The 111305-nt window shown below is 69.2% G+C and carries 107 protein-coding genes, 1 pseudogene and 1 riboswitch (1 of these 109 running past the window's edge); of the genes and pseudogenes, 86 read left to right on the forward strand and 22 right to left on the reverse strand.

The window, feature by feature from the left end:
- The first annotated feature begins 495 nt into the window (after positions 1-495).
- From ASD79_RS21685 to dnaA, 4 genes are all read left to right on the forward strand, one after another.
- Positions 496-1122, forward strand: a complete 627-nt coding sequence (locus tag ASD79_RS21685) for a glutathione S-transferase family protein (RefSeq protein ID WP_056725560.1) — start codon at positions 496-498, stop codon at positions 1120-1122.
- 204 nt (positions 1123-1326) lie between these two features.
- Positions 1327-2115 (forward strand): enoyl-CoA hydratase, encoded by a 789-nt coding sequence (locus ASD79_RS21690; protein ID WP_056725561.1) that lies wholly within the window; start codon positions 1327-1329, stop codon positions 2113-2115.
- 137 nt (positions 2116-2252) lie between these two features.
- Positions 2253-2528, forward strand: a complete 276-nt coding sequence (gene rpsT, locus ASD79_RS21695; protein ID WP_007664810.1) for a 30S ribosomal protein S20 — start codon at positions 2253-2255, stop codon at positions 2526-2528.
- Positions 2529-2952: 424 nt separating this feature from the next.
- Positions 2953-4437, forward strand: a complete 1485-nt coding sequence (gene dnaA, locus ASD79_RS21700; protein WP_056725563.1) for a chromosomal replication initiator protein DnaA — start codon at positions 2953-2955, stop codon at positions 4435-4437.
- A 184-nt stretch (positions 4438-4621) separates the two neighbouring features.
- Here the strand turns inward: dnaA and ASD79_RS21705 are convergent, their stop codons facing one another.
- Complete coding sequence (locus ASD79_RS21705) at positions 4622-5239, reverse strand: alpha-ketoglutarate-dependent dioxygenase AlkB (RefSeq protein ID WP_056725564.1); 618 nt, start codon at positions 5237-5239, stop codon at positions 4622-4624.
- Between the two features lie 93 nt (positions 5240-5332).
- Here ASD79_RS21705 and ASD79_RS21710 point away from each other — a divergent pair, with 93 nt between their 5' ends.
- The 5 genes from ASD79_RS21710 (at position 5333) to ASD79_RS21730 (ending at position 17538) form a co-directional block, all read left to right on the forward strand.
- Positions 5333-7996, forward strand: coding sequence for a M1 family metallopeptidase (locus ASD79_RS21710; protein WP_056725567.1), 2664 nt, complete (start codon positions 5333-5335; stop codon positions 7994-7996).
- Positions 7997-8377: 381 nt separating this feature from the next.
- Positions 8378-10273, forward strand: a complete 1896-nt coding sequence (dnaK, locus tag ASD79_RS21715) for a molecular chaperone DnaK (protein ID WP_056725569.1) — start codon at positions 8378-8380, stop codon at positions 10271-10273.
- A gap of 139 nt (positions 10274-10412) precedes the next feature.
- Positions 10413-11561: a molecular chaperone DnaJ gene (dnaJ, locus tag ASD79_RS21720; protein WP_056725571.1), complete on the forward strand. Its 1149-nt coding sequence runs from the start codon at positions 10413-10415 to the stop codon at positions 11559-11561.
- A gap of 376 nt (positions 11562-11937) precedes the next feature.
- Positions 11938-14637, forward strand: a complete 2700-nt coding sequence (mutS, locus tag ASD79_RS21725; protein WP_056725573.1) for a DNA mismatch repair protein MutS — start codon at positions 11938-11940, stop codon at positions 14635-14637.
- A 75-nt stretch (positions 14638-14712) separates the two neighbouring features.
- A complete protein-coding gene (locus tag ASD79_RS21730) occupies positions 14713-17538 on the forward strand; it encodes a [protein-PII] uridylyltransferase (protein WP_056725575.1) in 2826 nt (941 codons plus the stop codon).
- Between the two features lie 167 nt (positions 17539-17705).
- Here the strand turns inward: ASD79_RS21730 and ASD79_RS21735 are convergent, their stop codons facing one another.
- A complete protein-coding gene (locus ASD79_RS21735) occupies positions 17706-18161 on the reverse strand; it encodes a hypothetical protein (protein ID WP_056725577.1) in 456 nt (151 codons plus the stop codon).
- Between the two features lie 511 nt (positions 18162-18672).
- On the opposite strand from ASD79_RS21735, the gene murJ reads away from it, so the two are divergent.
- Entirely contained in the window at positions 18673-20310 is a 1638-nt protein-coding gene (murJ, locus tag ASD79_RS21740; protein ID WP_056725579.1) for a murein biosynthesis integral membrane protein MurJ, read from the forward strand.
- A 304-nt stretch (positions 20311-20614) separates the two neighbouring features.
- The gene (gene trpS, locus ASD79_RS21745; protein ID WP_056725581.1) at positions 20615-21649 is read left to right on the forward strand and encodes a tryptophan--tRNA ligase; all 1035 of its coding nucleotides are present in this window, start codon (positions 20615-20617) and stop codon (positions 21647-21649) included.
- A 61-nt stretch (positions 21650-21710) separates the two neighbouring features.
- On the opposite strand, the gene ASD79_RS21750 is transcribed toward trpS, so the two are convergent.
- Positions 21711-22988 carry a cytochrome P450 gene (locus tag ASD79_RS21750; RefSeq protein ID WP_056725584.1) on the reverse strand — a complete coding sequence of 426 codons (1278 nt, stop codon included), beginning with the start codon at positions 22986-22988 and terminating at the stop codon, positions 21711-21713.
- A gap of 120 nt (positions 22989-23108) precedes the next feature.
- Between ASD79_RS21750 and ASD79_RS21755 the strand changes: the two genes are divergently transcribed.
- The 17 genes from ASD79_RS21755 to ASD79_RS21835 all read left to right on the forward strand — a co-directional run bounded on the left by ASD79_RS21755 (position 23109) and on the right by ASD79_RS21835 (position 36555).
- The gene (locus tag ASD79_RS21755) at positions 23109-23678 is read left to right on the forward strand and encodes a NifU family protein (protein WP_056725586.1); all 570 of its coding nucleotides are present in this window, start codon (positions 23109-23111) and stop codon (positions 23676-23678) included.
- A 98-nt stretch (positions 23679-23776) separates the two neighbouring features.
- On the forward strand, positions 23777-24364 hold the full coding sequence (locus tag ASD79_RS21760) for a malonic semialdehyde reductase (RefSeq protein WP_056725588.1): 588 nt from the start codon (positions 23777-23779) through the stop codon (positions 24362-24364).
- A 206-nt stretch (positions 24365-24570) separates the two neighbouring features.
- Positions 24571-25221 (forward strand): DUF1131 family protein, encoded by a 651-nt coding sequence (locus ASD79_RS21765; RefSeq protein WP_056725590.1) that lies wholly within the window; start codon positions 24571-24573, stop codon positions 25219-25221.
- Positions 25222-25225: 4 nt separating this feature from the next.
- On the forward strand, positions 25226-25873 hold the full coding sequence (locus tag ASD79_RS21770; protein ID WP_056725592.1) for a DUF1131 family protein: 648 nt from the start codon (positions 25226-25228) through the stop codon (positions 25871-25873).
- Between the two features lie 11 nt (positions 25874-25884).
- Entirely contained in the window at positions 25885-26526 is a 642-nt protein-coding gene (tsaB, locus tag ASD79_RS21775) for a tRNA (adenosine(37)-N6)-threonylcarbamoyltransferase complex dimerization subunit type 1 TsaB (protein WP_056726043.1), read from the forward strand.
- Positions 26523-26966 (forward strand): ribosomal protein S18-alanine N-acetyltransferase, encoded by a 444-nt coding sequence (gene rimI / locus ASD79_RS21780; protein ID WP_056725594.1) that lies wholly within the window; start codon positions 26523-26525, stop codon positions 26964-26966. The genes tsaB and rimI overlap by 4 nt, the downstream gene beginning before the upstream one ends.
- A gap of 61 nt (positions 26967-27027) precedes the next feature.
- The gene (locus ASD79_RS21785; RefSeq protein ID WP_056725596.1) at positions 27028-27435 is read left to right on the forward strand and encodes a Fur family transcriptional regulator; all 408 of its coding nucleotides are present in this window, start codon (positions 27028-27030) and stop codon (positions 27433-27435) included.
- A gap of 142 nt (positions 27436-27577) precedes the next feature.
- Positions 27578-27880: a hypothetical protein gene (locus ASD79_RS21790; protein WP_156400625.1), complete on the forward strand. Its 303-nt coding sequence runs from the start codon at positions 27578-27580 to the stop codon at positions 27878-27880.
- A gap of 82 nt (positions 27881-27962) precedes the next feature.
- Positions 27963-29315 carry a tRNA (N6-isopentenyl adenosine(37)-C2)-methylthiotransferase MiaB gene (miaB, locus tag ASD79_RS21795; RefSeq protein WP_056725600.1) on the forward strand — a complete coding sequence of 451 codons (1353 nt, stop codon included), beginning with the start codon at positions 27963-27965 and terminating at the stop codon, positions 29313-29315.
- Positions 29312-30256, forward strand: coding sequence for a PhoH family protein (locus ASD79_RS21800; protein WP_056725602.1), 945 nt, complete (start codon positions 29312-29314; stop codon positions 30254-30256). The genes miaB and ASD79_RS21800 overlap by 4 nt, the downstream gene beginning before the upstream one ends.
- Before the next feature lie 14 nt (positions 30257-30270).
- Positions 30271-30747, forward strand: coding sequence for an rRNA maturation RNase YbeY (gene ybeY / locus ASD79_RS21805; RefSeq protein ID WP_162252394.1), 477 nt, complete (start codon positions 30271-30273; stop codon positions 30745-30747).
- A gap of 18 nt (positions 30748-30765) precedes the next feature.
- Complete coding sequence (locus ASD79_RS21810) at positions 30766-31686, forward strand: hemolysin family protein (RefSeq protein WP_056725606.1); 921 nt, start codon at positions 30766-30768, stop codon at positions 31684-31686.
- Positions 31683-33263, forward strand: coding sequence for an apolipoprotein N-acyltransferase (gene lnt, locus ASD79_RS21815; protein WP_056725607.1), 1581 nt, complete (start codon positions 31683-31685; stop codon positions 33261-33263). The genes ASD79_RS21810 and lnt overlap by 4 nt, the downstream gene beginning before the upstream one ends.
- Positions 33264-33311: 48 nt before the next feature.
- Positions 33312-33746 (forward strand): helix-turn-helix domain-containing protein, encoded by a 435-nt coding sequence (locus tag ASD79_RS21820; RefSeq protein WP_056725608.1) that lies wholly within the window; start codon positions 33312-33314, stop codon positions 33744-33746.
- A 127-nt stretch (positions 33747-33873) separates the two neighbouring features.
- Positions 33874-35097 (forward strand): methionine adenosyltransferase, encoded by a 1224-nt coding sequence (gene metK / locus ASD79_RS21825; RefSeq protein ID WP_056725609.1) that lies wholly within the window; start codon positions 33874-33876, stop codon positions 35095-35097.
- A gap of 243 nt (positions 35098-35340) precedes the next feature.
- Positions 35341-36021, forward strand: coding sequence for a tRNA (guanosine(46)-N7)-methyltransferase TrmB (gene trmB, locus ASD79_RS21830; RefSeq protein ID WP_056725610.1), 681 nt, complete (start codon positions 35341-35343; stop codon positions 36019-36021).
- A gap of 93 nt (positions 36022-36114) precedes the next feature.
- Positions 36115-36555 carry a hypothetical protein gene (locus tag ASD79_RS21835; RefSeq protein WP_056726045.1) on the forward strand — a complete coding sequence of 147 codons (441 nt, stop codon included), beginning with the start codon at positions 36115-36117 and terminating at the stop codon, positions 36553-36555.
- 67 nt (positions 36556-36622) lie between these two features.
- On the opposite strand, the gene ppa is transcribed toward ASD79_RS21835, so the two are convergent.
- Positions 36623-37156, reverse strand: a complete 534-nt coding sequence (gene ppa, locus ASD79_RS21840) for an inorganic diphosphatase (protein ID WP_007663173.1) — start codon at positions 37154-37156, stop codon at positions 36623-36625.
- A 129-nt stretch (positions 37157-37285) separates the two neighbouring features.
- Here ppa and ASD79_RS21845 point away from each other — a divergent pair, with 129 nt between their 5' ends.
- The 14 genes from ASD79_RS21845 (at position 37286) to ASD79_RS21910 (ending at position 51725) form a co-directional block, all read left to right on the forward strand.
- Positions 37286-37744 carry a hypothetical protein gene (locus ASD79_RS21845; RefSeq protein ID WP_056725611.1) on the forward strand — a complete coding sequence of 153 codons (459 nt, stop codon included), beginning with the start codon at positions 37286-37288 and terminating at the stop codon, positions 37742-37744.
- A 185-nt stretch (positions 37745-37929) separates the two neighbouring features.
- Positions 37930-38556 (forward strand): ribosome maturation factor RimP, encoded by a 627-nt coding sequence (gene rimP, locus ASD79_RS21850; protein WP_056725612.1) that lies wholly within the window; start codon positions 37930-37932, stop codon positions 38554-38556.
- Positions 38557-38558: 2 nt separating this feature from the next.
- A complete protein-coding gene (gene nusA, locus ASD79_RS21855; protein ID WP_056725613.1) occupies positions 38559-40265 on the forward strand; it encodes a transcription termination factor NusA in 1707 nt (568 codons plus the stop codon).
- 54 nt (positions 40266-40319) lie between these two features.
- Entirely contained in the window at positions 40320-40970 is a 651-nt protein-coding gene (locus ASD79_RS21860; RefSeq protein WP_056725614.1) for an RNA-binding protein, read from the forward strand.
- A 108-nt stretch (positions 40971-41078) separates the two neighbouring features.
- A complete protein-coding gene (infB, locus tag ASD79_RS21865) occupies positions 41079-44240 on the forward strand; it encodes a translation initiation factor IF-2 (RefSeq protein WP_056725615.1) in 3162 nt (1053 codons plus the stop codon).
- Between the two features lie 99 nt (positions 44241-44339).
- On the forward strand, positions 44340-44876 hold the full coding sequence (locus tag ASD79_RS21870; protein WP_056725617.1) for a YcxB family protein: 537 nt from the start codon (positions 44340-44342) through the stop codon (positions 44874-44876).
- 48 nt (positions 44877-44924) lie between these two features.
- Entirely contained in the window at positions 44925-45440 is a 516-nt protein-coding gene (locus tag ASD79_RS21875; protein ID WP_056725618.1) for a DUF2939 domain-containing protein, read from the forward strand.
- Between the two features lie 8 nt (positions 45441-45448).
- Positions 45449-45997, forward strand: a complete 549-nt coding sequence (locus ASD79_RS21880) for a hypothetical protein (protein WP_156400626.1) — start codon at positions 45449-45451, stop codon at positions 45995-45997.
- A 230-nt stretch (positions 45998-46227) separates the two neighbouring features.
- On the forward strand, positions 46228-47016 hold the full coding sequence (locus ASD79_RS21885) for a dienelactone hydrolase family protein (RefSeq protein ID WP_056725621.1): 789 nt from the start codon (positions 46228-46230) through the stop codon (positions 47014-47016).
- 130 nt (positions 47017-47146) lie between these two features.
- Positions 47147-47680: a 30S ribosome-binding factor RbfA gene (rbfA, locus tag ASD79_RS21890; protein WP_056725622.1), complete on the forward strand. Its 534-nt coding sequence runs from the start codon at positions 47147-47149 to the stop codon at positions 47678-47680.
- A 2-nt stretch (positions 47681-47682) separates the two neighbouring features.
- A complete protein-coding gene (gene truB / locus ASD79_RS21895; RefSeq protein WP_056725623.1) occupies positions 47683-48615 on the forward strand; it encodes a tRNA pseudouridine(55) synthase TruB in 933 nt (310 codons plus the stop codon).
- Between the two features lie 14 nt (positions 48616-48629).
- Positions 48630-48899, forward strand: coding sequence for a 30S ribosomal protein S15 (rpsO, locus tag ASD79_RS21900; RefSeq protein WP_007667263.1), 270 nt, complete (start codon positions 48630-48632; stop codon positions 48897-48899).
- Positions 48900-49143: 244 nt separating this feature from the next.
- Positions 49144-51294, forward strand: a complete 2151-nt coding sequence (gene pnp, locus ASD79_RS21905) for a polyribonucleotide nucleotidyltransferase (protein WP_056725624.1) — start codon at positions 49144-49146, stop codon at positions 51292-51294.
- A gap of 107 nt (positions 51295-51401) precedes the next feature.
- On the forward strand, positions 51402-51725 hold the full coding sequence (locus ASD79_RS21910) for a hypothetical protein (RefSeq protein WP_156400627.1): 324 nt from the start codon (positions 51402-51404) through the stop codon (positions 51723-51725).
- A gap of 379 nt (positions 51726-52104) precedes the next feature.
- Here ASD79_RS21910 and ASD79_RS21915 read toward each other — a convergent pair whose 3' ends face one another.
- Entirely contained in the window at positions 52105-52809 is a 705-nt protein-coding gene (locus ASD79_RS21915; protein ID WP_056725626.1) for a ribonuclease T2, read from the reverse strand.
- 1 nt (position 52810) lies between these two features.
- Complete coding sequence (locus tag ASD79_RS21920) at positions 52811-53443, reverse strand: LysE family translocator (RefSeq protein WP_056725627.1); 633 nt, start codon at positions 53441-53443, stop codon at positions 52811-52813.
- 21 nt (positions 53444-53464) lie between these two features.
- Positions 53465-53547, reverse strand: a riboswitch (ZMP/ZTP riboswitch).
- Positions 53548-53744: 197 nt separating this feature from the next.
- Between ASD79_RS21920 and ASD79_RS21925 the strand changes: the two genes are divergently transcribed.
- The 4 genes from ASD79_RS21925 (at position 53745) to ASD79_RS21940 (ending at position 61556) form a co-directional block, all read left to right on the forward strand.
- Positions 53745-56120: a TonB-dependent siderophore receptor gene (locus tag ASD79_RS21925; protein ID WP_056725629.1), complete on the forward strand. Its 2376-nt coding sequence runs from the start codon at positions 53745-53747 to the stop codon at positions 56118-56120.
- A gap of 97 nt (positions 56121-56217) precedes the next feature.
- On the forward strand, positions 56218-56898 hold the full coding sequence (locus ASD79_RS21930) for a Fe2+-dependent dioxygenase (protein WP_056725630.1): 681 nt from the start codon (positions 56218-56220) through the stop codon (positions 56896-56898).
- Positions 56899-57014: 116 nt separating this feature from the next.
- Positions 57015-59711, forward strand: a complete 2697-nt coding sequence (locus ASD79_RS21935) for a PAS domain S-box protein (RefSeq protein WP_056725631.1) — start codon at positions 57015-57017, stop codon at positions 59709-59711.
- 183 nt (positions 59712-59894) lie between these two features.
- Positions 59895-61556 carry an MFS transporter gene (locus ASD79_RS21940; RefSeq protein ID WP_056725632.1) on the forward strand — a complete coding sequence of 554 codons (1662 nt, stop codon included), beginning with the start codon at positions 59895-59897 and terminating at the stop codon, positions 61554-61556.
- A 47-nt stretch (positions 61557-61603) separates the two neighbouring features.
- On the opposite strand, the gene ASD79_RS21945 is transcribed toward ASD79_RS21940, so the two are convergent.
- The gene (locus tag ASD79_RS21945) at positions 61604-62500 is read right to left on the reverse strand and encodes an NAD(P)-dependent oxidoreductase (protein WP_056725633.1); all 897 of its coding nucleotides are present in this window, start codon (positions 62498-62500) and stop codon (positions 61604-61606) included.
- Positions 62501-62643: 143 nt separating this feature from the next.
- On the opposite strand from ASD79_RS21945, the gene ASD79_RS21950 reads away from it, so the two are divergent.
- The 8 genes and pseudogenes from ASD79_RS21950 to ASD79_RS21975 all read left to right on the forward strand — a co-directional run bounded on the left by ASD79_RS21950 (position 62644) and on the right by ASD79_RS21975 (position 67426).
- Entirely contained in the window at positions 62644-63201 is a 558-nt protein-coding gene (locus tag ASD79_RS21950; protein ID WP_056725636.1) for a (2Fe-2S)-binding protein, read from the forward strand.
- Positions 63198-65384, forward strand: coding sequence for a xanthine dehydrogenase family protein molybdopterin-binding subunit (locus ASD79_RS21955; RefSeq protein ID WP_056725637.1), 2187 nt, complete (start codon positions 63198-63200; stop codon positions 65382-65384). The genes ASD79_RS21950 and ASD79_RS21955 overlap by 4 nt, the downstream gene beginning before the upstream one ends.
- A 110-nt stretch (positions 65385-65494) precedes the next feature.
- A pseudogene (locus tag ASD79_RS25560) lies at positions 65495-65671 on the forward strand (helix-turn-helix transcriptional regulator); the annotation flags it as partial.
- A 127-nt stretch (positions 65672-65798) separates the two neighbouring features.
- A complete protein-coding gene (locus ASD79_RS21960; RefSeq protein ID WP_056725639.1) occupies positions 65799-66056 on the forward strand; it encodes a hypothetical protein in 258 nt (85 codons plus the stop codon).
- Positions 66057-66061: 5 nt separating this feature from the next.
- Positions 66062-66199 (forward strand): hypothetical protein, encoded by a 138-nt coding sequence (locus tag ASD79_RS24460; protein ID WP_162252391.1) that lies wholly within the window; start codon positions 66062-66064, stop codon positions 66197-66199.
- 73 nt (positions 66200-66272) lie between these two features.
- Entirely contained in the window at positions 66273-66620 is a 348-nt protein-coding gene (locus ASD79_RS21965; RefSeq protein ID WP_056725640.1) for a hypothetical protein, read from the forward strand.
- Positions 66617-66835, forward strand: coding sequence for a hypothetical protein (locus ASD79_RS21970; RefSeq protein ID WP_056725643.1), 219 nt, complete (start codon positions 66617-66619; stop codon positions 66833-66835). The genes ASD79_RS21965 and ASD79_RS21970 overlap by 4 nt, the downstream gene beginning before the upstream one ends.
- A 159-nt stretch (positions 66836-66994) precedes the next feature.
- Positions 66995-67426, forward strand: a complete 432-nt coding sequence (locus ASD79_RS21975) for a hypothetical protein (RefSeq protein ID WP_056725645.1) — start codon at positions 66995-66997, stop codon at positions 67424-67426.
- Between the two features lie 4 nt (positions 67427-67430).
- Here the strand turns inward: ASD79_RS21975 and ASD79_RS21980 are convergent, their stop codons facing one another.
- On the reverse strand, positions 67431-68036 hold the full coding sequence (locus tag ASD79_RS21980; protein WP_056725647.1) for an NTP transferase domain-containing protein: 606 nt from the start codon (positions 68034-68036) through the stop codon (positions 67431-67433).
- A gap of 28 nt (positions 68037-68064) precedes the next feature.
- Between ASD79_RS21980 and moaA the strand changes: the two genes are divergently transcribed.
- Genes moaA through moaC form a run of 5 tightly spaced genes read left to right on the forward strand, consistent with a single transcriptional unit; the run spans position 68065 to position 70850 of the window.
- Complete coding sequence (gene moaA, locus ASD79_RS21985) at positions 68065-69111, forward strand: GTP 3',8-cyclase MoaA (protein WP_056725649.1); 1047 nt, start codon at positions 68065-68067, stop codon at positions 69109-69111.
- Between the two features lie 15 nt (positions 69112-69126).
- Entirely contained in the window at positions 69127-69366 is a 240-nt protein-coding gene (locus ASD79_RS21990; RefSeq protein ID WP_056725651.1) for a MoaD/ThiS family protein, read from the forward strand.
- On the forward strand, positions 69363-69818 hold the full coding sequence (locus ASD79_RS21995) for a molybdenum cofactor biosynthesis protein MoaE (protein WP_056725654.1): 456 nt from the start codon (positions 69363-69365) through the stop codon (positions 69816-69818). Before ASD79_RS21990 ends, ASD79_RS21995 begins: the two co-directional genes overlap by 4 nt.
- A gap of 10 nt (positions 69819-69828) precedes the next feature.
- Positions 69829-70383 (forward strand): molybdenum cofactor biosynthesis protein B, encoded by a 555-nt coding sequence (gene moaB, locus ASD79_RS22000; RefSeq protein ID WP_056725656.1) that lies wholly within the window; start codon positions 69829-69831, stop codon positions 70381-70383.
- Positions 70380-70850: a cyclic pyranopterin monophosphate synthase MoaC gene (gene moaC, locus ASD79_RS22005; RefSeq protein WP_056725658.1), complete on the forward strand. Its 471-nt coding sequence runs from the start codon at positions 70380-70382 to the stop codon at positions 70848-70850. Before moaB ends, moaC begins: the two co-directional genes overlap by 4 nt.
- Before the next feature lie 121 nt (positions 70851-70971).
- Here the strand turns inward: moaC and ASD79_RS22010 are convergent, their stop codons facing one another.
- Positions 70972-71964: an XdhC family protein gene (locus ASD79_RS22010; protein WP_056725660.1), complete on the reverse strand. Its 993-nt coding sequence runs from the start codon at positions 71962-71964 to the stop codon at positions 70972-70974.
- Positions 71965-72064: 100 nt separating this feature from the next.
- On the opposite strand from ASD79_RS22010, the gene ASD79_RS22015 reads away from it, so the two are divergent.
- On the forward strand, positions 72065-72940 hold the full coding sequence (locus ASD79_RS22015) for a bifunctional regulator KidO (RefSeq protein WP_056725662.1): 876 nt from the start codon (positions 72065-72067) through the stop codon (positions 72938-72940).
- A gap of 53 nt (positions 72941-72993) precedes the next feature.
- On the forward strand, positions 72994-73698 hold the full coding sequence (locus ASD79_RS22020; RefSeq protein ID WP_056725664.1) for a glycosyltransferase family protein: 705 nt from the start codon (positions 72994-72996) through the stop codon (positions 73696-73698).
- A gap of 142 nt (positions 73699-73840) precedes the next feature.
- Here ASD79_RS22020 and ald read toward each other — a convergent pair whose 3' ends face one another.
- On the reverse strand, positions 73841-74953 hold the full coding sequence (ald, locus tag ASD79_RS22025) for an alanine dehydrogenase (RefSeq protein ID WP_056726047.1): 1113 nt from the start codon (positions 74951-74953) through the stop codon (positions 73841-73843).
- Positions 74954-75073: 120 nt separating this feature from the next.
- Here ald and ASD79_RS22030 point away from each other — a divergent pair, with 120 nt between their 5' ends.
- The 7 genes from ASD79_RS22030 (at position 75074) to ASD79_RS22060 (ending at position 85679) form a co-directional block, all read left to right on the forward strand.
- Positions 75074-75547: an Lrp/AsnC family transcriptional regulator gene (locus ASD79_RS22030; RefSeq protein WP_056725665.1), complete on the forward strand. Its 474-nt coding sequence runs from the start codon at positions 75074-75076 to the stop codon at positions 75545-75547.
- Positions 75548-75647: 100 nt separating this feature from the next.
- Positions 75648-76481: a carbonic anhydrase gene (locus ASD79_RS22035; RefSeq protein ID WP_056725667.1), complete on the forward strand. Its 834-nt coding sequence runs from the start codon at positions 75648-75650 to the stop codon at positions 76479-76481.
- A gap of 144 nt (positions 76482-76625) precedes the next feature.
- Positions 76626-81665, forward strand: coding sequence for an alpha-2-macroglobulin (locus ASD79_RS22040; RefSeq protein ID WP_056725670.1), 5040 nt, complete (start codon positions 76626-76628; stop codon positions 81663-81665).
- A gap of 82 nt (positions 81666-81747) precedes the next feature.
- Positions 81748-83856, forward strand: coding sequence for a penicillin-binding protein 1C (pbpC, locus tag ASD79_RS22045; protein ID WP_156400628.1), 2109 nt, complete (start codon positions 81748-81750; stop codon positions 83854-83856).
- A 60-nt stretch (positions 83857-83916) separates the two neighbouring features.
- Positions 83917-84330, forward strand: coding sequence for an MbcA/ParS/Xre antitoxin family protein (locus tag ASD79_RS22050; RefSeq protein ID WP_056725672.1), 414 nt, complete (start codon positions 83917-83919; stop codon positions 84328-84330).
- A complete protein-coding gene (locus ASD79_RS22055; RefSeq protein ID WP_056725673.1) occupies positions 84327-85049 on the forward strand; it encodes an RES family NAD+ phosphorylase in 723 nt (240 codons plus the stop codon). The genes ASD79_RS22050 and ASD79_RS22055 overlap by 4 nt, the downstream gene beginning before the upstream one ends.
- 48 nt (positions 85050-85097) lie before the next feature.
- On the forward strand, positions 85098-85679 hold the full coding sequence (locus ASD79_RS22060) for a hypothetical protein (protein ID WP_056725674.1): 582 nt from the start codon (positions 85098-85100) through the stop codon (positions 85677-85679).
- A 5-nt stretch (positions 85680-85684) separates the two neighbouring features.
- Here ASD79_RS22060 and ASD79_RS22065 read toward each other — a convergent pair whose 3' ends face one another.
- From ASD79_RS22065 to ASD79_RS22075, 3 genes are read right to left on the reverse strand one after another with little or no spacing between them, the layout of a single operon-like run.
- On the reverse strand, positions 85685-86311 hold the full coding sequence (locus ASD79_RS22065; protein ID WP_056725676.1) for a carbonic anhydrase: 627 nt from the start codon (positions 86309-86311) through the stop codon (positions 85685-85687).
- A complete protein-coding gene (gene maiA, locus ASD79_RS22070; protein WP_056725677.1) occupies positions 86304-86945 on the reverse strand; it encodes a maleylacetoacetate isomerase in 642 nt (213 codons plus the stop codon). Before maiA ends, ASD79_RS22065 begins: the two co-directional genes overlap by 8 nt.
- Before the next feature lie 10 nt (positions 86946-86955).
- The gene (locus ASD79_RS22075) at positions 86956-87657 is read right to left on the reverse strand and encodes a fumarylacetoacetate hydrolase family protein (RefSeq protein WP_056725678.1); all 702 of its coding nucleotides are present in this window, start codon (positions 87655-87657) and stop codon (positions 86956-86958) included.
- A 194-nt stretch (positions 87658-87851) separates the two neighbouring features.
- On the opposite strand from ASD79_RS22075, the gene ASD79_RS22080 reads away from it, so the two are divergent.
- The 3 genes from ASD79_RS22080 to ASD79_RS22090 are packed head-to-tail and all read left to right on the forward strand — an operon-like array spanning position 87852 to position 92783.
- The gene (locus ASD79_RS22080) at positions 87852-88730 is read left to right on the forward strand and encodes an ABC transporter ATP-binding protein (RefSeq protein WP_056725680.1); all 879 of its coding nucleotides are present in this window, start codon (positions 87852-87854) and stop codon (positions 88728-88730) included.
- A gap of 10 nt (positions 88731-88740) precedes the next feature.
- Entirely contained in the window at positions 88741-92361 is a 3621-nt protein-coding gene (locus ASD79_RS22085) for a M1 family aminopeptidase (protein WP_056725682.1), read from the forward strand.
- The gene (locus ASD79_RS22090; protein WP_056725684.1) at positions 92358-92783 is read left to right on the forward strand and encodes a PaaI family thioesterase; all 426 of its coding nucleotides are present in this window, start codon (positions 92358-92360) and stop codon (positions 92781-92783) included. Before ASD79_RS22085 ends, ASD79_RS22090 begins: the two co-directional genes overlap by 4 nt.
- A 6-nt stretch (positions 92784-92789) precedes the next feature.
- Here the strand turns inward: ASD79_RS22090 and ASD79_RS22095 are convergent, their stop codons facing one another.
- The gene (locus ASD79_RS22095; protein WP_056725685.1) at positions 92790-93464 is read right to left on the reverse strand and encodes a DUF4142 domain-containing protein; all 675 of its coding nucleotides are present in this window, start codon (positions 93462-93464) and stop codon (positions 92790-92792) included.
- Between the two features lie 119 nt (positions 93465-93583).
- Between ASD79_RS22095 and ASD79_RS22100 the strand changes: the two genes are divergently transcribed.
- Complete coding sequence (locus ASD79_RS22100) at positions 93584-94780, forward strand: CaiB/BaiF CoA-transferase family protein (protein ID WP_056725687.1); 1197 nt, start codon at positions 93584-93586, stop codon at positions 94778-94780.
- A 778-nt stretch (positions 94781-95558) separates the two neighbouring features.
- Here ASD79_RS22100 and ASD79_RS22105 read toward each other — a convergent pair.
- Positions 95559-97475 (reverse strand): HWE histidine kinase domain-containing protein, encoded by a 1917-nt coding sequence (locus ASD79_RS22105; protein ID WP_056725689.1) that lies wholly within the window; start codon positions 97473-97475, stop codon positions 95559-95561.
- A gap of 185 nt (positions 97476-97660) precedes the next feature.
- On the opposite strand from ASD79_RS22105, the gene ASD79_RS22110 reads away from it, so the two are divergent.
- The 3 genes from ASD79_RS22110 to ASD79_RS22120 all read left to right on the forward strand — a co-directional run bounded on the left by ASD79_RS22110 (position 97661) and on the right by ASD79_RS22120 (position 99138).
- Complete coding sequence (locus tag ASD79_RS22110) at positions 97661-98047, forward strand: hypothetical protein (RefSeq protein ID WP_056725693.1); 387 nt, start codon at positions 97661-97663, stop codon at positions 98045-98047.
- Positions 98044-98439, forward strand: a complete 396-nt coding sequence (locus ASD79_RS22115; RefSeq protein ID WP_056725694.1) for a hypothetical protein — start codon at positions 98044-98046, stop codon at positions 98437-98439. Before ASD79_RS22110 ends, ASD79_RS22115 begins: the two co-directional genes overlap by 4 nt.
- Positions 98440-98520: 81 nt before the next feature.
- A complete protein-coding gene (locus ASD79_RS22120) occupies positions 98521-99138 on the forward strand; it encodes a superoxide dismutase (RefSeq protein ID WP_056725696.1) in 618 nt (205 codons plus the stop codon).
- A 14-nt stretch (positions 99139-99152) separates the two neighbouring features.
- Here ASD79_RS22120 and ASD79_RS22125 read toward each other — a convergent pair whose 3' ends face one another.
- Both ASD79_RS22125 and ASD79_RS22130 read right to left on the reverse strand, forming a co-directional pair.
- Positions 99153-100010 carry a metallophosphoesterase gene (locus tag ASD79_RS22125; RefSeq protein WP_056725699.1) on the reverse strand — a complete coding sequence of 286 codons (858 nt, stop codon included), beginning with the start codon at positions 100008-100010 and terminating at the stop codon, positions 99153-99155.
- Positions 100007-100855: a diacylglycerol kinase family protein gene (locus ASD79_RS22130; protein ID WP_056725701.1), complete on the reverse strand. Its 849-nt coding sequence runs from the start codon at positions 100853-100855 to the stop codon at positions 100007-100009. The genes ASD79_RS22125 and ASD79_RS22130 overlap by 4 nt, the downstream gene beginning before the upstream one ends.
- A 133-nt stretch (positions 100856-100988) precedes the next feature.
- Here ASD79_RS22130 and ASD79_RS22135 point away from each other — a divergent pair, with 133 nt between their 5' ends.
- From ASD79_RS22135 to ASD79_RS22145, 4 genes are all read left to right on the forward strand, one after another.
- Entirely contained in the window at positions 100989-101330 is a 342-nt protein-coding gene (locus ASD79_RS22135) for a glycine zipper domain-containing protein (protein ID WP_056725703.1), read from the forward strand.
- Between the two features lie 85 nt (positions 101331-101415).
- Positions 101416-101880, forward strand: a complete 465-nt coding sequence (locus ASD79_RS22140; RefSeq protein WP_056725705.1) for an OmpA family protein — start codon at positions 101416-101418, stop codon at positions 101878-101880.
- 385 nt (positions 101881-102265) lie between these two features.
- Complete coding sequence (locus ASD79_RS23575) at positions 102266-102403, forward strand: hypothetical protein (RefSeq protein ID WP_235524555.1); 138 nt, start codon at positions 102266-102268, stop codon at positions 102401-102403.
- A gap of 11 nt (positions 102404-102414) precedes the next feature.
- Positions 102415-102657 carry a hypothetical protein gene (locus tag ASD79_RS22145; protein ID WP_056725707.1) on the forward strand — a complete coding sequence of 81 codons (243 nt, stop codon included), beginning with the start codon at positions 102415-102417 and terminating at the stop codon, positions 102655-102657.
- A 107-nt stretch (positions 102658-102764) separates the two neighbouring features.
- Here the strand turns inward: ASD79_RS22145 and ASD79_RS22150 are convergent, their stop codons facing one another.
- Positions 102765-103565 (reverse strand): response regulator, encoded by an 801-nt coding sequence (locus tag ASD79_RS22150; RefSeq protein WP_056725709.1) that lies wholly within the window; start codon positions 103563-103565, stop codon positions 102765-102767.
- A gap of 252 nt (positions 103566-103817) precedes the next feature.
- Here ASD79_RS22150 and ASD79_RS22155 point away from each other — a divergent pair, with 252 nt between their 5' ends.
- The 4 genes from ASD79_RS22155 to ASD79_RS22170 all read left to right on the forward strand — a co-directional run bounded on the left by ASD79_RS22155 (position 103818) and on the right by ASD79_RS22170 (position 106525).
- Positions 103818-104003, forward strand: coding sequence for a NepR family anti-sigma factor (locus ASD79_RS22155; RefSeq protein ID WP_028040104.1), 186 nt, complete (start codon positions 103818-103820; stop codon positions 104001-104003).
- 2 nt (positions 104004-104005) lie between these two features.
- Complete coding sequence (locus ASD79_RS22160; protein WP_007662933.1) at positions 104006-104611, forward strand: sigma-70 family RNA polymerase sigma factor; 606 nt, start codon at positions 104006-104008, stop codon at positions 104609-104611.
- Positions 104608-106320, forward strand: a complete 1713-nt coding sequence (locus ASD79_RS22165; protein ID WP_056725712.1) for a sensor histidine kinase — start codon at positions 104608-104610, stop codon at positions 106318-106320. Before ASD79_RS22160 ends, ASD79_RS22165 begins: the two co-directional genes overlap by 4 nt.
- A gap of 70 nt (positions 106321-106390) precedes the next feature.
- Complete coding sequence (locus tag ASD79_RS22170; RefSeq protein WP_056725714.1) at positions 106391-106525, forward strand: entericidin A/B family lipoprotein; 135 nt, start codon at positions 106391-106393, stop codon at positions 106523-106525.
- A 78-nt stretch (positions 106526-106603) separates the two neighbouring features.
- On the opposite strand, the gene ASD79_RS22175 is transcribed toward ASD79_RS22170, so the two are convergent.
- The 3 genes from ASD79_RS22175 to chpT all read right to left on the reverse strand — a co-directional run bounded on the left by ASD79_RS22175 (position 106604) and on the right by chpT (position 108564).
- Positions 106604-107428 carry a protein-glutamate O-methyltransferase CheR gene (locus ASD79_RS22175; protein ID WP_056725715.1) on the reverse strand — a complete coding sequence of 275 codons (825 nt, stop codon included), beginning with the start codon at positions 107426-107428 and terminating at the stop codon, positions 106604-106606.
- Entirely contained in the window at positions 107425-107802 is a 378-nt protein-coding gene (locus ASD79_RS22180; protein WP_162252392.1) for a response regulator, read from the reverse strand. The genes ASD79_RS22175 and ASD79_RS22180 overlap by 4 nt, the downstream gene beginning before the upstream one ends.
- A gap of 84 nt (positions 107803-107886) precedes the next feature.
- Positions 107887-108564, reverse strand: a complete 678-nt coding sequence (gene chpT, locus ASD79_RS22185; RefSeq protein ID WP_056725719.1) for a histidine phosphotransferase ChpT — start codon at positions 108562-108564, stop codon at positions 107887-107889.
- 92 nt (positions 108565-108656) lie between these two features.
- Between chpT and ASD79_RS22190 the strand changes: the two genes are divergently transcribed.
- Together ASD79_RS22190 and cysQ are read left to right on the forward strand one after the other, a co-directional pair.
- Positions 108657-108845, forward strand: coding sequence for a DUF3553 domain-containing protein (locus ASD79_RS22190; RefSeq protein ID WP_085954905.1), 189 nt, complete (start codon positions 108657-108659; stop codon positions 108843-108845).
- Entirely contained in the window at positions 108846-109622 is a 777-nt protein-coding gene (gene cysQ, locus ASD79_RS22195; RefSeq protein ID WP_056725722.1) for a 3'(2'),5'-bisphosphate nucleotidase CysQ, read from the forward strand.
- 855 nt (positions 109623-110477) lie between these two features.
- Here the strand turns inward: cysQ and ASD79_RS22200 are convergent.
- On the reverse strand, positions 110478-111128 hold the full coding sequence (locus ASD79_RS22200) for a TetR/AcrR family transcriptional regulator (RefSeq protein ID WP_056725725.1): 651 nt from the start codon (positions 111126-111128) through the stop codon (positions 110478-110480).
- Between the two features lie 105 nt (positions 111129-111233).
- Between ASD79_RS22200 and ASD79_RS22205 the strand changes: the two genes are divergently transcribed.
- Positions 111234-111305: the 5' end (the start) of a trans-acting enoyl reductase family protein gene (locus ASD79_RS22205; protein WP_056725727.1), read on the forward strand. It continues 957 nt past the right edge of the window; the window shows 72 of its 1029 coding nt (coding positions 1-72); it begins with the start codon at positions 111234-111236; its stop codon lies off the right edge, out of view.

The following is a 111305-nucleotide window of genomic DNA, read 5'->3' on the forward strand; positions in this document are numbered from 1 at the left end:
GAGTACGCCAGCGATCGTGACGCTGATTATTTTGTACGGCGTTGAGATTGCTGAACTTCGTTCCAGCCGCGACGGGGATAGACGCCCGCCTGTCCCCGTCCGACGTTTCGAAAACCCTCTCCCAGAGGGAGAGGGAGGGACCCGCCGCGCAGCGGTGGGAGGGTGAGGGGGTAAAACGTCGGACGGCGCGCCGGCAGGGCGCTGAGAGAAAACGGTGAGGGCGTGATCCCTCACCCTCCCACGCCTTCAGCGTGGGCCCTCCCTCTCCCGCTGGGAGAGGGTTCAAGAAGGCCGCCCGCGGTGGCGAGGCGGCGCGACGCGCCGTCCTTGACTCGGTCAGACGCCAGAGCTCCGATCCACCAAGGGTTTAAGGCGTGGCCGCATCCGGGGCGGATGCGGGCTGTCGCCAAGCGGGTGTTAGGAATGCCTGGAGCGCCAGGGTCATATAAGGTTCGCTATGATCGATCCTCAGTCACACCAGGAAAGGGCCGGCGCATGATTACCGTGTGGGGCGGACAGACCTCGCGATCGATCCGGGTCGTCTGGGTGCTGGAGGAGATGGGCCTTCCCTACCGCGTGCGGCAGGTGGACATGCTGGCCGCCGAGCAGGACCCCGAGTTCCTGGCGGTCAACCCCGCCGACTACATCCCGGCGATCCAGGACGGCGACGTGGTCATGGTCGAGTCGATCGCGATCATGGAGTACCTGATGGCCCGCTACGGGCCGACGCCGCTGGCGCCCGCGCCGCGGGATCCGACCTTCCCCGCCTACCAGCAATTTCTGCACCTGGGCGAAGCCGGCCTCGCGACCCTGATGATGCCCGTCGTCGTCAGCCGCTTCATCGCGCCCGAGGCCGAGCGGGAGAACTGGGGCGCGACCTGGTGTCTGCGGTCGTTCCAGAAGCGGCTGAAGCTGGTCAGCCAACGGCTTGCCAGCTCGCCCTACCTCGCGGGCGAGGCTTTCACCGCCGCCGACATCTCGGTGACCTACGCCCTGAACCTGGGCCAACGGAACTGCGGCGTCACCCTCGGCGACGCCGAACAGGCCTACCTCGCCCGCACCACGGGCCGCGACGCCTACAAGCGCGCCATGGAGCGTTCGCACGAAGGGGTGAACACCTAAACCCCCGTCCGCCCCGCGAATTGAGGCGCGAGAGGGCGGCGCTCACCGTCGAAAGCCGACCTCGGTCAGCCCGACGATCGTTTCACCGTGAAATCCAAGCATGGCTCCCTTCGCGAGACGAAGGTTCGACGCCAGGCATCCCCGGGGGACTCCCCAACGCCGCCGCCGCCTCTATAACAGCGGCGCTCAACAGGAGATCCATCCATGGCCGCGTACCAGACCCTGATCGTGGAAACGCCCGAAACCGCCCCCGGCGTCACCCTGATCCGCCTGAACCGGCCTGAGGCCCTCAACGCCCTCAACACCGCCCTGCTGGCCGACCTGGCCCTGGCCCTGGCCGCCGCCCAGGCCGACGACACGGTGGGCTGCATCGTCATCACCGGCTCGGCCAAGGCCTTCGCGGCCGGGGCCGACATCAAGGAGATGTCGGACAAGTCCTACGCTCAGATGTTCAAGGACGACTTCTTCGCCGCCGGGGCCCGGGCCATCGAGACCACCCGCAAGCCGATCATCGCCGCGGTGGCCGGCTACGCCCTGGGCGGCGGCTGCGAGTTGGCGATGATGTGCGACTTCATCCTGGCCGCCGACACCGCCAAGTTCGGCCAGCCCGAGATCACCCTCGGCGTCGCGCCCGGCATCGGCGGCACCCAGCGCCTGACCCGCCTGGTCGGCAAGTCCAAGGCCATGGACATGATCCTGACCGGCCGGATGATGGGCGCCGAAGAAGCCGAGCGGGCCGGCCTGGTGTCGCGGATCTTCCCGGCCGACACGCTGGTGGACGAGGCCCTGGCCGTCGCCGCCAGGATCGCCGCCCAGTCGCCCCTGGCCACGGCGATGAACAAGGAACTGGTCAACGCGGCCTACGAGACGACGCTGAGCACCGGCGTGGCCCTGGAGCGGCGTCTGTTCCACTCGCTGTTCGCCTTCGATGACCAGAAGGAAGGCATGTCGGCCTTCGTCGAGAAGCGGAAGCCGGCGTTCAAGGGGACGTGAACGCTCGTTTGACCCGGGCGGAAGATTCTAGGGCCTGAATGGATTGACCCAAAGGGCCCCTTCCCGTATATCCGCGCGCTCTTGATTTCTCCTGCTTCGCGGCTGCCCGCGCGGCTGTCCGTTTGAAGGTCCGAACTATGGCCAATAATCCCGGCGCCAAGAAAGCGATCCGCAAGATCGCTCGTCGCACCGAAGTGAACACCGCTCGTCGCTCGCGCGTCCGCACTTTCCTGCGCAAGTTCGAAGACGCCCTGGCCGCTGGCGACGCCGCCGTCGCCAAGGCCGCTTTCATCGAAGCGCAGTCCGAACTGATGCGCGCCGTGTCCAAGGGCGTCGTCCACCCCAACACCGGCTCGCGCAAGGTTTCGCGCCTGGCGGCTCGCCTGAAGAAGCTTGATCAGGCCGCGGCCTAATCCAGTTTCCGACCGAACGTCGTTCGGTCCGCGAAATCAAAGACTTAGAGAAGCCGATCGAGGAAACTCGGTCGGCTTTTTCTATGCAAAATCTGTAAACCCGGGATTGTCCGCGAGACATTCCGCACGTTCAATCTCGGGGTCAAAAACTGCATTCCCTTGGCGGGTGAGGGCCTGTCGCGAGTCAACAGAAATATCCGCGATCGGACGCAAGTTTTCCGTTTGACCAGCAGGGGCCGCTGGCTAGTTTAAGCGTCTCAACGCTCTTCCAGTCCATGGAGATCACTGGTGGCGGCCGAACCCTTGCGTTCGCCGATCAACCCCCTGTGTCCGCATGGAATGGGAGCGTGAAGAGGACGCGATCGCGCGCCATGGGGGGCGGCGATCGGGGCAGAAATAAGACACATGCACGAGGCGATGACTGATGACGATCAAGGGCGGGTTAGTGAGTCAGGAGTTTTCGGCCGCGTTCTCGACGGTTGCCTGCGAACCGGCCGGCGTCGTCTGGAACAAGGTCTGCGTGGTGCTGAAGCGCGAGCTGGGCGACGCCGCCTTTGGCTCGTGGATCGCGCCGGCCGTGCTGCGTGAAGGCCAGGCCCGTGAAGGCCAGACCGGCGACGTCGTGCTGGTCACGCCCACGGGCATCGCCCGCGACTGGATTCGTCGCAGCGCCTGGCGTCGCGTCAGCGAGCTGTGGGCCGCCAACGACGCCACCTCGCGCCGCCTGGAGCTCAAATCGCGCCTGGAATTCGAGGCCGCCGCTGGTCCCGCGACCTATGGCGAGACCAAGGCCGAGCCGATCGAGATCGTCCTGCCCGTCTCCAGCGACGTCCCGGCCCTGGCCCCGACCAACGGCGCCCGCCCCTCGCCCGTCCAGGGTCTGCAGGAGCGCTTCACCTTCGACACCTTCGTGCCGGGTCCGGCCAACGAGTTCGCCCACGCCGTGGCCCGCCGGGTGGCCAGCTGGGCCGACGGCCATTTCAATCCGGTGCTGTTCCACGGCCCCTACGGCTTTGGCAAGACCCACCTGCTCAACGCCCTGGCCTGGGAGGCCATGCGCCAGGCCCCGACCAAGCGCGTGGTTTACCTGACCGCCGAGCGCTTCCTGTCGACCTTCGTGCGGGCGGTGATGGATCGCCAGACCACGGCCTTCAAGGAAGAGCTGCGCGGCGCCGACCTGCTGATCATCGACGACGTTCACTTCATCGCCGGCAAGCAGTCGAGCCAGGAAGAGCTGTTCCACACCCTGACCGCCCTGGTCGAGGACGGCCGCCGGGTGGTGTTCTCCTCGGACCGCGCCCCGGCGGCGATGACCGAGATGGACGCCCGCCTGCGCTCGCACCTGTCGGCGGGCCTGGTCTGCGGCCTGGAGCCGGCCGATCGCGCCCTGCGCCTGGGCATCCTGGAGCGCAAGCTGCAGGCCCTGTCGCGCCAGCACGGCTTCGAGCCGACCCTGCGCACCGAGGTGCTGCACTTCCTGGCCGACCGCTTCACCGATAGCGTCCGCGAGCTGGAAGGCGCGCTCAACACCCTGTCGGCCCGGGCCGGCGAAGGCGTGTCGCGCCTGACCCTGGACGAGGTCCAGGCGATCCTGCGGCCGCACCTGCGGGCCGGCGAGAAGCGCATCACCATCGACGACATCCAGAAGGCGACGTCCGAGCACTACGGCATGAAACAGGCCGACCTGCTGAGCGAGCGCCGCAACCGCGCCATCGCCCGGCCGCGCCAGGCGGCCATGTGGCTGGCCAAGCAACTGACCACTCGCTCGCTGCCCGACATCGGCCGGCGGTTCGGCGGCCGCGACCACACCACCGTCCTGCACGCCGTGCGCCGCATCGAGGCCCTGCGCGCCGAGGACCCGGTCCTCAGCCAGGATCTGGAAACCATCGCCCGCAAGCTGCGCGGCTGAGGGTTGCGGTTTTCGAGATGATGAAGGGCCGTCCCGATGGGGCGGCCCTTTTTCGTTTCTGGAAGATCCTCCCCCTGTGGGGGGAGGTGTCGGCGAAGCCGACGGAGGGGGGAGTGGTCCGCCCGCTCAGCAATATCCCCCCACCGATCGCTTCGCGATCGCCTCCCCCACGGGGGGAGGACCTTTAGGCGGCCCGGGCCCGTCGCAGCGTCAGATTGATCCGTCCCCCGCCGGGAACCAGGCCGGACGAGCCCGGCAGGATGCGGTCGACGCCGTGGAAGGCCAGGCGCGCGGGGCCCGACAGCCGGCAGACGTCGCCGGACGACAGCCGCAGGGACCGGGTCGGGTCCTTGCGCGCGGTCCCGCCGATCCGGAACACCGCCGTGTCGCCCAATGAGATCGACAGCACCGGAAAGCGGGGATCGGCCTCGTCGCGGTCCTGGTGCAGGCCCATGCGGGCGTCGTCGCGATAGAGGTTGATCAGGCAGGAGTCCGGCGGGGTTTCCGGATCGCCCAGCGCCGCCCAGAGGTCGAGCAGGGCCTGGGGCATGGCCGGCCAGGGTTGGCCCGTCCCCGGGTGGCGGTCGGCGTAGCGATAGCCGGCCTTGTCGCTGGTCCAGCCCAGCGGCCCGAAGCTGCTCATCGCCACGCTCATCACCTTGCCATAGGCGGTGTCGTAATGGCCCAGGGGCGCGGCCTCGACCGCCGCCAGGGTCAGGCGCGCGAGATCGGCCTGGACCCGCGGGTCCAGCAGGTCCGGCCAGAGGTCGAAGCCCGGCGCGATGCTGAGGGATTTGATCATTACGCAGATTTAATGCGCCAGGCGCGCCAGGACAGTGTTGGTTTGCGCCGCCCGGCGTAATCGCCGAACAATTTTTGCAATCCAGGGCCGTTCATGCGTCGACTTCTCTCCTCAGCGGCGGCCGCCGCGCTCGTTCTTGCCGCCGGTTCGGCCCTCGCCGCCACGACCGCCCCTCTCAAGCCAGCGAGCGCCAAACCCTCGATCACCGCCGCGACGGTGACCACCCAGCTGCCGCGCGGCGTCACGCCCACCCACTATGACCTGGCCTTCACGCCCGACGCGGAAAACCTGACCTTCACCGCTTCGGTCAAGATCGCCGTCGACGTGACGACCCCGACCAAGACCATCACCCTGCACGCCGCCGACCTGGCCTTCTCCAAGGTCGAGCTGGCTGGCCAAGGCTCCGCCAAGGTCACCGTCGACGCCGAGGCCCAGACCGCTACGTTCACCTTCGACAAGCTGGTGACCAAGGGCCCGCACGTCCTGGCCATCGACTACAGCGGCAAGATCTACAAGCAGGCCGCCGGCCTGTTCGCCCTCGACTACGACACCGACCAGGGCAAGAAGCGCGCCCTCTACACCCAGTTCGAGAACAGCGACGCCCGCCGGTTCATCCCGTCGTGGGACGAGCCGTTCTTCAAGGCGACCTACGACATGCGGGTCGCCGTCCCGACCGGCCAGATGGCCGTCGGCAACATGCCGATCGCCAAGAGCCGCGACCTCTCCGGCGGCAAGACCGAGGTGACCTTCGCGACGTCGCCCAAGATGTCGACCTACCTGCTGTTCTTCGGCCTGGGCGAGTTCGACCGCGCCACCGCCAAGGTCGGCGACGTCGAGATGGGGGTGATCACCAAGAAGGGCGACCTGGCCAAGGCCGACTTCGCCCTGAAGTCCTCGGGCCCGATCCTGCAGTGGTACAACGACTATTTCGGCGCCCCCTACCCGCTGCCGAAGCTGGACCACATCGCCGCCCCCGGCCAGAGCCAGTTCTTCAGCGCCATGGAGAACTGGGGCGCGATCTTCTACTTCGAATACGCCCTGCTGGACGACCCGGCGATCTCCACCCAGAACGACCGCGAGAACATCTACACCACCGTCGCCCACGAAATGGCCCACCAGTGGTTCGGCGACCTGGTGACCATGTCGTGGTGGGACGACCTGTGGCTGAACGAGGGCTTCGCTTCGTGGATGGAGGGCCGGGCCACCGAGCACTTCCACCCCGAATGGAACAGCCAGCTGAGCGCCGTCGCCGGTCGTGAATACGCCATGGGCCTGGACTCGCTGAGCACCACCCATCCGGTCGTGCAGCACGTCGAAACCGTCGATCAGGCCAGCCAGGCCTTCGACGGCATCACCTACCAGAAGGGCGAGGCGGTCATCCGCATGCTCGAGGCCTATGTCGGCCACGAAGCCTGGCGCGACGGCGTGCGCCGCTACATCAAGGCCAACGCCCACGGCAGCACCCAGACCGATGACCTGTGGCGTGAGGTCGAGGCCGCCGCCGGCAAGCCGATCACCGCCATCGCCCACGACTTCACCCTGCAGCCGGGCGTGCCGCTGATCACCGTCGAGGCCGGCGCCTGCGAGGCTGGCAAGACCCCGATCGCCTTGACCCAGGGCGAGTTCAGCCGCGACAAGCCGACCAAGACCCCCCTGGCCTGGCGCGTGCCGGTCTCGGCCCAGGTCGTGGGTTCGAGCACGGTGGCCAAGACCCTGGTCGAGAGCGGCAAGGGCGCGCTCAGCGTCGAGGGCTGCGGCCCGGTGGTCGTCAACGCCGGCCAGGCCGGCTATTTCCGCACCCTCTACGCGCCCAAGGCCTTCGCCGCCGTCGCGGCCAACTTCGCCAAGCTGCCGGCCATCGACCAGCTGGGCGTGATGTCCGACGCCTGGGCCCTGGGCCTGAACAGTCAGCAGCCGGTCACCGACGCCCTGGACCTGATCATGGCCATGCCCGTCGACGCCGACCCGCAGGTGTGGGGCAAGGCCGCGGCCATCCTGACCAACGTCAACGGCATGTACGAGAGCGCTCCAGCCGACCGCGCCGCCTTCCGCAAGCTGGCTGTCGCCCGCCTGTCGCCGGTGTTCCAGCAAGTGGGCTGGACGGCCAAGCCGGGCGAAGCGGCGCCGGTCACCACCCTGCGCACGACGCTGATCGGCGCCCTCAGCACCCTGGGCGACCCGGCGGTGATCGCCGAGGCTCGCCGTCGCTACGCCGCCGACAAGACCGACCCGACCGCCGTGCCCGGCCCGCTGCGCAAGGCGATCCTGGCCTCGGTGGCCCGCAACGCCGACGCCGCGACCTGGGACGCCCTGCGCGCCCAGGCCAAGGCCGAGAAGACCCCGCTGATCCGCGACCAGCTCTACACCCAGCTGGCTTCGGCCGAGGATCCGGCCCTGGCCGCCAAGGCCCTGGACCTGGCCCTGACCGGCGAGCCGAGCGAAACCCTGTCGGCCAACATGATCTCGACGGTCGCCAAGCTGCATCCTGACCTGACCTTCGACTTCGCCGTCGCCCACAAGGACGCGGTGAACGGCAAGGTCGACGCGGCTTCGTCGACCAAGTTCATCCCCGGCCTGGCGAGGGGTTCGGCCGATCCGGCGATGATCGACAAGGTCACCGCCTATGCCGCCGCCAACCTGCCGGCCGGCTCGCGCGGCGAGGCCGAAAAATCGGTGGCCTCGATCACCGATCGCATCAAGGCCCGCAAGGCCGCCCTGCCCCAGATCATCGCCTGGGTCGCCAAGACCGGCGGCTAACACGGTCCATGAGCGGGTTCAGCGAACGCGAGTTGAGGCATTTGAGCCTCGCTCGCGACCTATCCGACGGAAGGGCCGCGCTTTTTTGAGCGCGGCCATTTTCGCATGGAGTCGCGATTCCCCTTCTTTCCATGCGGGATTGGGCTTGCAGGCTGGTACCTATCCCCCATATCCGGCTGCGAAGCGGGGTTGACGAGCCCGTCAACTTCGATTGAACGAACGCTTTCCGCACAGACGCCGGTTTCGGCCGTCGTTTTGAGCGGCGAGGATTTGGATCAACCGTTAGAACGCGACCAGACGGGGACGGCTCGAGAAAAACCGGGGCGCTTGCCTTAAGGCCCTTGTCACCGCCGTCCGCCATTAGGAGCTGCAGGTCTCAACATGAGCAAGATTATCGGTATCGACCTTGGCACCACGAACTCGTGCGTGGCCATCATGGACGGCAAGACCCCGAAGGTGATCGAGAACGCCGAAGGCGCTCGCACCACCCCTTCGGTCGTCGCCTTCCTCGAGGACGGCGAGCGCCTTGTCGGCCAGCCCGCTAAGCGCCAGGCCGTCACCAACCCGACCAACACCCTTTTCGCGATCAAGCGTCTGATCGGCCGTAACTTCGCCGATCCGGTCGTGGCCAAGGACAAGGCCATGGTCCCCTACGAGATCGTCAAAGGTCCGACCGGCGACGCCTGGGTCAAGGCCCACGGCAAGGACTACTCGCCGCAGGAAGTTTCCGCCTTCATCCTGCAGAAGATGAAGGAAGCGGCCGAGACCCATCTGGGCGAGACCGTCACCAAGGCCGTGATCACCGTTCCGGCCTATTTCAACGACGCCCAGCGTCAGGCCACCAAGGACGCCGGCAAGATCGCCGGCCTGGAAGTCCTGCGCATCATCAACGAGCCGACCGCGGCCGCCCTGGCCTACGGCCTGGACAAGAACGACGGCAAGAAGATCGCCGTCTATGACCTGGGCGGCGGCACCTTCGACGTCTCGGTCCTGGAAATCGGCGACGGCGTCTTCGAGGTGAAGTCGACCAACGGCGACACCTTCCTGGGCGGCGAGGACTTCGACCTGCGGATCGTCGACTACCTGGCCGACGAGTTCAAGAAGGAGCAGGGCGTCGACCTGCGCAAGGACAAGCTGGCCCTGCAGCGTCTGCGCGAAGAGGCTGAAAAGGCCAAGAAGGAGCTGTCCTCGACGGCTCAGTACGAAGTCAACCTGCCCTTCATCTCGATGAACGCGTCGGGCCCGCTGCACCTGAACATCAAGCTGTCGCGCTCCAAGCTGGAAGCCCTGGTCGAAGACCTGATCGCCCGCACCATCGGTCCGTGCGAACAGGCCCTCAAGGACGCCGGCCTGAAGAAGAGCGACATCGACGAAGTGATCCTGGTCGGCGGGATGAGCCGCATGCCCAAGGTCCAGCAGGCGGTGCAGGACTTCTTCGGCCGCGAGCCGCACAAGGGCGTCAACCCGGACGAAGTCGTGGCCCTGGGCGCCGCCGTTCAGGCCGGCGTTCTGCAAGGCGACGTCAAGGACGTGCTGCTGCTGGACGTGACCCCGCTGACCCTGGGCATCGAAACCCTGGGCGGCGTGTTCACCCCGCTGATCGAGCGCAACACCACCATCCCGACCAAGCGCTCGCAGACCTTCTCGACCGCCGACGACAACCAGTCGGCCGTGACGATCCGCGCCTTCCAGGGCGAGCGTCCGATGGCGGTGGACAACAAGTTCCTGGGTCAGTTCGACCTGCAGGGCATTCCGCCGGCCCCGCGTGGCGTGCCGCAGATCGAGGTCACCTTCGACATCGACGCCAACGGCATCGTCAATGTCCACGCCAAGGACAAGGCGACCAACAAGGAGCACTCGATCCGCATCCAGGCCAATGGCGGCCTGTCGGACGCGGACATCGAGCGCATGGTCAAGGAAGCCGAGGCCAACAAGGCCTCGGACGACAAGAAGAAGGCGCTGGTCGAGGCCAAGAACCATGGCGAGGCCATCGTCCACTCGACCGAGAAGGCCTTCGCCGAACACGGCGACAAGGTCGGTCCGGCCGAGAAGGCCGCCATCGAGACCGGCCTGACCGAGCTGAAGGCGGCCCTGGAAGGCGAGGACGTCGAGGCCATCCAGGCCAAGACCCAGGCGCTGATCCAGGCTTCGATGAAGCTGGGTGAAGCCATGTACAGCGCCCAACAGGGCGACGGCGAAGGTGACGAAGCCGCCGCCGATGACGGTGTCGTCGACGCCGAGTTCGAAGAAGTCGACGACTCCAAGCCTTCGGCGTGACGATGGGTCGCGGGGCGGAAGACGTGACCACGGTTCCTCCCGCGCCACCTTTCGGGAACAAGGCTCCCGTCCGCCGCTTGCGGCCGGGCGGGAGCACTCCCACCTCCTTATCCACCATGGCTAGTGATCGACCCTGACGATGCGCGACTATTACGACGTCCTGGGCGTGACCCGAGGCTGCGATGACGCCGCCCTCAAGGTCGCTTTCCGCAAGATGGCGATGGAGCACCATCCCGACCGCAACGGCGGTTGCGAGAACGCCTCCTCGCGGTTCAAGGAAATCAACGAAGCCTATTCGGTGCTGTCGGACGCCCAGAAGCGCGCCGCCTACGACCGCTTCGGCCATGCCGGCGTCAATGGCCAGCAAGGCGGCGGTTTCGGCGGCGGCGACGCCAGCGACATCTTCAACGACGTGTTTGGCGACGTGTTTGGCGAGATGTTCGGCGGCGGCCGGCGCCAGGCCAACAACGGCCCCCAGCGCGGCCAGGACCTGCGCTACGACCTGGAGATCACCCTCGAGCAGGCCTATGCGGGCGCCGAGGTCGAGATCAAGGTTCCCGCCGCCATTACCTGCGAGGTCTGCGACGGCTCGGGCGCCAAGCCCGGCACCAGCCCGACGGTCTGCGGCACCTGCGGCGGCGCCGGCCGCGTGCGGGCCACCCAGGGTTTCTTCGCGGTCGAACGCGCCTGTCCCCGCTGCGGCGGTTCGGGCCGGCTGGTGCTGGATCCCTGCACCGGCTGCCATGGCCACGGCCAGGTGCGCCGCGAGCGCGTGCTGTCGGTGCGCATCCCGGCCGGCGTCGATGACGGCGCCCGCATCCGCCTGGCCGGCGAAGGCGACGCCGGGGCCCGCGGCGGCCCGCGCGGCGACCTCTATCTGTTCCTGTCGGTGATCCCGCACGAACTGTTCGAGCGCGACGGCCTGGATCTGCTGTGCACCGTGCCGGTGCCGATGACCGTCGCGGCGCTCGGCGGCGACATCGAGGCCCCCTGCCTGCTCGGCGGCGAGGCCTGCGACGGCGCCTGCCGCATCACGGTCAAGGTTCCGGAAGGCGCCCAGACCGGCAAGACCGTCCGCCTCAAGGGCAAGGGCATGCCGTCCCTGCGCAGCCGCCAACGCGGCGACCTGGTGGTCGAACTGTTCGTGGAAACCCCCACCCATCTGTCGGCGCGCCAGAAGGAGCTGCTCAACGAGCTGGCCACCCTGTGCAGCGAGAAGCAGAACCCCAAGTCGGCCAATTTCGTCGGCAAGGCCAAGCGGTTCTGGGAAGAAGTGACAGGCAGCTAGGCGGCGCTTTCCGACGCTATATGAGAAGGGCCCGGAACTCAGGTTCCGGGCCCTTTCTGCATTCAAGCGCCCCCCAACAGTTGTCATCCCGGAAGCGCGCAGAGCTGTCCGGGACCCAGGGCCGACGCAGTGCGGTTGCCCTGGGTCCCGGCTCTCCGCTTCGCTGCGGCCGGGATGACAACTGTTGGGGGGTGTGGACCTAGATCGTTCAGGCCGTCATGGCCGCGCCGATCCCTTCGGCCAGTGTCGCTCCAAAGGAGCGTCCGTCGACTGTGATCTGATGGCAATTTGCAGATTCTGCAAATTGGTCAGCATTCGGTGATCGCCGCCAATCGCCGCTTAACGCGGGCCGCGACGCTCTGTAGTTTCCCGTCGGATGAACGCCCCCGCCTCCGCTCCCGTCCAGACCTATGACGCCACCGGCGCGACGCCGGTGATGCAGCAGTTCTTCGAGATGAAGACGCGGCAGCCCGACGCGCTGATCTTCTTCCGGATGGGCGATTTCTACGAGCTGTTCTTCGACGACGCGATCCGGGCGGCCGCCGCCCTGGGCATCTCCCAGACCTTCCGGGGCAACCACAACGGCCAGCCGATCCCGATGGCCGGCGTGCCGCACCACGCGGCCGAGGCCTATCTGTCCAAGCTGATCCGCATGGGCTTCAAGGTCGCCGTCTGCGAACAGATGGAAGACCCGGCCGAGGCCAAGAAGCGCGGCTCCAAGTCGGTGGTCCGCCGCGACATCGTCCGGGTGGTCACCCCTGGCACCCTGACCGAGGACGGCCTGCTGGACGCGCGCGGCGCCAACCGCCTGGCCGCCGTCGCCGTGCGGGCCGGCCAGGCGGCCGTGGCGGCCGTCGAGTTGTCGACCGGCGAGGTCGAGTGCTTCCTGGTCGCCAAGAGCGCCGTGGGGGCGATCCTGGCCGCCCTGGCCCCGTCGGAGACCCTGGTCGCCGACCGCCTGTTGTCGGACGACGACCTGTCCCAGACCCTGAAGATCTGCGGCGGCCTGATCCAGCCGATGCCGTCGGCCCTGTCCGAGCCCCAGGCCTCGGAGACCCGGGTCAAGCGGCTGTACGGCGTCGACACCCTCGACGGGTTCGGCGGGCTCTCGTCGGCCGAGATCGGCGCCCTGGGCCTGATCGCCGCCCACCTGGAAATGACCCAGGCCGGCAGGCTGCCGGCCCTGCGCGCCCCGCGCCGCGCCGCCGAGGCCGACGTGATGTCGATCGACCCGGCCACCCGTTCCAGCCTGGAGATCGATCGCACCCAAAATGGTGATCGAAGCGGCTCGCTGCTGGCGGTCATCGACCGCACCGTCACGGCCGGCGGGGCCCGCCTGCTGGCCTCGCGCCTGGCCCGGCCGCTGCTCGATCCCCACGCCATCGACGCCCGCCTGGACGCCGTCGAATGGTTCGTCGACCACCGGCCCCTGCGCGAACGCCTGCGCGAGGTGCTAAAGGGGGCCGGCGACATGGCCCGCGCGCTGTCGCGCCTGGCCCTGGGCCGCGGTGGTCCGCGCGACCTGGGCTGCCTCAAGGACGGCCTGAAGACCGGCGAGAAGCTGGCCGGCATGGTCGGTGGCTCGGGCGACCCGCTGTCGCCGCCGCCCGCCGAGCTGGAAGCCGCGCTCAAGGCCCTGACCCCGGCGCTGCAGGAGGGCGTGTCGCGCCTGCTCGAACAGCTGGAAGTTGGCCTGGGCCCCGATCTGCCGGCCCTGGCCCGCGACGGCGGCTACGTCGCGGCCGGGGTGCGCCCCGAGCTCGACCAGGCCCGCGCCCTGCGCGACGACAGCCGTCGGGTGGTCGCCGCCCTGGAGACCCGCCTGGTCCAGGAAAGCGGCGTGCCGCTGAAGATCCGCCACAACGGCGTGCTCGGCTATTTCGTCGAGGCCACGGCCGGCAAGGCCGACCCGCTGTTCCAGCCGCCGCTGAACGCCACATTCATCCACCGCCAGACCCTGGCCAATCAGGTGCGGTTCACCACCGTCGAGCTGGCCGACCTGGACGCCCGTATCGCCCAGGCCGCCGAGCGGGCCCTGGCCATGGAGGTCGCCGCCTTCGAGGACTGGCGCGCCGAGGCCGTCGCCCTGGCCGAGCCGATCCAGATGGCCGCCGAGGCCCTGGCCCGGCTGGATGTCGCCGCCGCCCTGGCCGAATGGGCCGAGGACAGCGGCGCGGTGCGCCCGACCGTCGACAAGTCCCTGGCCTTCGAGGCCAAGGCCGCCCGCCACCCGGTGGTCGAGGCCGCCGTCAAGCGGGCCGGCGACCCCTACACCCCCAACGACTGCTGCCTGGACGCGGCCGGCGAGGCCGGGGCGCGACTGTCGATCGTCACCGGCCCCAACATGGCCGGCAAGTCGACCTTCCTGCGCCAGAACGCCCTGCTGGCCATCCTGGCCCAGGCCGGTTGCTACGTGCCGGCCAAGTCCTTGCGCCTCGGCGTCGTCGACCGGCTGTTCAGCCGGGTCGGGGCCGGCGACGACCTGGCCCGGGGCCGCTCGACCTTCATGATGGAGATGGTCGAGACCGCCGCCATCCTCACCCAGGCCAGCCCGCGCAGCCTGGTGATCCTGGACGAGATCGGCCGGGGCACGGCCACCTATGACGGCCTGGCCATCGCCTGGGCCTGCGCCGAGGCCCTGCACGACACCAACCGCTGCCGCGCCCTGTTCGCCACCCACTATCACGAGCTGGCGACCTTGGAGACGCGGCTGGCCCACGTCTCCAACCTCAGCCTGCGGGCCAAGGAATGGAACGGCGACCTGGTGTTCCTGCACGAGGCCGCCGCCGGCCCGGCCGACCGCTCCTACGGCGTGCAGGTGGCCAAGCTGGCAGGGGTGCCGCCGCAGGTGGTGGCGCGCGCCAAGGAGGTGCTCGATCGCCTGGAGAGCAAGACCGAATCACCGGCCAAGCTCGACGACCTGCCGCTGTTCGCCAGCCATGTGTCGGTCGCGGCGCCTGTTCAAGCGGCGCCCAGCCGCACCGACGCCGCCCTGGAAGACCTGGACGTCGACGGCATGAGCCCGCGCGAGGCCCTGGACGCGCTTTATCGTCTTAAGGCTCTGCTCAAGACCTGAGGTCCTATAGTGGGAGCGGGTCGAGACGGGCTTCCGCCCGAGGCGATCACGCTCTGGGAACACCATATAACCGCCATGCCCCGTCGCCTTCGCCCCACGCCCCTGGAACATGTCGTCGACGGCCACGCCCTGCGCGCCCGGCTGTCGGCCGCCGCCCTCGACCTGATCGGCGACGAGGCCGCCCAGCGCACCCGCGCCATCGAGATCCTCAAGCAGGCGCTGTTTCGCGGCCGGATGATCGCCAAGGAGCGGCTGGAGAACGGGGCCGGCGGCCTGGAGACGGCCCGGCTGCTCAGCGGCGTCACCGACGAGGTGATCACCGCCCTCTACGACTTCACCACCGTCCACGTGTTCCGGGCCCGCAACCCGACCGAGGGTGAGCGCCTGTGCCTGCTGGCCGTCGGCGGCTACGGCCGCCGCACCCTGGCGCCGTTCTCCGACATCGATCTGCTGTTCCTGCGGCCCTACAAGCAGACGCCGCACGCCGAGAGCGTCATCGAGTTCATGCTCTATGCGCTGTGGGACCTGGGCTTCAAGGTCGGCCACGCCTCGCGGACCATCGAGGAATGCGTGCGGCTGTCGCGCGAGGACTTCACGATCCGCACCACGATCCTGGAGGCCCGCCGGCTGACCGGCGACGAGCGCCTGGGCGACGAGCTGAAGCGGCGGTTCCGCGACGACGTCATGAAGGGCACCGGCGCCGCCTTCGTGGCCGCCAAGCTCAAGGAGCGCGACGACCGCCAGGCCCGGGCCGGGGCCAGCCGCTACATGGTCGAGCCCAACGTCAAGGAGGGCAAGGGCGGCCTGCGCGACCTGCACACCCTGATGTGGATCGCCGAGTACCTGCACCCCGTGGACCGGCCCGAGGACGTCTTCAAGCTGGAGGTGTTCGACCGCCGCGAGGCCAAGGGCTTCATCCGCGCCTTCGATTTCCTGCACGCCGTCCGCGCCCACCTGCACTTCACCACCGGCCGGCCGGAAGAGCGGCTGACCTTCGACCTGCAGCCCGAGATCGCCCGCCGCATGGGCTATGGCGACCGGGGCGACGCCCCGGCGGTCGAGCGCTTCATGCGCCGCTACTTCCTGGTCGCCAAGGAGGTCGGGGCCCTGACCCGCGCCTTCTCGGCCAAGCTGGAGGCCGAGCACTTCAAGAACGAGCCCAAGGGCATTTCCCGCTTTCTTCCTGGCGGCGGTCGGCCCAAGCGCAAGGCGCTGGACGTGCCCGGCTTCTACGAGGACGGCGGCCGGCTGAACATCGACGGCCCGGCGGTGTTCGAGAATGACCCGGTCAACCTGATCCGGCTGTTCAAGACCGCCGACGAGCGCGACCTCGACCTGCACCCCGACGCCTTCACGGCGGTGACCCGCAACCTCAACCTGATCACCTCCAAGGTCCGCCGGGACCCGCTGGCGACCGAGGCGTTCCTGCGGCTGCTGGCCTATGGCAAGCGGTCCTACCGCACCCTGACCCTGATGAACGACGCCGGGGTGCTGGGCCGGTTCATCCCCGAGTTCGGGCGCATCGTCGCCCAGATGCAGTTCAACATGTACCACTCCTACACGGTGGACGAGCACACCCTGCGGGCCGTGGGCGTCATCGGCGACATGGCCGCCGGCCGGCTGGTCGACGACCATCCGCTGGCCGTGTCGATCCTGCCGCTGATCGAGGACCGCGAGGCCCTGTTCCTGGCCATGCTGCTGCACGACACCGGCAAGGGCGGGGTCGGTGGCCAGGAGAAGGCCGGCGCCCGCAGCGCCCGCAGCGCCTGCGAACGCCTGGGCGTCGACCGCCTGAAGGTCGAGCTGGTGGCCTGGCTGGTCGAGAACCACCTGGTGATGAGCGACTTTGCCCAGAAGCGCGACGTCGCCGACCCCGGCACGGTCGCCGCCTTCGCCCGCATCGTCGAGAACCCCGAACGCCTGCGCCTGCTGCTGGTGATCACCGTCGCCGACATCCGGGCCGTCGGGCCGGGCGTCTGGAACGGCTGGAAGGGCCAGCTGCTGCGCGAGCTCTACAACGCCACCGAGGCGGTGTTCCGCGGCGGACGCGGCAGCGACGCCGCCGCCAGCGTCCAGCGCCACCAGGAGGCCGCCGCCGAGCAGGCCCGCGACGCCCTGGTCCAGGCCGACCCCGCGTCCAAGGGCTGGGCCCAGGCCATGGAAGCGGCCTATTTCGGGGCCTTCTCGACCCAGGACCTGCTGGACCACGCCGCCCTGGCCCGCCGCGCCGCCATCCAGGGCGGGGCCGCCGCCGAGGGCCGGGTGCCCACGGGCGCCAACGCCGCCGAGATCGTCGTCGCCGCCAAGGACCGTCGGGGGCTGTTCGCCGACCTCGCTCTAGCCATCTCCTCTCTCGGAGGAAATGTGGTCGGGGCCCGGGTGTTCACCTCGCGCCAGGGCCAGGCCCTGGACGTCTTCCACGTGCAGGACGTGACCGGCGCGGCCCTGGGCTGCGAGAACCCCCGGGCCCTGCGCCGCCTGGCCGACGCCCTGGAGGCGGCCGGTCGCGGCGAGCCCCTGGTCATGGAGCCCCGGCGCGGCGGCGAGCAGTCGCGCACCGCCGCCTTCTCGATCGCCCCGACGGTGGTGGTCGACAACGAGGCCTCCAACGAGGCCACGGTGGTCGAGGCCTCGGGCCGCGACCGCCCGGGCCTGCTGCAGGCCCTGGCCCGCACCCTGGCCGACAACGGCCTGTCCATCCAGTCGGCCCACATCGACGGCTACGGCGAACGGGCGGTCGACGCCTTCTACGTGCAGACCTCGGAGGGCGGAAAACTGGCCGACGCCCGCAAGGTCAACACGCTGAAGGCCGACCTGCTGGCGGCGCTGGAGCAGAACGAGGCGGGGGCGCCGAACACGCGGCCGGGGCTGAAGCGGGCGCGGGCCAGCGTGGCGCGGTAGGTTCTGCCTTCGGACCTGGCCGGACGCTCCTGTATCCCTCTCTCTTAGAGAGAGGGGTTCCGTGTGCACGGCCTTGCGCGCCAAGGCGCCGCACTGTCAGCTGAACCAGGGGTCCGGGGCACAAGGCCCGGGATGACGGCTGTTGACGTGATGGGTTTCGGTGACTCCTACCGGTGGTCCTTCATCTCGAACCGGCGGATCAGCACGCAGCGGGCCTTTCCGTCGATGACGGCGGCGCGGACGGCGCTCATGCCGGTGGGCGCGAAATAGGCCGTCGTCGTGGGCGTCTTCACGCCCAGCAGCACAGGGCCGGTGAACTGGCAGACGGCATGCTCGCCCGAGCCCCGGGTGTCGGGTCTCAGCGTGCACATCATGTGGCCGACGCGATATTCGAAGCTGACGCCGCCATAGGCGGTGACCTTGGGCTCGCCCCAGGATCGCGCATAGGTCGCCGCGTCCACCGTCGGACAGGGCGGGCCGTCCAGGCTCCAGAACGCGGCCTCGGCGGCGGCGGCCTTTCTGTGGTCGTTGTAGACATAGTGCGTGACCGCCAGGGCCACGACGACGACACCCGCCACGCCCAGGCGCTGGCCCCAACCGATGATCGTCGTCGTCTTGGGCATCGCGGTTACGCTCTCGGTCCGTGCCTCACGAAGCGTCAGCGTATCGGGGACGGAGCTGACAGGAAACCCTCTCCCAGCGGGAGAGGGCGGGGCCCGCGCCGCAGGCGTGGGAGGGTGAGGGATCACGCTGTCGGACGTGGGACAGGGCGAGAGGATGGGCGGTCGACGTCTTACCCCCTCACCCTCCCACCGCTGTCGCGGCGGGCCCCTCCCTCTCCCCATGGGAGAGGGTTTCGGAAGGCGTCCATCCCCACCTGACCGCTTCGCGATCTGTCCGTCCTCATAGGGGGCGGACAGATCGCGCTTAGGCCCTTCCCCCTATGGGGGAAGACGGTCGCGAAGCGGCCCGTAGGGGGCAAGGGCGTGAGTTGCCGGCCTTTCGGCCGCCTTATTGGCCCTGCATCGAAAATCCTTCCCGAGGACTCATCGAAAGCCACGGATTCCCCGTCAAGGTCGCCCGCGCCTCCCGCCCTCGCTTGACGCCTCCCCGCCCAACCCGCAGAAGCCGTTCGTGACCGACATCGCGCCCCCCCAACCGCCCGTCCCGCCCGCCGACGAGCCGAAGAAGCCCGGCGGGCTGCTGCGCTCGTCGGCGATCTATTCGGGCCTGACCCTGGTCAGCCGGTTCATGGGCTTCGCGCGGGATCTCGCGGTGTCCTACCGCATGGGGGCCAGCGCTACCCCGGCCGCCGACGCCTACAACGCCGCCCTGGCCTTCCCCAACCTGTTCCGCCGGTTCTTCGCCGAGGGGGCCTTCGCCGCGGCCTTCGTGCCGGCCTACGCCAAGTCGCTGCAGATCGACGGCGAGGAGAAGGCCGACATCCTGGCCGGCGACGCCATGGCCACCCTGGCGGCCTCGACCCTCATCATCACCGTGGCCTGCCAGCTGGCCATGCCCTGGCTGATGATGCTGATCAGCCCCGGCTTCGCGGCCGACCCGGCCAAGTACAAGCTGGCGGTGCTGCTGACCCAGATCACCATGCCCTACCTGCCGTGCATGGCCATCGTCGCCCACCTGTCGGGCGTGCTGAACGCCCGCGACCGCTTCGTGCTGTCGGCCGGCGCGCCGGTGCTGCTGAACATCGCCACCCTGGCCTTCATCCTGCCGCAGACCACCGCCGTCGAGGCGGCCCGGTGGGGGTCGGTCGGCGTGGTGGTGGCCGGCGTGGCGCAAGCCGCCCTGCTGGTCTGGGGCGTCAACAAGTCGGGCGCCAAGGTCCATTGGCGGCTGCCGCGCCTGACCCCCGAGGTGAAAGCCCTGATCGGCAAGGCCATCCCCGGGGCCCTGGCGGCCAGCGCCACCCAGGTCAACATCTTCATCTCCGGCAACCTGGCCAGCCACGTGCCCGGCGGCCGCTCGTGGCTGGCCACCGCCGACCGCCTGTACCAGCTGCCCTTGGGCCTGGTGGGCGTGGCGATCGGGGTGGCCCTGCTGCCGCGCCTGTCGCGGGCCGTCAACACCGGCGACGGCAAGGACGCGCAGGGCGCCATGGACCAGGCCATCGCCCTGGCCATGGCCCTGACCATCCCCGCCGCCGCGGCCCTGGTGGCCATGCCGGGCTTCCTGTCGGACGCCCTCTACACCCGGGGCCAGTTCACGCCGTTCGACGCCAGCCAGACGGCGGCGGCGCTGTTCTTCTACGGCCTGGGCACCCCGGCCTTCGTGCTGCAGCAGCTCTATTCGCGGGCCTTCTTCGCGCGCGGCGACACCAAGAGCCCGATGCGCTTCGCCCTGATCTCGGTGGCGGTCAACGTCGTGTTCGGCATCGCCCTGTTCAACCTGATCGGGGTCAAGGGCATCGCCGCGGCCACCGCCATCGCCTCGTGGCTGAACGTGGCGCAGATGGCTTTCGGCCTGTCCCGCAAGGGCCACTACAATCCCTCGCTGGAGACCTGGTCGCGGGTGGCGCGGATCCTGGCGGCCAGCGTCGTGATGGGCCTGCTGCTGGCGGCGGCCTCGCACTGGCGGCCGCTGATCGAGGCCCCGCTGGAGGCCATGGGCCTCAAGGGTCACGTGATCGGGGCCAAGGAAGTGGCGCTGCTGCTGACCGTCGTGGTCGGGGCCGGCCTCTATCCGCCGCTGGTCTTCCTGTTCGGCGGGGTCACGCCATCGGAGCTGAAGGCGGTGCTGAAGCGGGGCAAGGTTTAGGGTTCAGGCCAAAACACGGTTGTCATCCCGGACAAGCGCGCAGCGCGAAGATCCGGGACCGACGCGTGAACTCAGCGCTTCCGGCGGTCCCGGATCTGCGCTTCGCTTGTCCGGGATGACAGGCTTTGAGACTGGACCTGGGCTTGCTCTCGCCGCCTCAGCCCGGTAACGAGCATGCATGGCTTCGATCGGTTTCCTCGCGCCGCGATGGCGCAGCTTCCTCTGATCCGTTCCGCCGCGTTTCGCACGCGGCTCGCGCCGATGCGCGTTCGCCATACCGCTTTCGATATCCAAGGCTGAAGCCATGACCGACCACACCCCCGTCCCCTATGCGGGCCCGACCCGCGTGCTCTCCGGCGTCCAGCCGTCCGGGGCCCTGCACCTGGGCAACTATCTCGGCGCCCTGGTGAAGTTCGCCAAGCTGCAGCACGAGATGGACACCTTCATCTTCGTCGCCGACCTGCACGCCATCACCGTCTGGCAGGACCCGGCCCTGCTGGCCCAGCAGACCCGCGAGATCGCCGCCGCCTATCTGGCCGCCGGCCTCGACCCCGCCAAGGCGACGATCTTCCCGCAGTCGGCGGTGCGCGAGCACGCCGAGCTGGCCTGGATCTTCCAGTGCGTGGCCCGCCTCGGCTGGCTCGACCGCATGACCCAGTTCAAGGAGAAGAGCGGCAAGCACAAGGAGCGCTCCAGCGTCGGCCTCTACACCTATCCGGTGCTGCAGGCCGCCGACATCCTGATCTACAAGGCCACTCACGTACCGGTCGGCGAGGACCAGAAGCAGCACCTGGAGCTGACCCGCGACATCGCCGCCAAGTTCAACCACGACTTCGGCGCGCCGGCCTTCTTCCCGCAGCCCGACCCGCTGATCCAGGGGCCCGGGGCGCGGGTCATGTCGCTCCGTGACGGCTCGGCCAAGATGAGCAAGTCCGACCCGTCGGACTATTCGCGCATCAACCTGACCGACACGGTCGACGACATCGCGGCCAAGGTCCGCAAGGCCCGCACCGATCCGGAGCCGCTGCCGGAGACCCTGGAAGAGCTGGCCACCCGCGCCGAGGCCGACAACCTGGTCGGCATCTTCGCGGCGCTGTCGGGGCGGACGAAAGCCGAGGTGTTGGCCGAGTACGCTGGCAAGGGCTTCGGGACCTTCAAGCCGGCCCTGGCCGACCTGGCGGTCGAGACCCTGGCCCCGGTCGGCGAGCGGATGCGCGGGCTGCTCAGCGACCCGGCCGAGATCGACCGCATCCTCAAGGCCGGCGCCGAGCGGGCCAGCGAGGTCGCGGCGCCGACGCTGGCCGAGGTGCGGAAGCTGGTCGGGTTCTGGGGGGCCTGACCGGGGCTCGTCTGGGGACAGGCGCATGCGCCTGTCCCCAATCGGCGCGCGGGGCGACTGACTACAGCCGGCTCGGAATCCTGACCGGCAGGCTCTCATACCCCTTCACGAAGCTCGAATAGACCCGCTTGGGCTCGCCCATCACCTCGATCTTCGGGAAGCGCTTGAGGATCTCCTCCCAGATGATCTTCAGCTGCAGCTCGGCCAGGCGGTTGCCGACGCAGCGGTGGATGCCGAAGCCGAACGACAGGTGCTGGCGGGCTCGGGGGCGGTCGATGATGAAGGCGTTGGGGTTGTCGATCGCCGTCTCGTCGCGGTTGCCCGAGACGTACCACATGACCACCTTGTCGCCCTTCCTGATGGTCTTGCCCGACAGCTCGAAGTCCTCCATCGCCGTGCGGCGCATGTAGGCCAGAGGGGTCTGCCAGCGGATGATCTCCGAGACCATGTTGGGGATCAGGCTGGGGTCGGCGCGCAGCTTGGCTTCTTCCGCCGGGTTCTGGCTGAGGGCCAGCAGGCCGCCGGTGATCGAGTTGCGGGTCGTGTCGTTGCCGCCGACGATCAGCAGCAGGATGTTCCCCAGATACTCCATCGGCGGCATGTTCCGCGTCGCCTCGCCATGGGCCAGCATCGAGATCAGATCATTGCCGGGCTCGGTCGAATTGACCCGCTGGTTCCACAGCTCGGTGAAATAGGCCAGGCACTCCAGCAGCTCGGCCCGGCGCTGCTCCTCGCTGTCGACGATCCCCGCCCCCGGGACGGCGGTGGTGACGTCGGACCAGCGGGTCAGCTTGCGGCGCTCCTCCCAGGGAAAGTCGAACAGCGTGGCCAGCATCTGGGTGGTCAGCTCGATCGACACCTTGTCGACCCAGTCGAAGGTCTCGCCGATCGGCAGGTCGTCGAGGATGCCGCCCACCCGCTCGCGGATCGTGCCTTCCAGCAAGGCCAGGTTCACCGGCGAGACGATCGGGCTGACGGTCTTGCGCTGGATGTCGTGCTTGGGCGGGTCCATGGCGATGAACATCGGCAGGACGAAGTCCTCGTCGAAGTTGCGGATCGTGATGCCGCCGAAGCTGCTGTCGGACGAGAACACCTGGTGGGTGGTGTCGACGGTCATGATGTCGTTGTAGCGGGTGATCGACCAGTACGGCCCGTGCTCGCTGTCGGCGCAGTAGTGGACCGGGTCCTCGTTGCGCAGCCGCTCGAACCACGGCCAGTGGGCGTCGGCCTGGAACAGGGCGGGATCGGCCACGTCGAACTGGTCCAGCGGGGTGGCGTAGGCCTTGGCGCGTGCGTCGGCCCCGGGATCGCCTGAAAGATCGATGGCTCCGTCGCTCATGGCGAACTCTCCCTAAAACACTTGTTTTGATCATGGAGCCATAACGCGGTTCGTTTGTCACGTTGACGCAAGCGGCGCCCCACCCTTGTCTTGGGGCCTTGCCGGGTCCATTTCTCCAGCATGTTCATCCAGACCGAAACCACGCCCAATCCCGAGGTCCTGAAGTTCCTGCCCGGCCGCGAAGTGCTGGGTGAGGGCGCGCGGGAGTTCAAGACGGCGGCGGAGGGCGACGCCTCGCCCCTCGCCGAAGCCCTGTTCCGGCTGGGCGACGTCAACCGGGTGTTCTTCGGTCCCGATTTTCTGACCGTGACCAAGGCCGAGCACGCCGAGTGGCCGCACCTGAAGGCCCCGATCCTGGCGGCCATCATGGACCACTTCACCAGCGGCCGGCCCCTGTTGCTGGACGCCGTCGAGAGCGGTCACGACAACGACGGCGTCTATGACGACGAGACCAGCCAGATCGTCGCCGAGATCAAGGACCTGCTCGACACCCGCATTCGCCCGGCCGTCGCCCAGGACGGCGGCGACATCGTGTTCAGCAAGTTCGAACCGGCCACCGGCGTGGTGTGGCTGCACATGCGCGGCGCCTGCTCGGGCTGCCCGTCCTCGTCGGCCACGCTGAAGGCCGGGGTCGAGAACATGCTCAAGCACTATGTGCCGGAAGTGACCCGGGTCGAGCAGACGCTCTAGGGGCCTTAGAAAAACTGCACCGCGCGGCGCTTGCGGGCCGGTTTCCGAGCGCATATTGTAACTGTATAAGTTGCTAATAGCGCACTTGAGGATCTCTGATGTCCAAGCTCGACGCCGCCGCCCTCGCCCAACTCTACACCGAGGCGCGCACGCGCAACGGCTGGAAGCCCGAGCCCGTCCCCGAGGCCGTGCTGCATGAGCTGTACGACCTGGTGAAGTTCGGCCCGACCGCCGCCAACACCACGCCGGCGCGGTTCATCTTCGTCAGCAGCCCGGAAGCCAAGGCCCGGCTGGCGCCGCTGACCTCGGGCTCGAACGGCCCAAAGATCCTGAAGGCCCCGGTGACGGTGATCGTCGGCTACGACCTGGATTTCCCCGAAACTCTCGACAAGCTGTTCCCCAACGCCCCGGGCGCCAAGACCTGGTTCGGCGACCCCGTGGCCAAGGAAACCGGCGCGCTGCGCAACAGCTCGCTGCAAGGCGGCTATTTCATCCTGGCCGCGCGGGCCCTGGGCCTGGACACCGGTCCGATGTCGGGCTTCGACAACGCCGCCGTCGACGCCGAATTCTTCGCCGGGACCAACATCAAGTCCAACTTCATCGTCTCGATCGGCTACGGCAACGACGAAGGCCTGTTCCCGCGCAACCCGCGCCTGGACTTCGAGGAAGCCGCGAAGATCATCTGAACTCGCGACCCCAAAAGGTTGTCATCCCGGAAGCACGTAGCGCTGTCCGGAATCCAGGAGCAACCGCATTGCGCCGGTCCTGGGTCCCGGCGCTTCGCTTCGCGGAGTTTACCCTTGGGCGCGCGCTTCGCGCGACCCGAGGGGCCGGGATGACAACAGTTTGTGTTTGTAGCGAACACCCGGGGGCGGGTGCTAGAACCGCCCACATGACCCAGCGCCTCGCCCTGATCGCCGCCGTCCCGCTGCTGCTGCTCGCCGCTTGCGGCCCGGCCGACAAGAAGACCGACACCGCCGCCGCGCCGCCGGCCGCCGAGGCGGCGAAATCCGGCCCGGTCGCCGTCGCGGTGACGCCCTACACCGGTGGCCCCCTGCGGATCCGCGCCGACGGCGTCGGCCCGGTCACCGCCGCCACCGCCTTCGACCAGCCGACCCTAGCGGCGCTGTTCCCCAAGGCGGTGGTCAAGAGCGCCTTCATCCATGTCGGCGAGGGCCCGCCCGGGCCGATCATCACCGTCGAGCAGGACAACGTCCCGCTGCTGGAGATCGGCAAGGGGGCCGAGGGCGGCATCGCCGAGATTCGCCTGGCCGGCGGCCCAGTCGAGGGCCCCAAGGGCGAAGCCCTGCTCGGAAAATGGGCCGACCTCGGTTTCGACATCGGCCAATGCCGGGCCGGCGAGGGCCGCACCGTCAACCAGACGGTCTGCGTCCGTCCCGAGGCCCCGACCGTCGCCTACGTGTTCGGCGTGCCCGGCTGGACCAAGGGCGGCCTGCCGCCGGTCGAGACCCTGAAGGCCAAGGGCCAGCTCAACGAGTTCGTCTGGCGTCCGGCCGAGACCGCCGCCGTCGGCGCGGCCTGACCTGGTGCTTCGACCCCTGATCCTGGCGGCGCTGCCGCTGGCGCTGGCCGCCTGCGGTCCGGCCGACAAGCCGAAGAGTGCGCCGGCCGCCGCCTCGCCGGCGCCTGTCCTGACCGAGCGCCAGACCGCCGACGGCGGGGTCGATCGCTTCACGCCCTATCTGAGCGGCCCGCTGGCCCTGGACGAGTTCTCGGTCGGCCCGCTCATGGCCCAGACCGAGTTCTCGATGGAGGCGATCAAGCCGCGTTTCCCGAAGGCCAAGGTCGAGGGCGTGTTCATGCGGAACGACGGCGCCAAATCGACCCTGATCGGGGTCAGCGTCGAGCAAGGCGGCGGCGTGCTCGAGATCCACGGCAATCCCGGAACGGCCACGGTCGGCGATATCCGCGTGACCGGGGGCTCCCCCAAGGGCCCGCGTGGCGAGACCTTGGGCCTGAAATGGGCCAACGCCGACATGGACTATCCGCGCTGCTGGATGGGCAAGGACCGCGACGCCCACGCCGTGATCTGCACCCAACCCGGCGAGCCGGCGCTGCGCTACATCTTCGCCGTGCCGGGCTGGACCCAGGATGTGATGCCGCCCGAGGCCGTGCTGCAGGAAAAGGCCGTCCTGCGCGAGTTCCTCTGGCGTGGAGGCGCGCCGACCCGATGATCCATCCCTCCTTGATCCTGGCCATCGACACCTGCCTGGCCGCCAGCTCGATCGCCGTGCTGGACGGCGACGTCGTCCGCGCCGCCCGTAGCGAGCCGATGACCCGCGGCCACCAGGAGCGCATCGCCGTCCTGGCGCGCGAGATGATGGCGGAAGCCGGCGTGAAGTTCCCGGACCTGACCCGCATCGCTGTCACCGTCGGCCCGGGTTCGTTCACCGGCCTGCGGGTCGGGCTGTCGTTCGCCAAGGGCCTGGCCACGGCCCTGTCGATCCCCTGCGTCGGGATCAACAGCCTGGAGGCCCTGGTCGCCACCGCCGGCGCGCCCGGTTTCGTGGCTGGCGTGCTCGACGCCAAGATGGGTCAGGTCTATCTGCAGGCCTTCGACGGCGGCAAGGCCTTGATGGCTCCCGACGCCCTGGAGGTCGGGGTCGCCGCCGCTCGCCTGGCCGAACTTTACTCCGGCGGGCCGGCTGTCCTGATTGGTTCGGGCGCGCCGTTGCTGGCCGACATCCTGCCCGAGGCCACCGTGCTGACCCCCGTCTATGCCGACCCCGTGGCCGTCGCCCGCCTGGCCGCCGGCCGTCCCGCTCCGACCCATTCGCCCCGGCCGCTCTATCTGCGCGCGCCCTATGCCGTGGCCCCCGCCGCATGATCCTGCATCCCGTCGGGCTCGAGGCCTGCTTCACCCTGGCCGACCTGCATGATCGCGCCTTTCCCCGGCCATGGAGCGCGGAAGAGTTCGAAACCCTGCTCAAGGGCCCCGGCGCCTTCGCGGTGCTGGGCGAGGGGGACGAGCCCAAGGGCTTCATCCTCTGCCGCGCCGTGGCCGGCGAGGCCGAGATCCTGACCGTGGCCGTCGATCCGGCCGCCCGCCGTCGCGGCTGGGGCGCGGCCCTGGTCGAGATGGCCGTCGGCATAGCCCGGGAGGCGGGAGCCTTGGAGATGTTCCTTGAGGTCGCGGCCGACAATCTGGCGGCGCTCAGGCTTTATGAGGTCACCGGTTTCGACCGCGTGGGCCTGAGAAAGGGCTATTATCCCCATGCCGATGGCGCCAAGGACGCCGTCGTGATGCGCAGGACGCTTAACAGCTAGCGCTGTAGCCCCTATCTTCCGCCCGAATCTTGCTTGGATTCATCTTTCCGGAGACGCCGCCTTGGACCGCCTCGAAAAGCTCTGCATCGAAAAGGGCATGCGCATGACCGACCAGCGTCGGGTCATCGCCCGCGTGCTGTCGGCCGCCGACGATCATCCCGATGTCGAGGAGCTGCACCGACGCGCCCATGCCGTGGACCCGCACATCTCGATCGCCACGGTCTATCGCACCGTGCGCCTGTTCGAGGAGAGCGGCATCATCGAGCGCCACGATTTCCGCGACGGCCGTTCGCGCTACGAAGAGACGCCCGACCATCACCACGACCACCTGATCGACATGAAGACCGGCAAGGTCGTCGAGTTCGTGGACGAGGAGATCGAGGCCCTGCAGAACGCCATCGCTCGCAAGCTTGGGTACAAGCTCGTGGATCACCGGTTGGAGCTTTACGGGGTTCCGATCGAGGATTGAAGGCAAGGCAAGCGTCACCGTTGACGAATTCGCCGGACTGATGGCAAGACCTCATCCCAAAGCCGTTGTTGGCTGGAATGAAGCTTGAGGGCGAGGAGTTCCTATGCGGCGGTGGTTTGTCTTGTTGTGCACGTTGGCGACGATGACGTCGGCGCCGGTCTGGGCCTCGGACGCCCAGATGGGCAATATCAGCCATCTCTATGCGACGTCCAACGGCGCGGTGATGTTCTACACCGACGGCGCCCGCGGAACCCCGCCGGCGTGCCAGAACGCGGCCGTGAGCCAGCGGTACGCGATCGACGCCTCCACGACGGGCGGCCAGGCGCAGGCCGCCGCCTTGATGACCGCTTATTCGCTCCACAAGCGGATCTATATCGTCGGATCGGGCGCGTGCACGATCTGGGGCGACACCGAAACCATCGCCTGGTTCCTGGTGGAAGACTGATCTTAGCCAAGCCCTATCGATCGAGGATGTGTGGCGCCGACGTCCTTGCACGCTGGCCCCCTCGCGCCCATAACCTCGCCGCATGAGCGAGACCCCGCAAAAGCGCCTCTATATCAAGACCTACGGCTGTCAGATGAACGTCTATGACAGCGAGCGCATGGCCGATGTCCTGCGTCCGCTGGGTTATGGGATCGTTGATGAACCCGAAGGCGCCGATCTGGTGGTGCTCAACACCTGCCACATCCGCGAGAAGGCCACCGAGAAGGTCTATTCCGAGCTCGGCTACATCAAGCAGATGAAGACCCGCAAGGCGCAGGCCGGCGGGACCATGACCATCGCCGTGGCCGGCTGCGTGGCCCAGGCCGAGGGCAAGGAGATCATGCATCGCCAGCCGGCGGTCGACCTGGTGGTCGGGCCCCAGGCCTATCACCAGCTGCCCGAACTGATCGCCCGCGCCCACCGGGCGACCGGCGAGCGGCTCTCGGCCGACTTCGCCGCCGACGAGAAGTTCGACGCCCTGCCGGCCGAGCGCCAGGTCAACGGCGTGACGGCGTTCCTCACCGTGCAGGAAGGCTGCGACAAGTTCTGCACCTTCTGCGTGGTGCCCTACACCCGCGGCGGCGAGTGGTCGCGGCCGCCGGAACAGATCGAGGACGAGGCCAAGCGCCTGGCGGACCAGGGCGTGCGCGAGGTCACCCTGCTGGGTCAGAACGTCAACGCCTATGACGGCGGCGGCTACACCCTGGCCAGGCTGGTCCGGCGACTGGCCAGGATTCCCGGCCTGGACCGCATCCGCTACACCACCAGCCATCCGCGCGACATGGGCGACGACCTGATCGCGGCCCATGCCGAGCTGCCGGAGCTGATGCCCTATCTGCACCTGCCGGTGCAGGCGGGATCGGACAAGATTCTCAAGGCCATGAACCGCGACCACACGGCCGAGAGCTATGTCCGCCTGATCGAGAAGATCCGCGCCGGCCGCCCCGACATCGCCATGAGCGGCGACTTCATCGTCGGTTTCCCCGGCGAGCGCGACGGCGATTTCGAGAAGACCCTGGAGCTGGTCCGCGAGGTCGGCTTCGCCTCGGCCTTCTCGTTCAAATATTCGCGCCGCCCCGGCACCCCGGCTTCGGCCATGCCCGGCCAGGTCGACGAAGCGGTCAAGGCCGAGCGCCTGGACCGCCTCAACGCCCTGCTCGACGAACAGCAGAAGGCGTTCAACGCCCTGCAGGTGGGCAAGGTCATGCCGGTGCTGTTCGAGAAAAAGGGCCGCAACCCCGGTCAAATCGTCGGCCGCAGTCCCTATCTGCAAGCGGTGCACGCGGTGGGCTCCGAGGACCTGCTGGGCCAGATCGTTCCCGTCCGTATCGAGTCGTCGGCCAAGATGAGCCTGGGCGGCGTGCTCGACAGCCATGCCATTCCGGAGCCCGCTTGAGCCGCACGCCTGAGTTCCTGCCCCTGTCCGACACCGCCGTCCGCGCCGTTTCCGGCCCCGGCGGCCGTCACGCCGCCCTGATCGAGGACGCCTTCCGGGTGCTCATCGAGACCCCGGGCGGCGGGGTGACCATCACTGGCGACGTCAAGGCGCGCTCCAGCGCCAAGCGGGCGATCAACGCCCTGGCCCAGCGCGCCGACGCGCAGGACGAAGTGGTCGAGGCCGACGTCCGCGTGGCGGTCGGCCATGCCCGCAGCGCCGGCGGCCAGGCCTCGCCGCGCGCCGTGGGCAAGGGCTCGGTGTCGCCCAAGACCACGGGCCAGGCCCGCTACATGGAGGCGATGCTCAGCCATCCGCTGACCTTCGGCCTGGGTCCGGCCGGCACCGGCAAGACCTTCCTGGCCGTGGCCCACGGCGCGGGCATGCTGCTGCGCGGCGAGGTCGACCGGCTGATCGTCACCCGTCCCGCCGTCGAGGCCGGCGAGAAGCTCGGCTTCCTGCCCGGCGACCTCAACGAGAAGGTCGACCCCTACATGGCCCCGGTCTGGGAGGCCCTGACCGACATCATGGGCGCCGACCAGCTGCGTCGCCGCCGCGACAAGCTGGAGATCGAGGTCGCGCCGATCGCCTTCATGCGCGGGCGCACCCTGGCCCATGCGTTCGTCATCGTCGACGAGGCCCAGAACTGCTCGCGCCTGCAGATGAAGATGGTCCTGACCCGACTGGGCGAGGGCGCGCGGATGGTGGTGACGGGCGACCCGACCCAGGTCGACCTGCTCAATCCGCGCGATTCCGGCCTGGCCCACGCCGTGTCGATCCTCGAAGGCGTCGAGGGCGTGGCGATCTCGCGCTTCACCGCCGCCGACGTGGTGCGCCACCCGCTGGTCGAGCGGATCGTCAGGGCCTACGACGCCGACGCCCTGCAGACGACCACCCAATGACCATCACCGTCGACATCGAGATCGAGGACGAGGCCTGGATCCAGGCCGAGCCGGAGGCCGAGGCCCTGGTCTGGCGCGCCGCCCAGGCGGTGCTGGACGCCCACGAGGACATCGAGGGCCACGGCATCGTCATCCTGCTGGCCGACGACGACAGCGTCCAGACGCTGAACCGCGACTTCCGCCAGAAGGACTACGCGACCAACGTCCTGTCCTTCCCCTCGCCCCAAAACTCCGAGGCGAACCCGGAGGGCCAGATCGGCGACATCGTCCTGGCGTTCGGCGTCTGCCAGCGCGAGGCGGCCGAGCAGGGCAAGCCCCTGGCGCACCATCTGCAACATCTGGTGGCGCACGGGGTGCTTCATCTCTTAGGATACGACCACGAGAGCGACGACGAGGCGCAGGCCATGGAGGCGTTCGAACGCGAGATCCTCGCCGGATTGGACGTTCCCGACCCCTATGCCGCCGACGCCGAGCCGGCCTCAACCGACTAGGGATAACCAAGGCAGGGCATGCCCAGCGACGACCAGAGTTCCACGCCCGCCGGTCCGGCTCGTCTGAGCCGGGGCGTGCGGGCGTTCTTCCGCAAGATGCGCAAGGACCTGGCCGGCCGGGGTGTGCCGGGCCTGGCCGAGGCCACGCGTCCCGCCGATCCGGCCCTGGTCCACGAGGTCGACATGGTCGACCAGGCCGAGGCGTTCCAGAGCCTGCGGGTCGCCGACGTGATGACCCCCCGCGCCGACATCGTCGCCGTCGAGGCCTCGGCGTCCTTCGAGGCGGTGGTCGCCCAGTTCACCGAGGCCGAACACTCGCGGATGCCGATCTATCGCGAGACGCTGGACGACCCGGTCGGGGTGATCCACGTCAAGGACGTGTTCCGCCTGCTGGCCAACGAGGGCAAGCGTCCGGCCCCCAGCGACCAGGTGCTGCACCGGCTGCGGCGTGAGGCGCTGTATGTGCCGGCCTCGATGCGGGCCGCCGACCTGCTGCTGCGCATGCGCACCAGCCGCATCCACATGGCCCTGGTCATCGACGAGTTCGGCGGCACCGACGGCCTGGTGACCATGGAAGACCTGATCGAGGCGGTGGTCGGCGAGATCGACGACGAGCACGACGACGCCCAGGTCTCCAGCATCATCGCCCGGCCCGGCGGGGTGTTCGAGGCCGACGCCCGCGCGCCGCTGGAAGACCTGGAAGCCGCCCTCGACCGCGATCTGGCCCCGCCGGACATGGAAGAGGACATAGACACCGTCGCCGGGCTCGTGGTGGCCCTGGCCGGCCGCGTGCCGCAGCGCGGCGAGGTGATCGCCCATCCGGCCGGTTTCGACCTGGAAGTGGTCGAGGCCGATCCGCGCCGGGTGCGCCGGGTGCGGGTGCGTCCCGCCGCGACGCCGGCGACCGCCGCCGAGCCCGGCCGCATGGCCGCTTCGTGAATCTGCCGAAACTGACGCCATGGCGGGCGCGCGGCCTGGCCTTGCTGGCCGGCCTCGCCGCCGCGCTGGCCCATCCGCCGTTTGGGTTCCTTCCCGGCCTGCTGGGCTATGCGGTGCTGCTCTGGCTGCTAGACACCGTCGAGGGGCCGCGCCCGCTGCGGTCGGCCTTCCTGCGCGGCTGGCTGGCGGGGCTGGGCTATTTCGCCTTGAGCACATGGTGGATCGCCGAGGCCTTCATGGTCGACGCCGCCAACCAGGGCTGGATGGCTCCGTTCGCCGTCGCGGCCATGGCGGCCGGCATGGCGCTGTTCTGGGGCCTGGCGGCGGTGCTCTACCGCCTCGTCCGGCCGCTGGGCGTACGGCGGGTGCTGGTGTTCGCCGGAGCCTTCGCGGCCCTGGAATGGACCCGGGGCCACATCCTGACCGGTTTCCCCTGGAACCTGCCGGGCGAGACCTGGCGGGCCGGCTCGGCCCCGTCCCAGGCCGCCGCCCTGGTCGGCGCCTACGGCCTGACCTGGATCACTCTGGCCATCGCCGCCGCCCCGGCCGTGTGGCGCGATGGCAGGCGCGGCCGTTGGATGGTCGGCGCGGCGCTGGCGGCGCTGGCGGCCCTCTATGTTCACGGCCTGATGTTGTTGCCGTTTCCGGTCACGTCGGCCGCCAATCCGACGCCCGCCACGACCATCCGCATCGTCCAGGCCGACATCCCGCAGGAATCCAAGTGGGACGCCGCCCGGTTCGCCCAGATCGTCCAGGCCTATGTCTCGCTGACCGCCAGGCCCTATGCCGCCAAGTCGGCCGACATCGTCGTCTGGCCCGAGGGGGCCTTGCCGGCGGCGATCAACGACTATCTCGCCCCCGGGACCTGGGTGCGCCAGGCGATCGTCGACGCCCTGCGCCCCGGCCAACTTCTGCTGATCGGCGGCTACCGCTACGAGGGCTCCCCCGAAAATCCGGTCTATTACAACAGCCTGATCGCCCTGCGCCGCGAGGCGACCGACGTCGTGGTGGTGGGCGTCTATGACAAGCACCGCCTGGTGCCGTTCGGCGAATACCTGCCGGCCGACGCCCTGATGACCAGGCTGGGCGTCAAGAGCATGGCCCATCTGGGCGACGGTTTCGCTTCCGGGCCCCGGCCCCGGCCCCTGAGGATCGCGCCCGACCTGCTGGTCCAGCCGCTGATCTGCTACGAAAGCCTGTTCCCGCGCCTGGCGCCGCCGGACGAACGGGTGCGCGCCATCGTCAACGTCTCGAACGACGCCTGGTTCGGGGTGACCTCCGGGCCGCTGCAGCACCTCAACCTGGCCAGCTACCGCGCCATCGAAACGGGCGCTCCCATCGTCCGGGCGACGCCGACCGGCGTATCGGCCCTGATCGACGCGCGGGGCCAAATAATTTCCGGCGCGCGGCTGAATCTCGGCGATTCCGGGGTGATCGACGGCAATTTACCCAATATCGGGCCTCCGACCCTGTTTTCCCGGGTGGGGCATTGGCCGTTCGCGCTGCTGCTTTTGATCTCAATCGCCGCCGCGATTCCCCTGCCGGGAGGTCGGGGCTTGGAAAAATTCCCGAACTGAAACAGACAGGCTCCATTAAAACCGCAATTTCACTGAATTGACGACCGCATGAACACGACACCTGATCAAGACCGCCTCCCCAATCCGGTCGACCTGCACGTGGGCGCGCGCATCCGCATGCGCCGCAAGATCCTCGGCGTCAGCCAGGAGCGTCTGGCCGATGATCTGGGTCTGACCTTCCAGCAGGTGCAGAAGTACGAGCGCGGCGCAAACCGCGTCAGCGCTTCGAAGCTGTACGAGATCGCCAAGAGCCTGCAGTCGCCGGTGTCGTACTTCTTCGAGGGCCTGGCCGACCCGACCGATCTCGACGGCTTCTCGGAGAACGGCTCGGAGCAGTTCGTGCACGACTTCCTGATGACCCCCGAGGGCCTGGAACTGGCGGCGCTGTTCCCGCGCATCGGCAAGTCCCGTGTCCGTCGGCGCATCCTGGATCTCGTCCGCTCGATGGCCGAGGACCTGGTCGAGGACGACGCGGAAGTCTGATTGGCGGAAGGTCGGCCAGGAAAGCTGGCTTGCGCCGCTTGCGGACATAAACTTATCTTTATATGTTCCTGGCTCAGTCCGTCGGACAGACCGTCCGCGCGGGCGGTGTCATGTCCGGAGCTGACCCTTGAGCCGTTCTTCCTATATCTTCACCAGCGAAAGCGTTTCCGAAGGCCATCCGGACAAGGTCGCCGATCGGATCAGCGACACCGTCGTGGACGCCTTCCTGACCGCCGATCCCGAGGCGCGCGTCGCCTGCGAGACCCTGGTCACCACCAACCGCGTCGTCCTGGCGGGCGAAGTGCGGGCCGGCAAGCCCGGCGGCGACAAGATCGCCAACAAGCAGCTGACCAAGGACATCCTCGGTTCGCTGGAGTCCAAGGTCCGGGCCGCGATCAAGGACATCGGCTACGAGCAAAAGGGTTTCCACTGGCAGAAGGCGAAGTTCGCCAACTACCTGCACGGCCAGTCGGCCCACATCGCCCAGGGCGTGGACGCTTCGGACAAGAAGGACGAGGGGGCCGGCGACCAGGGCATCATGTTCGGCTACGCCAGCACCGAGACCCCGGAGCTGATGCCGGCCACCCTGCAATACAGCCACAACATCCTCAGCCGTCTGGCTCAGCTGCGCCATTCGGGCGAGCTGTCGGAACTCGAGCCCGACGCCAAGAGCCAGGTGACCCTGGAATACGACGCCACCGGCAAGCCGGTCCGGGTCGTCTCGATCGTCGTGTCGCACCAGCACGCCAAGAAGATCGACGGCAAGGCCGCGACTTCCAAGCGCGTGCTCGACCTGATCAAGCCGCACATCCTGCCGATCTTCCCGGACGGCCTGATCACCAAGAAGACCCAGTGGCTGGTCAACCCGACCGGTCGCTTCGAGATCGGCGGCCCGGACGGCGACGCCGGCGTCACCGGCCGCAAGATCATCGTCGACACCTACGGCGGCGCGGCCCCGCACGGCGGCGGCGCCTTCTCGGGCAAGGATCCCACCAAGGTCGACCGCTCGGCCGCCTATGCCTGCCGCTACCTGGCCAAGAACGTCGTGGCGGCCGGCCTGGCCGAGCGCTGCACGATCCAGATCGCCTACGCCATCGGCGTGGCCCAGCCGGTCTCGTTCCACGTCGACCTGCACGGCACCGGCAAGGTCGATCCGGAAGTGCTGGAAAAGCTGCTGCCGCAACTGATCGGCGGCGCCACCCCGCGCTCGATCCGCGAACACCTGCAGCTGAACAAGCCGATCTACGCCCGCACCGCCGCCTATGGCCACTTCGGCCGCACGCCGGACAACGAAGGCGGCTTCTCCTGGGAGAAGACCGACCTGGTGTCGGAGCTGAAGGGCCTGGCGTAAGCCTCGACCAATCCGGGGACATGCGCATGTCCCCAATCGTCTAGACGGGCCTCGATCATCCGATCGGGGCCCGTTTTCGTTGAGGCCTTGCGTCCTTCGAGGCCCGCTGCGCGGGCGCCTCAGGATGAGGAATTCAGAAACGCACGAACGTCCTCATCCTGAGGTGCGAGGCGAAGCCGAGCCTCGAAGGACGCACGGGCTCGCCGCTGGTCTCCCGTGGCGATGCCGAGTAAAGACCCGCCCATGACCAACCCTCAACAGCCCCATGGGCCGCTGCGTTCGTTCGGCCGCCTGAAGTCGCGGCCGGTGAAGCCGCGCCAGCAGGCCCTGCTCGACACTCTGCTGCCGACCCTGGCGATCCCGGCCGAACCGTTCGAACCGCGCGACCTGATGCCGGAAGCGAAAGAAGTCTGGCTGGAGATCGGGTTCGGCGGCGGTGAGCACATGGCCGCCCAGGCCGGCCGCCGTCCCGACGTGCTGGTGATCGGCGCCGAGCCCTTCGTCAACGGCGTGGCCAGCGCCGTGCGCCATGTCGAGGAGCAGGCCTTGTCGAACGTTCGCATCCACGAGGGCGACGCCCGCGACGTGCTGGCATGGCTGCCCGACGCCAGCCTGGACCGGTTGTTCGTGATGTTCCCCGACCCCTGGCACAAGGCCCGCCACAACAAGCGCCGGCTGGTCCAGCCGGCGGTGGTCGCGCAGTTCGCCCGGGTGCTGAAGCCCGGCGCGGCCTTCCGCTTCGCCACCGACTGGGCCGACTACGCCGAATGGACGATCGAGCGCGTGCTGGCCGACCCGGCCTTCCGCTATGCCGACGCCGCGGCCGACCGCAACGCGCCGCCCGCCGACCATGTGACGACGCGGTACGAGGAGAAGAAGCTGGGCGACTGCGCGCCGGTGTTCCTGGACTTCGTCAGGGTCTAGCCGGCGGGGCGTGGCTCCGCTCAAAGCCAAGCTCGTGTTAAGCTGGCGGCCGGCCCGCGCCTAGACGGGCGCGGGAGGACCGGAGTGAGCAAGATGACCGACACGAGGATCAAGACGCCTTGGCATCTGTGGCTGGTCGGCGTCGTCGCCGTGCTGTTCAACGCCATCGGCGCATTCGACCATGTGATGAGCCTGACGCAGGGCGCCCGCTACATGGCCAGCGCGGGCATGACGCCCGCCCAGATCGCCCACTACCAGGAGATGCCGCTCTGGATGCACGTCGATTGGGCCGTCGGGGTGTGGAGCGCGATGCTGGGGTCAGTGCTCATCCTGCTGCGCAACAGGCTGGCCTTTCCGGTCTTCGCGGTGTCGCTGGCGGCGTTCCTGCTCAGCCTGATCTACACCTACGCCCTGACGAACGGCGGCGAGATCATGGGCCCGCAGATGGCGATCACGAGCGCGGTCATCACGGCGCTGCTGATCGTCTTCATGGGGTATGCGTGGTGGATGGCGCGGCGGGGCGTGCTCCGCTAGCCGGGGCCTCTCGCGCCGGAGAGGGGAGCTCGCCGCGTTGGCGGAGCTCCCCCCCATCACGTCTCGATCAGTAGCTTTCGTCGTGGCGCTTGATCGCCGTGCGGATGATCTCGGCGGTCTCTTCCAGGTCGGCCCAACCGGTGATCTTGGTCGACTTGCCCTTTTCCAGGTCCTTGTAGTGCTGGAAGAAGTGGGCGATCTGCTCGGTGAGGATCACCGGCAGGTCGCGCCAGCTGTTCACGCCCGTATAGAAGGGGTGCAGCTTGTCGACTGGCACGGCGAGGATCTTTTCGTCCGAGCCCGCCTCGTCGACCATCATCAGGGTGCCGATCGGGCGGCAACGGATGATCGCGCCCGGCACGACCGGGGTCGGGCCCACCACCATGATGTCGGCCGGGTCGCCATCGTCGGCCAGGGTGTGGGGGATGAAGCCGTAGTTGGCGGGATAGAACATCGCGGTGTGCAGGAAGCGGTCGACCATCAGGGCCCCGCTTTCCTTGTCGATCTCGTACTTCACCGGCTCGCCGCCCTGCGGGATCTCGATGATGGCGTTGAGGTCGAAGGGCGGGTTCACGCCGATAGCGATCTTGGAGAGGTCCATCGTGACTCTTCTTTGGGATTTGGGTCCGCGGGGAGGCGGCCTGCGCGGGCGACTGTATAGGCCACAAGTGTCGCGGTGCGGAAGGGGCGGAAAGCTTGACCAGCGCTAAGGAAGGCTGAAACTGCCCGGATGCCCCGGTTCTCCGCCCTGACGATCCGCGTTTCGATCATCGCCTTGGCGCTGGTCGGGATGTCGGCCTGCGCTTCGGCGGGGGATGCGCCAATCGGCGGCACGCCCGACAGCGTCCACCTGTTCTCCGAAGGCTACCTGCAGATGGTCGGCGCGATCGACACGACCGCCACACGGGGCGCCGACGGCGTCTGGCGCGTGGCGACCGTCAGGGGCGTTCCGAAAAACTGGTCCAAGCCCACCGTTCACAGCCTGGGTCGCGAGCAAGCCAGGGCGCTTGAAGCCATTCTCGACAGCCCCTCGTCCTATCTGGACGACCCCGGCCCGGATCCCAATGGGGTTTGCCTCGATCCCTGGTCGATGGATGTCGATTGGTTTTGGCGCTCGAAAGCGCACGCCTTCACCCAACAATGCGGGCCCTGGGGCGTCGCGGACAAGCTCAGCGAGCTTTTGCGGTAGAGGGCGCGTCGAGACAGGGGGCTTCCAACCGTCCGAACATCGCGCTATATAGGCCCTACATCGTCCGTCAGCGCTGATAGCGCTTTCGAGCGGCGGCCCGAAAGGCTGCCGCTTTTTCTTTGGCCGCTCGCCAGCTTGGCTTTTGCCAGCGCGATTTGGGCGGCCGCCAGTGAGTTGAGAGAACCGTGCGCGGCAAGACGCAGGAAGATATTGGTCTGGTCGAGATGCTCGATCCCGTCGCCGAATCCGTCGGCTATGAGATCGTCCGCCTGCGCCTGATGGGCGGGGCCGAGCAGCGCCGATTGCAGATCATGGCCGAACGCCCGCTGCAGGAAGACGGCAGCGGCGGCGACATGAACGTCGAGGACTGCGCCAAGCTGTCGCGCGCCATCTCCGAAATCATGGACGCGGCCGACCCGATCAGCGGCGAATACACCCTGGAAGTCTCCAGTCCGGGCGTCGATCGCCCCCTGACCCGGCTGAAGGACTTCGACACCTATGCCGGCCTCGAGGTCCGCATCGAGCTGGACCGCGTCGCCGAGGGCCGCAAGCGCTTCAAGGGCGAGTTGGCCGGCGTCGAGGACGGCCAGGTCGGCCTGAACCTCGAGGGCGAGGACGACACCACCGTCTATTTCCCGTTCGAATGGATCGTCGACGCCAAGCTGGTGTTGACCGACCAGTTGATGAAGCGCGGCGCCGAGCAGCGGGCCGCCCGCGTCGGGGCTGAAGGCGAAGACGCCGACACCGACCACGAAGATCTCGGCGACGACGCCGAAGACGATATTGACCTGTCCGAAAGTGAAGAGGACTGACCATGGCTATCGGCATTTCCGCCAACCGCCTCGAGCTGCTGCAGATCGCCGACGCGGTCGCGCGTGAAAAGGGCATCGAGAAGGAAGTCGTCATCGAGGCGATCGAGGACGCCCTGCAGAAGGCCGCCCGCGCCCGCTACGGCGCCGAGCACGACATCCGGGTGAAGATCGACACCAAGACCGGTGAAACCACCCAGAAGCGGGTGATCGAGGTCGTCGCGGACGACTTCGAGCTGGAAGGCGAGATCGGCAAGGTCCAGCTGTCGTCGGCCAAGCGCACCTGGCGCGACGCCGAGGTCGGCAAGATCTACGAAGAGAGCCTGCCGCCGTTCGAGATCGGCCGCGTCCAGACCCAGATGGCCCGCCAGGTCGTCATGCATAAGGTCCGCGAAGCCGAGCGCGAGCGCCAGTACGACGAGTACAAGGATCGGGCCGGCGAGATCGTCAACGGCAGCGTCAAGCGCGTCGAGTACGGCAACGTCATCGTCGACCTGGGCCGCGGCGAAGGCATCATGCGCCGCGACCAGTCGATCCCGCGCGAGAACTTCAACGTCGGCGACCGCATCCGCGCCTACATCTACGACGTCCGTCGCGAGACCAAGGGCCCGCAGATCATGCTGTCGCGCGCCCACGGCGGCTTCATGGCCAAGCTGTTCGCGCAGGAAGTGCCGGAAGTCTACGACGGCGTCATCGAGATCCGCGCCGTGGCCCGCGACCCGGGCTCGCGCGCCAAGATGGCCGTGATCTCCAACGACAGCAGCATCGACCCGGTCGGCGCCTGCGTCGGCATGCGCGGCTCGCGCGTGCAGGCGGTGGTGGCCGAGCTGCAGGGCGAGAAGATCGACATCATCCAGTGGTCCGAGGACGAGGCGACCTTCATCGTCAACGGCCTGGCCCCGGCCGAAGTCTCCAAGGTGGTGATGGACGAGGAAGACGAGCGCGTCGAGGTCGTGGTGCCTGACGAGCAGCTGTCGCTGGCCATTGGCCGTCGTGGCCAGAACGTCCGTCTCGCCTCGCAGCTGACCGGCTGGCAAATCGACATCATGACGGAAAGCCAGGAGAGCGAGCGCCGTCAGAAGCAGTTCACCGAGACCACGGCCCTGTTCCAGGAAGCCCTGGACGTCGACGAAGTCATCGCCCAGCTGCTGGTCACCGAAGGCTTCGCCACGGTGGAAGACGTCGCCTATGTCGAGCCGCACGAGATCGCGGCCATCGAGGGCTTCGACGACGAGACCGCCGAAGAGCTGCAGACCCGAGCCCGCGAATTCCTCGACAAGGAAGCCGCCGCCCTCGACGCCAAGCGCGTCGAGCTGGGCGTCGAGGACGGCCTGCTCGAGATCGAAGGCGTCACCCTGCCCGTGGCCGTGGCCCTGGGCGAAGGCGACGTGAAGACGGTCGAGGACCTGGCCGGCCTGATCCCCGACGACCTGCGCGGCTGGTTCGAGACCAAGGACGGCGAGCGCACCCGCGAAGCCGGCATCCTCGACAGCTTCAACCTGTCGCCGGAAGACGCCGAGGCGCTGATCATGCGCGCCCGGGTCGTCATGGGCTGGGTCGAGGCTCCGCCCGAGCCGGAATATATCGAGGAAGAGGTCGAGTACGTGGAAGAGGCGGGCGATGAGCCGGCCGAAGCCTCGGACGAGATCGCCGAGGACGCCGAAGCGGTTCTGGAGACCGAAGACGCGCCCGAAGAAGCCACCGAAGACTGACCTTGAGCCCCGCGCCTCCCTCGCAAGACGGAGGCGCGGTGTTTTGCGAGCCGCATGACCGACCCCGACGCCCCCAAGACCCACGCCGAAGCTTCCCGCCAGCGCAAGGACATCGTCCTGGGCGAGGCGACGGACGAGGCGCGTCTGGTGAGGTTCGTGGTCGGTCCCGACGGCGGCGTGGTGCCCGACGTGGCCCGCAAGCTGCCCGGACGGGGCATGTGGGTCGAGGCCACCCGCGAGGCGGTGACGACGGCGGCCAAGAAGGGCCTGTTCTCGCGCTCCGCCAAGACCAAGCTGTCGGCTCCCGCCGACCTGGCCGACCAGGTGGAGCGGCTGCTGGTCAAGCGGGTTCTCGACGGCCTGGGCCTTGCGCGGCGCGGCGGAACCATTATCTCGGGCTTCGAAAAGGTCTCCTCGGCCCTGGCGTCCGGCAAGACCGCGTGGCTGATCGAGGCGTCCGACAGCGCCCCAGACGGCCGGCGGAAGATGCTCACCGCCGTCTACAAGGCCCCCAACGACCCTAAAATCCTCGGGATGTTCTCATCCGACGAATTGGGTTTGGCCTTGGGCGGGGAGAATGTGATACACACGGCGCTCCTTGCCGGGCGCGGCACAGATCGCTGGACATTGGATGTCGAGCGGTTATCAGGCTTCCGCCCACTCCTTCCCCCGAGTTGGTCGGCGAGTTGGCGTGAGGAGCCTTGAGATAAGGGCCGGGAAACGCGCTTCCTTCGGGAGGTACGTCCAGGCCCCGTTCTCATATGGATCTAACGGTTTTGGCCGGCTTTGGCCGGCGGAAGTACAAGCGAGCGCATGAGCGACGAGAACGATAACGGTCGGCCTGGTTCCAACCCCGGGGGCAGAGCGCCCATCACGCTGAAGCCCCGCCAGGGGTCTGTCAGCGCCGGCGTCGTGAAGCAGAGCTTCAGCCACGGCCGCACCAAGACGGTGGTGGTTGAAACCAAGCGCGTGCGTCCGCACGCGCCGCCGGCCGGCAACCTCGCCGCGCCGTCCTCGGCCGAACGCCGCAACGACGCGCCGCGTCCGCAGTCTTCGGGTGGCGGCGGTTCCTCCGCTGGCGGTCTGTCGCAAGGCGAGATGCTGGCCCGCCAGCGCGCCATCGAGGCTGCTCGCGAGCAACAGGAACGCCAGGCCGTCGAGCGCCGCGCCGCCGAAGCCCGCGCCGCTGCGGCTGAAGCCGCCGCTCGCGACGCCGCGGCCAAGGCCGCCGCCGCCGCGAAGGCCGCCGCCACGCCGGCCCCGGCCCCGGCTCCGGAAGCGCCCGCCGCCCCGGCTCCCGTGGCTCCGGCCCCGGTCGCTCAGGCGCCCGCCGCCCCGGCAGCTCCGCCGCCGCCGCCGCCGCCCGTGGCCCAGGCCCCGGTCGCGCCGACCCAGGCCGCCGCTCCGGCTCCGATTTCGGCTCCCGCCGCGCCGCGCGCCGAGGCTCCGCGCCCCGCCGCTCCGGTTCGCGCCGACGCGCCGCGTCCGGCCGCCCCTTCGGCCGGCCAGACCCGCACCTACGAGCCCAGCCGCGACCGTCGCGACGACCGCTCGTCGACCACCACCTATCGCCCGGGTCCGGGCGTCCAGCCGCAAGGCGACCGTCCCCAGGGCGATCGTCCGCAGCCGGACCGTCCGTTCAACCAGCGCGCCCCGCGTCCGGACGGCCCGTACAACCAGCGTACGCCGCGTCCCGACGCCGCGCCGCGCGGTCCGCGCCCCGAAGGCGCCGGTGGCTTCCGCAACGACCGCCCGCAAGGTGATCGTCCGCAAGGCGACCGCCCCCAGGGTGACCGTCCGCAGGGCGATCGTCCGACCCAGACCGTCCGCTATTCGGCCCTGGCCCCGCGCCCGGCGCCGGGCGCTCGTCCGGGTCCCGGCGGTCCGCGCGGCGCCCGTCCGGGCGTCCCGGCCTCGGCTCCGGCCACGCCGGAAATCCAGCGCGCCACGCGCTCGGCCCCCCGCCCCGGCGGCGACGTCGGTCGTCGTCCGGAAGAGGAGGACGATCGCCGCAAGGCCGCCGCCCCCGGCAAGGCCGTCAGCCGCGCCAAGGGCGCGCCGATCCGCCGCGAAGGCCGCCTGACCATCCAGACCGTGGCCGGCGACGGAGACTCCGCCGACCGCATGCGCTCGCTGGCCTCGGTTCGCCGGGCCCGTGAACGTGAAAAAGAAAAGCGCCGCGGCGGCCCCGCCGATGTGGTGAAGGTTAGCCGCGAAGTGATCATCCCCGACGTCATCACCGTGCAGGAGCTGTCCAACCGGATGGCCGTGCGTGGTGTCGAGATCATCAAGTTCCTGATGCGTCAGGGCGTGATGCTGAAGATCAACGACGTCATCGACAACGACACCGCCGAGCTGGTGGCGACCGAATTCGGTCACACCGTGCGCCGCGTGTCGGAAGCCGACGTCGAAGAAGGCTTCATCGGCGGCGAGGATGTCGACGATCACCTGGAGCCCCGGCCCCCGGTCGTCACCGTCATGGGTCACGTCGACCACGGCAAGACCAGCCTGCTGGACGCGCTGCGCAAGGCCGACGTGGCCGGCGGCGAGCACGGCGGCATCACCCAGCACATCGGCGCCTATCAGGTGCGTCTGGAAAGTGGCCAGAAGGTCACCTTCCTCGACACCCCGGGCCACGCGGCCTTCTCGCAAATGCGGGCCCGCGGCGCCAACATCACCGACCTGGTGATCCTGGTGGTGGCCGGTGACGACGGCGTCATGCCGCAGACCATCGAGGCGATCAAACACGCCCGCGCCGCGGAAGTGCCGATCATCGTGGCCGTCAACAAGATGGACAAGCCCGGCGCCGACTCCACGCGGGTCGTCAACGAGCTGCTGCAACACGAGATCGTGGTCGAAAGCCTGGGCGGCGACACCCAGATCGTCGAAGTCTCGGCCAAGACCGGCCAGGGCCTGGACGAACTGATCGAGCGCATCCTGCTGCAGGCCGAGGTCCTCGACCTGAAGGCCAACCCCGACCGCACCGCCGACGGCGTGGTGATCGAGGCCAAGCTGGACAAGGGTCGCGGCGCGGTCTCCACCGTGCTGGTCAAGCGCGGCACGCTGAAGCGCGGCGACATCGTCGTGGCCGGCAGCCAGTTCGGCCGGGTTCGCGCCCTGCTGAACGAACGCAACGAACAGCTGACGGAAGCGGGTCCCGCCACCCCGGTCGAGATCCTCGGCCTGGACGGCGTGCCCTCGCCCGGCGACCCCTTCGCGGTCGTCGAGAACGAGGCCCGGGCCCGCGAGCTGACCGAATACCGCATCCGCCTGAAGCGCGAGAAATCGATGCATCCGGTCGGCGCGGGCGCCACCAGCATGGCCGACATGATGGCCAAGCTGCAGGACAAGAAGTACCGCGAACTGCCGCTGGTGATCAAAGCCGACGTGCAGGGCTCGGCCGAGGCGATCATCGGGTCGCTGGACGCCATGTCGACCGACGAGGTCCGCGCGCGGATCATCCTGTCGGGCGCAGGGGCGATCAGCGAAAGCGACGTCATGCTGGCCAAGGGCGCCGGCGCGCCGCTGATCGGCTTCAACGTCCGGGCCTCGGCCCAGGCGCGGGCGCTGGCTGAACGCGAAGGCGTCGAGATCCGCTACTACGCGATCATCTACGACCTGCTGGACGACATCAAAGGCGTGCTCTCGGGCATGCTGGCCCCGATCCAGCGCGAAACCTTCCTCGGCAACGCCGAAGTCCTGCAGGCCTTCGACATCTCCAAGGTCGGCAAGATCGCCGGCTGTAAGGTCACCGAGGGCGTGGTCCGCAAGGGCGCCAAGGTCCGGATCATCCGCAACGACATCGTCGTTCTGGAACTGGGCACCCTGGCGACGCTCAAGCGCTTCAAGGACGAGGTCAACGAGGTCCCGTCCGGCCAGGAGTGCGGCATGATGTTCGCCGGCTTCCAGGACATCAAGGTCGGCGACACCATCGAGTGCTTCACCGTCGAAGAGATCAAGCGCCAGCTGGACTAGGCGTTGGATCAAGCTTCAGCTTAAAGAGAAGGGCGCGGGTGCAAGCTCGCGCCCTTCTTGCGTTTGGGGATTGCGGTGGAAGTTGTTGGCGAAGTCGCGATGGCCGAGGCCCAGAAGGCTTGCGGTCCGCTGGGCAAGCGACTCTTCGGATGGAGCCGCTACATCTGGCTGGTTCATTTGGCGTTGATCATGGTCGCGGGTCTGGCGGCGCAGACGCTCATCGACATTCTTGTCGAGGGCGGCTTCGGCGTTTTCGGTTTTATCGTGATCGTGCTGGGCGGGATTCCGTTGATGGCGCGGGCAATCCGCGCCAACCAGCGCAAGGCTTGGGCCAAGCGTGGCGTGCCGGTCGCCTCTTCGGTCATCTATCGTCTGACTGAAGAGAGCCTCGTCCTCGATGGGCCGCTGACGGAAACCAGGCTGCGATGGACGGGTCTCACCGAAATCGCGCCGGGGCGTGACGCTTGGCTTTTCATCGGACAGGGAGCCGCATACTTTCTGCCGAAGCGGCTGTTTGTCGATGCCGCCGCCGAGCAAGCCTTCCTTGGGGCCTGTCTTGCCAAGATGAAGCCAGAGGCTCGGGCCCGCAGCGTCGAGGCCGTGGCGCTCACCAGGACGTCCAGCGCGGGGGCATGACGCCGCCGGACTGGAATTCGCCCGATTTCCGGCCTACCCCTTGTCCCCATGCGCATTCGAGCCCTTCTGACCCTGACCCTCGCCGCCGCCTCCCTGAGCGCCTGCGCGACGGTCGATCGCTATGACGCGGCCGGCGACGTCCATGCCCTGTTGGTGGCGATCCGCGACAACGACCACGCCGCCTTCGACGCCCGCGTCGACCGGCGGGCGCTGAAGTACCAGATCGAGAGCCGGATGGTCCGCGAGGCCCGCAAGTCGAACGCGGGCGGCGGCTGGCAGGCGGCCGTCGCCGCCCTGGCCGGTCCCGTGGCCGACGTGGCCGGCGCGGCCCTGATCCAGCCCGAGACCTTCCGCGCCGCCGCCAACTATTACGGCTATACCCCCGACCGGCCGATCCCCAGCCGGGTGGCCATCGCCTCGACCCTGCATCCGGTCGGCGACGGCCAGGTCTGCGCCGCCAAGGGCAAGAACGGCCCGTGCCTGTTGATCTTCACCCAGGAAGGCGGAACCTGGCGGCTGTCGGGCTTCGACCCCGAGGCCGTGAACCTGCAATTCCGTCGGTGAGGCCAGCGATGTGGGGGCGCGCCGTCCTGATCGGCTTCGCGGCGACCGCGATGGCGACCGCGGCCGCCCATGCCGAACGGAAGATGTACTCCTATGACCCGATTTCGGCCGACGCCAAGCGGCTGACGGGCGCGGGGTTGACAGTGGTCTTCGACAAGAAGCTGACCGGAACCCGGGTGCTCAAGGTGCTGGCCACCGGGGTGCCGGTCCAGGGCCGGCTGGTCGACGGCCGCGACAAGGACCTGGGTCCGGGTGGCCTGAAGGCGATGAGCGGGGTCGACGCCGGCGCGGCGCTCTACGAGATCGACCCGAAGTTCGAACAGGGCAAGATCTACATCCGCGCCTTCTGCCCCGGCGCGACCCGGCTGTGGCTGAGCTTCAGCCGCCTGGCGTTGCAACGCGACCTGCGGGTCCAGGCGTTCGGCGACGACCCCAAGGGCGGGGCGACGCGGGTCTGCGGCACGCTGGACTTCTCGTTCCGCGGTGAATGGAAACTGCCCAACGGCCGCCGGCCCGACCCGATGGAAGACTGGGCCCCGGACAACACGCCGGGGTAGGAGGCGCTAACCACCCAACTGTTGTCATCCCGGCCGTAGGACCGCGTAGCGGGCCGAAGCGCCGGGACCCAGGGCAACCGCTTTGCGCCGGCCCCTGGGTCCCGGCCCTCCGCTTCGCTGCGGCCGGGATGACAACCGAAAGAGCGCGCGTCCTCCTTTCGGATGACGGGCTTTTAAAATCCGATGCCCCCGTGCCATCGTCCAACCCACGAAGCGGGCAGGGGGCGGCCATGGACGAGACGCTGGCGGGGTTCACGCGGTTCGAGTTCGACGACGGGCGCTGGACGCGGCCGGTCTACCGCATCGGGACCGGTCCGGCGGTGATCGTCATCCACGAGATCCCCGGCCTGCATCCCAGCGTGCTGGCCTTCGCCCGCGACGTGGCCGCCGAGGGGATGACGGTGTTCTGCCCCAGCCTGTTCGGGCAGCCCGGCAAGCCGGTGTCGGACCTCTATATCGCCGGCGCGATCGCACGGCTGCTGTGCATGCGCCACCAGTTCAACGCCTGGGCCGGCGGCCGCTCCAGCCCGATCGTCGACTGGCTGCGGGCCCTGGCCCGCCAGGCTCATGCCGAGTGCGGCGGCAAGGGCGTCGGGGCGGTGGGCATGTGCTTCACCGGCGGCTTCGCCCTGGCGATGATGACCGAGCCGTCGGTGGTGGCCCCGGTTCTGGCCGAGCCCTCCCTGCCGGTCGGCCGCAAGGGCGCCGCGCGGCTCGACTGCTCGCCGGCCGAGCTGGCCGTGGCCAAGGCGCGGATGCAGGCCGAAGACCTGTCGATGCTGGCCCTGCGCTTCGAGGACGACAAGCTGTCGCCATGCGCCCGTCTCGACACCCTGAAGCGGGAGCTCGGCGAGCGGCTGGAGGTCCACCAGCTGCCCGACGCCACGGCCAGGCGCGGCACGGGCAAGGCGCCGCACTCGGTGCTGACCATCCACCTGGACCGCGACGACCCGGACGGCCCGACCATGAAGGTCCGCGACCGGGTGCTGGCGTTCTTCAAGGAACGGACGGGGGCCTGATCCCGCCCATCTCGGCGGATGAAAAACCCGCCGCGCTGGACTTTTGCCCCCCACGAGCCTAGACACCCCGCCTTCCATTTCACCCCGCGACCGGCGTTCGATCCGCCGGCCGGGCGACAAGGCCCGTCCCATGAAGAACAAGACGTTCAAGCCCACCAAGGGCGTCAGCGCCGGCCCGTCTCAGCGCCAGCTGCGGGCCGGCGAGCTGATCCGCCACGCCCTGGTCGACATCCTGCGCGACGAGACCCTGCAAGACCCCGCCTTGGCCAATGTCTCGGTGACCGTCACCGAGGTGCGGATGAGCCCCGACCTGCGTCATGCCATCGTCTTCGTCGAGCCGCTGGGGGCCGGGATCATGAACATCCACGTGCCCGAGCCGTCGTCGCCGTCGCGCACCACCGTGGTGCCCGGCAGCCCCGACGAGGTGGTGGCCGGCCTCAACCGGGTGGCCAAGTTCCTGCGCGGCCGCCTGGGCCATGGCCTGGGCATGCGCTTCACGCCGGACCTGAAGTTCGTCCACGACCAGAGCTTCGACAACGCCAAGCGCATGGACGCCCTGTTCGACAACCCGAAGATCCAGGCCGACCTGCGCCTGTCCGACGTGGTCGGCGACGACGATCACGACCAGGAAGACCGGCACGACCAGGAAGACGGGGAAGCCTGAGCGTGGCCCGCCGCAAGAAGGGTGATCCCATCTCGGGCTGGGTGTGCCTGGACAAGCCCTACGACCTGACCTCGACCAGCGCCGTCAGCCGCGTGCGCCGGGCGTTCAACGCCCAGAAGGCCGGTCACGCCGGTACGCTGGATCCCCTGGCGACCGGCATCCTGCCGCTGGCGCTGGGGGAGGCGACCAAGACCGTCCCGTTCCTGATGGACGCCGACAAGGCCTACCGCTTCACCATCGCCTGGGGCCGTTCGACCACCACCCTGGACCGCGAGGGCGAGACCACCGACGCCAGCGACGTGCGCCCGACCCGCGAGCAGGTCGAGGGCGTGCTGCACGCCTTCGTCGGCGAGATCGACCAGATCCCGCCCAACTATTCGGCCATCAAGGTCGACGGCGAGCGGGCCTACGATCTGGCCCGCGAGGGCGTCGAATTCGAGCTGAAGACCCGCAAGGTCAAGGTTCATTCGCTGCGCGTCACGGGGGCTCCAGACGTCGACCACGTCGAACTGGAGATGGAATGCGGCAAGGGCACCTACGTCCGCGCCATCGTCCGCGACGTGGCCGCGGCGCTGGGCGCCTGTGGACATGTCGACCAGCTGCGCCGCACCCGCGTGGGCCGGTTCACCGAGGAAACGGCGATAGGCCTGGAAACCCTGGAGAATTTGGGGTATGAGGCCCGCCTGTCGGAGGCATTGCTTCCGGTCGAGACCGCGCTGGACGACATCCCGGCGCTGGCCGTGACCGATGAAGACGCCTTCCGGCTTGCGCAAGGACGCGCCATCGTTCTGCTCCCAAGGCAGGTGGAATCGTTGAAAGCCGTGCTCACGCCCGGTGATCGCACCGTTTCCGCCATGTCGGGTCAGAGGCTGGTGGCCTTGTGCGAGATGCGCGCCGGATCGCTCAATCCGGTGCGGGTCTTCCAACTCACCTGAGCGGAGACAACCCGATGTCGATCACTGCCGAGCGCAAGACCGCTCTTATCGCCGAACACGCCCGCACCGAGGGTGACACCGGCAGCGCCGAAGTCCAGGTCGCGATCCTGTCTGAACGGATCGCCAACCTGACCGAGCACTTCAAGACCCACAAGAAGGACAACCACAGCCGTCGTGGTCTGTTGATGATGGTTTCCCAGCGTCGCAGCCTCCTCGACCACCTGAAGAAGTCCGATCTGGGCCGTTACACGGCTCTCATCGAGAAGCTGGGTCTGCGCCGCTAGTTTAGGCGCACTTCGGCCGCCTTGCTCCGGCAAGGCGGCCGAACGCATTTCTAGCCGCCGTTTCAAGACAGGCTGAAACGGATGGCCGCCGCGGTTTCGCAACCTCGCGAAACCGGATGTACGCCGAGGATCACGATCTTCGGGGCCTGTCGAACTGGATGAGGAAACCTCGGGACCGCCACTCGGCCGCCCGCCCCTGTCCGTCCTGAAGGAAATGGGTCCTTCGGAACCGAAAGAAGCAAATATGTTCGAAATCATGCGCAAGACGATCGAGTGGGGCGGCAAGACGCTGGTCCTCGAAACCGGTCGTATCGCCCGTCAGGCCGACGGCGCCGTTCTGGCCACCATGGGCGAAACCGTCGTCCTGGCCACCGCCGTGTTCGCCAAGAAGGCCAAGCCCGGCCAGGACTTCTTCCCCCTGACCGTCAACTACATCGAGAAGACCTACGCCGCCGGCAAGATCCCGGGCGGCTTCTTCAAGCGCGAAGGTCGTCCGTCGGAAAAGGAAACCCTGGTTTCCCGCCTGATCGACCGTCCGATCCGCCCGCTGTTCGTCAAGGGCTTCAAGAACGAAGTCCAGGTCGTCTGCACCGTGCTGCAACACGACCTCGAGAACGATCCCGACATCGTCGCCATGTGCGCCGCCTCGGCCGCCCTGGTGATCTCGGGCGCGCCGTTCATGGGCCCGATCGGCGGCGCCCGCGTCGGCTACGTCAACGGTGAGTACATCCTGAACCCGACGCTCGACGAGCTGAAGGAAAGCAAGATGGACCTGGTCGTGGCCGGCACCGCCGAAGCCGTGATGATGGTCGAATCCGAAATCCAGGAACTCTCGGAAGAGATCGTCCTGGGCGGCGTCAGCTTCGCCCACAAGGCCATGCAGGCCGTGATCGACGGCATCATCGAGCTGGCCGAACACGCCGCCAAGGAGCCCTTCGACTTCCAGCCGGAAGACACCGACGCCCTGAAGGCCGAAGTGAAGAAGGCCGTCGGCGCCGACCTGGCCGAAGCCTACACCATCCGCGCCAAGGGCGACCGCGTCGCCGCCCTGTCGGCCGCCAAGTCCAAGGCCGTCGACACCTTCGCCAAGAGCGACACCAACCCGGCCGGCATCGATCCGCTGAAGCTGATCTCGGTGTTCAAGGAACTGGAAGCCGACATCGTCCGTCGCTCCATCCTCGACACCGGCATCCGCATCGACGGCCGCACCGTCGACAAGGTCCGTCCGATCCTGGGTGAAGTCGGCATCCTGCCGCGCACCCACGGCTCGGCCCTGTTCACCCGCGGCGAGACCCAAGCCATCGTCGTGGCCACCCTGGGCACCGGCGACGACGAGCAGTTCATCGACGCCCTGGAAGGCACCTACAAGGAATCCTTCCTGCTGCACTACAACTTCCCTCCCTTCTCGGTCGGCGAGACCGGTCGGATGGGCAGCCCGGGCCGCCGCGAAATCGGCCACGGCAAGCTGGCCTGGCGCGCCCTGCGCCCGATGCTGCCGTCGAAGGAAGACTTCCCCTACACCATCCGCCTGGTCTCCGAGATCACCGAGTCGAACGGCTCGTCCTCGATGGCCACGGTCTGCGGCTCCTCGCTGGCCATGATGGACGCGGGCGTTCCGCTGATCCGTCCGGTCTCGGGCATCGCCATGGGCCTGATCCTGGAAAAGGACGGCTTCGCGGTTCTGTCGGACATCCTGGGTGACGAAGACCACCTGGGCGACATGGACTTCAAGGTCGCCGGCACCAGCCAGGGCCTGACCTCGCTGCAGATGGACATCAAGATCGCCGGCATCACCGAAGAGATCATGAAGCAAGCGCTGGCCCAGGCTAAGGGCGGCCGCGAGCACATCCTCGAGGAGATGAACAAAGCGATGGACGCCCCTCGTGAAGAGGTCGGCGACTACGCTCCGAAGATCGAGACCATCACCATCCCCACCGACAAGATCCGCGAAGTGATCGGCACCGGCGGCAAGGTGATCCGCGAGATCGTCGCCACCACCGGCGCCAAGGTCGACATCAACGACGAAGGCACCGTGAAGGTCTCGGCCTCGGACGGCGCCAAGATCAAGGCCGCGATCGACTGGATCAAGTCGATCACCCAGGAAGCGGAAGTCGGCGCGATCTACGACGGCAAGGTCGTGAAGGTCGTCGATTTCGGCGCCTTCGTGAACTTCTTCGGCGCCAAGGACGGCCTGGTCCACGTCAGCCAGATCAGCAACGAGCGGGTGGCCAAGCCCTCGGACGTGCTGAAGGAAGGCCAGATCGTCAAGGTCAAGCTCCTCGGCTTCGACGATCGCGGCAAGACCAAGCTGTCGATGAAGGTCGTCGACCAGGAAACCGGCGAAGACCTGTCCAAGAAGACCGAAGTGTCGCCCGAGGAAGCCGTCAACACCTGAGGGTGAGGACGTCTTTCACGACGTGAGCTAAGCGAGCGGGCGGTTCCGAGAGGGGCCGCCCGTTTTGCGTTGGGGGGCTCCCTTCGCTCATCGACGGGTATCGCTTCGTGCTGTACGCGTGTGGTGTCCGCTACGGCTATCGGTTGAGAGAATTGAAAAAGACGTTTCTCTTCCTGGTCCTTGGAGTGATGGCGCTCCTCCTGGTCTATCCGGCCTACATCGCGCTTGGCGCATTGGCGCGCGGCTACGACTGGCGTGAGATGGACTGGAACAGTGACGGGCGAACGACCTTGTCTGAGTTCCTCTCCTCGGCGGACATCGCCAAACGCTCGATCAAGCGAGGACAGGATGTGTGTTGGGAGTACTACGCGCTGAAGGACGGCCTCCCGGTTCGCACCGACTGCGGATTGCGCGTCTTCATTCGACCCTGATGCGGTCGTGGCCCGCATCCGCCCGTGGATGCGACCCCACCTTAAACCCTTGGTGGATCGGAGCTCTGGGGTCAGGCCGTGTCAAGGACGGCGCGTCGCGCCGCCGCGACGCGGCCGCCGGAGGCGGTCCTTGACACGGCCTGACCCCAGAGCAAGCTCGCCTCCAAGGATTTAAGGCGGGGCCTGTCCGCCGGGGCGGGCGGCTTGTGAAGGGGCGCTGCGCTTCGTCATTGAAGCACCGACCTTTCGTCCGTTTCCCCGACGAAGGTCGGGGCCCAGATGAAACCCACGAGCCGCTCTGGATGAATCTGGGTCCCGGCCTTCGCCGGGAAAACGGCGGTGGAGATCAAGGCCTTAGGGGAGCGCAACCGCCGCCCCCCTACCGCCTCGGCGTCACCCGCAGCGCCACGCGATCCGGCGCTCCCGTCCCGTCCAGGCACCGCGCGTACCTGAACTTCAGGTCGTAGCAGACCCGCACCTCGGTCAGCCGATTGCCCTTGCCCACTCGGACGTCGAGCCCGTCGCGGGTCAGGCCGGGGTTGCGAGCCAGGAAGGCGTCGCGCAGCTGGCCGGCGGTCTGGGCTCCGGCGGGGTCGGGGACGTCGATCCCGGCGCGCAGGGCGCGGGCCTTGGCGAAATAGTCGGCGGCGCTGTTCCAGCCGCAGGTCCCGTGCGTCGCCCATTCGTGCTGCAGCAGCGACGGCGAGGGCGTCATGCACAGGTTAGCCCTCAGGGTGGCCGGGTCGAGCGGCGGAGCGTCGCGGCAGGAACTGGGGCCCCAGGCGCGGCCGTCGGGCCACAGGCCGTGGACGATGAAGCCGAAGCTGTTGGCGCGGCATTGCAGGGCGGCGCCGGCCTCGCCGCCGTGCACGCGACAGAACTCCGGCGACCAGGCCAGGACCAGCAGATAGGCGGCCGTCGGCGTGTCGCGCCGGACCTCGCCGCGCGGCGGTGCCTTGGCCGGGGCCGGGCGCACGTCGCGCGGGATCATGCAGGCCTCGGGCGACGCCGCCTGGGCCGCGCCGACTAGCGTCAAGGCCAGCAAGACGGAGCCCAGGGCCCGGATGATCGCCGCCGCCCGCATGCTAGCGCCGCGCCTCCGTCGCCATGCGCACGGCCAGGCCGCCCAGCACCGAGGCCATCAGCCAGCGCTGGATCAGCGCGAAGCTGGGCCGCTGGGCCAGGAAGCCGGCAATGGTCCCGGCGGCCAGGCAGATGACGCCGTTGACGGTCAGGCTGATCAGGATCTGGCTGCCGCCCAGGGCCAGGGACTGGCCCAGCACCGCGCCGTGATGCGGGTCGATGAACTGCGGCAGCAGCGACAGGTACAGCATCGCCGCCTTGGGGTTCAGCAGATTGGTCAGGAAGCCCATGCTGATCAGCCTGGCCGGGCTGTCCTTGGGCAGCTCGCGCACCTGGAACGGCGAGGCGCCGCCCGGTCGGATCGCCTGCCAGGCCAGCCAGGCCAGGTACAGGGCCCCGCCGAACCGCAGGATGTCATAGGCGATCGGCGCGGCCATCAGCAGGGCGGTAATGCCCAGCGCCGCGCAGACCAGATAGACCACGAAGCCGGCGGCGGTGCCGATCAGCGACACGATCCCGGCCCAGCGGCCCTGGGAGATCGAGCGGCTGACCAGGTAGAGCATGTTGGGCCCGGGGGTCAGCGCCATGCCCAGGCAGACGAGACAGAAGGCGATCCAGGTCTTGGCTTCAGGCATGGGCGGTCTCCGCGGTTCAAGGATGGGCGCCCAGGCGAACGGCTGTCGATGCGGTCCGCGCTCCCCGAGGGTGCTCCCTCTCATCGCCAGTCACGCGGACGGAGGCTGTGTACACCGGTTCGTGGTCAAGGTTTAGGGGGTGGCGCAGGCTGGGGACAGGCGCATGCGCCTGTCCCCGATCGCGCGGCCCCATTTTCTGAGAATGATTATCATTGCACTGCGGTAACGCCACAGCTAAGAACGCGTCGCAATTACGACAAGGGCCGCGCTCCCCCGACGGCCTGCTGGGGTTTCCTGACGCATGCAAAAGCCTTCCAAGCCCGCCGTCGCCGGTGTCCGCAGCCAAGCCCGCCGCGCCCTGGGCGCCGCCGCCGTCGCCGGCGTGGCCGGCCTGGCCCTGGCGCCTGTCGCCTTCGCGGCCGCGCCCGACGCCGACGCGCCGGTCGCCACCGCCGCCGACAACGCCAACGAGATCGCCGGCGTCCAAGTCGACGGCAAGAAGAAGGTCGCCGAGGTCGGTTCGCCGAAGTTCACCGCCCCGCTGGTCGACACGCCCAAGTCGATCACGGTGATCCCGCAGAAGATCATCAGCCAGACCGCCGCCACTTCGCTGCAGGACATCCTGCGCAACTCGCCCGGCATCACCTTCGGGGCGGGCGAGGGCGGCCAGCCCTTGGCCGACCGGCCGTTCATCCGTGGCCAGGCCTCGGGCAACAACGTCTTCGTCGACGGCGTGCGCGACAGCGGCGGCCAGTCGCGCGAAGTGTTCAACCTGGAACAGGTGGAAGTGATCAAGGGGCCGGACTCGGCCTATAGCGGCCGCGGCTCGGGCGGCGGCAGCATCAACCTGACCTCCAAGAGCCCCAAGGCCGACGATTTCGCCAACGCCTCGCTGGCCGTCGGCACCGACGAATATGTCCGCGCCACCGCCGACCTGAACCACCAGATCAACGACAGCGTCGCCGTCCGCCTGAACTTGCTGGGCACGAAGGGCAACATCCCGGGCCGCAAGGCCGTGGACTTCGACCGCTGGGGGATCGCGCCGTCGATCGCGTTTGGCCTGAACGGCCCGACCCAGCTGGTGGTCAGCTACTACCACCTCGACGGCAACAACATGCCCGACTACGGCATTCCGCTGTTCACCAAGGTCCTGGCCCAGCCGCGCGACGCCTCGGGCATCCTCAAGGTCGACCGCGACACGTTCTACGGCCTGAAGGCGCGCGACTACCAGAAGACCAAGGCCGACATCGCCACCATCGCCTTCGACCACCAGATCAACGAGAACCTCGGCGTCCGCCAGGTGCTGCGCTACTCCAAGACCCTGAACGACTACATCGTCACCAACCCCGGCGACGCGGGCCCGGCCCAGCTGATCAATGGCGTCTACTGGATGAAGCGGGGGCCCAAGACCCGCTGGAACCCGACCACCACGATCGCCTCGGTCACCGACCTGCACGGCAAGTTCGCCACCGGCGGGATCGAGCACAGCTTCGACGTCGGGCTGGAACTGAGCCGCGAGAAGAACCTCAACGCCACCTACACGACGTTCACCACCGGCGGCGCGCCGTGCCCGACCGGCTATGTCTGGCTCGGCTCCTTCCAGGCCAACCTGGGCAGCGGCGACTGCACCAACGTCTTCGCGCCCAACGCCGACGATCCGTGGACCGGCGTCGTCAACCGCGGCCCGGCCAACTACAACGTCAGCAAGACCGCCGCCGTCTACGCCTTCGACACCCTCAAGTTCGGCGATCGGTGGCTGCTGAACCTCGGCGTCCGCCACGACAACTATCAGAGCTTCGGCTACGACTACACCTTGAGCCAGGCTCAGGGCGTCTACACCATCACCAGCGTCGCCGCCCGCGACGCGGAGTGGAGCTTCACCAACTACCAGGCCGGCCTGGTCTTCAAGCCGACGCAGGACTCCAGCCTCTACGTCTCATACGGCACCGCCTCGACCCCGCCCGGCATCTCGGCCGGCGATCAGAACACCAACGGCGGCGTCGGTTCCGGCAACTTGTCCACCCAGATCCTGGAGCCCGAGGACAGCGAGAGCTTCGAGCTGGGCGCCAAGGTCAACGTCTTCGACGACAAGCTGGCCCTGTCGGCGGCGGCCTTCAAGACCACCCGCAAGAACGCCCAGGTGCTGACCGGCGTCGACACCTACGCCCAGGTTGGCGAGGTCGAGGTCAAGGGGATCGAGCTGGGCGTCTCCGGCAACATCACGTCCAAGTGGCAGGCCTTCGGCGGCTACACCTACATGGACAGCGAACTGGTCAAGGGCGCGGTGACGATCCCGGCCACCGGCCCGAACGCCGGCACGCCGATCATCAACATCAATACGGGCGACCCGCTGGCCAACACGCCCAAGAACACCTTCAGCCTGTTCACGACCTACCGCGTGGTGCGCGGCCTGTCGCTGGGCGGCGGCGCCTACTATTCGTCCAAGGCCTATGGCGGCAACCAGGGCGGGGCCGGCGGCGGGGCCAACAAGGTCTACCTGCCGTCCTACTGGCGCTACGACGCCTTCGCCAGCTACGTGGTCAACGACAAGGTCGACCTGCAGCTCAACGTCCAGAACCTGACCGACGAGCGCTACTTCACCAAGACCAACGGCACCCACCACGCCGACCCGGCCCCGGGCCGCCAGGCGATCCTGACCTTGAACGTCAAGTACTGAGCCTCTCCCTCCCCGGAGTTGATCGTCTGACGTCCAAGCGCGTCGTCAGGGAGCGGCCCCTCCCGGACGACGCCAAGTTTCTGATAGGAGTCGGGTCATGATCCAGATCCCCGACGTCCTGACGCCCGACGAAGTCGCCCATTGCCGCGCCGTCCTCGACGCCGCCGACTGGATCGACGGCAACGCCACCTCCGGCTTCCAGGCGGCGATGGCCAAGAACAACCAGCAACTGTCGCAGGACGGGGCGGCGGCTCGCGAGGTCGGGGCGATCATCACCCAGGCCCTGCAGGCCAACCCGCTGTTCGTCTCGGCCGCCCTGCCGCGCGCCATCCTGCCGCCGCTGTTCAACCGCTATGGCGTGGGCATGGGATTCGGCGACCACGTCGACAATGCCATCCGCCGCGACCCCTCGACCGGCCTGCCGCTGCGCACCGACCTGTCGGCCACGCTCTTTCTGTCTGATCCGGACGACTATGACGGCGGCGAGCTGGTGGTCGAGGACGCCTTCGGCAGCCACATCGTCAAGCTGCCGGCCGGCGGGCTGATCCTCTATCCGGCCTCCAGCCTGCACCATGTCACGCAGGTGACGCGCGGCGTGCGGACGGCCAGCTTCTTCTGGATCCAGAGCCTGGTGCGCGACGACGCCCGGCGCGCCCTGCTGCTCGACATCGACGTGGCCATCCAGAGATTGTCGGGCGCGGTGGGGGCTGTCGATCCATCGGTGCTGTCGCTGACCGGGACCTACCACAACCTCCTGCGGATGTGGGCCGAGGTCTGACGATCCCATGCCTGATGGTTCGGGCTTGAAGCGAAGACGCGACTAAAGGTCGCAAATGCCAACCATAAGTTTACTCTTCAGCTTCACTATTCCGGCGTCGTTTCCCCGGAGCCGCGATGTCCCCGCCACCCGCCGACCGCGCCAGCGCGCCCGCCCGGCTCAGCGACGTCGAAAGCGCGCAGTGGTTCCTCGACCATTCGCACGACCTGTTCGCCGTGGTCGACAAGGGCCTGTTCGCGGTCGTCAACGCCGCCTGGACGCGCGTGACCGGCTGGACCCGCCAGGAGCTGATCGGCCAACCCGCGCTACGCTTCGTGCATCCGGACTCGCAGCAGGACTTCATCGAGACCGCCAACCTGATCCGGGCCACCGGCGAGGCCCGCAACCGCCTGAAGGTGACCTGCAAGGCCGGCGGCTGGGTGTGGCTGGAGAACCAGTCGCGCCTGGGCCCGAACGGCGAGATGGTCGGCGCCCTGCGCGACGTCACCGCCGAGGTGGCCCGCGACGCCGAACTGGCCACCGCCCACCACACCCGCGAACTGCTGTCGACGGCCGCCGGCATCGGTGTCTGGAGCTATGAGCCGCACGGCGCGCACATCGAGTGGTCACCCGACATCCTCAGGACCACGGGGCTGACGGCCGAAGACGTATCGCGGCCAGACCTGTTCTTCGACCGTCTGGACCCGGTGGAGGGTCAGGCCCTGCGGGCGGCGTTCGACACCGCCGTGCGCACCGGCCGAGGCGGCACGATCGAGCACCGGCTGCGTGGGGCCGGCGACCAGTGGTTCACCTATCGCGCCACCTTCCGGACCGAGCCACGCGCCGACGGACTGTTCGCGCTCAAGGGCATCTCGCAGAACGTCACCGACGTGGCCCGGACCCGCGACGCGGCGGTCTGGGGCGAGCGCCAGGCCCGCCGCCTGGTCGAGGAGGCCCCGTTCGCGGTGGCGCTCTACGACCGCGAGCTGCGCCTGCGGGTGGTCAGCCCCCGGTTCCTGGAGATCTTCCAGGCCACCGAGACCCAGGTGATCGGCCGCACCCTGCAAGACCTGACCTATGGCGCGCGCCGGCGCTTCGTGTCGGCGGTGGAACGGGCCCTGGTCGGCGAGACGGTGGTGCGGCGCGAGGACCAGCTGCGCGACGGCCTGGGACGGGTCCACACCCTGCGCTGGGAGGCCCGGCCCTGGCGCGACGCCGACGGCCAGATCGCCGGGGTCATCACCTATATGGACGACGTCACCGCCCTGTCCGGCGCGCGGCGCGAGGCCCGGGCCAACGCCCGGCGGTTGCGGGTGGCCCTGGGCGCGGCCCAGGCCGGGGTCTACGAGATCGACCACGTGGGCAAGGCCTTTTGGGGCTCGCCCGAGTTCCACCGCATCCTGGGCCGCCGGATCACCTACGAGGACGTGCGCAGCGCCGTCTGGCCGATGATCCACCGCGACGATGTCGCCGAGGTCTATGACGCGGCCGGCAAGTGGCGCGAGACCGACGGCCGGGCCGGCCGATCCTTCGACGCCCGAGTGGTGACCGCCGCCGGCGAGGAGCGCTGGATGCGCATCTTCCACGAGGTTCGCCGCGACGCGGCCGGCCGAGTGCGCAAGGCGTTCGGCCTGATCCTCGACATCGACGCGAAGAAACGCTCCGAACTGGCCCTGGTCGAGGCCGAGCGGGCCGCCCAGGCCGCCAACGACGCCAAGGCCCAGTTCCTGGCCAATATGAGTCACGAGATCCGCACGCCGATGAACGGGGTGCTGGGGGTGATGCACCTGCTGCGGCGCGAGAAGCTGCCGGGCGACGCCGACCAGCTGCTGGGCGAGGCCCTGGCCTGCGGCCGGATGCTGTCGACCCTGCTGGACGACGTCATCGACTTCTCGCGCATCGAGGCCGGACGGCTGGACGTGACCCGCGAGGCGGTCGATCCCAGCGCCCTGGCGACGAGCGTGGCGCGGCTGCTGCGCGCCCAGGCCGAGAACAAGGGGCTGGCGCTGCGCGTCGAGGCCCCCGACCTGGGCCTGATCCTCACCGATCCCAGCCGTCTGCGCCAGGCGTTGTTCAACCTGGTCGGCAACGCCGTGAAGTTCACCCTGCACGGCGCCGTCACCCTGCGGGTGCGCCGGGTCGAGGGCGCCGACGAGCCGCGGGTCGCCTTCGAGGTGGTCGACACCGGGGTCGGCATCGCCGCCGAGGCGCAAGGTCGCCTGTTCGAACGCTTCCAGCAGGCCGACGCCAGCACCACCCGGCGGTTCGGCGGCTCGGGCCTGGGCCTGGCCATCACCCGGCGACTGGCCGAAATGATGGGCGGCGAGGTCGGCTTCACCTCCCGCGAGGGGGCCGGCTCGACCTTCGTGCTGACCATCGCCGCGCCGCTGGCCCAGGCGCGGGTCGCCGACCCGGCGATGGAGGACGACCTGCTGGCCGGCCTGCGGATCCTGGTGGTCGAGGACAACGCGACCAATCGGATGGTCGCCCGACGCATCCTCGAGCAGCTGGGCGCGGCGGTCGAGACGGCCGACGACGGCCTGGCCGGGGTGGCGGCCGCGCGCCAGGGCGCCTTCGATCTGATCCTGATGGACGTGCAGATGCCGGGCATCGACGGGCTGGAGGCCGCCCGCCGGATCCGCGCCCTGCCGGGTCCCGCCGCCCGCGTCCCGATCATCGCCCTGACCGCCAATGTCATGTCGCACCAGCGGACCTCGTACCTGGCGGCCGGCATGGACGGCGTCGCCGCCAAGCCGATCGCCCCGGCGGCGCTGATCGGCGAGATCATGCGACTGGCGGGCGAGGGTGCGGTCGAGGAAGCGGCGGTGGCGTAGAGCCATAGGTCCTCCCCCCGTGGGGGAGGCGATCGCGAAGCGATCGGTGGGGGGAACCTGCCGAGGTGGGATCACGCCCCCCTCCGTCGGCTTCGCCGACACCTCCCCCACAGGGGGAGGACCTTCCCTCGCCACCAAAATCCGCTAATGCTCCTCGCAAGAACTCCCGGGGGAAATCGCAGCATGACGGCTCAGGCCAAGGTGGAAGACCGCGCCTCGATGCGCACGGTGGTGGCGGCCTCGTCCGCCGGCACGGCCTTCGAATGGTACGACTTCTTCATCTTCGGCAGCCTGGCCCAGGTGATCTCCAAGACCTTCTTCACGGGGCTCTCCGAGACGGCCGGCTATGTCGCCGCCCTGGCCCTGTTCGGGGTGGGCTTCGCCTTCCGGCCGCTGGGCGCGCTGGTGTTCGGCAAGATCGGCGACCAGGCCGGACGCAAGGGGGCGTTCCTGGCCACGGTGCTGCTGATGGGCGGCGCGACCTTCGCCATCGCCCTGCTGCCCACCTACCAGCAGGCGGGGATCGTCTCGCCGATCCTGCTGATCCTGCTGCGCTGCGTGCAGGGCTTCGCCCTGGGCGGCGAATATGGCGGGGCCGCGATCTATGTCGCCGAGCATTCGCCGCCCAAGGAGCGCGGCTGGTCAACCTCGTGGGTGCAGACCTCGGCGGCGTTCGGCCTGTTCGGCGCCTTGCTGGTCATCCTGCTGACCCGTTGGGCGCTGGGGGCCTATGTCGGGCCCGAGGCCTTCGACGCCTGGGGCTGGCGCATCCCGTTCGCCGTGTCGATCGGCCTGCTGGGCATCTCGGTCTGGATGCGCCTGAAGCTCAGCGAAAGCCCGGCCTTCGCCAAGATGAAGGAAGACGGCGAAGCGTCCAAGGCCCCCTATGCCGAGGCCTTTGGCCAGTGGAAGAACCTCAAGCTGGTCCTGCTGGCCTTCTTCGCCATGATGTCGGCCCAGGGCGCGGTCTGGTACACCAGCTTCTTCTACGTCCAGACCTTCATGGAGAAATTCCTGAAGGTCGCCCCGACCACCATCAACGGGCTGATGATGGCCGCCACGGCGGTCAGCGCCATCTTCTACGTCGTGTTCGGCGCTCTGTCGGACAAGGTCGGCCGCAAGCCGGTGATGCTGGCCGGCATGACCCTGGCCCTGGTCTTTTACTTCCCCGGTTTCCACCTTTTGGAGCGCGCCGCCAACCCGGCCCTGGCCGAGGCCACGGCCCGCGCGCCGGTCAGCGTGACCGCCGACCCCAAGGACTGCGCCCTGCAGTTCGATCCGGTCGGCAAGGCCGCCTTCGTCTCGTCCTGCGACATTGCCAAGAGCGCCCTGGCCAACGCCGGGATCTCCTACGCCAACCACCGGGGTCCGGCCGGCCGGCCGGCGGTGGTCCAGGTCGGCGACGCCAAGATCGTCTCCCAGAGCGCCAAGGGTCTGCCGGCCAAGGAAGCCAAGGCGGCGAAGGCCGCCGGCGAGGCGGCGATCAAGGCCGCCCTGGTCCAGGCCGGCTATCCGACCAAGGCCGACCCGGCCCGGATGAACCTGCTGGGCATGTTCGGCGTGCTCTTCGTCTTCGTGATCGCCGCCACCGCCCTGTTCGGGCCGCTGGCCGCCTGCCTGGTCGAGCTGTTCCCGACCCGGGTGCGCTACACCGCCCTGTCGCTGCCCTACCATATCGGAACGGGGTGGATCGGCGGCTTCGTGCCGTTCTCGGCCTTTGCCATCGTGGCGGCGGTGGGCAACATCTATGCCGGGCTCTGGTACCCGGTGGCGTTCACCCTGATCAGCGTGCTGACCACGTTGTTCCTGCTGCCGGAGACCAAGGACAGATCCTTGGACCAATAGTCCCGCTCATCCCGGCGAAAGCCGGGATGAGCGGAGGTTGGGGGAGCTCAGCCCGCCGGCGCCGTCATCAGCACCTCGACCGCCACCGAGGCCGCGGCCAGGGCCTGGATCACCGCCGGATCGACCGGGGCGACGATCAGACGGACGATCTGCCGGCCCTCGCCGGCCAGGGCGACCAGTGTCTCCGCTCCGGCTTCGCCGGGGCTCAGCCGCTGGACGTCGCGGCGGGCCATCACCAGCACCTGCGGATCGGCGCCGTCGTCGGCGACCAGCACGTCGGCCGCGCCCAGCGCCCGGACGGCCCGCAGGGTCAGCAGGTCGGACGGACCCTTGCCGGCGATGAACGACACCTTGCCTTCGCGTCCGACGCCCTTGGCCAGGGCCTTGCGGAACAGCTCGCCGGCCTTGTCCATGTCGCCGGCCATCGCCGCCTGGGCGGCCTCGCCGACCACGGCGTCGCGCAGAAAGGCCCGGCGCTCGTGTAGGGCGGGCAGGGCGCCGCGCACCTCGTCCTGGAACCTGCGCAGCAGGGCGGCGACCCGGCCCGTGCCCTCGGGCACCTGGGCCTCGATGTCGTTGCGCAGCTTGGTGGCCAAGGTCGGCGACGCCCCGCCGGTGCCGATGGCCATGACCACCTCGCCGCGGTCGATCACCGCCGGGGTGTTGAAGTCGCTCATCGCCGGGCGGTCGACCACATTGACCAGCACCCGCGCGGCCCGCGCCGCGCTGGCGGCGGCCTGCAGGAACACCTCGTCGTCGCCGGCCACGAAGGCCAGGATCGCGCCGGCATAGGTTCCGGGCAGGAAGGCGGCGTGGCCGTCGACCCGCACCAGGGTGGCCGGGGACCCGTCGAACAGCCGGGCCTTGTTGTCGGCGGCCTCGCCGCTGCCGGCGATCACGACCCTGCGGCCGTCCAGGGGGAAATAGGCGGGGAAGGAATCCAAGGCGCGTGTCCTGACCGGGTAACCAATGCCAGACCACGCTAGCCCGACTGAACCAAGATTTCACTGGCGGGTTTGGGTCTGAGCAGTGTTAGAATCTCGATGGCGGGTCCGCGGGCCCGCTTTTCGTTGGGAGGCGAGAGCTCATGGCGGCGACCCTGGACGTCAACGGCAAGACCATCAGCGTCAAGGCCGACCCTGAAACCCCCCTGCTGTGGGTGCTGCGCGACGAGCTGGGCCTGACGGGCACCAAGTTCGGCTGCGGCCTGGCCCAGTGCGGGGCCTGCACCGTCCACGTCAACGGCGACCCGGTGCGCTCCTGCGTGACGCCGATCGCCGCCCTGGCGGGCGCCAAGATCACCACCATCGAGAGCCTGGGCGGGGCCCACCCGCTGCAACAGGCCTGGGTCAAGCACGACGTGCCCCAGTGCGGCTACTGCCAGTCGGGCCAGATCATGTCGGCCGCCGCCCTGCTGGCGCAGAACAAGGCGCCCAGCGACGAGGACATCGACAACGCCATGAGCGGCAACATCTGTCGCTGCGGCACCTACCAGCGCATCCGCGCCGCCATCAAGGACGCCGCCGGCATGGCCGCGGCCCCGGTGGCCGCCACGCCGGTCGTCACCAAGCCGGTGGCCTTGAACGACATCGACGACGACATCGCCGCCGCTTCGGGATCCACCGGTCGGGGAGCAGGCCAATGAACGCGCCCTTCAACAAGCTCGCGCCGCAAGATGGCGTCAGCCGCCGGGAACTGATGGTGGTCGGCGCGGCCCTGGTCGGCGGCGCCCTGGTGGTCGGCTGCTCGCCCGCCGACCTGATGAGCGCCGGCTCCAAGGTCGAAGTCGGGGCCTTCGGACCGTTCATCCGCTTCGATCCCGACGGCGCGGTGACCGTGCTGTCCAAGCACATCGAATTTGGCCAGGGCAACCATGCGGGCCTGGCGGCCATCGTCGCCGAGGAACTGGACGCCGACTGGAACCGCGTGAAGGTCGTGCACGCCCCGGCCAACGCCAAGCTCTACGGCAACACCGGCATGGGGGTGCAACTGACCGGCGGCTCGTCGGCGATCTCCAACTCGTGGGACCAGCTGCGCAAGGCCGGGGCCGGGGCGCGGGCGATGTTCGTGCAGGCCGCGGCCACCCAGTGGAACGTCCCGGCCAGTGAAATTACCGTCAAGGACAGCGTCGTCAGCCACGGGAGCGGCAAGAGCGCCGGCTTCGGCCAACTGATCGCCGACGCCGCCAAGGTCGCGCCGCCCGAAAGCCCGTCCCTGAAGGACCCCAAGACCTTCACCCTGATCGGCACCGACCGGGTGCGCCGCAAGGACAGCCAGGCCAAGAGCGACGGCACCGCCCGCTACACCCAGGACGTCCAGCTGCCCAACATGCTGGTGGCGGTGGTCGCCCACGCCCCGCGCTTCGGCGGCGTGGTCAAGAGCTTCAACGGCGACGACGCCAAGAAGGTGGCCGGGGTGGTCGACGTCTACCAGATCCCGACCGGGATCGCGGTGGTCGCCGACAGCACCTACGCCGCCCGCATGGGCCGCGAGGCGCTGAAGGTCGAGTGGGACCTGGGCAAGGCCGAGACTCGCGACTCGGCGACGATCGCCGGCCAGTGGCGCGACATCGCCGCCGGCAAGGGTCCGTCCGACCTGAAGTGGGAAGCCTTCGATTCCAAGGGCGACGCCGCGGCGGCGGCCGGAGGAAAGGACGCCTTCGAGACCACTTACGACTTCCCCTACCTGGCCCACGCGACCATGGAGCCGATGAATTGCGTGGCCCAGGTCGACGGCAACAAGGTCAAGTTGACCCACGGCTCGCAGGGCCAGACCCTGGACCAGATGGCCGCCGCCAAGATCGTCGGGACCCTGCCGGGCTCGGTCGAGATCGAGACCCTGTTCGCCGGCGGCTCGTTCGGCAGGCGGGCCAACTTCCAGTCCGACTACGTGGCCGAATGCGTGCACATCGCCAAGAAGGTGGGCGGCAATCGGCCGGTGAAGCTGATCTGGACTCGCGAGGACGACATGCGGGCCGGCTATTTCCGGCCGATCGTCCACCACGCGGTGCGCGTCACCCTCGACAAGGACGGCTATCCGGCCACCTGGCGCCATCGGATCGTCACCCAGTCGATCATGAAGGGCTCGCCGATGCCGGCCAAGGGTCCCGACCAGACGGCGATCGAGGGCACGGCCGGTTCGCCCTATCTGAAGGCCACGCCGATCGTCGACGCCCAGCTGGCCCTGCCCGAGGCCGGCGTGCCGGTGCTGTGGTGGCGCTCGGTGGGCGCGACCCACACCGCCTTCGTGATGGAGCACACCATCGACCAGCTGGCCGGCAAGGCCGGCAAGGATCCGGTTGACTACCGCCGCGCCCTCTACGCCAAGGCCGGGGCCAACCGGCACCTGGCGGCGCTGAACCTGGCGGTCGAGAAGGCCGGGCCGGCCCCGGCCGCCGGCTGGACGCGCGGCGTGGCGGTGCACGAGAGCTTCGGCTCGGTGGTCGCCCAGGTCGCCGAGGTCAAGCTGGTCGACGGTCAGCCGCGGGTCGGCCGGGTGGTCACCGCCATCGACTGCGGCGTCGCGGTGTCGCCCGACCAGGTCGCCGCCCAGATGGAGGGCGGAACCTGCTACGGCCTGTCGGCGGCGCTCTACGGCGAGGTCACCCTGACGGGCGGCGCGGTCGACCAGAGCAATTTCGACACCTACCGCGTGTTGCGGATCAACGAGGCGCCGACCGTCGAGACCCACATCGTGCCGTCGGGCGCCGCGCCCAGCGGGGTGGGCGAGCCGGGCACGCCGGTGATCGGGCCGGCCGTGGCCAACGCCCTGTTGGCGATCTCGAAGACCCCGACCACGCGGTTGCCGTTCGTCCGGTCCCAGGCCTGACGGCGCCTTGGGGCCGATCCGGGCGTTCTTTTTGATGGATCGCGCCCTTGTTGGGCGTGGTCGTGCAACTGTAGCTGGACGGAACGCGAGCAGAGACCCATTTTAGCGTCATGGTGGACTCCGGCGACAACCACGGTTTCGAAAGGCTGACCCCGCGTGAGCGGGAGATTCTGCGCCTGATCGCCCAGCACCGGCAGGGCAAGGAAATCGCCCGCCTGCTGCAGTTGTCGCCCAAGACGGTCGAGATGCACGTGCTCAGCGCACGGCGTCGCGTGGGCGGCCTGGGCCGTCGCGACGCGGCCCTGGCCTTCATCGCCTGGGAAACCGACCCCGGTAATGACTACCGTAAGCAATCAGCCGAGCTAGCCACGGCCGCCCCCCGGGTCTTCTCTCGCTCCAACAGCGAGAGCAGCCATGACGAAACCTTCCACGCCGACACAGCCGCCAGCCTTCTTCATAGCGAGTTGGCAATCGCTGGAAGAGGGCCTGACCCTGATGGCCGGGACGCCCGAGCGCGGCCGCCTGGTGCCGGAGACGGTGTCGGCGTTGCGCAAGGCTCAGGCGGCGGGCGATCCGCCCAGCAAGCTGCTTCTCCGGGTCTTGGCGGCCACGGCCTTCCTGGCCGACGACTCGCCCCTGCGGAACATGGAAGGGGTTGGCGCGATGACCTGACTCCCATGCAATGGCTGGGCTTGATCCTCGCCGTGGCCGCGCTGGGCGGTGTCCTGCTCGGGATGGTGACGATGGGCGCCCATGAATTCCTCTTCGCCCTTCAGCGGTTCCGCGAGGGCTGGAGCCCGCCTCCGGCGCACTGACGCCGATCTTCCACTGAACAATTCATCGACTTGAACGTGCGGGGGGGACCCGTGCGACCGGGAGAGTCATGCCATGAAACGTACCGAAGCCGCCCGCGCTGGCGCCGAGAAGCTGAAGCGCGCCGAAGCCGCGATCGACGCCGCCCTGCGCGAGACCGCCGAATTGATGGGCCTGCTGCCCTCGTTGCGTCTGGAAGCCAAGCTGTCGGCCGTGCTCGGCCAGGACGCCGTCGCCAACCTCGGCGAGACCCTGAGCCACATCGTTTCGGCCCGCCGGACCATCATCGAGGCGCATGGCGCCCTTTTCACCGTGCGCGCTCAGATGGGTTGCGGCGCTCTGGCGATGGGCGACACCGACAAGACGGGCGATCAGCCCCGGACGTCGGGCCTGCACGCCGTGTCGGGAGGGCGCGCCGCATGAGCACCACCCAGACCGCCCCGCATGACGCCATGCACGACGAGCTGAACGAGTTCCGGCGCCACCTGCGGATCCTCGGGCCGGTGCAGCGCCGGATCCTGTCGGTGCTGATGCCGCAGCTCGTCGCCCTGGAGCAGGCCGGTGACGCCGACGGCGCCCTGAACATCATCGAAGAAGTGAAGTCGATCCTGTGGGAAGGCCGCCGAACCCGGCACTGACCGCCAGGAGCTTCCGGATCGGAAGCTCTTGTTTCTTGTTCCAACGTTTTTTCTTCACGCCAACCGTATCCGCTTCGCTCGGGAATGCTCTAGGTTGCTTCTCGAACAGTTATGCTTGCGGCATGGTGGCGCTCGAATTCCAGTCGAGCGTCACCACCTGTGCAACTTCACACCCTCATCTCCCTGGGCGTCGCGGTCGCGGTCGCCGGCGCGGCGGTCAAGTTCGGCGACTACAGCGCCCGTCGGATCGGCGTGGCGGTTCTCGTCGCCTGGCTGGGGTCGCAACTGCTCGACAGCAACAACGCTTACAAGACCGATCTGGCGATGCTGGCGCTCGACGCGGCGACCCTGGTCTATTTCGTCTGGATCTCGATCCGATCCCGACGCTTGTGGACCGTCGTCGCCTCGGCCTTCATGGCGATCATCGTCGCCTCGCACGTGGCCACGACGATCGACCTGCGGGTGACCATCGACACCTTCAAGGTCAGCATGGCGATCTGGAGCTACGGCATCCTGCTGTGCCTGGTCTTCGGAACCTGGGCCGGCTGGCGTGAGCGCCGGCGCGCGGCGGCGTCCCAGGACCGACCCTGAGGGGTCAAGCCAGGTCCTCGGGCCGATCGACGTCGAACAGCACGCCGAGGTCGGTGGTGTCGACCAGCTTCAGCCGGGCGCCGGCCTCGGCCAGCACCCGCTGCGCGCCGGCGTCGCCGGACAAGGCCCGCAAGGCCTCGAAATGCGCCCGTCCGAACAGCACCGGATGGCCGCGCCGGTCGCCGACCCGGGGCGCGGCCAGGTCGGAGCCCTCCCGCAGCGCCCGGGCCAGGGCGCGCGGAACCTCCGGCGGGATGCACGGCATGTCGCCGAGGAAGACGAAGGCCCCGTCGGCGTCGGCGGGCAGGGCCAGGGCCGCCGTCCGCAGCGACGCGCCCATGCCCTCGGCCGCCTCGGTGACCACGACGATCGTCAGGTCATCCTCGCGCCCGAGGCCGCGCGCATGGTCCCGAGCGAGCGCCGCCAAGTCCGGATCACCGTCCGTGGCCAGGATCACGCCGCGCGCCGGGGCGGCGAAGGCGGCGTCCAGGGCGCCGGCGACCAGCGGCCGGCCCGCGAAAATCGCGGTCAGCTTGCGCCCTCCAAACCGCCGTCCGGCCCCGGCCGCCAGGACGATGGCCTCCAGTCGCGTGCTTTCACTTCCCGCCATGCCGTCCCGCGCCTATCTTAGGGGGGCCATGACGCCTTATGACGCCAGCCCCGCGCAAGCGGTCTCTCGTTCGTCGCGCCCGCCCGTCCGTCTGATCGACGGCTTTGGGCGCGCGGTGACCTATCTGCGCGTCTCGGTCACCGACCGCTGCGACCTGCGCTGCACCTATTGCATGGCCGAGCACATGACCTTCCTGCCCAAGGCGGAAGTGCTGTCGCTGGAGGAGCTGGACCGTCTGGCCTCGGCCTTCGTCGAGTTGGGCGTTCGCAAGCTGCGACTAACCGGCGGCGAGCCCCTGGTGCGCAAGGGGATCATGACCCTGGTCGAGAACCTGTCGCGCCATCTGCGCAGCGGCGCCCTGGACGAACTGACCCTGACCACCAACGGCACCCAGCTGGCCCAGCACGCGGGCGACCTGGCGCGGCTGGGCGTCAAGCGGATCAACGTCTCGCTCGACACCCTCAAGCCCGAGCTGTTCCGCAAGCTGACCCGCGGCGGCGATCTTTCGAAGGTGCTGGCCGGGATCGACGCGGCCCTGGCGGCCGGCATCCAGGTCAAGATCAACGCCGTGGCTCTGAAGAGCGACAACGCCGCCGAGCTGCCGGCCCTGATCCAATGGGCGCACGGCCTGGGCGCCGACATGACCCTGATCGAGACCATGCCGCTGGGCGAGATCGAGGAAGACCGCACCGACCAGTACCTGTCGCTGGCGGACGTGCGCCGCGACCTGGCCTCGTTCTGGACCCTGACCGACCTGACCTACGCCACCGGCGGCCCGGCCCGCTATGTGCGGGTCGAGGAGACCGGCGGGCGCCTGGGCCTGATCACCCCGCTGAGCCACAATTTCTGCGAGGCCTGCAATCGCGTGCGGCTGACCTGCACCGGCACCCTGCACACCTGTCTGGGCCGCGACGACGCCAGCGACCTGCGGGCGGTGATCCGGGCCGGGGCCGACGACGCGGCGCTGGACCAGGCGATCTTCGCGGCCATCGGCGCCAAGCCCGAGGGGCACGACTTCCACATCGACGCCGCCCGGCCGGCCGTGGCCCGCCACATGTCGACGACCGGTGGTTAGGGAGGGCGGCTGAGCATGGCGCGGGTGCTGCTGTTCGGACGGCTGGCGGACCTCGCCGGCTGGCGCGACCGGGCCGTCGAGGCCGGATCGCTGAATGGGCTGCGCGGTGTGTTGGCGGGCGTCGATCCGGCGCTCGGCGAGGCCCTGGCCGGTCCCGGCGTGCAGGTGGCGGTCGACAAGACCATCGTTCGCGGCGAGGCGCCGCTGGCCGCCGGGTCCGAGGTGGCCTTCCTGCCGCCGATGAGCGGCGGATGACCACCCCCTCCAAGATCGCTTTGACTTCCGAGCCGTTCGAGCCGGGCGCGCTGCTGACCGCCTTCTGCGCCGGCCGTGACGAGACCGGCGCGGTGGCCAGCTTCGCCGGCCTGGCCCGGGCCGAGAAGGGCGCGGCCGTGGCCCTGGAGCTGGAGGCCTATCCCGGCTTCACCGACACGGCGATCGCCGCCTTCGCCGACGACGCCAAGACCCGCTTCGGGTTGCAGGACTACGCCATCGTCCATCGCGTCGGCCGCATCGCGCCGGGCGAGGCGATCGTCTTCGTGGCCACCGCCGCGGTCCACCGCCGCGCCGCCTTCGAGGCCTGCGACTTCCTGATGGACTATCTCAAGAGCCGCGCCCCCTTCTGGAAGAAGGAGCACGGCCCGGACGGCGGTCGCTGGATCGAACCGACGGCTCAGGATAGGACCGACGCGCAGCGCTGGGATTAGGAGACAACAGATGTCGGCAGCCGGTCTCACCCCGGGCGGCGGTATCAAGCCGGACCTTCCGTTCACGCCCGTGCGCGTGGCGATCCTGACGATTTCCGACACTCGCGACGAGGACAGCGACACCTCCGGCCAGGTGCTGATCGACCGGGTCAAGGCGGCCGGCCATGAACTGGCCGGCCGGGCGGTGGTCCGCGACGACGTCGAGCGCATCCGCCAGACGGTGCGCGACTGGATCGCCTCGGGTCAGGTCGACGCCATCGTCACCACCGGCGGCACCGGCCTGACCGGCCGCGACGTGACGGTCGAGGCGCTTGAGCCGCTGTTCGACAAGAAGATCGACGGTTTCTCGGTGGTGTTCCACATGGTCAGCTACCAGTCGGTGGGTCTTTCGACCCTGCAGTCGCGGGCCACGGCCGGGCTGATCGGCGGGGTGTTCGTGTTCTGCCTGCCGGGCAGCAACGGCGCGGTGCGCGACGGCTGGGACAAGGTCATTTCCCAGCAGTTGGACAGTCGCCACAAGCCCTGCAACATGGTCGAGCTGATGCCGAGGCTGCTGGAGAAATGACCCGCCTCACCCACATCGACGACCAGGGTCGGGCCCGGATGGTCGACGTCTCCGAGAAGCCGGCGACGGCCCGGGAGGCGATCGCCGTGGGCTTCGTGCGGATGGCCCCCGAGACCCTGGCCCTGGCCATCTCCGGAACCGGCCGCAAGGGCGACGTCCGCGCCGTGGCCGAGATCGCCGGGGTGATGGCCGCCAAGAAGACCGCCGACCTCATCCCGCTGTGCCACCCGCTGGCCCTGTCCAAGGTCGAGGTCTCGGTCGAGCCGGCCGAGGGCGGGCTGGCGGTGATGGCCCGGGTCAAGCTCACCGGCCAGACCGGCGTCGAGATGGAGGCCCTGACCGCCGTGTCGGTGGCCTGCCTGACGATCTACGACATGCTCAAGGCCGCCGAGAAGGGCATGGTCATCGAGACCGTGCGCCTGGTCGAGAAGACCGGCGGCAAGTCCGGGGACTGGCGGGCGGAGTAAATCTTCGCGCCCCTCGGCTGTCATCCCGGACAAGCGCGTAGCGCGCAGATCCGGGACCGCCGGAAATGCTGAGTTCACGCGTCGGTCCCGGGTCTTCGCTTCGCTACGCCCGGGATGACAACTAGATTTCAGCGGTCAGTGTCCGCCGCGCCAGCGCCGGCTGGCCATGCCGGGTCGCCATGATCTCGCCGATCACCGCCACGGCCACCTCGAACGGCGCCTTGCCGCCCAGGTCCAGGCCGATCGGGGCGCGCAGCTTGGCCAGGTCGCGTTCGCTCAATCCCGCCGCCCGCAACCGGTCCAGCCGTTCGCCCAGCCGCCGCCGCGCGCCCAGCAAGCCGACATAGGGGGCCGGCGAGGGCAGGGCGGCCGCCAGCGCCGCGTGGTCGATCTCCAGGTCGTGGCCGCAGATCGCCACCGCCGTCCAGGCGTCCAGGCCGATGGCCGCCAGGGCGGTGGCGACGGCGTCGCGGCGATAGGTCACGCCCGCCAGCGGCGGCGGGGCCAGGGGGCCCTTGGGGCGCACCAGGGTGGTCTCGAAGCCCGACTGGGCGCCCAGGCTGGCCACGGCCAGGGCCGTCGGGTCGCCGCCCAGCACCACCAGGCGCGGGGCCGGATCGAAACGGCGGGAAAAGGCGCCGGCCCAGGCCGCGCCGGGGTCGGGCGCGCAGACCCGCCGCCGGCCGTCGCTGATCCAGGTGGCCGCGACTCGGTCGCGGGCGTGGGTCAGAAGGTCGCGCGCCGCTGGGTCGTCGGCGTCCAGCCGCTCGACCAGGATCTCGATCCGCGCGCCGCACAGAAGGCGGATGTCGGGCCAGGGGCTGCCCTCGCCATAGACCAGCCGCCGGGGCTGGCCGTCGGCCAGGCAGGCGCGGGCATGGTCCTCGACATCGGCCTCGATGCAGCCGCCGGACAGGAAGCCCGCCCGCGAATCTTCGCCGAACACCATCTGCGTGCCGACCGGACGCGGTCCGCCCTCGCCCAGGCTGACGATGGTGGCCAGGGCCGCCGGACCCCGCGCCAGGGCCTTGGCCAGGGCGGGGCGCATGTCGTCGGCCATGCCGTGCAGGGGCCAGTCGGGGTCCATGGCGGCGGCGGGATCGAGGAGCTGCATCGCCGTCGATGTTAACCCCTCGGCAAGTTTCCAGAAACGCCTTCTTCAAACCTTGGCGCGTAACCTCCGGCTCACTGGTGTTCAGTCCGCACGGATTTCCATGTCGCTCACCGTTTCAAAACTCGGTCTTGCCGCCGCCCAGTTCGGACTGGACGGCATGAGCGCGTCGCCGCGCGCCCGCTCGCCCGAGACCGAAGCGCGCGACATCCTGGGCATCGCCGCCCGGGCCCATCTGTCGGTCCTGGACGTCTCGGGCAACTACGGCCGGGCCGAATCCGTGCTCGGCGACCTGATCCCGCGTCCCGTGCCGTTCCGCGTCACCCTGTCGGCGGCCCGCGCCGACCGTGGTCCCGACTTCGTCGAGGCCGAGGCCCGCGCCTCGTTGCGCCGCCTGGGCCTCGAGCGGGCCGACGCGATCATCGTTTCCTCGCCTTCCGAGCTGTTCGGCCCGCACGGCGCCGCGGTCTGGGACCGCCTGGCCCGGCTGCGCGACGAAGGCCTGTTCGCCAAGATCGGCGTCGCGGCCCACGCCAGCGACGACCCGGTCGGCGTCGCCCGCCGCTTCAAGCCCGACATTCTGCAGGCCCCCGCCTCCCTGCTCGACCAGCGTCTGCTGGCCGACGGCTCCTTGGCCCGCATCGCCGGCCTGGGGATCGAGGTGCAGCTGCGCTCGATCTTCCTCAACGGCCTGCTGTTCCTGCCGCCCGACCGCGTCCCCGCCCAGCTGAAGGGGGCCTCGGGCCGCCTGTCGAAGGTGCGCCGGATGATCGCCGAGGGCCGTTCCGACCCGCTGCAGGCCGCGCTGGGTTTCGCCCTGTCGCGCGTCGAGGCCAGCGCCGTCCTCGTGGGCGTGACCTCGGCCGCCGAACTGTCGGCCGTGGTCGCCGCCGCCTCCAGCCCGCCGCCCGATCTCGACTGGGACGACATGGCCATCGACGATCCGGTGGCCCTGGACCCGCGACGTTGGGTCGCCTGACCAAACCGCGAATCGAAGCTCAGCCTTAGAACAAGGCATCCGGAGCAACGCCCATGATCCTCGCCGTCGTCCAGGCCCGCATGGGCTCCAAGCGTCTCCCCGGCAAGGCCGTGGCGACCCTGCAAGGCGAACCGATGATCCTGCGCCAGCTTGAGCGGCTGCGCGGCGCCCGGCGCCTGACCAAGATCATCGTCGCCACCAGCAGCGACGCCGCCGACGACGGCCTGGCCGGCCTGGTGGTGTCGCGCGGCTATATCGTGCATCGCGGCGCGGGCAGCGACATCCTCGACCGCATCGCCCGCTGCGCCGAGGCCGCCGGCCCGGTCAGCCACGTGGTGCGGATCAAGGGCGACGCGCCCTTCGTCGACGCCGGGGTGATCGACGAGGCCGTCCAGCTGGCCCAGACCAGCGGCGCCGACTACACCTCCAACCGCGTGCGGCGTACCTATCCGGCCGGGCTGGAGGTCGAGGTGATCACCGCCGCCGCCCTGCGCCTCGCCGCCGCCGAGGTCCGCGACCCGCAAGCCCTGATCTCGCCGACCGCCGCCATCCGCCAGCGCCCCGACCGCTTCAGCCAGGCCCACCTGACGGCCCGCCGCGACTGGTCGCACCTCGACTGGCGGGTCAAGACCCCGGCCGACCTGGCCTTCGCGCGCTCGGTCTATGACGCGCTGTACCAGGCCGATCCGGGGTTCTCGATGGGCGACGTGCTGGACCTGGTGGAGAGCCACCAGGATATCGGGCGGTTCGCGGCGTAATTCCTCCCCCTGTGGGGGAGGCGGCCGAAGGCCGGTGGGGGGAGTTTTAGGATCGCCGATCCGGTACACGGCCTATCCCGAACACTCCCCCCACCGTCGGCTTCGCCGACACCTCCCCCAGAGGGGGAGGACTTAGAGAACGCTACTTCCAAGCCCCATACGGATCCACCGACGCCTTGCCCAGCGCCTCGGCCACCGCCGGGTGGGTCAGCTGGCCGTTCAGGACGTTGAGGCCCCGCGCCAGGTGGACATTGCTCTTCAGCGCGTCCAGGCCGTGGTCGGCCAGGGCCAGGCCGAAGGGCAGGGTGGCGTTGCCCAGGGCTTCGGACGAGGTGCGCGGCGCGGCGCCCGGCATGTTGGCCACGCAGTAGTGGACAACGCCGTCGACCGTATAGGTCGGATCGGCGTGGGTGGTCGGGTGGCTGGTCTCGAAGCAGCCGCCCTGGTCGATCGACACGTCGACCAGCACCGAACCCGGCTTCATCTGCTTGAGGTGCTCGCGACGCACCAGCTTGGGCGCGGCGGCCCCGGCGGTCAGCACCGCGCCGATGATCACGTCGGCCTTGAGGATCTCGTCCTCGACCGCCGCCAGGGTCGAATAGCGGGTCAGGATCCGGCCCTGATAGAGGTCGTCCAGCTCGCGCATGCGCGGGATCGAGCGTTCCAGCACCACCACCTCGGCGCCGAGGCCGGCGGCCATGCGGGCGGCGTTGGAGCCGACCACGCCGCCGCCCAGCACCACCACGCGGGCCGGGGGCACGCCGGGCACGCCGCAGAGCAGCAGGCCCATGCCGCCATTGTGCTTGAGCAGGGTCTCGGCGGCGCTGAACACCGCGATGCGGCCGGCCACTTCCGACATCGGGGCCAGCAGCGGCAGGCCGCCCCTGGCGTCGGTGACGGTCTCGTAGGCGATGGCCGCCGCGCCTGACGCCAGCAGGCCCTCGGTCTGGGCCGGATCGGGCGCCAGGTGCAGATAGGTGAACAGGATGTGGCGGGGCGTCAGGCGCTCCCACTCGACCTTCTGCGGTTCCTTGACCTTGATGATCAGTTCCGCGCCGGCGAACACCGCGTCGGCGTCCGGGGCGATGGTCGCGCCGGCCTTCACATAGACGTCGTCGCTGTAGCCGGCGCCGAGACCGGCTCCGGTCTGGACCAGCACCGAGTGACCGTGACCCACATATTCGCGAACCGCCGTGGGGGTCAGGCCGACCCGGTGTTCGCCCGGCTTGATCTCGGAAGGCACTCCAACGCGCATGATCATCTCCTCCAAATGGTGTTTGACGCTGGTTTACGCCCGGGACCTTGCAGGTTCCCGGGGCATTTCATGTGTCCGGAACCGTGGTATGCAGGAATCCAGCGCCACGGAGCCTTCACGGTGAAAAAAGCTGCGGTCCTTCTCGACGCCTTCGATCGCAAGCTGCTGACGCTGCTCCAGCGTCGGGGCCGGTCCAGCTATGTGGAAATGGCCGAGGCGGTGAATCTTTCCGAATCCGCCTGTCTTCGTCGCGTGCGGGCCCTGGAAGAAGCCGGGGTGATCGGCCGCTACGCGGCGGTGATCGACGAGCGCGCCGTGGGCCTGCCGCTCAGCGTCTTCGTCACCGTCACCCTGTCGTCTCAGGCCGAGGCGACGCTCAGCGGCTTCGAGAAGGCGATCTCCCACGTCCGCGAGGTGGCCGAGTGCTACCTGATGACCGGCGGCTCGGACTATCTGCTGCGGCTGGTGGTGCGCGACGTCGACGACCTGGAACGGGTCCACGCCCAGGAACTGACCCGCATTCCCGGCGTGGTCCGGGTCAGTTCGTCCATCGCCCTGCGCACGGTGGTCAAACGTGTCGAATTGCCGCTTTGAAGCGACCCGGCCGTTGCCCTGTGGTTAACCTTCCCCTGCCACGAGTGGTGCGGACATAGCCCTTGTCCTTGTCGGGGCGCTGTTCTTGTCGGGGGATGAGATGGTTTCGAGACGCATTCTGCTGGGCGCCCTGGCGTCCGGCCTCGCCGCGCCCGCGTTGGCCTGGGCCGAGGGCGACCAGCCGTCGGTCCTGACCCGCAAGGGCCGCCGCACCCGCGCCGCCCTGAAGACCCAGGCCAGCGACAGCGCCGCCCTCAAGAAGGTGCTGGCCGAGGTCAAGCCGCTGGAAGGCGAACACGACGCGGACGCCGCCGCCGACGCGCACGCCGCGCCGCCGCAGTTGGTCAGTCCGGACGAGGCGCTGGGCCGGCTCAAGCACGGCAACACCCTGTTCTCACGCGGCGGCGCCAGCATCGCCCTGCCTGGCGCGGCCCGCATCGCCGAACTGGCGGGCGGTCAGAAGCCGTTCGCGGTCATCGTCGGTTGCAGCGACAGCCGCACGGCGCCGGAGCTGATCTTCGACTGTAATCTGGGTGAGCTGTTCGTGGTCCGCGTGGCCGGCTCGACCGTCAGCCAGGAGGGCCTGGGCTCGATCGTCTACGCCGTCGAGCACCTGGGCGCGCCGCTGGTCGTTGTGCTGGGCCACACCAAGTGCGGCGCGGTCGGGGCGGCGGTCGACGTCGCCACCAAGCACGCCGACCTGCGCGGTTCGCTGCTCAGCATGGTGCTGCCGATCATTCCGGCGGTGCTGGAAGCCCAGGACAAGCATCCGGCCGACCTGCAGGACGCGGCGATCCGCCAGAACGTCCGCGACACCGCCGCTCGGCTCAAGGTCGCCGACGGCGTGCTGGCCGAAAAGGTCGCCGAGGGCCGACTGAAGATCGTCTCGGCGACCTACGACCTCTCCACGGCCCAGGTGGCGTTCGACGCATAGAAGTCCTTCTCCCCTAGCCACGGTCGGGGACAGGCGCATGCGCCTGTCCCCAGCCAAGTCCGCAGGGGGAGGGGGAAGCGCCGTTGACCCCTTGCCCGGCTTAGGTTCAAGTCCCCCCAACACGCTAAGGTTGGGAGAGCTGGGATGTCGACGGACGAGACGCCGCCGGAAGGTGGCCACGAGCCCAAGACTTCCCGCTGGGAGAGCTTCAAGGCCCGCATCCCGTCCGGCCTGAAGTCGCCGCTGGTCGCGGTGGGCGCGGTCGCGCTGCTGGTCGGTTTCGGCGGCGGTTTCGCGGCCAGCAAGGTCTCCGACCTCGGTTGGTTCGGCGGCAAGTCGGCCGTCACGGCCACGGCGCCGAAGGGCCAGGCCTGGTCGCTGTTCGGCAAGCCGCGGGCGGCCGGCGCGCCGCGTCGCGGTATTCCCAAGCCTGAAGGCTTCGCCGTCTGGCAGAGCCGCATCGACAGCACCGGCGCCGCGCCGATGGCCTGTATCCGGATGAGCAAGGCGCTCGACCCGTCCAAGCCCTATGCCGACTATGTGCTGCTGTCGCCCGACATCGGCCGCCAGCCGGCCGTGCGGGTCAAGGACGACGAGCTGTGCGTCGGCGGCGTCGGCTTCACCGACCACCGCGTCACCCTGCTCAAGGGTTTGCCGGGCAAGAACGGCGAGACCTTGGGGGCCAACGCCGACGTCGACTTCACCTTCGGCGAAAAGCCGCCCTATGTCGGCTTCGCCGGCGACGGGGTGATCCTGCCGCGCGAGGAATCCGACGGCGTGGCGCTGGAGACCATGAACGTCTCCAAGCTGGCCATCGAGGTCTGGCGGGTGTCGGACCGCAATCTGGTGCGCAAGTCGATCAGCGCGCCGGACCCGACCGGCGAGGGCGACTATGCCAGCGACTATGGCGACGACAGCCCCGACGACGAGGGCCGCCAGGTCTGGAAGGGCGTGATCGACGTGACGGGGGGCGCGGCCGGTCAGAAGGCGACGACGGTCTTCCCGCTCGGCGCGGTGCTCAAGGAGATGAAGCCCGGCGGCTATGTGATCAAGGCGCGCGATGCTTCGGGCGGCCGCAAGACCGAGGGCGATGAGGAGCCGACCCCGGCCCAGGCCCGCCGCTGGATCATGTTCACCGACATGGCGCTGATCGCCTATGACGGCAGCGAATCCCTCGACCTGGTGGTCCGCTCGCTGAAGACCGCCAAGACCCTGGCCGGGGTGCGCGTCACCCTGGTGGCCAAGGACGGCGAGGACCTGGCCCAGGCCAAGAGCGACGCCGACGGCCGGGTGCGCTTCCCCCGCGCCCTGCTGGACGGCGAGGGCGCCTCCCACGCCAAGATGGTCATGGCCTATGGAAACGAAGGCGACTTGGCGGTGCTCGACCTCGACCGCTCGCCGGTCGATCTGTCCAAGCAGGGGGTCGGCGGCCGCACCGAGTCGGACGGCGGTCGGGCCGTGGCCAGCGACATCGACGGCTTCCTCTATGCCGACCGCGGCATCTATCGTCCCGGCGAGACCGTGCACCTGACCGCCATGGTCCGCGACCGGCTGGCCAAGGCGGTCAACGACCGCAAGGGCTACATCCTGGTCAAGCGGCCCTCGGGCGTCGAGTTCAAGCGCTATCCGTTCAGCCGCGCCGACGCCGGCGCGGTGCTGGCCGACATCGGCTTGCCCCGCAGCGCGCCCCGCGGCCGCTGGACCGCCGTGCTGATGATGGAGGGCGTCGAGGCCCAGGCCGGCTCCTTCACCTTCAGCGTCGAGGACTTCGCCCCGCAACGGCTGGCGGTCACCGCCACGGGCCAGGAGTCCGTGCCGGTCGCGGGCGGCCAGGAGCGCAAGATCGACGTCTCGGCTCGCTTCCTCTACGGCGCGCCGGGCGCGGGCCTGCAGACCCAGGGCGAGGCGCGGCTGCGCGTCGACAGCGATCCCTTCCCGCGGTTCAAGGGCTACGAATGGGGCGACGACCTGTCGCCCTTCGAGGAGAAGTTCATCGAACTGGGCACCACCGTCACCGACGGCGACGGCCATGCCATCCTCAACCTCGGGACCGGCGACGCCGCCGACACCGCCCAGCCGCTGGTGGCGGCGGTGACCGCCTCGGTGTTCGAGCCCGGCGGCCGTCCGGTCCGCGAGGGGCTGGAACTGAAGGTGCGCGGCAAGAGCGTCTATTACGGCGTCAAGGTCGAGCAGGGTGACGCCGGCAAGGGCGACCCGCCGGTCAGCCTGGAGATGATCGCGGTCAACGCCGCCGGAGCCCGCGTCGCCTCGACCGCGACCTACACCCTGATCAGCGAGAACTGGAACTACGACTGGTTCCAGCAGGACGGCCGCTGGCAGTGGCGGCGCACCAGCCGCGACGCGGTGGTGGCCAAGGCCACGGTCAATATCGGCGCCGGTCAGCCCGCGCGCTTCAATCGCCGCCTCGGCTGGGGCGACTATCGCCTGGTGGTCGAGGGGCCGGACGGCGCCAAGACCGTCACCAAGTTCTCCTCGGGCTGGGGCTCGCCCGCCAAGGAAGGCGAGGCGCCCGACTTCGTGCGGGTCAGCGCCGGGACCAAATCCTATGCGCAGGGCGACACGGTGGAGATCACCCTGAAGTCGCCCTATGCCGGCCAGGTCCAGGTGGCGGTGGCCACCGACCGGCTGATCGACTTCAAGACCCTCAGCGTCGGTGAGAACGGCGCGACGGTGAAGCTGAAGACCTCGGCCGCCTGGGGCGGCGGGGCCTATGTGATGGTCACGGTGATCCAGCCGCGCGACCCGGTCAGCTCGCCCAAGCCCAAGCGGGCCCTGGGCCTGATCTACGTGCCGCTCGACCCCAAGGGCCGCAAGCTGACGGTCGACATCGGCACGCCGGAAAAGCTCGATTCCAAGGCTCCGGTCGAAATCCCGATCAAGGTCCAGGGCCTGGGCTTTGGCCAGAAGGCCAAGGTCACCATCGCCGCCGTCGACGAGGGCATCCTGCGCCTGACGCGCCAGGACAGCCCCGACCCGGCCAAGTGGTACTTCGGCAAGCGGGCCCTGACCCTCAACTATCGTGACGACTACGGCCGCCTGCTCGACCCCAACATGGGCGCGCCGGCCAACGTCAACTTCGGCGCCGACGAACTGGGCGGCGAAGGGCTGACGGTGACGCCGATCAAGACCGTGGCCCTGTGGTCCGGCATCGTCGAGACCGGGATGGACGGCAAGGCGACAGTCAAGCTGCCGGCCGCCGACTTCAACGGCGAACTGCGGATCATGGCCGTGGCCTGGACCGACAACGCCGTCGGCTCGGGCTCCAAGGCCCTGACCGTGCGCCAGCCGGTGGTCGCCGACCTCAACCTGCCGCGCTTCCTGGCCCCCGGCGACAAGCCGATGGCGACGCTCGAGTTGCACAATGTCGAGGGCAAGGCCGGGGCCTATACCGTCGAGGCCAATTCGTCGGGCGGCATCGGCGTGGCGTTCAAAAAAGTTATTACATTGATCCTCGGCCAGCGGATCGCCGAGAAGATTCCCTTCCTGGCGCCCAATGTCACCGGCATCGGCAAGATCGGCTTCAAGGTCACGGGACCCGGCTTCGACACGTTCAAGGACTACCCGATCCAGACCCGCCTGGGCTGGGGCGACGTGGTGCGCACCACCACCGAGCTGCAGCAGCCGGGGGCGACCTACACGCCCAACGCCCAGCTGCTGTCGGGCCTGGCGGCCGGCGACATCACGCTGCAGGTCAGCTATTCGCCGATCAAGGGCTTCGACCCGGCGGCGATCGCGGTGGCCCTGCAGCGCTACCCCTACGGCTGCACCGAGCAACTGGTCTCGACGGCCTATCCGCTGCTCTACGCCCAGAGCGTCTCCAGCGATCCCAAGCTGAAGCGCACCCCGGCCGTGCTGGCCGGGGCGGTGGGCAAGCTGCTGGATCGCCAGACGCTGGACGGGGCCTTCGGGCTCTGGCGGGTCGGAGACGGCGAGGCCGACGCCTGGCTGGGCGCCTACGCCACCGACTTCCTGGTGGAAGCCAAGGCCCAGGGCGTGGCGGTGCCGGACGAGGCCATGGACAAGGCGCTGAACGCCATGCGCCAGATCAGCCGTCCCGACGGCTGGAGCTCGGTGTCCTACCGCCTGGAATATCCGGAGTGGTGGACCAGCAACCCCGAGGCTTCGAAAAAGGCCACCGAACGCATGCGCCGCCGGGCTTCGGCCTACGCCCTCTATGTGCTGGCCAAGGCCGGGCGCGGCGACCTGGCGCGGCTGCGCTGGTGGCACGACGTGCAGATGAAGGACGAGGACCAGCCCCTGGCCAAGGCCCAGGTGGCGGCGGGCCTGGCCCTGATGGGCGACCAGGCCCGGGCCCGCTCGGCCATGCGCCAGGCGGTCAAGTCGCTGGGCTGGCGTGACGAGGCCGACTGGTACCAGAGCCCGCTGCGCGACGTCGCCGCGGTTACCGCCCTGGCCGCCCAGGCCGGCCAGATGGACGTGGCCCGTCAGCTGCAGGGCCGGCTGGAGAACGTGGTCAAGGATCCGGACGCGCTCAACACCCAGGAGCAGGCGGCGCTGCTGTTCGCGGCCAGCCAGCTACTGAAGGCGGCCGGGCCGATGACCATCGACGCCCAGGGCGTCACCGGTCTGCCCCCGGCCGGCGGCTCGCCGCGCTGGGCGGTGGGCAAGCTGGCCGACGCCCGCTTCACCAACCAGGGCAAGGGCGCCCTGTGGCGGACGGTCAGCGTGCGCGGCACGCCGGTCATGGCGCCGGGGGCCGAGAGCAACGGGCTGTCGGTGAGCAAACGGCTGTTCTCGATGAGCGGCGGGGCGATCGATCCGGCGACGATCCAGCAGGGCGACCGGGTGATCGTGCTGGTCTCGGGGTCTTCGGGGCAGGCCCGCTCGATGGCCCTGGTGGTCGACGACGCCCTGCCGGCCGGTTTCGAGATCGAGACCACGCTGGGGGCCGACGACGCCCAGAACGGCCCGTTCAAGTTCCTCGGGACCCTGACCAATCCCGACGTCCAGGAAAGCCGCGACGATCGCTACATCGCCGCGCTGGACCTGGAGGGCAACAAGCCCTTCGCCATGGCCTATGTGGCGCGGGCGGTGACGCCGGGCGAGTTCTTCCTGCCCGGAACGATCGCCAAGGACATGTACCGACCGAGCCTGAACGCCCGGTCGGACGCGGGGCGGATCAACGTGGCGCCAGGGCAGTGATTTCGCGTCTTCTCCCTTCCCCCTTGATGGGGGAAGGGCCGGGGTTGGGGGTGAAACCGCGTCAGGATAAGGCGCGGCCGTTGTGACCTCGACCGCCGCGGCCACCCCCACCCCCGACCCCTCCCCCCTCCAGGGGGAGGGGAGAATCCGGATCGTCACCCGCGCCCTGATCGCCTTCGTCGCCGCGCAAGCCGCGCTCTTCCTGCTGAGCGCCGCCTTCCCGCCCGACATGGCTCGGGCCAAGCGTTCCTCGCCGGTGGTGCTCGACCATCGGGGCGCCTGGCTGCGCGCCCTGCCGGTCGAGGACGGCCGCTGGCGGGTGAGGGCGGACCTCCAACGCACCGACAAGACCTTCCAGAAGCGGCTGATCGCTGTCGAGGACGCGCGGTTCTACGCCCACCTCGGCGTCGATCCTCTGGCCCTGGTCCGGGCCACCGGCTCGGCGCTGATCCACGGCCGCGTCAGCTCCGGGGCCTCGACCCTGACCATGCAGACCGCCCGCCTGCTGGAGCCCCGGCCGCGCAATCTCGGCTCCAAGCTGGTCGAGATGGTCCGCGCCGCCCAGCTGGAGTCGCGGCTGACCAAGCGCGAGACCCTGGCCCTCTACCTGACCCTGGCCCCCTACGGCGGCAACCTCGAGGGGGTGCGCGCCGCCAGCCTGGCCTATTTCGGCCACGAGCCGACCAGCCTGACCGACGGCGAGCAGGCCCTGCTGATCGCCCTGCCGCAGTCGCCCGAAGCGCGCCGCCCGGACCGCCGCCCCGAGGCCGCCCGCGCCGCCCGCCGCGCGGTGCTCGACAAGATGGTCCGAGCTCATGTGCTGACCGAAGCCGCCGCGGCCGAAGCCGACGCCGAACCCCTGCCCAAGCGCGGGCCGTTCCCGACCCTGGCCTGGCACGTGGCCGGCGAACTGGCCGCCGCCGCCCCGCTCGACCAGCCCAGCGTGGTCTCGACCCTCGACGCCGACCTCCAGACCCGGCTGGAGCCGATGGCCGCCGCTGTCGCCGCCGCCCAGGGGCCGGACGTCACCGCCGCCATCCTGGTGGTCGAGATCAAGGGCCGGGCGGTGCGGGCCCTGGTCGGCTCGGCCGGCCGAGACCGGCCCGGCGGCTGGATCGACCTGACCCGCGCGGTGCGCTCGCCGGGCTCGGCCCTCAAGCCGTTCATCTACGCCTTCGCCTTCGACGATGGGACACTGGCCCCCGACACCCAGATCGACGACGCCGCCACCCGCTTCGCCGACTACCAGCCCGAGAACTTCGACCACGTGTTCCACGACAAGGTCACGGCCCGCGAGGCCCTGGCCTATTCACTGAACGTCCCGGCCGTCGCCACCCTGGAAAAGGTCGGCCCCGACGTGTTCGCGGCCCGGCTGGAGAACGCCGGGGTGCGGCTGGTGCGGCCGAAGACGGCGATCAAGGCTTCCGGCCTCGCCTTGGCCCTGGGCGGGGCGGGGATCACGCCGCGCGACATGGCCGTGCTCTACGCCGCCCTGGGCGACGGCGGCGTGGCCAAGCCGCTGGCCTTCACCGAGACCGAGGCCAAGGCGCGCGAGCGCTCGGGCGGCAGCCGTATCGTCCGACCCGAGGCCGTGGCCCAGGTGCTGGACATCCTGCGCGAGGCCCCGGCCCCGCGCGGCCGCGCGCCGTCGGCCCTGACCAAGGGCGGGCCGGCCATGGCCTTCAAGACCGGCACCTCCTACGGCTTCCGCGACGCGGTGGCGGCCGGGGTGGTCGGCGGCCATGTGATCATCGTCTGGACCGGCCGGGCCGACGGCGGCGCGCGCGGCGGCCTGACCGGACGCGACGCCGCCCTGCCGCTGCTGTTCGACGTCGCCGACGTGGTCGGGGCCCCGGCCATCGCGCCGCGCCCCATAGCCCCGAAGTCCGCGCCCGGCGCGTTGCAACGGCTGAACCAGGCCTCCGACGGCCCCCGCCTGATCTTCCCCCCGGACGGCGCCACCGTGCAGGTCGACGCGGTCGGTCCTGGCGCGCGCGGTCTGGTGATGGCGGCGGGCGGCGAGAACCTGACCTGGTACGTGGCCGGCCAGCGCCTGGCCGCCGAGCCGGTCAGCGGCAAGGTGATCTGGAAGCCCGCCGCGCCGGGCTTCTATCGCCTGCGGGTGGTGGACGACCAGGGTCGCGCGGCCTCGGCGCGGGTGCGGATCAAGGCGCCGGCCGTCGACGGCTGACCGTCTGGAATTGCCATTTGGCAGTAAGTATCCTATATTGGGCCATATAGGAGTTCAGCCGTGACCCTCGCCACCCTGATCGACACCCAGCCGAAAGCGTTCATCGCCGAGCCGGTTTCAGACGCGGAAGCCGCCGCGATGTTCCGCGCCACGGTCAACTTGCTGCGCCTGTGGGGCGTCACCGACGAGGAGGCCGCGACCCTGCTCGACATGCCGGTGCGTTCCTACCGGCGCTGGAAGGCGGGCGAGATCGGCCGCATCGACCGCGACGGCAAGGCGCGGCTGTCCAACCTGATGGGCGTCCACAAGGCCTTGCGGCTGATCTTCCAGGAGCCGCAACGCGGCTATGCCTGGATCAAGGCGCCCAACACCGCGTTCGGCGGCCGTTCGGCCTTGCGGGTGATGCTGGGCGGCGACCTGACCGACCTGATGCGGGTGCGCCGCTATCTCGACGCGGAGCGCGGGGCCTGGTGATCGACCTTGCCGCGATCCCGCGGGCGGACATCGCTTGGCGCGGGGCGGTCCGGATCATCCGCAGCGCCTGGCCGCCGATCGACCTGTTCGAGGACATCGCCGACCCCGCCGACTGGCCGCTGCTGATCGCCGCCGAACAGAAGACCAATCCGCGCCTGATGGAGACCATCGGCAATCTCGACCTGCTGCCGCAGGACCGCTGGGTAGCGGGGGCGGGGGCCAGCTACCTGATGGCGCCCTTCACCCATGTCAGCCCCGATCGCCCCAGCCGCTTCAGCGCCGGGGCGTACGGCGTGCTCTATGTGGGCGACAGTTTCGAGGTCGCGCTGTCGGAAACGATCCATCACCACGCTCTGTTCATGGCCGCCACCGCCCAGGCCCCGGGCTGGACCTCGCAGTTCCGCGAGATCGTGCTGGATGTGAGGGGCGCGCTGCACGACCTGCGCGACGGGGCGGCCGATGCGGTCCTGGCTCTCGACGACTATGGCGCTGGCCAGGCCCTGGGCGGCCGGCTGAAGAGCGCCGGTTCGGAAGGGGTCGTCTATCCCAGCGTCCGCCATGCCGGCGGTACGTGCGTGGGTCTGTTCTATCCGGACCTGGCCTCGAACGCCGTCCAGGGACGGCACCTGGACTACCACTGGGACGGCGCCCGCGTGGACCTGATCCGCGAGCCGGCGACGGGTCGCGTGTTTCGGGTCGAGGCGTCGGAAGGCGGCTGACGCAACGCAGCCATTGCGGTCACGCACCAAGTTCGGCATGTTGATTACATGTGTAGTTCAATCCGACCGCGCCGCCTTGTCCGCGCCGCCGTCCTGGGGACCTGCGTCGCCTGGTTCGCCGCAGCCGCCCAGGCCGGCACGGTCGAGACCCGCACGCCCTTCGGCCGGATCGAGATGGTCGAGGAAGTGCGCACCCGTGATCCAGGCGAGCCGCCGATCATGCATGTCGCGACAGAGTGGACGAAGCTTCACCTGCGCTGGCGGTCCGCCGACGGGGTGATGAGCGTCGATGTGATTGACAGCGGCGGGATAGTCCAGGCCGCGATAGAGGGAGCTGATTGCTCGGCCTCCACCGCCTATCTCCAGTACAGCGGCGTGGCGGGCGAACATGAGATTGTCGATGGGGTGAGGACGCTGTTGGCGCTGCTTGACAAGGACTGTCCCCGCCTTCCCTCAGGCGCGACCTACGCCACGACCCTGGCTGACGGCGCGGCGGACTTCGTCGCCGCCGAAGATGGCCTGCGATCTCGCGCACTTATCTTGTTCAGGCGTCCGCTGACCCGATGCCTGCCGCCGCCGATGAACAGGCTATTTCCCAGCGACCCATTCAACCCATTCCCCTGCCGGTGAGCCCTTCACGCCGGCCCGCTGGCCACCCGCTCATAGTCTTCCAGGCTGGAGATCCCGACCTCGAGGTCGGTGACCAGGCCGTTGGCTAGCGAATAGACCCAGCCGTGCACCGACAGGCTCTGGCCCCGGGCCCAGGCGTCCTGGACGAAGACGTCGGAGGCGACGTTGCGGACCTGGCGGATGACGTTCAGCTCGCACAGGCGGTTGAGGCGGGCCTTTTCGTCGGGCAGGGCGTCGAGCTCGTGCCGGTGCTCGGCGTGGACCTCGCGGATCGGGTGCAGCCAGTGGTCGACCAGGCCGCGCCGCTTGCCGTCGATGGCCGCCGCCACGCCGCCGCAGCCGTAATGGCCCACGACCATCACGTGCTTGACCTTGATCACGTCGACCGCGAACTGCAGCACGCTGAGATAGTTGGCGTCCTGCGGCGGGGCCAGGTTGGCGACGTTGCGGTGGACGAACAGTTCGCCGGGGTCGAGGCCGACGATCTCGTTGGCGGGCACCCGGCTGTCGCTGCAGCCGATCCACAGGTATTCCGGGCTCTGCTGGCCTTCCAGGCGCTTGAAGAACTGCGGATCGGCTTCGGTCTTGCGCAGCGACCAGGCCAGATTGTTGCTCTTGAGGTCTTCAAGCATGGATCGCATCCGGCTGGAGGTCGGGGTGGGCGGCGGCGAAGGCCGGATGGTCGGCGGCCCGCGCGGCGGCGGCGCGCAAGGCCGGGAACGGGGCCAGGTCCACCTTGAACCGCTCGGCGTTGTAGACCTGTGGAACCAGGCAGCAATCGGCCAGGCCCGGCGCGTCGCCGAAGGCGAAGCCCCGGCCGTGGCGGGCGACCATCGGCTCCAGGGCCGTGAAGCCGTCGGTGATCCAGCGCCGCACCCAGGCGTCGCGGGCCGGCTCGTCGACCCCCAGCTTGGCCAGGGCCCGCAGGATGCGCAGGTTGTTCACCGGGTGGATGTCGCAGGCGACGATCTCGGCCATGGCCCGCACCACGGCCCGGTCGAACGGGTCGGCGGGCAGCAGGGTCGGGGCGGGCACGGTCTCGTCCAGCCATTCCAGGATCGCCAGGCTTTGGGTCAGCACCCGGCCGTCGACCTCAAGAGTCGGCAAAAGTCGCTGGGGGTTGAGCGCGGCATAGGCGGGCTCATGGTGCTGGCTGGCTACCAGGTCGATCGGCGCATAGTCGTAGGCTAGGCCCTTCAGATTGAGCCCGATCCGCACCCGATAGGGCGCGCTGGCGCGCCAGGTGCTGTGCAGGGTGAGCTTCATCGCGGCGGCCTCAGACGATGGTGAAGTCGAGCTGGCCGACGCCTTCGACCACGCCCTCGACCCGGTCGCCGCGCCCGATGGCGGCCACGCCCTCGGGGGTGCCGGTGAAGATCAGGTCGCCGGCCGCCAGGGTCCACAGCTTGGAGGCCTCGGCGATGATCTCGGGGATCGTCCAGATCATGCTGGCGATCTGGCCGACCTGGCGTTCCTGGCCGTTGACCGATAGGCGGATGGCGCCGTTCGGCTTGGCCCGCGCCGCCGGCCGGATGGCCGAGATCGGGGCGCTGGCGTCGAAGCCCTTGGCGGCGTCCCATGGCTGGCCCTTGGCCTTGGCGACAGCCTGCAGGTCGCGGCGGGTCAGGTCGACGCCGACCGCGTAGCCGAACACGCAGTCCATGGCCGCCTCGACGGCGATGTTGGCGCCGCCCGACTTCAGGGCCACCACCAGTTCGATCTCGTGGTGCAGGTCGTGGGTGGCGGGCGGGTAGGGGACCTCGCCCCCCTTTTCGCCTTGGGGCGCCGTCAGCGCCACGATCGCGTCGGCCGGCTTGGCGAAGAAGAACGGCGGGTCGCGCTCGTCGCCGCCCATCTCGCGCCGGTGGGCCGCGTAGTTGCGACCGACGCAGAGGATGCGGCGCACCGGGAAGACGACGTCGCCCCCCTCAACCGGAACCGTCGACGGGGCGGGCGGGGGGAAGGCGAAGTGCGTCATGCCGCCTGATTAGACCCAAACCCGCGCCGTCAAAAGTCTCCCGCGTGAAAAGGCCACGATCTTGCAACATCAAGGGCAAGACGACCGCCTAAACGTTCTTTCACTTGCCCCGAGACCTGACGACGAGTCATGACGGGTAACCAATTGTGGCGAAAACCCGCCACGCCGAAATCGAAGGGGGCCTCGGACCGACGATGCTGATCATCGAGAACCTGACCCACGTCTATGCCAATGGCGTGAAAGCCCTCGATGAGGTCAGCCTGACGATCCCGCGCGGCATGTACGGCCTGCTCGGTCCGAACGGCGCGGGCAAGTCGACCCTGATGCGCACCGTCGCCACCCTGCAGGCCCCGACCTCGGGCCATATCCGCTTCGACGACATCGACGTGCTGAAGTCGGCCGACCTGCTGCGGCGTACCCTGGGCTACCTGCCACAGGACTTCGGCGTCTATCCGCGGGTCAGCGCCTACGACATGCTCGACCACATGGCGGTGCTGAAGGGGATTTCCGGCGCCAAGGACCGCAAGGACGTCGTCGAGAGCCTGCTCAACCAGGTCAATCTGTGGACCGTGCGCAAGAAGGCCATCGCCGGCTTCTCGGGCGGCATGCGCCAGCGGTTCGGCATCGCCCAGGCCCTGATCGGCGACCCGCGCCTGATCATCGTCGACGAACCCACCGCCGGCCTCGACCCCGAGGAGCGCAACCGCTTCCTCAACCTGCTGGCCGAGATCGGCGAGAACGTGGTGGTGATCCTGTCGACCCACATCGTCGAGGACGTGTCCGATCTCTGTCCGGCCATGGCGATCATCTGCGACGGCCGCATCGTCAAGGAAGGCTCCCCCGCCGCCCTGGTCACCCAGCTCTCCGGCCGCATCTGGAAGAAGGTCATCGACAAGGCCGAGCTCGAGGCGGCCAAGGCCCAGCATCAGGTGATCTCCACCCGCCTGCTGGGCGGCCGCACCGTGATCCACGTGCTGGCCGACCAGGATCCGGGCGCCGGCTTCAGCCTGGTGGAGGGCGGCCTGGAAGACGTCTATTTCTCCACCCTCTCCAACACCCGGCGCGCGGCCTAGGCGCGTGGGGATGTTCGGAAAAGTCGCCGCCTTCGAATTCCGCTACCAGGCGCGCCAGCCGGTGTTCTGGGTTGGGGCGATCATCTTCTTCCTGCTGGCCTTCGGCGTCGTGGCGTCCAGCAACGTGCAGATCGGCTCGACCGCCAACGTCCACAAGAACGCGGCGCAGGTGATCTCGATCGTCCACGTCAATTTCGCCGTCATCTACATGTTCGTCACGGCGGCCTTCGTCGCCAACATCGTGGTGCGCGACGAGGAGACCGGATTTGGCGGCATCCTGCGCTCGACCCGGCTTTCGAGGTTCGACTACCTGTACGGCCGGTTCGTCGGCGCCTTCGCGGCCGCGGCCCTGTCGTTCCTGGCGGTCCCCGCGGGCATGGCGATCGGGGCGGCGATGCCCTGGGTCGATCCGGACACCATCGGCCCCTTCGTTCTCGGCCACTACCTGTTCGCCTATGTCTGGCTCGCCCTGCCGTCGCTGTTGCTGACCTCGGCGGTGTTCTTCTCCCTGACCACCCTGACCCGGTCGATGATGTGGACCTATGTCGGCGTCATCGCCTTCATGGTGCTGCAGATCCTCGGCGGCGTGCTGCTGCGCCAGCCGGGCCTGGAGAAGGTCGCGGCCCTCTGGGAGCCCTTCGGGGCCGGCGCCTTTGGGCTGGCGACGCGCTACTGGACGGCGACCGAGCGCAACACCCTGACGCCGCCCCTGGCCGGCTGGCTGCTCGCCAACCGCGTGCTGTGGATCGGAGTCGCCTTGGCGATCACGGGCGCGGCCTACTGGCTGTACGACTTGCGCGGCGGCGACGGCGCGGCCTTGGTCAAGCGCGACAAGAAGGGCGCCGTCGATACGCCCCGCCCGACCGGAGCGGTCCACGTCACACCCAGCTTCACGCCGGCCGCGCGCTGGGCCCAGCTCTGGGCGCGCGCCCGGCTCGACGCCCGGCAGGTGTTCCTCAGCCCGGCCTATCTGGTGCTGTTGGGCCTGGCCGCGGTGCTGTCGATCGCCAACCTCTGGCGCGCCGCCGACGACAGCCTCTATGGCGGGGCGATCTATCCGGTGACCCGGGCGATGATCGACGCCCTGAACGGCACCTTCCCGTTCATCTCGATGATCATCGCCGCCTACTACGCCGGCGAACTGGTCTGGCGCGAGCAGGAGCGACGGACCCACGAGCTGATCGACGCCACGCCGCTGCCGGACTGGGCCTTCGTCATTCCCAAGACCCTGGCCATCGGCCTGGTTCTGCTGTCGACCTTCCTGGTCAGCGTGGTGGTCGCCATCGCGGTGCAGCTGGTCAAGGGCTACACCCATCTCGAGCTGGTGAACTACCTGTTCTGGTGGGTGCTGCCCCAGGCGGTCTACTGCCTGTTGCTGGCCGTGCTGGCCGTGTTCCTGCAGGTGCTGTCGCCGCACAAGTTCGTCGGCTGGGGCCTGATGGTGCTCTACATCATCGGCACGATCGTCGCCTCCAGCTATGGCCTCGAGCACAACCTCTATCTCTATCCCGAAAGCTCGCCGGCCCCGATCTCGGACTTCAACGGCCAGAGCCGGTTCTGGATCGGGGCCTGGTGGTTCCGGCTCTACTGGGCGGCCTTCGCGGTGGTGCTGCTGGTGCTGTGCCACGTGCTGTGGCGACGCGGGACCGAGACCCGGCTGAAGCCCCGGCTGCTGGCCCTGCCGCGTCGCCTCATGGGCCGCTCGGGCCTGGTGGCCGGCGCCGCCCTGGTGGTGTTCGTCGGCGTCGGAGTGTTCATCTACATGAACACCAACGTCTGGAACCAATACCGCACGACCTTGAGCAACGAGCGCTGGACGGCCGACTACGAGAAGGCCCTGCTGCCGTTCGAGACCACGCCCCAGCCCAAGATCGTGGCGGTCAAGCTGGACGTCGACATTCGCCCCCGCATGCCGCGCATCGACACCAAGGGCGTCTACGAGATCGAGAACCGCACCGGCAAACCGCTGCGCGAGATCCACGTCCGCTTCGACCGCGACCTCAAGGTGCTGGCCCTGTCGATCCAGGGGGCCCGGCCCAAGCGCACCTTCGAGCGCTTCAACTATCGGATCTTCGCCTTCGACACCCCGATGCAGCCGGGCGAGCGGCGCTCGATGTCGTTCAGCACCGCCCGGGTCGAGTTCGGCTTCCGCAACAGCGGGCCCGACACCAGCATGGTCGACAACGGGACCTTCATCAACGACCAGCAACTGGCCCCGTCGCTGGGCATGGACCGAAGGGGCCTCCTGAACGACCGCACCAAGCGGCGCAAGTACGGCCTGCCGCCGCAGCTGCGGATGGCCAAGCTGGGCGACGCCGCCTCGCGTGAGTTCAACGGCCTGCGCCGTGACAGCGACTGGGTGACCGCCGACATCACCGTCACCACCGACGCCGACCAGACCCCGATCGCGCCGGGCTACAAGGTGTCGGAGAGGGTCTGGTTCGAGCCGGCCAAGAGCGGCGGACCGGTGACCAAGGCCGGCGACCGGCGCACGGCGCGGTTCATGACCGAGGCGCCGATCCTGCACTTCTTCTCAATCCAGTCGGCCCGCTACGCGGTCAGGACCGAGCCCTACAAGGGCGTGCAGCTGTCGGTCTACTACCACCCGCCGCATGGCTGGAACGTCGACCGAATGCTCGCCTCGATGAAGCGGTCGCTGGACTACGACCAGGCCAATTTCAGCCCCTACCAGTTCCGCCAGCTGCGCTACCTGGAGTTTCCAGGCTACGGCGACTTCGCCCAGTCGTTCGCCAACACCATCCCGTGGTCCGAGAACCTGGGCTTCGTCGCCAAGTACGACGATCCGACCAAGATCGACATGGTCACCTATGTCGGGGCCCACGAGATCGCCCACCAGTGGTGGGCCCACCAGCTGATCGGCGCCGACCAGCAGGGCGGCGCGGCCTTGACCGAGACCCTGGCCCAGTACTCGGCCTTGATGGTGATGAAGAAGACCTATGGCGAACCGATGATCCGCAAGTTCCTCAAGTACGAACTGGACCGCTACCTGCGGGCCCGGGGCGGCGAGGTTATCGAGGAACTGCCGCTGCGCCAGGTCGAGGACCAGCCCTACATCTACTACAACAAGGGCTCGCTGGTGATGTACCGGCTGGCCGAGGAGATCGGCGAGGACAATGTCAACGCCGCCCTGCGCGAAATGCTGGCCGCCTACGCCTTCAAGGGGCCGCCCTATCCCACCACCCTGCAGCTGGTCGCCGCCCTGCGCCGCCACGCCCCGGCCGACAAGCAGGCGCTGATCACCGACCTGTTCGAGAAGATCACGCTCTACGACCTGAAGACCCAGTCGGCGCGGGCGCGCATGCGCCCCGACGGCCGTTACGACGTGACCCTGGTGGTCGAGGCCCGCAAGCTCTACGCCCAGGGTCGCGGCCAGGAGAAGGAAGCGCCGATGAGCGAGCCGATGGATGTCGGCCTGTTCTCGCTGGAGCCGGGCAAGAAGGGTTTCGGGGCCGACAAGGTCGTCGCCCTGGAGCGCCGGACCCTCCGCTCGGGAACCCAGACCCTGACCTTCGTGACCAAGGTCGCGCCGAAGGCGGCGGGGGTGGATCCCTACAACATCGTCATCGACCGCAACGGCGACGACAACGTCATCAAGGTCGAGGCCCGGTGAACCAGCACGAACCGAAGCTGAACGCCGAGGCGCTGAACGCCTTCCTGTCGGGGGCCTTCCCGGAGGCCGACGCCGACCTGATGCCGAAGGTGGTCGAGGTGGCGGCGGGGCGCATCCTGGTGCGCCAGGCCTTCGCGAGCCGGGCCCTGCGGCCGGGCGGTCTGATCTCGGGGCCCACCCAGATGGCGCTGGCCGACATGGCGGCCTACGCCCTGGTGCTGGCCCATATCGGCGAGGTGGCGATGGCGGTGACCACCTCCCTGACCATCCACTTCCTGCGCGGGGCCAAGCCGGGCGACCTCCATGCGGAGGCCAGCCTGCTCAAGCTCGGCCGCCGCATCGCGACGGCCGATATCCTGATCTGGTCGGAAACGCGCCAGCGGGCCGCCGCCAAGGCGACGGTCGCCTACGCGATCCCGTAGCCGGCGCTACTCCTTGGCCTTTTCCTCGGCGAGCTTCGCCTTGGCGTCGGCGACCTTCTCCTCGGCCTTGGCCACGTCCTTGCCGGTGTCGAAGCCGTTCTTCAGGCCCTCGGCCATGTTCAGGTGCTCCTGCACGGTCGGGGCCGTGGCGGCGGCGAAGGCCTTGATGGCCGCGGTGTCGCCGTCCTGGGCGTAGCGCTGCATCAGGTTCAGGGCCGCCTGGTGAGCGTCGACCTGGCCGTCGGCATAGGCCTTGTCGAAGTCCTTGGCGTCGGCCTTGGTCAGGTCGTCCAGCTTGCCCTGCAGGTCCTCGGGCAACATCGCCGGCGGGGTCAGCGCCGCGCCGGAGGCGGCGATGGCGGCCTTCAGGGCCTCGGTGCTCTTGGCGTGGGCCTTTTCCATCTTGCCGGCGAAGGCCTTGACGTCGGGATTGGTCGAGCGCTTGGCGGCCAGCTTGGCGGCGTCGATCTCGAACATGTCGCTGGCGGCGGCCTTGGCGACGAAGACGTCGGCCTTGGTCTCGTCCGCCGGGGTCGGCACGGTGGCGGCCGGGTTGGCGTCCGGCGTCGCGGCCTGTTCGGCCGGGGTGGCGGCGCCCTTGGTCTCGTCGGTCTTCGGGCCGCAAGCGGCGAGGCCGAGGACGGCGAAGGCGGCGCCCGCGATGAGAAGGTGACGGGTCATGGCTTTCTCCCTGCGCGTTTTCTAGAAACGGAACGGGAGCCGGCGTCGCGCTGCGCCGACGTGATGATAAAAACTTCACGCGGCCGTGATCGGTTCCGTGATGTCCGGGGGAGAAGACCATGGCCGAAACGCCGCTGAACGGCTTGCGGGTGATCGAGATGGGCTCGCTGATCGCCGGCCCGTTCTGCGGCCAGGTGCTGGGCGATTTCGGCGCCGAGGTGATCAAGCTGGAGGACCCCAAGGCCGGCGATCCGATGCGCCAGTGGGGCCGCACCAAGCCCAAGGGCCACTCGCCGTGGTGGCCGGTGATCGGCCGCAACAAGAAGTCCGTCACCCTGGACCTGCGCACTCCCGAGGGCCGCGACGTCGCCCGCGCGCTGATCGCCAAGGCCGACGTGGTGGTCGAGAATTTCCGTCCCGGCACGCTCGAAAAATGGGGCATGGGCTATGACGCCCTGGCCGCGACCAATCCTGGCCTGGTGATGGCGCGGGTCTCGGGCTTTGGCCAGACCGGTCCCTATTCGCACCGCGCCGGCTACGCCCTGATCGGCGAGGCGATGGGCGGCCTGCGCCACATCACCGGCGAGCCCGACCGGCCGCCGGCCCGGGCCGGAATCTCGATCGGCGACAGCCTGGCCGGCCTCAACGCCGCGCTCGGCGTGATGATGGCGATCCACGCCCGCCACCGCACCGGCAAGGGCCAGGTGGTCGACGCGGCGATCTATGAGAGCGTGCTGACGGTGATGGAGAACCTGATCACCGAATACGACCTGTCGGGCTATGTGCGCGAACGCTCCGGCGCGATCCTGCCCGGCATCGCGCCGTCCAACGTCTATCCGACCCGGGGCGGCGAGCTGATCCTGATCGGCGCCAACCAGGACACCCTGTTCAAGCGCCTGTGCGAGGTGATGGGCCGGCCCGAACTGGCCCAGGACGCGCGCTACCGCGACCACGCGGCAAGGGGACAAAGCCAGGTCCAGCTCGACGCCACGATCGGCGGCTGGACCGTCGAGCACGACATCGAAGTCCTGCTGCCGCTGCTGGAAGACGCCGGTCTGGCCGTCGGCCGGGTCTATCGCGCGCCGGACATGCTCAAGGACCCGCAGTTCATCGCCCGCGAGTCGATCGTCGAGGTGGCCCATCCGGTGTTCGGGACCGTGAAGATGCAGAACGCCTTCCCGCGCCTGTCCGACACGCCGGGCGGGGTGCGCTGGCCGGGCCCGGGCCTGGGGGAGCATACCGAGGCGGTGTTGCGCGAGGTGGCGGGGCTGTCGGGTGAGGTGATCACGGGGTTGCGGGAGCGCGGGGTGATCTGATCCAGATGTTTCTCCCTCCCCCTTGTGGGGAGGGTGGCCTCCGAAGGAGGTCGGGTGGGGTTTGATGAGTCATCGGGGCGGCGGGCGCCCCACCCACCAGCTTCGCTGGTCCCCCCTCCCCACAAGGGGGAGGGACAAGAGGTTGGTCAGGGTCGCGCGCTGTTTGCGTCTAACCAGCTGAAATCCTTGAAGTAACACCCCGCCTGTCCTCCCCTCCAAAACCTCCCGTATGCTGATCTCACCTCGTCGCGGTGGAAAGGGCGCATGGCCAGCGACCGATGCGGCGGCGGGGGGCGATCGAGCGGGAAGCTCTGTCGGCGGTCCCTTGGGATCAACCTTGCGTCTCTGGTGCTGGTCGAGCGTGGAACACAGATACGACGTGATGCGAGGGTCGGCAGAACAACAGGCGGGCGTTTAGCGCTCGCGGTCCGGGACCGGGTTTCGTTGCCCTGGCCCGCCCGTCGGAGGCTTCAAGGCGGCGAGGCCCTAACAACGGCTCAGCGCCGCACGCTTCCGGATAACGATGGCGCGGAGCGATCGGGCTTCGTCGAAACGGTATTTATTCAAAGTTCTCCGGACGGTGTCCGGCGCTCCGCGACCCTTTCCGATAGCTCAGCGGGTGAACCGCGTGAGGACGAGAGATCGTGGGTGAAAGCCCCCTCAGTCGCTCCGCGACAGCTCCCCCAGAGGGGGAGCATCTATCTAGATCCTCCCCCTCTGGGGGAGGTGGCCCGGAGGGCCGGAGGGGGATCGGCATATGGATGCGGAAAAGGCGTCCTCACCCCCGTCCCGTCACCGAGGCCAGGGCCCGGGCGATCTGGTGGACGTTGTAGGGCTTGCGGACGATCGGGGCGTCGAAGCCCATGGGGGCGGCCTTGTCGGCGTAGCCGGTGGCGAACACGAATGGCCGGCCTTCGCGGCGCAGCACCTCGGCGACCGGGGCCACCGACTGGCCGTTGAGGTCGGCGTCCAGCACCGCGGCGTCGAACGACAGCTCCAGCATCTGCAGGGCCTCGGACAGTTCGGCCGCGCAGCCAACCACCTCGACCCCGGAATCCTCCAGCCCCGCCTCCAGCTCCATGGCCAGCAGCAGCGAATCCTCGACGATCAGCACCCGCAGGCCGGCGATGTCGCCGGCCTTGAAGGTGTCGACGCCACCGCCCAGGGTCTCGACGATGCGCTCGCTCTGCGGGGCGGCCGGTTCGGGTTCGGGCGTGTCGACCAGGGCGTCGGCCGCCGCGTGGATCATCGCCGTGACGCCGCTGCGCCGGTATTCGATCGTCGCCCGGCCCTTCAGTTCGCGGCCGACCACGTCCTCGATCAGGGTGGCGCCGAAGCCGCGCTTGTCCGGAGGCGAGGTCATCGGACCGCCGGTCTCGAGCCATTCGAGGTTGAAGCCGCCGTCGGGCGCCGCGCGCCAGACCACCTCGACCCGGCCGCTCTCCGCCGACAGCGACCCGAACTTCACGGCGTTGACCGCCAGTTCGTGCAGGGCCAGCGACAGGGCGGCGGCGGCGCGGGGCGTCAGGAACAGTTCGGGCCCGTCCCAGCGGGTCTGGTTGGGGGCCAGGCCGCCCAGCTCGGCGGCGGCGATCCGCGCCAGGGTGGCGCCGCGCCAGCGGGCGGCGCTGAGCAGGTCGTGGGCCGAACTCATCGACTTCAGCCGTGCGGCGAAGGTCTTCAGGAACCCGTCCAGCGACGAGGCCTTGCGGGCCGACTGCCCGGCCACCGCCTGCACGGCGGCCAGGATGTTCTTGATCCGGTGGTCCAGTTCGGTGAGCAGGTTCTCGCGCTGGTCGTCGGCGTCGCGGCGGGCGGTGATGTCTTGCACCACACCGATATGCCGGATGGGCTTGCGGTCGCCGTCGAACACCAGGACCCCGGCCGCGCGAATCCACACCGTCCGGTCGGGATTGGCCGACAGGGGCCGGAACTCGACCTCGTAGCGTCCGCCCTCCGCCAGTTGGGCCTCGACGCTGGCGCGGGTCTCGGCGCGGTCGTCGAGATGGATGAAGTCATAGAGCGTCTGGCTGGTCGCGGCGGGGTGGTCGCCGGCCGGGGCGTCCATGATCTTGGCCATGCGCGGACTGATCCGCATCAGGTGGGCCGTCATGTCCCACTCGAATTCGCCCAGCTCGGCGGCGGCGAGGGCCAGGGCGATGCGTTCGCTGTCCAGCGACCGTTCGGCGGCGTTTCGCGCGGTTTCGGCGTCGTGCAGCAGCTCTTCCATGGCCAGGGCCGCCAGGTCGGCCAGGGCCCGTGTCAGGTCACCATCGATCGCCGGGCGGGGTTTGTCGTCCTCGACCGTCAGCAGGCCGATGATTTGGCCGTCGGGGTCCTTGAGCGGCGCGCACGCGAAGAAACGGGTGTCGGCGGCGAACGGCCGGATCGCCGGGGCCGGATCGGCGGCGAGGTCGAGGTTGGTGACGACGCCGCAATCGCGCAGGCGCGCCTCGAGCCCGGCCGGCCGGGGTTCCTCGACATGGTCGAAACCCACCTTGGCCTTCAGCCAGATCCGGTCCTCGCCGATCAGGCGAATGGCCGCCCTCGGAGCGTTGAACAGGCGCGAGGCGAGGCGGACGATTCGGTCGAAACGCGGGTCGGCCGGGTCGCCGTTCAGGGCGCGAAGGGCGGCGAGGGCGCGCAGCCGGCGCGCCTCCTGATCATCCGCCAGCGTTCCGCCCGCATCGTCCATGAACGGACCATAGACCGGGTTCGCGCGGCGCGCGAGATCGATAAAGTCCAGGCGCCGATCATCCCCTGTGGTGAAGCTCCAACCTTGGCGCTACAATGGAACTCGTGGCCTTGGCTTCGCGTTGAGCGGGCGCAGCTTCGCAGCTGTCCGCCCCCAGAAGCTTGAGCCGCGAACCGGAGATTCCCATGCCCGACAACGCCCTGAACCCCGCCCTCAAGGAGGCCAGCAAGGCCTCCGCGAACGCCGGCGCCGCCCTGGATCACGCCGAACGCAGCTTCGGCGAAGCGGCCTCGGCCGCCAAGGCCAATTTCAGCGACGCCGCTGCCACCGCCAAGGTCAACCTGGCCGACGCCGCCAAGCGCATCGAGCAGTCGCTCACCCAGGGCCTCGAAACCCTGCGCGCCCAGACCCGCACCTATACCGACACCGCCGGCCAACAGGTCGACGAAGCCCAGCGCTATGTCGCCGAGCGCGTTCGCGAGCGGCCGATCACCGCCACCCTGGCCGGCCTCGGCGTCGGCGTTCTGCTGGGCCTGCTGCTGGCCGGAAACCGTGGCGGCCGCGACAAGTGATCTTCGAAAAGACCCTGACGACCCTGGCGGCGGCCGCGGCGATCGCCGCGGCCGCCGCTGTGAGCGTGTTCGCCGCCGCCTTCGCGCTGTTCGCCGTGCTGCAGCCCCATCTGGGCGCGGCGGGCGGAGCCGCGGTCGTTGCGGCGGTCGCCGCCGTGGTCGTCGGGATCGCGGGGCTTCTGGCGGCCCGCAAGGCCGAGGTGAAGCCGTCGCATCCGGCCGCGCCGGACGGCTTCGCCTTCGCCGAACGGGCGATCGAGATGGTCAAGGACCGCCCGATCCTGACGATCGGCGCCGGCCTGGCGGCCGGGATCATCGCTCTGCGCAATCCGGCCCTGGCGGCGATCGTCGCCAAGGCGCTGCTGGACTCCCAGAGGCCGCCACAGCGCTAAGTCGCCGCCCGGCCCCTTGTCACCACTGGTTTTCCGCGCCCCTCCTCCCATCTTCCGAGGGCGTCTTGCTTTGGAGCGATCATGTTCAAACTCCCCGACCTGCCCTACGCCTATGAAGCCCTGGAGCCGACCGTCTCGGCCAACACGCTTCATTTCCATCATGACAAGCATCACGCGGCCTATGTGAACGCGCTGAACGGCCTGCTGCCGGAAGGCGACAAGCGCTCGCTGGAGGCGGTGATTCGCGAGGCCGGTCCGGGCAAGGTGTTCAACAACGCCGCCCAGGCCTGGAACCACGCGTTCTTCTGGGACTGCATGAGCCCCGCCAAGCAGGGCCCCGGCGCCGCGCTGTCGGCCGCCATCGCCGAGGCGTTCGGCGATCTGGCCGGCCTGAAGGAAAAGTTCGTCGCCGAGGGCATCGGCCACTTCGGTTCGGGCTGGGTCTGGCTGGCCGTCGAGGGCGGCAAGCTGACCGTGATCTCCACCCACGACGCCGACGACACCCTGACCAAGCCGGGCGTCACCCCGTTGCTGGTCTGCGACGTCTGGGAGCACGCCTATTATCTGGACCACCAGAACAACCGGAAGGGCTTCCTGGAAGCCTGGTTCGACGTCCTGCCCAACTGGTCCCTGGCCGACGCGCAGTTCGCCGCGGCCAAGGGCCAGGGCGCGGCCTGGGCCTATCCCGAGCCGGCCTGACGGATCTCGATCGGCTAAACCTTCAACGGCGCGACCTCGGTCGCGCCGTTTTCGTTTGGGCCGTCCTTGGGAATACAGCGCCTCGGAACCGACCAGGTCCGCCAGGTCACGAACCGGGTCCGCTCCCAGGCCAGGGCCGTGATGCGGATGTCGACGTCGTCGACCTCGATCAGGTTGAAGCCGGCCGGCACGCCCCGCTCGCGCACCGACAGAGTGCCCGACCCCACCGCCTGGGTGCAGCCGTCCGAGAACGGGTAGGGATGGACGAACGGCGCGTGGATGTGGCCGGTCAGCACCAGATCGGCCCCAGCCTGGGCGAAGGCCTGGGCCGCCGCCGTGCCGCCGCGCACCTTGGCGGTCATCGGTCCGCCGATCATCTCGATCAGCGGATGGTGGCAGACCACGATCTTCAGGGCGCCGGGCGCCGCGTCCTTCAGGTCGGCGCAAACCTCGCGGATCTGCTGACGCGACACCGCGCCCTTCGACCAGTTGAGGCGAAGCTGGAAGGCGCGGGCCGTGTTCAGGGCCACCACGGTGACGCGCGGGTCGTCCCAGTCCTGGCTCTTCCGGCGGCCAAACCGGCTCTGGTATCGACGCCAGGGCGCGACGAGCCGCCACAGGATTTCACGCGGTCCGGCGAAGGGGATGTCATGATTGCCCGGGGTCACCAGGCGCGGTCGGGGCAGGCGGTCGAGCCAGGCCTGGGCGGCGTCGAACTCGGCGGTCTTGCCGTCCTTGGTCAGGTCGCCGGCCGCGATCACCAGGTCCGGTCGCTCGGCGTGGATCCGCTCGACGGCGGCTTCGACGGCGGCCTTGTGCTCGCCGCCGAAGTGGATGTCCGAAACCTGGATCAGCTTGAACGGTTTGGTCATACGGCGGGGACCAGCGCGCGGAAGGCCTTGGGACGGAAGCGGATGCTGACCGTGTCGTCCAGGCGCACCGGCTCCCCGTCGAGGATGGCGGGAATTCGACCGCCGGCCCAGACCTTGCCGATGCGGCAGCGACCGACGACGACGGACGGGTCGTCGCGCCAGTTGCCGGTCACCGTGCTGACGCCCAGACGGAAGATGTCCAGGGCGCTGGACGGGTCGAGCGCCGCGGCTTCCAGGGCCTGTTCGTTGGCGTCCAGCTCGGCCGAGACCAGCGGGCACATCAGGCTCAGCGCCTCGGTCTTGCCCTTGGGTCGACCGTCCAGGACATAACGAAGCCGGCCGGAGAACGCCCGGCGCAGGGCGCGCCGGGCGCGCATCAGGGCCAGGTCGGCGCGGCCGGCCCGCGCCGCCTCCCGGGCCTCGGCCCACAGGGCCGGGCTGCCGAGGATGGCGGCGACGAAGAACACCCGGCCGTTGATCTCGCCGCCGGAGATCATCCGTGTCTGGCCATTCTCCAGGCAGGCGGCCATGGCCTCGGGCCAGGGGACGACGCCATAGAGGGCGTGGGGCAGCATGTTCATCGTGCCGCCGGGCAGGGGCGCGATCATCGGGCCGTCGGGGCCGGCCATCTCGGCGGCGGCGCGGGCGGTGCCGTCGCCGGCCACGACCAGGACGGCGTCCGGCCGCGAGTCGATCGCGGCGCGCAGGCAGGCGTTCAGCTCGCCCTCGCTGGGGGCGTGCACCCGCCCCTCGACGCCGTGGGCGGCGAGAATGGCCTCGGCCTGGGCCGGCGCGTCCTTGCCCACCGAACCGGAGGCGATGTTGACGACGACTTCCACGCGCATGCGAGACCTCCTGAGGCGCCGACGCGCGGGAACGGCGAGACTGGCAAACGGCGGAGCTTGGCGGGGGGTTCCCGGAACCGTTGGCGCGCCGCCGTCGTTTGCTTTCAGGGACAAGCTCGAACGGAGAGCCACGATGAACAAGACCTTGATCGCCTTGCTGGGCGTCGGTGTGCTGGCCACTGCTTGCACCGCGACCGGAAACACCGAACGCAACGCCGCCGGCGGCGCCGCACTGGGCGCCCTGGCCGGGGCGGTGATCGGCAACAATGTCGGCGGCGGCAGCGCCACGACGGGCGCCGCCGTTGGCGCGGCCCTTGGCGGCACCGTCGGCGCCGTGAAGGGCTGCCGTGAAGACGGCGGCTGCGGCGCCACCAACGTCAATCGCCGTCAATACTATGACGAGCGGGCCGGACGGTATTACTACTATGACTCGCGTAGCGGTCGTTACTACTGGGAAGACGGCAGCCCCCGTTAAATCGGGCGCGGCCTGAAGCGCCAGAAAGGGCGGTCGACCTGTGTCGGCCGCCTTTTGCGTGCCGTGACGTCAAAGAGGGCAAGCGATGAGAAGAGTCGAACTGACGGCGATCGGTATTGTCGTGGCCGCGGGGCTGGTTGCGGGCTGCGCCAGCAGTCCCTGGCCCAAGTCACGGTCCCAGATCGTGACGACAGCCCCGGCCTGCGAGGATTTCGCCGTGCAGATCTATTTCGAGCGCGACTCCGCCGAGGTCACCAGCGAGGCGCGTTCCGTGCTCAAGAGCGCCGAGGCGTTGACCAAGGGCTGCAAGGTGGACTCGGTCCGCGTGCTGGGCCTGGCCGACGCCGTGGGCGCGTCGGACGTCAATCTCGCGCTCTCCAAGAAGCGGGCGACGGCGGTGACCGGTGCTCTGGCCAAGGTCGGTTTCCGCGATGTGGAGTTCGACGTGGCGGCGGCCGGCGATACGGGGTCGATCACTGGTTCGGGCGAGGCGCGGCCCTTGCGGCGACGCGCCGACGTCAAGTTCGACCTCGCCGCGCCGTCGCGCTAGCGCGACCCCGCCGGCCTTCGCAGCCAAGCCCATTGAAAAGAGGCGGACCCTCAGGACCGCCTCGAAAGGCTTTGAAAATGGGGGTGCGGAGGCAGCAGGCTGACTTTCGTCAACCTCAAGTCGGGGGGGCGTCGCCGCCTCCGCAGTTCTGAAACGTCGATCTGAAAAGGCGGTTCCCGCCCCGCGATTATTTTTTCGCCCTTTTCGCGATTATTTTTTCGAAGCGCCGCGAAGCCTTGCAGGAGGGAACGCTGGCCTGAACCACACGTTGATTTCCCGAAGGCCGTTGGCCTTAGAGCTGGGGAGCAACGTCGTGGTCCGCACCTATCAAGCCGAACATGGAGGATTGGTCTTCCAACGCGCGCTGACGCGCCGACAGAAGACCGTGCGCAGTCGCCTGACGGCCTTGGCGGTGATCGTCGCGGTGGCGGCGTCAGCGGGGCTTCTCCAGCATTTCAACGACAGCCCCGCTCCGAGCGGTTCGGCGGCGCAAAGCTCGGGAGTCTATTCCGCCGCGCGATAAGGAGGCTTTCCATGCCTGCCGATCTTGAACATCACGGTCCTGCCCTGAACGCCACCCGCGCCCGCCAAGGGCGCTGGGGCAAGCATGTCTTCTGGGTGCTGATCATTTCGACCGTCCTGGCCGCCATCGCGCTGTTCGGCGCCTGGAGCATGCGTTCGGGCGACCTGGCCAGCATCGAGCGCAACAGCGGCGCGAAGACCACACAGGAAGCCGAGCGCTATTCCACGCAACAGACGCCGGTGAAACAGAACTAGATGCTCGCCGGTCGATCCCCTTTGCGCGGGCGGCGCGACGGACACAGCGCGCATGAAAAAGGCCCCGGTGCGTCACCGGGGCCTTGATCGTTCCGGTCCAGCTAAGGTCAGGCCGCCTTCTTGGTCCGGCGCGGGTGGAAGAACAGCGCCTGGCCGATCGCCGCCTTCACCGTTTCCGGCTGGAAGGGCTTGGTGATCAGGAAGGTGGGTTCGGGCCGCTCGCCGGTCAGCAGGCGCTCGGGGAAGGCGGTGATGAAGATCACCGGCACGTCCAGGCGCGCCAGGATGTCTTTCACCGCGTCGATGCCCGACGAGCCGTCGGCCAGCTGGATGTCGGCCAGGACTAGGCCCGGCGTGCGACGGCTTACTGCCTCTACCGCCTCGCCGCGGGTGGCGGCGATGTCGATGACGTCGTGACCGAGTTCCCGCACCAGGGCCTCGATGTCGGCGGCGATCACCGGTTCGTCCTCGATGATCAGGACGTCGGTGGCCAGTTCGGCGTCGATCTCGCTCTGGGCTTCGGAGATCAAGCGTTCGACCTCGGTGAAGTCGCAGTCCAGGATCTGGGAGGCTTCGGTCGGGGTGAAGCCTTCGAGCGCCGTCAGCAGGAAGGCCTGCCGTGAGCGCGGGGCGATCCGCATCAGGCGTTGCGAGGCGTCGTCCGCCAGGCTGGAGGTGTCATCGCGACGCGCTTCGAGCTGGGCGCCCGAGGACAGCCAGATGGCGTGGAAGACGCGGTACAGCGCGACCCGCGGCGACAGGTTGACGTCCAGCGACCGCTCGCCGGCCGCCAGGGCCTCGAGCGCGACGCGCACATAGTGATCACCGGTCGTCTGGTCGCCGGTCAGAGCGCGAGCGTAGCGACGAACATAAGGCAAGTGCGGCGCTAGCCGGGCAAGAAGACTCATGACCCCTCCCGTTGAGTGTTTCGAAAAAAAAGCGTGCGACGCGATTAAGCTGCGCCGTTCGCCGTCGGTGCATTAACGCGGCCGGGGCCTGACGGTTCCATGGCGCGCTTCTCTAGTGGTTCCATAGGCGCGCCATTTTTGCCATCATTATGCCCAAGCTTGTGGAACCCCATGCGGAATTCAACGTTGTCATCCGGCGTACACACATTCGGCCAAAGGGGGCGGACGTCGCGATTTATCGGCGTCGAGGACATGATCGAACACGTACCCATGGAAGATCACCGCAAAGGGGCGGCCGCGCTCGATGAGGCTCGGCTCCGTCAACAGGCTATTGGCGTCAAACTTCGTCAGATGTTCGACGAGGTCGTGAATGAACCGGTGCCGGACGAATTCCTCGATATCCTGCGCAAGGCGGAAACGCCTTCGGGAGAGCGCTGAGCATGACGGAAGCGCAAGTCGGCCGGTCGCCCTTCGATCCGGTCCGTGACGTGGCCTTCAAGAAGGAACTCGTCACGCTCATCCCACATCTGCGCGCTTTCGCTCGAACCCTGACCGGCGACCCGACGGCCGCCGACGACCTGGCCCAGGACGCCATGATGAAGGCCTGGGACGCTCGCGCCAGCTTCCAGCTCGGCACCAACATGAAGGCCTGGACCTTCATGATCCTGCGCAACCAATTCTATTCCGAGAAGCGCCGGTCCTGGCGCCAGAGCCAGCTCGATCAGGAAGCCGCCGAACGCACCCTGGTGGCGGTCGATGATCCCGAGGCCCCGGTGGCCCTGGACGAGCTTCGCCTGAGCCTGGCCATGCTGCCGCCGGAGCAGCGCGAAGCGCTGATCCTGGTCGGCGCCGGCGGCTTCGCCTACGAGGAGGCGGCCGAGATCTGCGGCTGCGCCGTGGGGACGGTGAAGAGCCGGGTCAGCCGAGCGCGGCGGGCCCTGCAGGCCATCCTCGAAGCCGGCGCCTATGACCGCGACGGCGCCGCCGCCGGCGACGCCATGTACGCCATCCTGGCCGACGCGGAGAGACTGAGCACCCTGCGGTGAAGTCTCTTCTGGGCCGAGGGGCCGGCGCGGCCGGATCCATTCGGGTCCGGTTGGCCGGCGCGCTGTTCATCGCGCTTCTGCCCGTCCTGATCCTCGGTGTCCTTCAATCGGTCTTCGCCTTCAAGGCGGAGGCCGATTCGCGTCGTCAGAGCCTGGAGCTGGCGGCGGGTCGAAGCGCGGCCATCGCCCGGGCCCGGATCGAGGCGGCCGGCGTCCTTCTCCAGACGCTCGGGCCGGGGTCCGTGGGCCTCCAGTGCGCCCAGCGTCTCGACACCGTCAAACGTCGCCTGCCGGGCTACGCCAACCTGATCCGTTTCGACGCCTATGGACGGGTGTCCTGCGCCGCCGCGACAACCCCGCCGGACGCCGTGCGCTCGGGTCGTAGCTGGTTCCAGGACCTGGCGGCCGGCTCGCACATGGTGGTGGCCAGCGTGCCCGGCGCGACCTACGCCATCGAGCCGTCGGTCCTGACCGCCGTCCGGGCCGAGGACGGGAGCGGCAAGTTCAACGGCGCCATGGCCGCGGTGCTGACCCTCTCGTCGCTCAAGCCCGAGACCGCCAACCGCTACCTGCCCGGCGGCGCCGAGGTCGCCCTGGCCGATTCCGAGGGCCGCGTGTTCGCCGCCACCGACATCCGGGCGTTCGGCGCGCCGCCGACGGCCTGGCGCGAGCGGGCGGCCAAGAGCGGGTCGGCCCTGTGGTCGGGCCCCGACGCGGACCAGCGCCATCGCGATTTCTCCGCCGCCCCGTTGGTGGGCGAGGAGGTGTTCGTCATCCTGTCGGCCAAGGCCCCGGGCCTGGCCTCGTGGGCGTGGCTGAACCCGATGCTTCGGCTGCTCGCGCCGCTGCTGGCCTTCATCCTGGCCCTGGCGGCGGTGCTCTACGCCACCGAGCAGGCGGTGATCCGCTGGATCGTCTATCTGCGCCGGGTCGCGGCCATCTATGCCCGGGGCCGCTTCACCGTGCGGCCGCTGCAGGCCGAGCGCGCGCCGCCGGAGATCCGCGAACTGGCCGCCACCCTCGACGACATGGCCGCCGCCATCGTCGCCCGCGACGCATCCTTGCGCGACAGCCTGGGCGAGAAGGACGCGCTGATGCGCGAGATCCATCACCGGGTGAAGAACAACCTGCAGATCATTTCCTCGCTGCTCAACATGCAGCAGCGGGCCCTGACCGATCCGGCCGCCCGCACCGCCCTCAACGACACCCGCCAGCGGATTACCGCCCTGGCCCAGATCTACCGAGCCCTCTATCAGGGTCCCGACCTCAAGCGGGTGGACCTGCGGCCGTTCCTCGAGGAGCTGACCGCCCTGCTGCTGGCGGGCGACTCGATGGGCGGCGGACCGGTTCGCACCGAGGTCCATGCCGATCCGCTGGTCATCGACCCCGATCGCCTGGCCCCACTGGCCCTGTTCGCCGTCGAAGCCATCACCAACGCCCAGAAGCACGCCCTGGCCGAGCGGGGCGGGGTGTTGACCGTCGACTTTTTCGTGCGCGGCGAGGAAGCCGAGTTGGCGATCGGCGACGACGGTCCCGGCGCGCCCAAGGGACCCGTCGAGGGGGTTGGGCGCACCCTGATGACCGCCTTCGCCCGTCAGTTGCGCGGCAAGCTGCTGTTCGAACAGTCTCCGGCCGGCGGTCTGCTGGTGCGGCTGGTGTTCCCGACGCCCCTGGTCCCGCCGGCCGAGGCCGTGGCGACCGGAACCTAGGGGGCGCCGCCCACGTTCTGATGGGGCAACCCTTTCAGACGCCCATCGGGGCGATCAACGGAGAAACCCCATGCGTAAGCTCATCATCCTGGCCGCCCTCGCCGCCAGTCTCGCCGTCGCCGCCTGCAACACCGTCGAAGGCGCCGGCAAGGACGTCTCGTCGGCCGGCAAGGCCGTCACCGATACCGCCCAGGACGCCAAGTAGGCTCTCTTCGAGCCTGGCGTTCCAAGCCAAGATCAGGCCCGCCGGTCTTGACCGGTGGGCTTTTTTGTCTCGGAGGGATCAGGCTGCGGCGCGGAAGCTGGGGTCGCGGCTGAACAGGCCAAGGCGATCGGCCAGCGGTCGCACGGCGCCGGTCAGTTCGCCCAGGCTCTCGCCCGCCCCCAGCAGCAGCACGCCGTCGTCTTCCAGGCGGGCGGCCAGGCTCTCGACGACCCGGGGACGGACGGCGGGGTCCAGGCCCGGCAGGACGTTGCGCAGCAGGATGGCGTCGAACTTGCCCATCGGCGACAGGTCGGCCATCAGGTTGATGCGCCGCCAGCGCACGGCCTGGCGGATGCGCGGGCTGATCGCCCACATCTCGTCCTGGTTCTCGAAATGCTTGACCAGCGAGCGGATCGGCAAGCCGCGCTGCACTTCGAACTGGGTGTAGAGGCCGCTCTGGGCTTTCTCCAGGCAACGTTCCGACAGGTCGGAGCCGAAGAACTCGAACTGGGCGCCGGGCTCGATGTCGCGCGCCTCGGACGCGGTCATGGCCAGGGAATAAACCTCCTGGCCGGTCGAGCAGGCGGCGCTCCAGATGCGGATCGGACGGTCATGACGGCGCGATAGGGCCGGCAGCAACTCGTCGCGCAGATGGGCGAACACCTCGCGGTCACGGAAGAACGCGGTCTCGTTAAGGGTCAGGGCCTCGACGACGGCCCAGATCAGCCGGTCGTCGCGTTTGGCGCGCAGGGCGGCGACCATGGCCTCGATGGACTCGAAGCCCTCGCGGCGGGCCAGGGGGTTGAGCCGGCTCTCGACCAGATAGGCCTTGTCGCTCTCGATCCGCAGACCGGCGCGGTTGCGGGCCAGGGCGGCCAGCAGGTCCATGTCGTCGGGGGTCACAGCAAGCCCGCCTCGGCGAATTTCGCCGCGATGATGTCGCCGTCGAACGGCTTCATGATGTACTCGTTGGCCCCGGTGTCGAGGGCCAGGCGGATGTGCTCGATGTCGTTCTCGACCGTGCAGAACACCACGATCGGCGCCTCGCCGCCCGGCTCCTGGCGCAGATGGCGCAGGAACTCGATCCCGTTCATCACCGGCATGTTCCAGTCCAGGAGCACGGCGTCGGGCATGGCCGCCCGGCACCAGGCCAGGGCTTCCACACCGTCGGCGGCCTCGGCGATCTCGAAGCCAATATCCTCCAGGACGCGCCGGGCGACTTTGCGGATCACCCGGCTGTCGTCGACGACGAGACAGGTCTTCACGGCACGCTCCACTTCAACACCCCCAGCTTGCCGCCAGGGGGTTAAGGAGCGGTGACGTTCGGCGCCTGGTCGCGCGCTTTATCGCCGCAGCGGATCTTAGGCCGGCACCCAGGCGGCGAGGCTGACGTGGTCGTCGGCCAGGGAGACGGCGGTTTGGCCGCCGGCCGCGCGGACCAGGGCGTGCAGATAGGCCGCCTGCACCCAGGGGCCGCCCAGGCCTTCGCTCAGCGCCTCGCCCTTCAGGCCGGCCAGCACTTCGGGGCGGAGGCGGGCGCGCGGTCCGAGCGAGTCGGCGGTGATGGCCACCCGGCCATCGGCGACCACGGCCCTCAGCGTCGCGACTCCGCCGGCCGGCAGGGCGCTGGCGGCCAGCTGGGCGATGTTGAGGATGGCGCGGGCGCTGGCCTTGTTCATCACCGACGGGGAGATGTCCCAGACCATGGTGGGGCGCACGTGGGCGAACACGCCCTGGGCCAGCTTTTCCAGTTCGCGGGAATCGAAGTTCTCGGCCGACGCCGAGGCGCCGAAGGCGACTCTCGTGAATTGAAGGAGGTCGGCCAACTTGCGGGCGCTGGACGAGATCAGGCTCATGGCGTCTTCGCGCATGTCCTGGGCGCTGGGGTCCTCCAGCAGGTCGAGGCCCGAGACGATGGCGCTGGCCGGGCTGATGAAGTCGTGACAGAGCCGCGCGGCCACCAGGGCGGCGAAGTCGGGGCCGTTCACGTCCAGCTCGGGGGCGGAAAGAACGGGGGTGGGGGCGTCGGCGTCGGTCATGGCGCGATCTTTGGCGTGATTTGACGCTTTGGCAAACGGCGTGGGGGCGAACGGGGCTGGCGAGCGCCGGGCGGGTCGCCTATCAGGGGCGGATCATGGATCCGTTTCTCGAGCCCGGCGTCCTCGTGCGCCATCCCGACCAGCCCGACTGGGGCCTGGGCCAGGTGCAATCGGTGATCGGCCATCGCGTGACCGTCAATTTCGAGGACGCCGGCAAGCAGACGGTCGACGCCACGCGCGTCACCCTGGTCTTCGTCGGCGACGACCCCCGGGGGACCTGAATGAGCAATCCGAACCTGGCTGATATGGGCCGCGACCTGGCGGCGATCGTCGAGGCGGCCTCGCAGGTCATCCTGCCGTTCTGGCGCACCGAGCTGGACGTGGTCCGCAAGGCCGACGAGAGCCCGGTGACCGAGGCCGACCGGGCCGGCGAGCGGCTGATCCTGGCCCGGCTGGCCGAGCGCTTCCCCGAGATTCCGGCCATCTCCGAGGAGCACGCCAGCGAGTTTGGCACGCCTGACGCCATCGGCCCGCGGTTCTTCCTGGTCGATCCTGTGGACGGCACCAAGGCCTTCGTGCGCGGCGATCCCAACTTCACGGTCAATATCGGCCTGATCGACAACGGCGCTCCGGTGGCCGGCGCGATCTGCGCCCCCGCCACCGGCGAGGTGTGGTTCACGACCGCGTCCGGCGTGCTCAAGCGCGAAGCGCCCGGCGGCGCCGAGACGGCGGTCCGGGCCCGGCCGTGGCCGCGAGGCCGGGCCCTGGCCCTGGTCAGCCACACCATGAAGGAAGAGCGCGCGGCCGAGCTGGCGGCGGAATACGGCTTCGACCTGCGGGCTCCGATGGACAGCTCGATCAAGCTGGTGCGCATCGCCGAGGGCGCCGCCGACATCTATCCGCGCCACGGGCCGACCATGGAGTGGGACACCGCCGCCGGCCACGCCATCCTGACCGCCGCCGGCGGCAAGTTCACGACCCCGGACGGCGGGGCGTTCACCTACGGCAAGGCCGACCAGGGCTTCCGCAACGGCTGGTTCGTGGCGCGCGGGGGCTAGGCGGCGGCTTACGCCCTTGCCCCCTACGGGCCTTCGGCCGTCTTCCCCCATAGGGGGAAGAGCCCTGTGCGCGCGGCTCCGCCCCCTCGCCGCTGACAGACCGCGAAGCGGTCNCGGGCCTTCGGCCGTCTTCCCCCATAGGGGGAAGAGCCCTGTGCGCGCGGCTCCGCCCCCTCGCCGCTGACAGACCGCGAAGCGGTCAGGTGGGGGCAAGCGGGTGTGATCTCACGCCAAATCGGCTGTGAGCGGATCGGAGGAAAGGGTCGCGGAGCGCCGGACACCGTCCGGAGTGTGTGAGTAGTAACCGTTTCGACGAAGCCCGATCGCTCCGCGCCATCGTTTTCCGGAAGCCTGCGGCGCTGAGCCTTTGTTAGGGCCTCGCCGCCTTGAAGCCCCCGACGGGCGGGCCAGGTCAACGAAACCCGGTCCCGGACCGCGAGCGCTAAACGCCCGCCTGTTGTTCCGCCGACCCTCGCATCACGTCGTATCTGTGTTCCACGCTCGACCAGCACCAGAGACGCAAGGTNCCCGGTCCCGGACCGCGAGCGCTAAACGCCCGCCTGTTGTTCCGCCGACCCTCGCATCACGTCGTATCTGTGTTCCACGCTCGACCAGCACCAGAGACGCAAGGTTGGCCCCGAAGGACCGCCGACAGAGCTTCCCGCTCGATCGCCCCCCGCCGCCGCATCGGTCGCTGGCCATGCGCCCTTTCCACCGCGGCGAGGTGAGATCAAGCATACGGCGGGTTTTGGAGGGGAGGACAGGCGGGGTGCGGGTTGAGGGATTTCAGCCGGTTAGGCGCAAACAGCGCGCGAAGTTGGCCCCTTCTTGCGCCCTCTCCCTCTGGGAGAGGGTTCAGAGACGCGCCGCTTCAACAACGCCCCGCGCCGCTCCCGGATGATCGTTCCGAGCCGCCGCGACCAGGGCGCGCGTCATCTGGAGGAGGATCGACGTCGCGTCGTCGCCGGCCAGAACCTCGGCGCTGACGAACGCCCCGTTGATGACCACCGACAACTGGGCCGCGAGGTCGTCGGGCCGGTCGACCCGAGCCCGCTCGGCGATGCCCCGCAGGCGGCGGCGCAGCTGCTGCTTATGCGATCGGGCCACCACCCGGGCGGGGTGATCTTCCTCCGGAAACTCCGCGGCGACGTTCAATTGGGGGCAGCCGCGATAGTGGGGCCGGCCGACCCGCTCGCCGATCCAGGCCATGTGCGCCTCGAGCTCGGCCTCGCCGTCCTGCGCGTGGCGTGCCGCCACGCCGTCCCAGTGCGCCCAGAAATCCTCGTCCTCCCGCCGCAGGAACGCGGCGATGAGGTCGTCCTTGGTGCGGAAGTACCGATAGAGGCTGGTCTTCGCGACGCCGGCCGCCTCGACGACCGTGTCGACGCCGACCGCGCGCACGCCCCGGCGGTAGAAGAGGTCGGAGGCGGTCTCGAGAATCCGCTCGCGTACGTCGACCTGGCTTGGTTCCTCACCAGGCCGGTCGGCCTCCTGCTCCGTCCTCATCCGCTGTTCTCCTTGCATGGACGAAGAATAGCAGACTCATGCTTGACGCGCTACAGACCTGTCTGTATCTGATGCGAACAGACAGGTCTGTAGCGCGAGGAAGTCATGAACGATCGCCTTTCAACGGCAGAGAGCGTCCGGCCCACGGTCGCGGTTTACGGGGCGTCCGGCCATACG

Source organism: Caulobacter sp. Root655 (assembly GCF_001427665.1).
In the GTDB taxonomy this organism is placed as follows: Bacteria; Pseudomonadota; Alphaproteobacteria; order Caulobacterales; family Caulobacteraceae; genus Caulobacter.

What these genes read in the sequence shown, in the direction of transcription:
- ASD79_RS21710 (WP_056725567.1), top strand. Translation starts at nt 5,333, where the DNA reads ATGCGTCGACTTCTCTCCTCAGCGGCGGCCGCCGCGCTCGTTCTTGCC.
- ASD79_RS22145 (WP_056725707.1), top strand. Translation starts at nt 102,415, where the DNA reads ATGCCTGCCGATCTTGAACATCACGGTCCTGCCCTGAACGCCACCCGC.
- ASD79_RS21970 (WP_056725643.1), top strand. Translation starts at nt 66,617, where the DNA reads ATGAGCACCACCCAGACCGCCCCGCATGACGCCATGCACGACGAGCTG.
- ASD79_RS21705 (WP_056725564.1), bottom strand. Translation starts at nt 5,239, where the DNA reads ATGATCAAATCCCTCAGCATCGCGCCGGGCTTCGACCTCTGGCCGGAC.
- ASD79_RS24460 (WP_162252391.1), top strand. Translation starts at nt 66,062, where the DNA reads ATGCAATGGCTGGGCTTGATCCTCGCCGTGGCCGCGCTGGGCGGTGTC.
- ASD79_RS21765 (WP_056725590.1), top strand. Translation starts at nt 24,571, where the DNA reads ATGACCCAGCGCCTCGCCCTGATCGCCGCCGTCCCGCTGCTGCTGCTC.
- trpS (WP_056725581.1), top strand. Translation starts at nt 20,615, where the DNA reads ATGACCGACCACACCCCCGTCCCCTATGCGGGCCCGACCCGCGTGCTC.
- ASD79_RS21860 (WP_056725614.1), top strand. Translation starts at nt 40,320, where the DNA reads ATGACCGACCCCGACGCCCCCAAGACCCACGCCGAAGCTTCCCGCCAG.
- ald (WP_056726047.1), bottom strand. Translation starts at nt 74,953, where the DNA reads ATGCGCGTTGGAGTGCCTTCCGAGATCAAGCCGGGCGAACACCGGGTC.
- ASD79_RS22035 (WP_056725667.1), top strand. Translation starts at nt 75,648, where the DNA reads ATGGTTTCGAGACGCATTCTGCTGGGCGCCCTGGCGTCCGGCCTCGCC.
- ASD79_RS22130 (WP_056725701.1), bottom strand. Translation starts at nt 100,855, where the DNA reads ATGCGCGTGGAAGTCGTCGTCAACATCGCCTCCGGTTCGGTGGGCAAG.
- ASD79_RS22120 (WP_056725696.1), top strand. Translation starts at nt 98,521, where the DNA reads ATGTTCAAACTCCCCGACCTGCCCTACGCCTATGAAGCCCTGGAGCCG.
- rpsT (WP_007664810.1), top strand. Translation starts at nt 2,253, where the DNA reads ATGGCCAATAATCCCGGCGCCAAGAAAGCGATCCGCAAGATCGCTCGT.
- mutS (WP_056725573.1), top strand. Translation starts at nt 11,938, where the DNA reads ATGAACGCCCCCGCCTCCGCTCCCGTCCAGACCTATGACGCCACCGGC.
- ASD79_RS22125 (WP_056725699.1), bottom strand. Translation starts at nt 100,010, where the DNA reads ATGACCAAACCGTTCAAGCTGATCCAGGTTTCGGACATCCACTTCGGC.
- ASD79_RS22200 (WP_056725725.1), bottom strand. Translation starts at nt 111,128, where the DNA reads ATGAGGACGGAGCAGGAGGCCGACCGGCCTGGTGAGGAACCAAGCCAG.
- ppa (WP_007663173.1), bottom strand. Translation starts at nt 37,156, where the DNA reads ATGGACCTCTCCAAGATCGCTATCGGCGTGAACCCGCCCTTCGACCTC.
- ASD79_RS21955 (WP_056725637.1), top strand. Translation starts at nt 63,198, where the DNA reads ATGAACGCGCCCTTCAACAAGCTCGCGCCGCAAGATGGCGTCAGCCGC.
- ASD79_RS21760 (WP_056725588.1), top strand. Translation starts at nt 23,777, where the DNA reads ATGTCCAAGCTCGACGCCGCCGCCCTCGCCCAACTCTACACCGAGGCG.
- ASD79_RS22140 (WP_056725705.1), top strand. Translation starts at nt 101,416, where the DNA reads ATGAGAAGAGTCGAACTGACGGCGATCGGTATTGTCGTGGCCGCGGGG.
- ASD79_RS21790 (WP_156400625.1), top strand. Translation starts at nt 27,578, where the DNA reads ATGACGTCGGCGCCGGTCTGGGCCTCGGACGCCCAGATGGGCAATATC.
- ASD79_RS22080 (WP_056725680.1), top strand. Translation starts at nt 87,852, where the DNA reads ATGCTGATCATCGAGAACCTGACCCACGTCTATGCCAATGGCGTGAAA.
- ASD79_RS21920 (WP_056725627.1), bottom strand. Translation starts at nt 53,443, where the DNA reads ATGCCTGAAGCCAAGACCTGGATCGCCTTCTGTCTCGTCTGCCTGGGC.
- moaB (WP_056725656.1), top strand. Translation starts at nt 69,829, where the DNA reads ATGTCGGCAGCCGGTCTCACCCCGGGCGGCGGTATCAAGCCGGACCTT.
- ASD79_RS21965 (WP_056725640.1), top strand. Translation starts at nt 66,273, where the DNA reads ATGAAACGTACCGAAGCCGCCCGCGCTGGCGCCGAGAAGCTGAAGCGC.
- trmB (WP_056725610.1), top strand. Translation starts at nt 35,341, where the DNA reads ATGACCAACCCTCAACAGCCCCATGGGCCGCTGCGTTCGTTCGGCCGC.
- ASD79_RS21935 (WP_056725631.1), top strand. Translation starts at nt 57,015, where the DNA reads ATGTCCCCGCCACCCGCCGACCGCGCCAGCGCGCCCGCCCGGCTCAGC.
- ASD79_RS22095 (WP_056725685.1), bottom strand. Translation starts at nt 93,464, where the DNA reads ATGACCCGTCACCTTCTCATCGCGGGCGCCGCCTTCGCCGTCCTCGGC.
- ASD79_RS21880 (WP_156400626.1), top strand. Translation starts at nt 45,449, where the DNA reads ATGTGGGGGCGCGCCGTCCTGATCGGCTTCGCGGCGACCGCGATGGCG.
- ASD79_RS21995 (WP_056725654.1), top strand. Translation starts at nt 69,363, where the DNA reads ATGACCACCCCCTCCAAGATCGCTTTGACTTCCGAGCCGTTCGAGCCG.
- ASD79_RS21915 (WP_056725626.1), bottom strand. Translation starts at nt 52,809, where the DNA reads ATGCGGGCGGCGGCGATCATCCGGGCCCTGGGCTCCGTCTTGCTGGCC.
- ASD79_RS21940 (WP_056725632.1), top strand. Translation starts at nt 59,895, where the DNA reads ATGACGGCTCAGGCCAAGGTGGAAGACCGCGCCTCGATGCGCACGGTG.
- ASD79_RS22160 (WP_007662933.1), top strand. Translation starts at nt 104,006, where the DNA reads ATGACGGAAGCGCAAGTCGGCCGGTCGCCCTTCGATCCGGTCCGTGAC.
- ASD79_RS21835 (WP_056726045.1), top strand. Translation starts at nt 36,115, where the DNA reads ATGACCGACACGAGGATCAAGACGCCTTGGCATCTGTGGCTGGTCGGC.
- ASD79_RS22155 (WP_028040104.1), top strand. Translation starts at nt 103,818, where the DNA reads ATGATCGAACACGTACCCATGGAAGATCACCGCAAAGGGGCGGCCGCG.
- ASD79_RS22150 (WP_056725709.1), bottom strand. Translation starts at nt 103,565, where the DNA reads ATGAGTCTTCTTGCCCGGCTAGCGCCGCACTTGCCTTATGTTCGTCGC.
- nusA (WP_056725613.1), top strand. Translation starts at nt 38,559, where the DNA reads ATGGCTATCGGCATTTCCGCCAACCGCCTCGAGCTGCTGCAGATCGCC.
- maiA (WP_056725677.1), bottom strand. Translation starts at nt 86,945, where the DNA reads ATGAAGCTCACCCTGCACAGCACCTGGCGCGCCAGCGCGCCCTATCGG.
- ASD79_RS21690 (WP_056725561.1), top strand. Translation starts at nt 1,327, where the DNA reads ATGGCCGCGTACCAGACCCTGATCGTGGAAACGCCCGAAACCGCCCCC.
- moaA (WP_056725649.1), top strand. Translation starts at nt 68,065, where the DNA reads ATGACGCCTTATGACGCCAGCCCCGCGCAAGCGGTCTCTCGTTCGTCG.
- ASD79_RS21810 (WP_056725606.1), top strand. Translation starts at nt 30,766, where the DNA reads ATGCCCAGCGACGACCAGAGTTCCACGCCCGCCGGTCCGGCTCGTCTG.
- ASD79_RS21870 (WP_056725617.1), top strand. Translation starts at nt 44,340, where the DNA reads ATGGCCGAGGCCCAGAAGGCTTGCGGTCCGCTGGGCAAGCGACTCTTC.
- ASD79_RS22040 (WP_056725670.1), top strand. Translation starts at nt 76,626, where the DNA reads ATGTCGACGGACGAGACGCCGCCGGAAGGTGGCCACGAGCCCAAGACT.
- ASD79_RS22010 (WP_056725660.1), bottom strand. Translation starts at nt 71,964, where the DNA reads ATGCAGCTCCTCGATCCCGCCGCCGCCATGGACCCCGACTGGCCCCTG.
- ASD79_RS22110 (WP_056725693.1), top strand. Translation starts at nt 97,661, where the DNA reads ATGCCCGACAACGCCCTGAACCCCGCCCTCAAGGAGGCCAGCAAGGCC.
- dnaK (WP_056725569.1), top strand. Translation starts at nt 8,378, where the DNA reads ATGAGCAAGATTATCGGTATCGACCTTGGCACCACGAACTCGTGCGTG.
- ASD79_RS21755 (WP_056725586.1), top strand. Translation starts at nt 23,109, where the DNA reads ATGTTCATCCAGACCGAAACCACGCCCAATCCCGAGGTCCTGAAGTTC.
- ASD79_RS21990 (WP_056725651.1), top strand. Translation starts at nt 69,127, where the DNA reads ATGGCGCGGGTGCTGCTGTTCGGACGGCTGGCGGACCTCGCCGGCTGG.
- ASD79_RS22060 (WP_056725674.1), top strand. Translation starts at nt 85,098, where the DNA reads ATGTGTAGTTCAATCCGACCGCGCCGCCTTGTCCGCGCCGCCGTCCTG.
- chpT (WP_056725719.1), bottom strand. Translation starts at nt 108,564, where the DNA reads ATGACCGACGCCGACGCCCCCACCCCCGTTCTTTCCGCCCCCGAGCTG.
- ASD79_RS21950 (WP_056725636.1), top strand. Translation starts at nt 62,644, where the DNA reads ATGGCGGCGACCCTGGACGTCAACGGCAAGACCATCAGCGTCAAGGCC.
- ASD79_RS22100 (WP_056725687.1), top strand. Translation starts at nt 93,584, where the DNA reads ATGGCCGAAACGCCGCTGAACGGCTTGCGGGTGATCGAGATGGGCTCG.
- ASD79_RS22015 (WP_056725662.1), top strand. Translation starts at nt 72,065, where the DNA reads ATGTCGCTCACCGTTTCAAAACTCGGTCTTGCCGCCGCCCAGTTCGGA.
- ASD79_RS21980 (WP_056725647.1), bottom strand. Translation starts at nt 68,036, where the DNA reads ATGGCGGGAAGTGAAAGCACGCGACTGGAGGCCATCGTCCTGGCGGCC.
- pnp (WP_056725624.1), top strand. Translation starts at nt 49,144, where the DNA reads ATGTTCGAAATCATGCGCAAGACGATCGAGTGGGGCGGCAAGACGCTG.
- ASD79_RS22085 (WP_056725682.1), top strand. Translation starts at nt 88,741, where the DNA reads ATGTTCGGAAAAGTCGCCGCCTTCGAATTCCGCTACCAGGCGCGCCAG.
- rbfA (WP_056725622.1), top strand. Translation starts at nt 47,147, where the DNA reads ATGAAGAACAAGACGTTCAAGCCCACCAAGGGCGTCAGCGCCGGCCCG.
- dnaA (WP_056725563.1), top strand. Translation starts at nt 2,953, where the DNA reads ATGACGATCAAGGGCGGGTTAGTGAGTCAGGAGTTTTCGGCCGCGTTC.
- ASD79_RS21685 (WP_056725560.1), top strand. Translation starts at nt 496, where the DNA reads ATGATTACCGTGTGGGGCGGACAGACCTCGCGATCGATCCGGGTCGTC.
- ASD79_RS21735 (WP_056725577.1), bottom strand. Translation starts at nt 18,161, where the DNA reads ATGCCCAAGACGACGACGATCATCGGTTGGGGCCAGCGCCTGGGCGTG.
- ASD79_RS21820 (WP_056725608.1), top strand. Translation starts at nt 33,312, where the DNA reads ATGAACACGACACCTGATCAAGACCGCCTCCCCAATCCGGTCGACCTG.
- ASD79_RS21930 (WP_056725630.1), top strand. Translation starts at nt 56,218, where the DNA reads ATGATCCAGATCCCCGACGTCCTGACGCCCGACGAAGTCGCCCATTGC.
- ASD79_RS22065 (WP_056725676.1), bottom strand. Translation starts at nt 86,311, where the DNA reads ATGCTTGAAGACCTCAAGAGCAACAATCTGGCCTGGTCGCTGCGCAAG.
- miaB (WP_056725600.1), top strand. Translation starts at nt 27,963, where the DNA reads ATGAGCGAGACCCCGCAAAAGCGCCTCTATATCAAGACCTACGGCTGT.
- ASD79_RS22135 (WP_056725703.1), top strand. Translation starts at nt 100,989, where the DNA reads ATGAACAAGACCTTGATCGCCTTGCTGGGCGTCGGTGTGCTGGCCACT.
- rpsO (WP_007667263.1), top strand. Translation starts at nt 48,630, where the DNA reads ATGTCGATCACTGCCGAGCGCAAGACCGCTCTTATCGCCGAACACGCC.
- ASD79_RS21960 (WP_056725639.1), top strand. Translation starts at nt 65,799, where the DNA reads ATGACGAAACCTTCCACGCCGACACAGCCGCCAGCCTTCTTCATAGCG.
- rimI (WP_056725594.1), top strand. Translation starts at nt 26,523, where the DNA reads ATGATCCTGCATCCCGTCGGGCTCGAGGCCTGCTTCACCCTGGCCGAC.
- ASD79_RS22105 (WP_056725689.1), bottom strand. Translation starts at nt 97,475, where the DNA reads ATGGACGATGCGGGCGGAACGCTGGCGGATGATCAGGAGGCGCGCCGG.
- ASD79_RS21730 (WP_056725575.1), top strand. Translation starts at nt 14,713, where the DNA reads ATGCCCCGTCGCCTTCGCCCCACGCCCCTGGAACATGTCGTCGACGGC.
- ASD79_RS21845 (WP_056725611.1), top strand. Translation starts at nt 37,286, where the DNA reads ATGCCCCGGTTCTCCGCCCTGACGATCCGCGTTTCGATCATCGCCTTG.
- cysQ (WP_056725722.1), top strand. Translation starts at nt 108,846, where the DNA reads ATGAGCAATCCGAACCTGGCTGATATGGGCCGCGACCTGGCGGCGATC.
- ASD79_RS22075 (WP_056725678.1), bottom strand. Translation starts at nt 87,657, where the DNA reads ATGACGCACTTCGCCTTCCCCCCGCCCGCCCCGTCGACGGTTCCGGTT.
- ASD79_RS22020 (WP_056725664.1), top strand. Translation starts at nt 72,994, where the DNA reads ATGATCCTCGCCGTCGTCCAGGCCCGCATGGGCTCCAAGCGTCTCCCC.
- ASD79_RS21925 (WP_056725629.1), top strand. Translation starts at nt 53,745, where the DNA reads ATGCAAAAGCCTTCCAAGCCCGCCGTCGCCGGTGTCCGCAGCCAAGCC.
- ASD79_RS22170 (WP_056725714.1), top strand. Translation starts at nt 106,391, where the DNA reads ATGCGTAAGCTCATCATCCTGGCCGCCCTCGCCGCCAGTCTCGCCGTC.
- ASD79_RS21750 (WP_056725584.1), bottom strand. Translation starts at nt 22,988, where the DNA reads ATGAGCGACGGAGCCATCGATCTTTCAGGCGATCCCGGGGCCGACGCA.
- ASD79_RS21885 (WP_056725621.1), top strand. Translation starts at nt 46,228, where the DNA reads ATGGACGAGACGCTGGCGGGGTTCACGCGGTTCGAGTTCGACGACGGG.
- ASD79_RS21875 (WP_056725618.1), top strand. Translation starts at nt 44,925, where the DNA reads ATGCGCATTCGAGCCCTTCTGACCCTGACCCTCGCCGCCGCCTCCCTG.
- dnaJ (WP_056725571.1), top strand. Translation starts at nt 10,413, where the DNA reads ATGCGCGACTATTACGACGTCCTGGGCGTGACCCGAGGCTGCGATGAC.
- moaC (WP_056725658.1), top strand. Translation starts at nt 70,380, where the DNA reads ATGACCCGCCTCACCCACATCGACGACCAGGGTCGGGCCCGGATGGTC.
- infB (WP_056725615.1), top strand. Translation starts at nt 41,079, where the DNA reads ATGAGCGACGAGAACGATAACGGTCGGCCTGGTTCCAACCCCGGGGGC.